99 protein-coding genes (1 of these 99 running past the window's edge) are annotated in these 115,343 nt (G+C 63.9%); 38 read left to right on the forward strand and 61 right to left on the reverse strand.

From position 1 onward, the window contains the following. A protein-coding gene (locus PDMSB3_RS10180; RefSeq protein ID WP_007181848.1) for an Hsp70 family protein crosses the window boundary here: on the forward strand, positions 1-2,769 show its 3' portion. The gene continues 168 nt to the left of window position 1, outside the view; only the last 2,769 of its 2,937 coding nucleotides appear in the window; its start codon lies off the left edge, out of view; it ends in the stop codon at positions 2,767-2,769. Between the two features lie 26 nt (positions 2,770-2,795). On the opposite strand, the gene PDMSB3_RS10185 is transcribed toward PDMSB3_RS10180, so the two are convergent. Next, on the reverse strand, positions 2,796-3,827 hold the full coding sequence (locus tag PDMSB3_RS10185; RefSeq protein WP_007181847.1) for a sensor domain-containing diguanylate cyclase: 1,032 nt from the start codon (positions 3,825-3,827) through the stop codon (positions 2,796-2,798). 231 nt (positions 3,828-4,058) lie between these two features. Here PDMSB3_RS10185 and PDMSB3_RS10190 point away from each other — a divergent pair, with 231 nt between their 5' ends. Next, positions 4,059-5,276: an amidohydrolase family protein gene (locus PDMSB3_RS10190; RefSeq protein ID WP_165186032.1), complete on the forward strand. Its 1,218-nt coding sequence runs from the start codon at positions 4,059-4,061 to the stop codon at positions 5,274-5,276. A gap of 29 nt (positions 5,277-5,305) precedes the next feature. Here PDMSB3_RS10190 and PDMSB3_RS10195 read toward each other — a convergent pair whose 3' ends face one another. The 7 genes from PDMSB3_RS10195 to PDMSB3_RS10225 form a co-directional block, all read right to left on the reverse strand. Then, positions 5,306-5,959, reverse strand: a complete 654-nt coding sequence (locus PDMSB3_RS10195; RefSeq protein ID WP_007181845.1) for a glutathione S-transferase family protein — start codon at positions 5,957-5,959, stop codon at positions 5,306-5,308. A gap of 7 nt (positions 5,960-5,966) precedes the next feature. Next, on the reverse strand, positions 5,967-7,178 hold the full coding sequence (locus tag PDMSB3_RS10200; protein WP_165186035.1) for a Rieske 2Fe-2S domain-containing protein: 1,212 nt from the start codon (positions 7,176-7,178) through the stop codon (positions 5,967-5,969). Next, complete coding sequence (locus PDMSB3_RS10205) at positions 7,168-8,070, reverse strand: aromatic ring-hydroxylating oxygenase subunit alpha (RefSeq protein ID WP_035518113.1); 903 nt, start codon at positions 8,068-8,070, stop codon at positions 7,168-7,170. Before PDMSB3_RS10205 ends, PDMSB3_RS10200 begins: the two co-directional genes overlap by 11 nt. A 53-nt stretch (positions 8,071-8,123) precedes the next feature. Next, positions 8,124-9,278, reverse strand: coding sequence for a BMP family ABC transporter substrate-binding protein (locus PDMSB3_RS10210; protein WP_232064164.1), 1,155 nt, complete (start codon positions 9,276-9,278; stop codon positions 8,124-8,126). Further along, positions 9,275-10,108, reverse strand: coding sequence for an alpha/beta fold hydrolase (locus PDMSB3_RS10215; protein WP_007181841.1), 834 nt, complete (start codon positions 10,106-10,108; stop codon positions 9,275-9,277). The genes PDMSB3_RS10210 and PDMSB3_RS10215 overlap by 4 nt, the downstream gene beginning before the upstream one ends. Next, on the reverse strand, positions 10,105-11,082 hold the full coding sequence (locus PDMSB3_RS10220; RefSeq protein WP_165186040.1) for an isopenicillin N synthase family dioxygenase: 978 nt from the start codon (positions 11,080-11,082) through the stop codon (positions 10,105-10,107). Before PDMSB3_RS10220 ends, PDMSB3_RS10215 begins: the two co-directional genes overlap by 4 nt. A gap of 201 nt (positions 11,083-11,283) precedes the next feature. Continuing rightward, entirely contained in the window at positions 11,284-12,273 is a 990-nt protein-coding gene (locus tag PDMSB3_RS10225; RefSeq protein ID WP_232064166.1) for a LysR family transcriptional regulator, read from the reverse strand. Positions 12,274-12,432: 159 nt separating this feature from the next. Here PDMSB3_RS10225 and PDMSB3_RS10230 point away from each other — a divergent pair, with 159 nt between their 5' ends. Continuing rightward, positions 12,433-16,269, forward strand: coding sequence for an ArsR family transcriptional regulator (locus tag PDMSB3_RS10230; protein ID WP_165186043.1), 3,837 nt, complete (start codon positions 12,433-12,435; stop codon positions 16,267-16,269). Positions 16,270-16,321: 52 nt separating this feature from the next. On the opposite strand, the gene phnX is transcribed toward PDMSB3_RS10230, so the two are convergent. Together phnX and PDMSB3_RS10240 are read right to left on the reverse strand one after the other, a co-directional pair. Further along, positions 16,322-17,125, reverse strand: coding sequence for a phosphonoacetaldehyde hydrolase (gene phnX / locus PDMSB3_RS10235; protein ID WP_007181837.1), 804 nt, complete (start codon positions 17,123-17,125; stop codon positions 16,322-16,324). Between the two features lie 115 nt (positions 17,126-17,240). Then, the gene (locus PDMSB3_RS10240) at positions 17,241-18,473 is read right to left on the reverse strand and encodes a 2-aminoethylphosphonate--pyruvate transaminase (protein ID WP_007181836.1); all 1,233 of its coding nucleotides are present in this window, start codon (positions 18,471-18,473) and stop codon (positions 17,241-17,243) included. 132 nt (positions 18,474-18,605) lie between these two features. Here PDMSB3_RS10240 and PDMSB3_RS10245 point away from each other — a divergent pair, with 132 nt between their 5' ends. Next, a complete protein-coding gene (locus tag PDMSB3_RS10245; RefSeq protein ID WP_007181835.1) occupies positions 18,606-19,490 on the forward strand; it encodes a LysR substrate-binding domain-containing protein in 885 nt (294 codons plus the stop codon). A 105-nt stretch (positions 19,491-19,595) separates the two neighbouring features. On the opposite strand, the gene PDMSB3_RS10250 is transcribed toward PDMSB3_RS10245, so the two are convergent. Then, positions 19,596-20,342, reverse strand: coding sequence for a glucose 1-dehydrogenase (locus tag PDMSB3_RS10250; RefSeq protein ID WP_007181834.1), 747 nt, complete (start codon positions 20,340-20,342; stop codon positions 19,596-19,598). A gap of 745 nt (positions 20,343-21,087) precedes the next feature. Between PDMSB3_RS10250 and PDMSB3_RS10255 the strand changes: the two genes are divergently transcribed. Further along, positions 21,088-22,065, forward strand: coding sequence for a PDR/VanB family oxidoreductase (locus PDMSB3_RS10255; protein ID WP_035518609.1), 978 nt, complete (start codon positions 21,088-21,090; stop codon positions 22,063-22,065). Between the two features lie 106 nt (positions 22,066-22,171). Here the strand turns inward: PDMSB3_RS10255 and catC are convergent, their stop codons facing one another. The 3 genes from catC to PDMSB3_RS10270 all read right to left on the reverse strand — a co-directional run bounded on the left by catC (position 22,172) and on the right by PDMSB3_RS10270 (position 24,689). Next, positions 22,172-22,462, reverse strand: a complete 291-nt coding sequence (gene catC / locus PDMSB3_RS10260; RefSeq protein ID WP_007181832.1) for a muconolactone Delta-isomerase — start codon at positions 22,460-22,462, stop codon at positions 22,172-22,174. Positions 22,463-22,575: 113 nt separating this feature from the next. Then, the gene (catA, locus tag PDMSB3_RS10265) at positions 22,576-23,484 is read right to left on the reverse strand and encodes a catechol 1,2-dioxygenase (protein ID WP_007181831.1); all 909 of its coding nucleotides are present in this window, start codon (positions 23,482-23,484) and stop codon (positions 22,576-22,578) included. 47 nt (positions 23,485-23,531) lie between these two features. Continuing rightward, positions 23,532-24,689, reverse strand: coding sequence for a muconate/chloromuconate family cycloisomerase (locus tag PDMSB3_RS10270; protein ID WP_007181830.1), 1,158 nt, complete (start codon positions 24,687-24,689; stop codon positions 23,532-23,534). Positions 24,690-24,793: 104 nt separating this feature from the next. On the opposite strand from PDMSB3_RS10270, the gene PDMSB3_RS10275 reads away from it, so the two are divergent. After that, complete coding sequence (locus PDMSB3_RS10275; protein ID WP_007181829.1) at positions 24,794-25,681, forward strand: LysR family transcriptional regulator; 888 nt, start codon at positions 24,794-24,796, stop codon at positions 25,679-25,681. Positions 25,682-25,694: 13 nt separating this feature from the next. Here PDMSB3_RS10275 and PDMSB3_RS10280 read toward each other — a convergent pair whose 3' ends face one another. Continuing rightward, positions 25,695-26,615, reverse strand: a complete 921-nt coding sequence (locus PDMSB3_RS10280) for a LysR family transcriptional regulator (RefSeq protein WP_007181828.1) — start codon at positions 26,613-26,615, stop codon at positions 25,695-25,697. Between the two features lie 105 nt (positions 26,616-26,720). Between PDMSB3_RS10280 and PDMSB3_RS10285 the strand changes: the two genes are divergently transcribed. The 7 genes from PDMSB3_RS10285 to PDMSB3_RS10315 all read left to right on the forward strand — a co-directional run bounded on the left by PDMSB3_RS10285 (position 26,721) and on the right by PDMSB3_RS10315 (position 32,855). Then, on the forward strand, positions 26,721-28,004 hold the full coding sequence (locus PDMSB3_RS10285) for an aromatic ring-hydroxylating oxygenase subunit alpha (RefSeq protein ID WP_007181827.1): 1,284 nt from the start codon (positions 26,721-26,723) through the stop codon (positions 28,002-28,004). Beyond that, a complete protein-coding gene (locus PDMSB3_RS10290) occupies positions 28,001-28,501 on the forward strand; it encodes an aromatic-ring-hydroxylating dioxygenase subunit beta (RefSeq protein WP_007181826.1) in 501 nt (166 codons plus the stop codon). Before PDMSB3_RS10285 ends, PDMSB3_RS10290 begins: the two co-directional genes overlap by 4 nt. Before the next feature lie 26 nt (positions 28,502-28,527). Then, the gene (locus PDMSB3_RS10295) at positions 28,528-29,844 is read left to right on the forward strand and encodes an MFS transporter (RefSeq protein WP_007181825.1); all 1,317 of its coding nucleotides are present in this window, start codon (positions 28,528-28,530) and stop codon (positions 29,842-29,844) included. Between the two features lie 186 nt (positions 29,845-30,030). Further along, the gene (locus tag PDMSB3_RS10300) at positions 30,031-30,408 is read left to right on the forward strand and encodes a hypothetical protein (RefSeq protein WP_007181824.1); all 378 of its coding nucleotides are present in this window, start codon (positions 30,031-30,033) and stop codon (positions 30,406-30,408) included. A 10-nt stretch (positions 30,409-30,418) separates the two neighbouring features. Beyond that, a complete protein-coding gene (locus PDMSB3_RS10305) occupies positions 30,419-30,934 on the forward strand; it encodes a nuclear transport factor 2 family protein (RefSeq protein ID WP_007181823.1) in 516 nt (171 codons plus the stop codon). Next, complete coding sequence (locus PDMSB3_RS10310) at positions 30,931-32,055, forward strand: amidase (RefSeq protein WP_007181822.1); 1,125 nt, start codon at positions 30,931-30,933, stop codon at positions 32,053-32,055. Before PDMSB3_RS10305 ends, PDMSB3_RS10310 begins: the two co-directional genes overlap by 4 nt. Before the next feature lie 56 nt (positions 32,056-32,111). After that, entirely contained in the window at positions 32,112-32,855 is a 744-nt protein-coding gene (locus PDMSB3_RS10315; RefSeq protein WP_007181821.1) for an SDR family NAD(P)-dependent oxidoreductase, read from the forward strand. Between the two features lie 171 nt (positions 32,856-33,026). On the opposite strand, the gene PDMSB3_RS10320 is transcribed toward PDMSB3_RS10315, so the two are convergent. From PDMSB3_RS10320 to PDMSB3_RS10330, 3 genes are all read right to left on the reverse strand, one after another. Continuing rightward, positions 33,027-34,055, reverse strand: coding sequence for a type VI secretion system protein TssA (locus PDMSB3_RS10320; protein ID WP_165187451.1), 1,029 nt, complete (start codon positions 34,053-34,055; stop codon positions 33,027-33,029). A 131-nt stretch (positions 34,056-34,186) separates the two neighbouring features. Then, positions 34,187-34,732, reverse strand: a complete 546-nt coding sequence (gene tssE, locus PDMSB3_RS10325; protein ID WP_165187453.1) for a type VI secretion system baseplate subunit TssE — start codon at positions 34,730-34,732, stop codon at positions 34,187-34,189. Positions 34,733-34,813: 81 nt separating this feature from the next. After that, complete coding sequence (locus PDMSB3_RS10330; RefSeq protein WP_165186046.1) at positions 34,814-35,518, reverse strand: TagK domain-containing protein; 705 nt, start codon at positions 35,516-35,518, stop codon at positions 34,814-34,816. A gap of 535 nt (positions 35,519-36,053) precedes the next feature. Here PDMSB3_RS10330 and tssH point away from each other — a divergent pair. The 10 genes from tssH to tssM all read left to right on the forward strand — a co-directional run bounded on the left by tssH (position 36,054) and on the right by tssM (position 50,042). After that, on the forward strand, positions 36,054-38,804 hold the full coding sequence (gene tssH / locus PDMSB3_RS10335) for a type VI secretion system ATPase TssH (protein WP_165186049.1): 2,751 nt from the start codon (positions 36,054-36,056) through the stop codon (positions 38,802-38,804). A gap of 39 nt (positions 38,805-38,843) precedes the next feature. Beyond that, entirely contained in the window at positions 38,844-39,392 is a 549-nt protein-coding gene (gene tssB / locus PDMSB3_RS10340; protein ID WP_007181816.1) for a type VI secretion system contractile sheath small subunit, read from the forward strand. Positions 39,393-39,425: 33 nt separating this feature from the next. After that, a complete protein-coding gene (gene tssC / locus PDMSB3_RS10345; RefSeq protein WP_165186051.1) occupies positions 39,426-40,919 on the forward strand; it encodes a type VI secretion system contractile sheath large subunit in 1,494 nt (497 codons plus the stop codon). Between the two features lie 27 nt (positions 40,920-40,946). Next, positions 40,947-41,498, forward strand: a complete 552-nt coding sequence (locus PDMSB3_RS10350) for a hypothetical protein (protein WP_232064168.1) — start codon at positions 40,947-40,949, stop codon at positions 41,496-41,498. A 50-nt stretch (positions 41,499-41,548) separates the two neighbouring features. Next, positions 41,549-41,986 carry a DUF3828 domain-containing protein gene (locus tag PDMSB3_RS10355; protein WP_232064169.1) on the forward strand — a complete coding sequence of 146 codons (438 nt, stop codon included), beginning with the start codon at positions 41,549-41,551 and terminating at the stop codon, positions 41,984-41,986. A 43-nt stretch (positions 41,987-42,029) separates the two neighbouring features. Further along, positions 42,030-42,512, forward strand: coding sequence for an Hcp family type VI secretion system effector (locus PDMSB3_RS10360; protein WP_011488490.1), 483 nt, complete (start codon positions 42,030-42,032; stop codon positions 42,510-42,512). A gap of 104 nt (positions 42,513-42,616) precedes the next feature. Beyond that, positions 42,617-43,117 (forward strand): type VI secretion system lipoprotein TssJ, encoded by a 501-nt coding sequence (gene tssJ / locus PDMSB3_RS10365; protein ID WP_007181811.1) that lies wholly within the window; start codon positions 42,617-42,619, stop codon positions 43,115-43,117. Positions 43,118-43,129: 12 nt separating this feature from the next. After that, positions 43,130-44,476: a type VI secretion system baseplate subunit TssK gene (tssK, locus tag PDMSB3_RS10370; protein ID WP_165186054.1), complete on the forward strand. Its 1,347-nt coding sequence runs from the start codon at positions 43,130-43,132 to the stop codon at positions 44,474-44,476. Between the two features lie 85 nt (positions 44,477-44,561). After that, positions 44,562-45,893, forward strand: coding sequence for a type VI secretion system protein TssL, long form (gene tssL / locus PDMSB3_RS10375; protein ID WP_165186056.1), 1,332 nt, complete (start codon positions 44,562-44,564; stop codon positions 45,891-45,893). A gap of 102 nt (positions 45,894-45,995) precedes the next feature. Beyond that, complete coding sequence (tssM, locus tag PDMSB3_RS10380; protein WP_007181808.1) at positions 45,996-50,042, forward strand: type VI secretion system membrane subunit TssM; 4,047 nt, start codon at positions 45,996-45,998, stop codon at positions 50,040-50,042. Positions 50,043-50,106: 64 nt separating this feature from the next. On the opposite strand, the gene PDMSB3_RS10385 is transcribed toward tssM, so the two are convergent. The 3 genes from PDMSB3_RS10385 to PDMSB3_RS10395 all read right to left on the reverse strand — a co-directional run bounded on the left by PDMSB3_RS10385 (position 50,107) and on the right by PDMSB3_RS10395 (position 51,988). Continuing rightward, positions 50,107-50,505: a copper resistance CopC family protein gene (locus PDMSB3_RS10385; RefSeq protein WP_007181807.1), complete on the reverse strand. Its 399-nt coding sequence runs from the start codon at positions 50,503-50,505 to the stop codon at positions 50,107-50,109. Positions 50,506-50,521: 16 nt separating this feature from the next. Beyond that, positions 50,522-51,418, reverse strand: coding sequence for a hypothetical protein (locus PDMSB3_RS10390; protein ID WP_165186059.1), 897 nt, complete (start codon positions 51,416-51,418; stop codon positions 50,522-50,524). A gap of 108 nt (positions 51,419-51,526) precedes the next feature. After that, positions 51,527-51,988, reverse strand: coding sequence for a DUF2946 domain-containing protein (locus tag PDMSB3_RS10395; RefSeq protein WP_232064171.1), 462 nt, complete (start codon positions 51,986-51,988; stop codon positions 51,527-51,529). A 296-nt stretch (positions 51,989-52,284) separates the two neighbouring features. Between PDMSB3_RS10395 and PDMSB3_RS10400 the strand changes: the two genes are divergently transcribed. After that, a complete protein-coding gene (locus PDMSB3_RS10400) occupies positions 52,285-53,637 on the forward strand; it encodes a TAXI family TRAP transporter solute-binding subunit (protein ID WP_007181804.1) in 1,353 nt (450 codons plus the stop codon). A gap of 17 nt (positions 53,638-53,654) precedes the next feature. Here the strand turns inward: PDMSB3_RS10400 and PDMSB3_RS10405 are convergent, their stop codons facing one another. Next, entirely contained in the window at positions 53,655-54,476 is an 822-nt protein-coding gene (locus PDMSB3_RS10405; protein ID WP_165186061.1) for a ProQ/FinO family protein, read from the reverse strand. A 156-nt stretch (positions 54,477-54,632) separates the two neighbouring features. Between PDMSB3_RS10405 and PDMSB3_RS10410 the strand changes: the two genes are divergently transcribed. Then, on the forward strand, positions 54,633-55,544 hold the full coding sequence (locus PDMSB3_RS10410; RefSeq protein WP_007181802.1) for a LysR family transcriptional regulator: 912 nt from the start codon (positions 54,633-54,635) through the stop codon (positions 55,542-55,544). Between the two features lie 28 nt (positions 55,545-55,572). On the opposite strand, the gene PDMSB3_RS10415 is transcribed toward PDMSB3_RS10410, so the two are convergent. From PDMSB3_RS10415 to PDMSB3_RS10450, 8 genes are all read right to left on the reverse strand, one after another. Further along, positions 55,573-56,949, reverse strand: coding sequence for an MFS transporter (locus PDMSB3_RS10415; protein ID WP_007181801.1), 1,377 nt, complete (start codon positions 56,947-56,949; stop codon positions 55,573-55,575). 123 nt (positions 56,950-57,072) lie between these two features. Then, positions 57,073-57,891 (reverse strand): enoyl-CoA hydratase/isomerase family protein, encoded by an 819-nt coding sequence (locus tag PDMSB3_RS10420; RefSeq protein WP_007181800.1) that lies wholly within the window; start codon positions 57,889-57,891, stop codon positions 57,073-57,075. Positions 57,892-57,895: 4 nt separating this feature from the next. Then, the gene (locus PDMSB3_RS10425; protein ID WP_165186064.1) at positions 57,896-59,473 is read right to left on the reverse strand and encodes an AMP-binding protein; all 1,578 of its coding nucleotides are present in this window, start codon (positions 59,471-59,473) and stop codon (positions 57,896-57,898) included. After that, positions 59,466-59,987, reverse strand: coding sequence for a (2Fe-2S)-binding protein (locus PDMSB3_RS10430; protein WP_232064260.1), 522 nt, complete (start codon positions 59,985-59,987; stop codon positions 59,466-59,468). Before PDMSB3_RS10430 ends, PDMSB3_RS10425 begins: the two co-directional genes overlap by 8 nt. Before the next feature lie 32 nt (positions 59,988-60,019). Further along, on the reverse strand, positions 60,020-60,841 hold the full coding sequence (locus tag PDMSB3_RS10435) for an FAD binding domain-containing protein (RefSeq protein WP_007181797.1): 822 nt from the start codon (positions 60,839-60,841) through the stop codon (positions 60,020-60,022). Further along, positions 60,838-63,876 carry a xanthine dehydrogenase family protein molybdopterin-binding subunit gene (locus tag PDMSB3_RS10440; RefSeq protein WP_165186069.1) on the reverse strand — a complete coding sequence of 1,013 codons (3,039 nt, stop codon included), beginning with the start codon at positions 63,874-63,876 and terminating at the stop codon, positions 60,838-60,840. Before PDMSB3_RS10440 ends, PDMSB3_RS10435 begins: the two co-directional genes overlap by 4 nt. Further along, on the reverse strand, positions 63,873-64,517 hold the full coding sequence (locus PDMSB3_RS10445) for a UbiX family flavin prenyltransferase (RefSeq protein ID WP_007181795.1): 645 nt from the start codon (positions 64,515-64,517) through the stop codon (positions 63,873-63,875). Before PDMSB3_RS10445 ends, PDMSB3_RS10440 begins: the two co-directional genes overlap by 4 nt. Then, a complete protein-coding gene (locus tag PDMSB3_RS10450; RefSeq protein WP_007181794.1) occupies positions 64,510-65,994 on the reverse strand; it encodes a UbiD family decarboxylase in 1,485 nt (494 codons plus the stop codon). Before PDMSB3_RS10450 ends, PDMSB3_RS10445 begins: the two co-directional genes overlap by 8 nt. 305 nt (positions 65,995-66,299) lie before the next feature. On the opposite strand from PDMSB3_RS10450, the gene PDMSB3_RS10455 reads away from it, so the two are divergent. Then, a complete protein-coding gene (locus tag PDMSB3_RS10455) occupies positions 66,300-67,286 on the forward strand; it encodes a LysR family transcriptional regulator (RefSeq protein WP_007181793.1) in 987 nt (328 codons plus the stop codon). Positions 67,287-67,377: 91 nt separating this feature from the next. Here PDMSB3_RS10455 and hpnK read toward each other — a convergent pair whose 3' ends face one another. From hpnK to PDMSB3_RS10470, 3 genes are read right to left on the reverse strand one after another with little or no spacing between them, the layout of a single operon-like run. Beyond that, the gene (gene hpnK / locus PDMSB3_RS10460) at positions 67,378-68,202 is read right to left on the reverse strand and encodes a hopanoid biosynthesis-associated protein HpnK (RefSeq protein WP_007181792.1); all 825 of its coding nucleotides are present in this window, start codon (positions 68,200-68,202) and stop codon (positions 67,378-67,380) included. Continuing rightward, positions 68,192-69,466 (reverse strand): bacteriohopanetetrol glucosamine biosynthesis glycosyltransferase HpnI, encoded by a 1,275-nt coding sequence (gene hpnI / locus PDMSB3_RS10465; RefSeq protein WP_007181791.1) that lies wholly within the window; start codon positions 69,464-69,466, stop codon positions 68,192-68,194. Before hpnI (PDMSB3_RS10465) ends, hpnK begins: the two co-directional genes overlap by 11 nt. A gap of 12 nt (positions 69,467-69,478) precedes the next feature. After that, positions 69,479-69,829: a hypothetical protein gene (locus PDMSB3_RS10470; protein WP_007181790.1), complete on the reverse strand. Its 351-nt coding sequence runs from the start codon at positions 69,827-69,829 to the stop codon at positions 69,479-69,481. A gap of 330 nt (positions 69,830-70,159) precedes the next feature. Between PDMSB3_RS10470 and PDMSB3_RS10475 the strand changes: the two genes are divergently transcribed. Continuing rightward, a complete protein-coding gene (locus PDMSB3_RS10475; RefSeq protein ID WP_007181789.1) occupies positions 70,160-70,819 on the forward strand; it encodes a response regulator in 660 nt (219 codons plus the stop codon). Continuing rightward, on the forward strand, positions 70,816-72,219 hold the full coding sequence (locus PDMSB3_RS10480; protein ID WP_035518604.1) for an ATP-binding protein: 1,404 nt from the start codon (positions 70,816-70,818) through the stop codon (positions 72,217-72,219). Before PDMSB3_RS10475 ends, PDMSB3_RS10480 begins: the two co-directional genes overlap by 4 nt. A gap of 128 nt (positions 72,220-72,347) precedes the next feature. On the opposite strand, the gene PDMSB3_RS10485 is transcribed toward PDMSB3_RS10480, so the two are convergent. The 4 genes from PDMSB3_RS10485 to PDMSB3_RS10500 form a co-directional block, all read right to left on the reverse strand. Then, positions 72,348-73,343, reverse strand: coding sequence for a flippase-like domain-containing protein (locus tag PDMSB3_RS10485; RefSeq protein WP_165187457.1), 996 nt, complete (start codon positions 73,341-73,343; stop codon positions 72,348-72,350). A 102-nt stretch (positions 73,344-73,445) separates the two neighbouring features. Next, entirely contained in the window at positions 73,446-74,606 is a 1,161-nt protein-coding gene (gene hpnI / locus PDMSB3_RS10490) for a bacteriohopanetetrol glucosamine biosynthesis glycosyltransferase HpnI (protein ID WP_007181786.1), read from the reverse strand. Beyond that, complete coding sequence (gene hpnJ / locus PDMSB3_RS10495; protein WP_007181785.1) at positions 74,603-76,024, reverse strand: hopanoid biosynthesis associated radical SAM protein HpnJ; 1,422 nt, start codon at positions 76,022-76,024, stop codon at positions 74,603-74,605. The genes hpnI (PDMSB3_RS10490) and hpnJ overlap by 4 nt, the downstream gene beginning before the upstream one ends. 174 nt (positions 76,025-76,198) lie before the next feature. Next, positions 76,199-76,402, reverse strand: a complete 204-nt coding sequence (locus PDMSB3_RS10500) for a cold-shock protein (RefSeq protein ID WP_007181784.1) — start codon at positions 76,400-76,402, stop codon at positions 76,199-76,201. Between the two features lie 405 nt (positions 76,403-76,807). On the opposite strand from PDMSB3_RS10500, the gene PDMSB3_RS10505 reads away from it, so the two are divergent. Further along, positions 76,808-78,253 (forward strand): NAD-dependent succinate-semialdehyde dehydrogenase, encoded by a 1,446-nt coding sequence (locus PDMSB3_RS10505; protein ID WP_007181783.1) that lies wholly within the window; start codon positions 76,808-76,810, stop codon positions 78,251-78,253. A gap of 182 nt (positions 78,254-78,435) precedes the next feature. On the opposite strand, the gene kdgT is transcribed toward PDMSB3_RS10505, so the two are convergent. Further along, on the reverse strand, positions 78,436-79,452 hold the full coding sequence (gene kdgT / locus PDMSB3_RS10510) for a 2-keto-3-deoxygluconate transporter (protein ID WP_165186072.1): 1,017 nt from the start codon (positions 79,450-79,452) through the stop codon (positions 78,436-78,438). A 303-nt stretch (positions 79,453-79,755) separates the two neighbouring features. Here kdgT and kduI point away from each other — a divergent pair, with 303 nt between their 5' ends. The 3 genes from kduI (at position 79,756) to kdgR (ending at position 82,417) form a co-directional block, all read left to right on the forward strand. Beyond that, complete coding sequence (gene kduI / locus PDMSB3_RS10515; RefSeq protein WP_007181781.1) at positions 79,756-80,592, forward strand: 5-dehydro-4-deoxy-D-glucuronate isomerase; 837 nt, start codon at positions 79,756-79,758, stop codon at positions 80,590-80,592. Positions 80,593-80,667: 75 nt separating this feature from the next. Next, a complete protein-coding gene (gene kduD / locus PDMSB3_RS10520; protein ID WP_007181780.1) occupies positions 80,668-81,438 on the forward strand; it encodes a 2-dehydro-3-deoxy-D-gluconate 5-dehydrogenase KduD in 771 nt (256 codons plus the stop codon). Between the two features lie 91 nt (positions 81,439-81,529). Further along, on the forward strand, positions 81,530-82,417 hold the full coding sequence (gene kdgR, locus PDMSB3_RS10525; RefSeq protein ID WP_007181779.1) for a DNA-binding transcriptional regulator KdgR: 888 nt from the start codon (positions 81,530-81,532) through the stop codon (positions 82,415-82,417). A gap of 63 nt (positions 82,418-82,480) precedes the next feature. Here the strand turns inward: kdgR and PDMSB3_RS10530 are convergent, their stop codons facing one another. Both PDMSB3_RS10530 and PDMSB3_RS10535 read right to left on the reverse strand, forming a co-directional pair. Then, positions 82,481-83,413, reverse strand: a complete 933-nt coding sequence (locus PDMSB3_RS10530) for a TauD/TfdA dioxygenase family protein (RefSeq protein ID WP_007181778.1) — start codon at positions 83,411-83,413, stop codon at positions 82,481-82,483. A gap of 130 nt (positions 83,414-83,543) precedes the next feature. Continuing rightward, positions 83,544-84,344 (reverse strand): Crp/Fnr family transcriptional regulator, encoded by an 801-nt coding sequence (locus PDMSB3_RS10535; RefSeq protein WP_007181777.1) that lies wholly within the window; start codon positions 84,342-84,344, stop codon positions 83,544-83,546. Between the two features lie 615 nt (positions 84,345-84,959). Between PDMSB3_RS10535 and PDMSB3_RS38180 the strand changes: the two genes are divergently transcribed. The 3 genes from PDMSB3_RS38180 to PDMSB3_RS10545 all read left to right on the forward strand — a co-directional run bounded on the left by PDMSB3_RS38180 (position 84,960) and on the right by PDMSB3_RS10545 (position 85,862). Next, positions 84,960-85,088, forward strand: a complete 129-nt coding sequence (locus PDMSB3_RS38180) for a hypothetical protein (protein ID WP_007181776.1) — start codon at positions 84,960-84,962, stop codon at positions 85,086-85,088. A 53-nt stretch (positions 85,089-85,141) separates the two neighbouring features. Continuing rightward, complete coding sequence (locus tag PDMSB3_RS10540; RefSeq protein ID WP_165186074.1) at positions 85,142-85,528, forward strand: hypothetical protein; 387 nt, start codon at positions 85,142-85,144, stop codon at positions 85,526-85,528. Positions 85,529-85,613: 85 nt separating this feature from the next. Next, on the forward strand, positions 85,614-85,862 hold the full coding sequence (locus tag PDMSB3_RS10545; protein WP_007181774.1) for a hypothetical protein: 249 nt from the start codon (positions 85,614-85,616) through the stop codon (positions 85,860-85,862). A 52-nt stretch (positions 85,863-85,914) separates the two neighbouring features. Here PDMSB3_RS10545 and PDMSB3_RS10550 read toward each other — a convergent pair whose 3' ends face one another. Continuing rightward, on the reverse strand, positions 85,915-86,166 hold the full coding sequence (locus PDMSB3_RS10550; protein WP_007181773.1) for a hypothetical protein: 252 nt from the start codon (positions 86,164-86,166) through the stop codon (positions 85,915-85,917). A 637-nt stretch (positions 86,167-86,803) separates the two neighbouring features. Between PDMSB3_RS10550 and PDMSB3_RS10555 the strand changes: the two genes are divergently transcribed. Next, on the forward strand, positions 86,804-87,706 hold the full coding sequence (locus PDMSB3_RS10555) for an aspartyl/asparaginyl beta-hydroxylase domain-containing protein (protein WP_007181772.1): 903 nt from the start codon (positions 86,804-86,806) through the stop codon (positions 87,704-87,706). A 36-nt stretch (positions 87,707-87,742) separates the two neighbouring features. Here the strand turns inward: PDMSB3_RS10555 and PDMSB3_RS10560 are convergent, their stop codons facing one another. The 11 genes from PDMSB3_RS10560 to PDMSB3_RS10610 all read right to left on the reverse strand — a co-directional run bounded on the left by PDMSB3_RS10560 (position 87,743) and on the right by PDMSB3_RS10610 (position 101,586). Then, a complete protein-coding gene (locus PDMSB3_RS10560) occupies positions 87,743-88,384 on the reverse strand; it encodes a glutathione S-transferase family protein (protein WP_007181771.1) in 642 nt (213 codons plus the stop codon). Between the two features lie 93 nt (positions 88,385-88,477). Continuing rightward, positions 88,478-89,242 (reverse strand): ParA family protein, encoded by a 765-nt coding sequence (locus PDMSB3_RS10565; protein ID WP_007181770.1) that lies wholly within the window; start codon positions 89,240-89,242, stop codon positions 88,478-88,480. A 114-nt stretch (positions 89,243-89,356) separates the two neighbouring features. Beyond that, on the reverse strand, positions 89,357-90,541 hold the full coding sequence (locus tag PDMSB3_RS10570) for a 4-hydroxybenzoate 3-monooxygenase (protein WP_165186077.1): 1,185 nt from the start codon (positions 90,539-90,541) through the stop codon (positions 89,357-89,359). Between the two features lie 241 nt (positions 90,542-90,782). Next, the gene (ilvA, locus tag PDMSB3_RS10575) at positions 90,783-92,357 is read right to left on the reverse strand and encodes a threonine ammonia-lyase, biosynthetic (protein ID WP_165186079.1); all 1,575 of its coding nucleotides are present in this window, start codon (positions 92,355-92,357) and stop codon (positions 90,783-90,785) included. 119 nt (positions 92,358-92,476) lie between these two features. Further along, entirely contained in the window at positions 92,477-92,677 is a 201-nt protein-coding gene (locus PDMSB3_RS10580; protein ID WP_165186082.1) for a hypothetical protein, read from the reverse strand. Between the two features lie 18 nt (positions 92,678-92,695). After that, complete coding sequence (locus PDMSB3_RS10585) at positions 92,696-94,513, reverse strand: alpha/beta hydrolase family protein (RefSeq protein WP_232064172.1); 1,818 nt, start codon at positions 94,511-94,513, stop codon at positions 92,696-92,698. Positions 94,514-94,535: 22 nt separating this feature from the next. Next, the gene (locus tag PDMSB3_RS10590) at positions 94,536-94,796 is read right to left on the reverse strand and encodes an acyl carrier protein (protein WP_007181766.1); all 261 of its coding nucleotides are present in this window, start codon (positions 94,794-94,796) and stop codon (positions 94,536-94,538) included. An 80-nt stretch (positions 94,797-94,876) separates the two neighbouring features. Next, positions 94,877-96,502, reverse strand: coding sequence for an amino acid adenylation domain-containing protein (locus tag PDMSB3_RS10595; protein ID WP_007181765.1), 1,626 nt, complete (start codon positions 96,500-96,502; stop codon positions 94,877-94,879). Positions 96,503-96,858: 356 nt separating this feature from the next. Then, positions 96,859-98,124 carry a virulence factor family protein gene (locus PDMSB3_RS10600; RefSeq protein ID WP_165186085.1) on the reverse strand — a complete coding sequence of 422 codons (1,266 nt, stop codon included), beginning with the start codon at positions 98,122-98,124 and terminating at the stop codon, positions 96,859-96,861. After that, entirely contained in the window at positions 98,121-100,673 is a 2,553-nt protein-coding gene (mprF, locus tag PDMSB3_RS10605) for a bifunctional lysylphosphatidylglycerol flippase/synthetase MprF (protein WP_085954204.1), read from the reverse strand. Before mprF ends, PDMSB3_RS10600 begins: the two co-directional genes overlap by 4 nt. Before the next feature lie 760 nt (positions 100,674-101,433). Next, positions 101,434-101,586 (reverse strand): hypothetical protein, encoded by a 153-nt coding sequence (locus PDMSB3_RS10610; RefSeq protein ID WP_007181762.1) that lies wholly within the window; start codon positions 101,584-101,586, stop codon positions 101,434-101,436. A 226-nt stretch (positions 101,587-101,812) separates the two neighbouring features. On the opposite strand from PDMSB3_RS10610, the gene PDMSB3_RS10615 reads away from it, so the two are divergent. Then, positions 101,813-103,210 (forward strand): MFS transporter, encoded by a 1,398-nt coding sequence (locus PDMSB3_RS10615; RefSeq protein ID WP_007181761.1) that lies wholly within the window; start codon positions 101,813-101,815, stop codon positions 103,208-103,210. A gap of 66 nt (positions 103,211-103,276) precedes the next feature. On the opposite strand, the gene PDMSB3_RS10620 is transcribed toward PDMSB3_RS10615, so the two are convergent. From PDMSB3_RS10620 to PDMSB3_RS10655, 8 genes are all read right to left on the reverse strand, one after another. Continuing rightward, positions 103,277-103,771: a DUF421 domain-containing protein gene (locus PDMSB3_RS10620; RefSeq protein WP_007181760.1), complete on the reverse strand. Its 495-nt coding sequence runs from the start codon at positions 103,769-103,771 to the stop codon at positions 103,277-103,279. 256 nt (positions 103,772-104,027) lie between these two features. Further along, a complete protein-coding gene (locus tag PDMSB3_RS10625; RefSeq protein WP_007181759.1) occupies positions 104,028-104,681 on the reverse strand; it encodes a glycosyltransferase in 654 nt (217 codons plus the stop codon). Continuing rightward, positions 104,678-105,283 (reverse strand): class I SAM-dependent methyltransferase, encoded by a 606-nt coding sequence (locus PDMSB3_RS10630; RefSeq protein ID WP_007181758.1) that lies wholly within the window; start codon positions 105,281-105,283, stop codon positions 104,678-104,680. The genes PDMSB3_RS10625 and PDMSB3_RS10630 overlap by 4 nt, the downstream gene beginning before the upstream one ends. 24 nt (positions 105,284-105,307) lie before the next feature. Then, positions 105,308-106,495, reverse strand: a complete 1,188-nt coding sequence (locus PDMSB3_RS10635; RefSeq protein WP_165186088.1) for an acyl-CoA dehydrogenase family protein — start codon at positions 106,493-106,495, stop codon at positions 105,308-105,310. Between the two features lie 191 nt (positions 106,496-106,686). Further along, a complete protein-coding gene (locus PDMSB3_RS10640) occupies positions 106,687-108,660 on the reverse strand; it encodes a PAS domain-containing hybrid sensor histidine kinase/response regulator (RefSeq protein WP_007181756.1) in 1,974 nt (657 codons plus the stop codon). 281 nt (positions 108,661-108,941) lie between these two features. Further along, the gene (locus PDMSB3_RS10645; protein ID WP_007181755.1) at positions 108,942-110,000 is read right to left on the reverse strand and encodes an NAD(P)/FAD-dependent oxidoreductase; all 1,059 of its coding nucleotides are present in this window, start codon (positions 109,998-110,000) and stop codon (positions 108,942-108,944) included. Positions 110,001-110,196: 196 nt separating this feature from the next. Then, complete coding sequence (locus tag PDMSB3_RS10650) at positions 110,197-111,771, reverse strand: methyl-accepting chemotaxis protein (RefSeq protein ID WP_165186091.1); 1,575 nt, start codon at positions 111,769-111,771, stop codon at positions 110,197-110,199. Between the two features lie 334 nt (positions 111,772-112,105). Next, a complete protein-coding gene (locus PDMSB3_RS10655) occupies positions 112,106-112,966 on the reverse strand; it encodes a LysR family transcriptional regulator (protein WP_007181753.1) in 861 nt (286 codons plus the stop codon). 156 nt (positions 112,967-113,122) lie between these two features. On the opposite strand from PDMSB3_RS10655, the gene PDMSB3_RS10660 reads away from it, so the two are divergent. After that, positions 113,123-114,523, forward strand: a complete 1,401-nt coding sequence (locus PDMSB3_RS10660) for a DHA2 family efflux MFS transporter permease subunit (protein WP_007181752.1) — start codon at positions 113,123-113,125, stop codon at positions 114,521-114,523. A gap of 18 nt (positions 114,524-114,541) precedes the next feature. Here the strand turns inward: PDMSB3_RS10660 and PDMSB3_RS10665 are convergent, their stop codons facing one another. Continuing rightward, complete coding sequence (locus PDMSB3_RS10665) at positions 114,542-115,315, reverse strand: SDR family NAD(P)-dependent oxidoreductase (RefSeq protein WP_165186094.1); 774 nt, start codon at positions 115,313-115,315, stop codon at positions 114,542-114,544. Positions 115,316-115,343: the final 28 nt, after the last annotated feature.

Raw genomic sequence — 115,343 nt, forward strand, 5'->3', positions numbered from 1 at the left:
CTTCTGCCCTCGGTGCGCTATCACGCGGCGCAAGGCGAACTGAACCCCGGCGATCTGCAATTGCCGTGGTCCAGTGCGGACCAGACCGGCGCTCAAGCCGAAGCTCAGCGCAAAGCGCAGTCACGAGCGCAGTCAAAAGCAAAGGAAGAAGCGAAGAAAGAAGCACAGCCGGTCGTGATCGGCCGGCTCGCACGCCTGTTGGGCGCTCAGGTGCCGGGGCGGCTGGTGACGAGCGCGAAGAGCTGGCTCTCGCATGCGTCGGTCGACCGCGTTGCGCCGATCCTGCCGTGGGGCGCCGCCGACGACGTCCTCAAAGTCTCGCCGGTCGAAGCCAGCGCGAGCTATCTGGCACACGTGCGCGCCGCGTGGAATCACCGTTTTCCGGACGCGCCGCTCGAAGGTCAGGACGTGGTGCTCACGGTGCCGGCTTCCTTCGACGAAGGCGCGCGCGCATTGACCGTGCAAGCCGCGCGCATGGCCGGCTTGCACAATCTGAAGCTGCTGGAAGAGCCGCAAGCGGCATTCTACGACTGGCTGTTTCATCATCGCGAGCGGCTTGCAAGCGAGCTCGCGGAGACCCGTTTGGTTCTCATCTGCGACGTGGGCGGCGGCACCACCGACCTCACGCTGATCGAAGTCGGCCTGAGCGACGGCGAGCCTCGGCTCACGCGAATCGGTGTGGGCAATCACCTGATGCTCGGTGGCGACAACATGGATCTGGCGCTCGCGCATCTGGTGGAAGCGCGGTTGCCGGGCGCCGACCAGGCGGGCGGGCGCACGCGCTTGTCGGCGGCGAGCCTGTCGCAACTGGTCGAGCGTTGCCGCAATGCGAAGGAGCTTCTGCTCGGTCCGCAGGCGCCCGACTCCGCATCGGTCACGCTGCTCGGCGCCGGCTCGAAGCTGATCGGCGGTGCGCGCACGGCACAGGTCACGCGCGAGGAAGTGGAGCGGATCATCGTCGACGGTTTCTTTCCGGCGGTGGCATCGAACGAACGGCCTGGCAGGCCGCGTGGCGCAATCGTCGAGTTCGGCCTGCCCTATGCCACCGACGCCGCCGTCACACGTCATATCGCGGCATTCCTCGAACGCTTCGCGGCGCAGTCACGCAAAGCGCTGGGCGCTGCGCCGTCGAGCACGCCGGCCGCCGACGACGAAAACGCCTTGCCGGTGCCCGACACGCTGCTGCTGAACGGCGGCGTGTTCCGGGCCGAAGCGCTCACGCAGCGTCTGGCGAGCACGCTGGGCACGTGGCGCGGCCAGGCGCTCAACCTGCTGCATAACGACAACCCCGACGTGGCCGTAGCACGCGGCGCGGTCGCCTATGCGCTCGCGCGCGCGGGCAACGCGCCGAAAATCGGCGGCGGCTCGCCACGCAGCTACTTTCTCGTGCTCGACGAAACCAGCGACGGCAAGCACAAGGCCGAGCCCGCGCAACGCGGCATCTGCCTGCTGCCGCGCGGCACGGAAGAAGGCCACGAGATCCTGATCGCGGATCGCACCTTCGCGCTGCGGCTCGGGCATCCGGTGCGTTTTCATCTGGTCTCGTCGAGCGCGGACACCGTGTATCGGCCGGGCGAATTGATCGATCTTACCGGTGGCGACTTCGTTCGCCTGCCGCCGATCGCAACCATCGTGCAGCCGCGTGGCGCGAGCACCGCGCGCGAAACCGCGGTGCAGATCGCGACGTCGCTCACCGAGGTGGGCACGCTCGAAGTCCACTGTATCGAACGGGACAATCCGGCGCAGCGCTGGCTGCTCGAATTCCAGTTGCGCCGTGAAGACGCGCAGGTGAGCCTGACGGACGATGCCGCGCCGTCCCGCCACCCCGCGCTCGACGAGGCGATCGAACATATCGACCGCAGCTTCGGCTCGCGCTCGCAAAACGTCGGCCCGAAAGAAGTCAAACGCCTGCGCTCGCAACTCGAACAATTGCTGGGTCCGCGGGAGAGCTGGAACAGCGCGTTGCTACGCGAACTGTTCGGCGCGCTGCGGGAACGCGCGCGCCGGCGGCGGCGGTCGGCGGATCACGAGCGCCTCTGGCTGAATCTCGCGGGCTATTGCGTGCGGCCCGGTTTCGGCTATCCGCTCGACGAATGGCGGGTCGAACAACTCTGGTCGTTATTCGACGACGGCATCCAGTACGTCAACGAAAGCCAGGTCTGGTCCGAATGGTGGACGCTCTGGCGCCGCGCCGCCGGCGGCCTCGACGAAAGCGCGCAATTGCGTGTGCTCGACGCAATGGCGTATCTGCAAAAGGCTGCGCAATCGCGTCACAAGCTGCCGTTCGACGTCGCGAAAACCGGCTTCACCGATATGGTCCGCCTCAGTGCATCGCTCGAACGGATTCCTGTGGAGCGCAAGATCGAACTCGGCGAGTCGGTGCTGGCCCGCCTGAAGAAGCCCGCTGAAAATCATCAAAGCTGGTGGGCGGTCGGCCGTATCGGCGCGCGTCGGCCGTTCTACGGCAGCGCGCACAGTGTCGTGCCGCCGGAGATTGCCGGCGCGTGGCTCGACGCGATACTCGCGCTCGACTGGAAGAAGGTCGATCCCGCCGCCTTTGCCGCCGTGCAGATCGCGCGCATGACCGGCGACCGCTCGCGCGACTTGCCCGAAGACCTGCGTCGTACGGTGGTGCGGCGGCTCGAAGCGGCCAATGCGCCGCGCGCGTGGATCACGATGGTGAGCGAGAGCGTGGAGCTCGATAACGCCGACGAAGGCCGCGTGTTCGGCGAGTCGCTGCCGGCGGGGCTGAAGCTGATCACGAGTTGAACGGGCGTCGGTGCCGGCCCGCTCGACTACGCCATCGTCACCTGATTCCTACCGCCATGTTTCGATCGATACAACGCGCGATCAGCGCTCGCGAAACCATCGCGATACGCTGGCCGTGATGTTTCGGTGATGCGCGTCAGCGACGCACCCACGCTCACCGTTACCGTGCCGAGCGGCGACGCGCGATGCTCGATCGCCAGATCCTCCACGCCCTGGCGGAGCGTATCGAGCGTGTTTTCGAGTGCTGCCGGTTCCGCTTGCAACATCAGCAGGCCGAATTCCTCGCCGCCCATGCGCCCGACGATCACGCGTTCGCCGTCGGCTGCCGCCTGCATCACCGAGGCCACCTTGCGCAGACAGTGATCGCCCGCCTGGTGTCCGTAGGTGTCGTTGTATTGCTTGAACCAGTCCACGTCGACCACGACTGACCCCATCACGTCGCCCTCCCGCGCCTCTTTCCATCTGCGGGTGATGCTTTCCAGCAGGAAACGGCGGTTGTACAACTGAGTCAGCGGATCGATCGCGGTGGCCGTGCGCATCTTCAGATCGTTTTCGATCATTGCACGCAGGTGATAGAACACCGCGCGCTGTCCCGCATCGAGCCGACCGGGCGCCGGGTCCATCGCGCATAACGCGCCGACGATTTCGCCGTTGGGCGCGCGCAGCGCGATCGCCGCATAAAGCCGCACGAACGGATGGCGCTGCACCAGCATGCATTCGCCGAAGCGCGTATCGCTGTGCGCATCTTCGATGACGAACAGCTCGGCGTCGCGCACCGCATAGTCGGCAAGCGAGCGGGCGCGCGTAACGAGCGGCATCGCCATGCCGACCTCGGCGCGGTAATGCTGATATTCCTCGTCGAGCAGCGTAATCGCCGTGATCGCCGCGCCGGTCACGCTCTTGAGGATTTCCGCTGCGTGGGTGAAACATTCGCGCATCACCTGATCGTCATGCAGCAGCCATTCGATGACCGACGATTCCACCTCGGGTTCACCGGCGACGGACGGATCGAACTGCATCCGGCTGGACAGACGGTCGTTACTGAAGGCGAGTTGCACGGCGCGATCCCAGAATGTGATTAGCTCGTGTCAACGGCAGATACTCACCAAACTTGAGTGCGCAAACGCCAGAACCGCGCGAATGGCCCGCGTGGTCCCGCGAAGTACAATTCACTCGCCGTCTCTCATTGCCCGCCGGGTCGGCAACGCGTCTATTGATCAGACAATTGAACACGTCTTCGGCCACACGCCACCGGCCTCTATCTCTCGCATAACAGCCGCCCTGCTTTCATGTCCACGACCGCTTTCGACCTTCCGATAACCGGCCTGCTCATCACCGACGTTCGTCTGGCGGAAGGCACGCGCGTCGACGTCTCAATCGCCGCCGGCCGCATCGCCGCGCTCGGTCCCGACCTGCCGCGCCAGCCGGACGTGACCGTCGAGGACGGCACCGGGGCATTGCTGCTGCCGGGTTTTGTCGAAGGACATACGCACCTGGATAAAACCAACTGGGGCTTGCCATGGTATCGCAACGAGGTCGGCCCGAAGCTCACCGACCGCATCGAAAACGAACGGCGCTGGCGAGCGCAAAGCGGACATGACGCGGGACAGCAATCGCTCGCGCTCGCCCGCGCGTTCATGCAGGCGGGCACGACGCGCCTGCGCACGCACGTCGATATCGACACCGATGCTGGGTTGCGTCATCTGGAAGGCGTGCTTGCCACGCGCGAAACGCTCGGCGACGTGCTCGACATGCAGATCGTGGCGTTTCCGCAATCGGGTGTGCTTGGCCGGCCAGGCACCGAAGCGCTGCTCGGCGAGGCCTTGAGTGCAGGCGCCGATGTGCTCGGCGCGCTCGACCCCGCGTTGATCGACGGCGACCCGGTGGCATCGCTCGATCTGACCTTCGATCTCGCGCAACGGCATGCGAAGCCGATCGACATCCATCTGCACGAGCCGGGCGAAATCGGCGCGTTCACGCTCGGTCTGCTGCTCGACCGGGTTGCGGCGCTCGGCATGCAAGGGCAAGTGGTGGTCAGTCATGCGTTCTGTCTCGGTGCATTACCCGAGCGCGAACGCGACGCCTTGCTCGAACGGCTGGCCGATCTGCGCGTTGCGTTGCTCACCACCGCGCCGCCATCGACAACCGTGCCGCCGCTCAAGGCCTGCCTCGAAAAAGGCGTGACATTGTTCGGCGGCAACGACGGTGTGCGCGACACATGGACGCCATACGGCTCGCCCGACATGCTCGAACGCGCAATGCTGATCGCAATGCGCTACGGCCTGCGCCGCGACGACGACCTCGCCATCGCATTCGACTGCGTGAGCACCACCGCCGCGCAGGCCTGCGGATTCGCCGACTATGGCTTGCACGTGGGCGCGCGCGCCGACCTCGTGCTGGTGGATGCGGACACGGTCGCGCATGCGCTCGTCGCCCGGCCGCCGAGAAAGCTCGTGGTGTCGCACGGCCGCATCGTCGCGCGCAGCGGGGCACACGCAAGCCACTAAAAATGCGCGTGGCAATGGCCGGCTTCAATTTACACGGCGGCGTACACACCGGCCATCGTCGTGAACCCGTCAAGACGTTTGAGCCGCCTGCTCCAGCGTCTGAATGCCGGATAGTCGATCGATTCGATCTCCGCTTCATCGAGCAGCGCCACCGGCACGAAGCACGCAATGTCGGCGATGGTCGGCCTTGAAGTCGCGCACACGAACGGTGTGGCCGCGGCTTCATTGAACCATAAGGTTTCATCCAGCACGCGCAGCAAGGTTCTGGATTCGTTCGTTCCGATGTCCGGCAGGCGGCGAGGCGCGGACTGCGCATGCAACACGGCGTCGCGCAGCGGAAAAACCATAGCGCTCAACTGCGCGGCAAATCCGAGCCAGTTCTGAATCCGCGCGAGTTGCAGCGGGTCATCGAGCGGCAACCAGTGGGCTTGCCCGCTGGCGGCATCGCCATAACGCCGCGCGAGATACACGAGAATCGCGTGCGCATCGTGCAGCAACGCGCCGTCCGCTTCGAGCACCGGGAGGCGACCCAGCGGACTCATCGCGAGAAATTCCTGAGTACGATTCTGCCGCGACGGATAGAGCTCGATGCGCTCTCTCCGATACGGCACACCGAGCAGGCCGAGCATCAGGCGGACCTTGTAGCTGTCGCCGCACAGCTCGTCGTCGTAGAGTTTGAGCATGGCGGCCTCAGAGATCGAGCGTCAGCGTGCTGGATACCGCGCGCGATACGCACACCATCATGCAATCACCGGCAGCCTTCTCCGGCGGCGTCAGAAAATCGTCGAGGTGCAACGGCGTGCCTTGCAGCACGCGCGTCCGGCAGGTGCCGCACACGCCCTGCTCGCATGAACTCGGCACCTCGACGCCGTGCGCGCGCAGCGCATGCAACACGGTGACATCGGCAGCGACGTTCACTGTCTGTCCGTTGCGGGACAGATGAACAGTAAAGGCGCGATTGGCCTCGTGATGTTCGCCGGAATACACCGCAGTTCCCGAGCCGGACGACAGCACGGAAACCGGTTTCGATACCGACTGTTGCAAGACAGCCGGTTGCCCAGGTGTCGATCTCACGAGACTCCACGCGTCTGGTTGCGGCATGTCTGCAATGTCATGGCGATTTACGCGTTCCTGATATGCGGACTGCTGCTCCAACGCGTCGCGCAACGCGTTCAACCGTTGCTGATGATGCCGCAGCACCGCAAGACGCTGGTTCGCGGCAAACGGTCCGAGCGCGATGCCGTGCAGATAGGTCCGCCCTTCGCGCGCGGGCTGCACGAGAAATACCACGCGATGCGCGGCTTCGTCGAGTTGCTCGATCATCACGGCGTGAGGCGCGACCTCGAACGCGACGCAGTCCGATGTTTGCCATGCGTCGAAGCCCGTGTAGTCGAAGCGGTAGTCGGCCAGCGCATGCTGCACGGTGTCGCTCGCGGCATCGATCGCGACGGCGCGTAAACGGACCGGTTGCGCAGGCGCGGCACCAGGCGAAGCCTCGTTCTCCAGTTCCTCGATGGGCGTGAACGGGGGCAATTCGCCGGGCAACGTCAGACACGTCCACACGAATCCATACCGTACCTGCACCGGCCACGTCTGCACCGCCACGGCTGGCGGCGGCGCTTGCGGATGCGCCGGCACGAAGCGGCACGCGCCGCTCCCCGTGCCGAACTGCCAGCCGTGATACTGACACTGCAACGCGTCGCCGCGATGATGTCCGAGCGAGAGCCGCACGCCGCGATGCGGGCAGCGGTTTTCCCACACGTTGACGGCGCCGCCTTCGGCTCGCCACACCACGAGTTCGTGACCTGCCAGCTCGGTGTGATAGATAGCGCGCTCGTCGAGTTCGTCGACGCCGCACAAGGCAAACCATGCCGACTCGACGACATGATGCTTATCGGCCATGAGTCGTCCCGTAGGTCACCTGTTGAGCCGACAACCAACGCCGGTACGCCACCGACATCGCGTCGGCCCGCACCGGGTGCTCGTCGCCCGTGCCGAGCGGCAAACGCTTCGGCACCTGATTGACCAGAATCTTGATGTCCTGTGCGAAGATGGTCTGCTGAAAACCGCGCAGTTCGTCGTCGCTGCTGGTGTCGTCGAGATAGCTCATCACCGTGTGCGCCACGCACCAGTCTTCGTCGAGCGGTTGCACGAAGAGCGCGATCACGTCGAAGCGCTCGGGCTGCGGCGGACACGTCTTGTACAGAATCGCGCTATACGGCCGCGCGACGCGGTACACGTAATGCACGTCGAGCGCCGTGCCGGCGGTCATGGCCGCGCGCGGCTGATAGAAGCGGCAGTCGTGCGCGTACAGTTCGCCATTCTGTTCGTCGCGCTCGATCCGGTACGGCGCGACTTCCGTATAGGGTTCGACGCCGAGATAGCCGGTATGCACGAACGGGAAATGGCCCATGTCGAGGAAGTTTTCGACCGCTCGCAAACCGCTCACATGCACGCGAAATGCGCCCGCATGCAGCAGACGGCGATCGGCTTCGTCGGCTTCGGGAATCGCGAGAATGTCGCGCTGCGGCTCTCCGAGGCAGACCCACAGCACGCCATATCGCGCCTGCACGCGGCATGGCGCATGATTGTCGTGGCGCCACACGCTATAGCGCGCTGACGGTTGTGCGCCGGCAACGTTCGCCGCGCGGATGCCGAGGTCGATACCGAGCAGGCGCGTGTTGCTGGTGGCATCGGAATCACCGAGCGCACCGAGCGCGGCCACCGGATGCCAATCGTTCCAGATGACCGCGTCGCGAGCGGCGCAGTCTGCCGTATCCGTCGTATCTGGCATCGTATCTGGCGTCGTGTCTGATGTACTCGCCGTACTCATCGTGGCCCGCTCCGTCATTGCGCAATACTGCCCTGGACTCCGTCGACGAACCAGTTTATCCGGTTCGTGTCGTCCGCGGATAGCGCGGCACCCGCGGCCACGCGCAGCTTGCCGCTCTGATCCTTCAACGGCCCGGCAAACGGATCGAGGCGGCCCGCGACCAGCGCAGCGCGTTTCTCGGCCAGCGCGCGCTGCGCATCCGCGGGCACGACCGACGTATTCAGGTTCACCAGATCCGTGATGCCTTCTTTCACGCCCCAGTACACCGGCTTGTTGGTCCACGTGCCGCGCCGCACTTCGTCGATCGCTTTGGTGTAGTAGATGCCCCAGTCATAGGCCACCGATCCGAGATGCGCATGCGGCCCCCAGCGGCTCATATCCGAATCCCAGCCGAACGCATAAACCTTCTGCTGCTCGGCCACGGCCATCGTCGCGGTGGAATCGGTGTTCTGCATCAGCACGTCGGCGCCGAGTCCGACCAGCGTCTCGGCCGCCTGCCGTTCCTTGCCCGGATCGAACCAGCTGCTCACCCATACCACCTTCACGACCGTTTGCGGCGCCACCGAACGCGCACCGAGCGCGAACGCGTCGATATTGCGGACCACTTCGGGAATCGGCACCGAGCCGACAAAGCCGAGCACATGCGATTTCGACACATAGCCGGCGACGACGCCCGCCAGATACGCGGACTCGTACACCTTGCCGTTGAAATTGCCGAGATTGGGCGCGCTCTTGTAGCCGGAGCAATGCAGAAACACGGTGTCCGGGTAATCGCGCGCAACGCGCATCATCGAATCCATGTAGCCGAACGACGTGCCGATCACCACCTTGTCGCCCTTCGCCGCCCGGTCGCGAAACACGCGCGCGGCATCGGCATTCTCCGGCACGTTTTCGACGCGCGTCACCTTGACCTGCGAACCGAACTGTTTCTCCGCGGCGCCGATGCCGAGATCGTGTGCGTGCGTCCAGCCCGCGTCGCCCGGATTGCCCAGGTAGACGATCGAAACGTCCAGTGGCGCGTCGCCGGCGGCGGCGCGAGCGGGCATGCCGGACGTTGCGAGCACAACGAGCGACACCGCGGCCAGCGCGTGACTCGCGAACCGAGCGACACGCGCAGCAGATTTGAAGCGCGCCGAAAACAGGCGGCCGAAGCAGGAAAATCGGATCATGGCGAGGTTCCGGTAGTGAGCGAATGGAAAAGGGAAGATGCGCTGGACTCGGCGGAATCGATGCCGATGCTCGCGAGCGTTTCGCAGACCAGCGTTGCGAGTTCGGCGGGACGCGCCAGTTGCGGGACATGACCGCAATCGATCGAGCGCACGATCGCGCCGGGCACGAGCGCCTGCATCCTGCGTTGCAGCGGCAACAGCACCGAGCGATCGCGCAGCGCCTCGACATAGATGCGCGGCACGCGGCCAAAACGCTCCGCACTCAACGTGGTGACAACCGTACGGCCACTCTCCTGCTGCGGCGTGAGCTTCGCGGCGGCGCGCCGTGCGGCATCGGGCGGACAATCGTGCAGGAAGATGTCGAGCGCGGCATCCACGGGCACGACCGTGGCCGAACCGTCTTCGCTCCACTGCAGATACGGCGCGATACCGCTCGCGTCAGGCACGTCGGCGACGCTGGCATCCACCAGCTCCGCGTAGCCCATGCCGGCCGGCAGCATCATGCCGGCCACGTAGACGAGGCAGGCGATACGCTCGGGCAATGCCTCGGCCAGTTGCGAAGCCGGCACGCCCGCGCCGCTGTGCGCAACCACGACCACCGGGCCTTCGAAGGCGGCGAGCGCCTGCGTCAACGCGTCGACATAGGTTTGCAGCGAGACCACGAGGCCAGCGTCGCGTGACGGATGCGCGCCGTTGCCGGGCAGATCGACCGCCCTCGCCGTCCAGCCGCGCGCGGCCAGTTCCGGCAGCCAGGCGTCCCATGCCCAGCTGCCCTGCCACGCGCCGTGAATCAGCAGCATGCCCGCTGCGTGCGTACGGGCCGGCGTCATCCGTAGGTTCTCCGGTAGCACGCTTCCAGATGATCCGCGACGGTGATCGGCGGATACTTCGGCGCCTCGCCCTCGTCCGTGCAACCCGGCAGGCAGGTGACCATGTAGTCGGGGCGTCCGGTGAAGAAGAACGGCATCGAATAGCGCTCGCGACCCGATGCGTTGACCACGCGATGCAGCGTCGAGCGATAACGGTCGTTGGTCCAGCGCGCGATCAGATCGCCGAGATTGACGACGAAGGTGCCCGGCAGCGGCGGCACATGAATCCAGCGCCCCTCGCCGTCCTGCACCTGCAAGCCGCCGTTGCCGTCCTGCCAGAGCAGCGTCAGGCAGCCGAAATCGGTATGCGCGCCGCAGCCTTTCTGATCGGGCAAGGCCTGCGCGGGTTGCGGCGGATAGTGCAGCAGACGCAGCGTTCCCATTGCGTCGTCGCAGAACGGCTCGAAATAATCCTCCGGCAAACCGAGCGACTGCGCGAGACCGCGTGTGAGGCGCGTGGACAGATCGAACATCGCGGCGAAATACGCTTCCATTGCCGGACGAAAACCGGGCGACTGCGGCGGCCACTGGTTCGGCCCGCAATTGAACGCACGCGCCACCACGCGCGGATGATCGGGCGGCAATTCGTTGCCGATATAAAAGCCCTCTTTCAGATCGGGCGGCGTCCCTGCTTCCAGCACCTGCCCGCACAACGGCTCGTAGCCGCGATTGCAGAACGACTGCGCCTTGTCCACGAGACGCTTGTCGGCGTCGTCCAGCGAGAAGAAACGCTCGGCTTCGGCACGGGCCGCGTCGATCAGCTCAGGCGCGACGCCGTGACTGGCAATGTAGAAAAAGCCCGTGTCGATACAGGCGGCATGCAACGCCGCGCCGACCGCCACGCGTTGCCGCGGATCCTCGCTCGCGAGCCCGGCCACGTCGACCACAGGCAAACTGGTATGCGGCACCGCTCGAGCTGACAGCACTTCGGACATCTCTGGCTCCTTTGAACACGTCTTTGAACCCGTTGCCGACGAGTCTAGAGCGTGGCAGGCGTACAAAAAAGCGCAGAAAAAAGTGCATGCTGATGCCGTTTCGGCATCATTGCCGGTTGCCGGTTGCCGGTTGCCGGTTGCCGGTTGCCGGTTGCCGGTTGCCGGTTGCCGGTTGCCGGTTGCCGGTTGCCGGTTGCCGGATCAGACGGCCGGCTCGTCGTCCTCGCGCTCGGCGATGGCTTCGGTGAGCAGGCGCACGAACGCGTCCAGCGCGGGCGTCAAGGTCCGGCCGGCGCGCGCGTAGGCGCCCAACTCGGAAACCAGCGGGCGCGGTGTGCGCAACGGTATGTGCACCAGTGTGCCGTCGGCAAGATCACGTTCCAGCCCGAGGCGCGTCTGAAACCCCACCCCGCGCCCGCGTGCCGCCATACGCCGCATCAGCTCGATCGAATCGCTTTCGAGCACGGTTTGAAGCGGCTTGGCGTAGTGGCGAATTAACGGTTCGAGCAGGCCGCTGATCGACAGTTGCGCGTTGCCGAGAATCAGCGGGTAACGCGCGCATTGAGCGAAGGTCACCGTGGACTCGCCCGCGAGCGGATGCGTGGCGGCAACGATTGCGCCCAACTGGAAGCGTCCCACCGCGAGTTGCTGCAAGTCGCCGGTGCGCGGCAGCGAGAACGCGAGGCCGAGGTCTGCGTCGCCGTCGAGAATCGCGCGGGCAATCGTGGCCGAGCCTGCCGTATGCACCTGAAAACGGATTGCCGGGTAGCGCGTCAACATGCGTTCAACCAGGTCGGGCAGAAAACTCGAATTGAGTCCCTCTACCGTGACGATACCGATCTCGCCGCGACGGATTCCGCGCAGCGCATCCATTTCGCTTTCGAAGCGGCGCGCATCCTGCAGCACGGTAATCACATGGCGAGCGAACACTTCGCCGGCGGCGGTCAGCGCGAGCCCGGAGGCGAGGCGCTCGAAGAGCGGCGTGCCGACTTCGGCTTCGAGCTTCAGCAATTGCCGGTTGACCGCCGACGAAGCCACATGCAATTGCCGCGCGGCTTCACGAATCGAGCCGCAGCGGCGAATCGCATCGAAATAGCGCAGGGACCGTGCGTGAATGTGCCAGGCGAGCGTGTCGGCGGGGGCGGGTTTCGGCATGTCGGAGGGTGAGGTGGCGTCGAAATCGAAAGCCACCACCTTACCCCATCAAAAACGCTCATTCCGCCAATCCCACTGCCATGTAGAGATAGATGCTACATCTGCGCACTTGCATCGTGCTGCAATGTATCCGGCCGCGTCATGCCTCTCATCATTTTCGCCGGTTAATCGTTAGCAACTGGAGTTCAGGAAAAAATGACGACATCATCAGTGGGCAACTCGACGTTCGCGGTTCCGGATGGTACGGCTTCAATCGTTCCAGCGCCCTCGGACACAGTATCGAACAATCACGAAGTGCCGGGCCGTCCACGAGCCCCTTCTCCAACTACTCATGCAAAAGCCGCCGCCGCATTCTCGCATCAGACTTTCCGCGAAGGGCTTGGGGCACCGGCCTCTTTGCCGGACAAGGCGGCGCCGGGCATTCGTACCCTGGATCGTCTATCGCGTTCGACTCTTCCTGTAAAGGCCGATTCCGCGCATGCACTCGCCGCATCGGGACTGAACGTCAGCGGCTCCAGCCTCCCGTTTGCAAACAGAGGCGCGAGAGCGTTACAGGCTGGGTCCACTGGCCAGGCCACGCCAACCTCCGGCACACTGCCAGGCGCGAGCATCGAAGAGTTCGACCGGCTGAACAAGAACTACGACACCCAGGAGGGCTACCTCCCCCGCAATAGCGAGGCCAACGCCGCGATTGCACAAAAAATCGAAGATGGCCTCCAGCAGGAAATGACCGGCTATCCCCCTCAGGTGATCCAGTTCCAGCAACGACAAACGCATCTGCAAGGCATGCTCGCCGAACTGCCCGACAGTGAGCGGCAGTTTTACGGCGGTGTGATTGCGACATTAAGCGCGGCTTTTCAGTTGGAAACCAGCAACGACAAACGCTACGCGATCGAACAGAAATTGACCGGACTGGAGAACGCCGTTCGTGACGAAGCGAACCGCGTGCGCAACGATCCTGTCGACCGTGTATTGAGCCAGTTCAACCCGCCTATGGGAGTGGCCTATCTGAACAAGGAAGATCGGGAAAGCGTCGACCGCCTCGATAAATTGCGCGACGACTTCTTCGACGCAGAGAATGCCGACGAACGGGAAGAGATATTCCAGGAGGCCAGTGGACTCAAGGGGATATTGCAGGAACGAATCGCTGCCGAAGTCGACAAACGCCAGAGGGTGAAAAACGCCCAGTGGAAAGAAGCCAATGGTGAGGTCGATCGCATCCTCGATGAAGCGCAGAAGCAGACCGACCCGGCAAAACGCTACGAACTGCTGGGCCGTCAACTCTTTCAGACCACCCCTGGACAGGACGAGTTGAAGGACAAGGTCGTTCTGGCCTTCACCCAGCGCATGCATGAATCGCGCGAACTGCGCGACAAGCTCGACACCTGGCATGATCAGGTCAGCGGCCCGCTCAATGCTCACTCCGTGGGCGCTGCCAAAAGATATACGGACATTCTCAAGGATCTTCCGCCGGTTAGCGGCGACTACGTGCGCGATCTCAGCGACCGCTACACCGCAGTCCTTAAGGACGCCAGCTACAAGGACTACTCCATCACGCCGGCCGCTCGTGCGGAAAAACTCGCCGGACAGGTGCTGGAAGGCATCGACCGCGTGCTTCTGGGTCTGACGCCTTTGGCTCCGCTCGCCGACCTCCTGCCTTCCGCACTACCGGACAATGTCCGCATGGGTCTCGATTATGGCTCGGCGTTTCTAGGCATTCTGGGTGGAGAAGTCCTGGGTGCTGCCAAAGAGATCAGTCTTGCAGGCAATGCCATTTCCGGGGCGGCCAGAGACGCCGAAGCTGCCAGCATGGCCGGCAAAGGCGGCAGCACATCGGCCCGAGACTTCGTTCAGGCTGCGGGGCAAGGCGTCGTCAAAGCGGGCGAGGCGGAGTCCACCTTGAACCCCGAAACACGCGCCACCGAGCGAGCACTCGCGGAAAAGACACTCGCCGAAACGGGCCCCGCGGTCGATTTCACCAGCCAGCTCGCGCATCAAAGCGTGGCCAGCGACCTGTATGGGTCGCTTGAGACCTATGCCGATCCGGACGTTTCGATCAAAGATCTGCGGCCGGCAGACAAGTCGGGCATCCGCCTCGATGCCAAAGGCGACAGGTATATAGAACTGCGCGGCAAGGCTTATCACGTTCGTTACGACAAAGACTACGAAAGCTGGCGAGTGTTCAAAAAAGGCATCGATCTGAAACCCCAGTATTCCGTCCGTCTGAATGACTTGACCCAAAAGTGGGAACTCAATACTGATACACCCGCGGCTGGCGGAATGTCGAAAATCGACGACAAAGTGCGGAGCCAAATTATCCGGCTTCTGAATGAGGGAGAACTGACGAGGGGCGGGATAGCCAGGAAATTGGGCATCAGTCCTACGCCGGTAGCAAAAGTCGCGAGAGAGGAAAATATCGCGTTGTTGGCGGCTGATTCTCTGCGCAGATTGCCACTCACGCCAGCGACGCGGCAGGAAGTTATCGATCTGTTAAAGCAGGGGCAACTGTCGCGTACGCAGATTGCCAAGCAATTCGACATAGCGCGTAGCACGGTGAACAAGATCGCCAAGGACAACCAGATCCCTCCCAAGGGTAGCTACCGCTCGTCAGTCAGTCGGGATATCCGGCACGAGGCGGTCGTGTTGTTAAAGAAGGGGGAGCTGTCCTGCTCACAAATAGGAAAGCAACTTGGCATAGCTACTGCGACAGTGCTCAATATCGCCAGGAAAGACAACATCCCTATTTCGGCCGCCGCTTCGCTTCGCGCGCTAAAAATCACGCCGGGAACGCGCCAGGAAATCATCAGACTGCTAGAGGACGGTGCCATGACACAACGCGCGATAGCCAATCAGGTCGGCGTAGCCACAGAAACCGTGCGTAACATCGCCGCGCGGGAAGGCATACGTGCGCCCGTACCCAGAAACCTCACGCCCGGCCAGATAGATCAGGTATTTGCCTTGAAAGACCAAGGGAAACCGACTCGCGAAATCGCCAGCATAGTCAAACTCTCTGAGAGGAAAGTTCGGGACATTTTCGCAAACTACAACGCCAATACCTACAAAAGGTCGTGGTGGAATACGACGCCGGAAAATCGGACCTCGGCTATTCAGCAGCTGGATGCAGGCACTTCCCCTAAAGACGTTGCCAGGAATCTGGATCTCCCGCTGGAAACCGTGCGGGGGATTGCCAATCAGCACCGCATGGCGAGAGACTCATTGGCCGGCGAGCTGCTGGCCGAAGGAAAATCAGCCGACGAGGTAGCTCGCTCGCTAGGCATGTCTTCCAGCTACACGAAAGGTCTGGCCCGACGTATCCCGGAAGGCAGCCACGACATCCGCTTCACCGCCAAAGATCGGGAGGCGGCCATGGATATGTTCGAGAAGGGTTACACCCGAGAGGACGTCGCCACGAAACTCGGTATCTCGCCGTGGAAATCCCGTAGTCTTGCTAACGAATTCCGCAAGAAAACCATGGATTCCTTGACGCCGCAACAACTTGACGACATCCTTCGGGCGCTTGACAGTTGGAATTACAGCTTCACCACCGGCGATCTGGCTCAAGCGACTCATTTGCCGGAGAATACGATAACGGTCGTCGAGCAGGAATATGCGGGCGGCTTCTTTATTTCGCGCCCGCGATCTCCCCAAGCTGGGCCCTCCCGGGCCGATTTGCCCTCGCCAACTCATCATCAGGAATGGGTTCCGCCGCTTTCGGAAGACGAGGAAATTCAGGCCATGCGTGCGATGGACGAAGGCCTCAGTCTGAAGGACGCCGCCGCTCGGATCAATCAGCCTTATGCGGCCATTGCGCGACTGTATGAAGAGGATTTACCGCTTGTCGCACCGAGGGACGATCTCATCGAGGCTCCGCCGACGGAACATCCGCAACCGGCAACGACCGCGTTCAGCGAAGAGGACAAGGTCGAAATCCGAAATCTTGCACAACGCGATGGTCTGAGCGCATCATTCATCGCCAACCTGTTCAATGCGCCGCTGGAGGACATTCAACGGGTCTTGAGCGCGCATTCCTGAGCTCCTGTACAAAACGGGGAAAGCGCGTGCCGGATAGTTCAGCCCCATGCCCTCATGGCCGCTCGCCGCGCGCCAACCTCGCCTCGATGTCGTAGACCACCGGCATCAGATCCGCGACGCTGTCGATCACATAATGCGCGCCCGCCGCCTGGAGCTTCTGGATCGCGGCGTTGCGACGCCATGCGAATTCATCCGGCGCTAAAGCCTTGACGTCGTATTCGGCCATGCCGAACGCATTGCCGCTCACCGCGACTCCGACCGTCCACGTGCCGCCATTGATTCCCTCTTCAATGCCGACCTCGGTGTCGTCGACCTTGATCGCTTCCTTCGCGCGCCAGACGCCCAACTCCGGCAATGTCCTGTAGATCATGTACGGCGACGGCCGCCCTTCCGGCGTATCGCCGGTGCACACGATACTGTCCGGTGAAAACCCCTGCGCCGCCGCGCCCGGCACGATCTCGGCCATGATCTCGCGCGTATAGCCGGTGGTCGTGCCGATCCGGATATCGTCGCCGCGCAGCGCGCTCGCCACCTCGGCCACGCCTGGAATCACCGAGCTATAGCTCGCCGCGACCGCGATGTTCTTCGGCACGAACACGTCGTACACGGCGTCGATATCCGCTTCATCGGGCGTGTGCCCGTACTTGTCGGCCCATGCCTGCGCGACGCGGGGCAGCGCCATCAGCGCCGCGATATGCGGGCGCTTGGCCATGCCCATCGGGCCGCGTGCTTCGTCGATCGTGATGGGCACGCCGAACTGCCCGAATGTCTCCACAAAGGCGCCCATCGGCGCCAACGAACCGTAATCGACCACGGTGCCGGCCCAATCGAAAATCACCGCTTTCACGTGTTTCATTGACTTCTATCCTTCGGAGGTTCCAAAGCTCGCGCAGCGTGCCGCGCGTTTTTCATGACGTGCTGTCCGCGTGACCGCTACCCGGCCCACGCACCGCACGGCCAGACACGGTTCTTCAGGCCGCCTCGGCCAACGTCTTGCGCTCTTCGAGCGCCGCGGCGGGCGGCGCGGCATGCGCGACGTTCATCGTGCGCAGCGAGCTGGCGCACGCCTCCACCACGCGGCGCATCACGTGCTCGTCCACCTGCCCGATGCAGCCGATACGGAAGCTGTCCACCACCGTCAACTTGCCTGGATAGATGATGAAGCCCTGCTGCTTCATCAATTCATAGAAGGTTTCGAACCTGAACGATGGATGCGCGGGCGCAAAAAAAGTCACGATGATCGGCGAGCGCCAGCGTGCATTCAGCAACGGCTCGAAGCCGAGTTCGCGCATGCCGGCCACGAGCACGTCGCGATTGTTCGCGTAACGCGCGAGGCGCCCGGCCTGTCCGCCTTCGAGCTTATGCAGACGCAGCGCTTCGATAAACGCGGCCACCGTATGCGTGGGCGGCGTGAAGCGCCACTGGCCGGTGCGATTCATCACGTCCCATTGATCGTAGACGTCGAGCGCGAGCGAGTGACTGCGGCCCTTCGCTTCCTGCAACGCACGCTTGCGCGCGATCACGAAGCCGAAACCGGGCACACCCTCGATACATTTATTCGCCGACGACACGAAAGCCTCGCAGGCAATCTCACGCACGTCGAGCGGCACCGCACCGAAGGCGCTCATCGAATCGATCAGCAGCTTGCGGCCTTTCTTCGCGGTGGCGGCGGCGATCTCTTCGAGCGGATTGAGAATGCCCGAACTGGTTTCGCAATGCACGGCGACCACATGCGTAATGCGCGAATCGGCGTCCAGCATGCGTTCTATTTCAGCACCGCGCGGCGGCAAATAATCGCCCTTGTCCAGCACCGTGCAGGCGCGGCCGAGATAGCCGAGCGTGGTCGCGATGCGCTTGCCGTATGCTCCGTTGGCGAGCACGAGCGCGCGAGCGTCGCGCGGAATCAGGCTGCCTAGCATTGCTTCGACGCAATAGCTGCCGCTGCCTTGCAGCGGCACGCAGTCGTATTCGCCCGCCGTGTCGCCGGCGATTTCCAGCAGACTGCTGCGCAGCAGCGCGGTCATCGCGCGAAAATCGCCGTCCCACGAGCCCCAGTCGCGCAGCATCGCCTCTTTGGTCGAGAGTGCCGTGGTGAGCGGTCCAGGCGTCAGCAGATACGGCTCGCCCCCAGGCGGCTTCGCGCACGTGAGCACGGCGGATCCTGCGGCGCTCACGGCTCGGGAACGGTCGGTCACGCTGTCCATGTTCGGCATCTCCGGCATTGCTGTTTCGGTGGCTCATTTTGGTAACTCACACAGTACAGAAACGCGTTACATCGGTAAAATCGATATAATCGATAGAGGTATCGCAATAACTTATACCTCAGTGAGGCACACGTGCAATACGCGCAATTGCGAGCGTTTCATGCGGTCGCGGAACATGGCGGGTTTTCCAAGGCGGCGCAGGCGCTTTCGCTCACCCAGCCGGCCGTGTCGGATCACGTGCGGCGGCTGGAACAGGATTACGGCGTCAAACTGTTCGAGCGCGGGCCGCGCGGCGTCGAGACCACGGAACTCGGTCTGCGTCTTTTCAGCGTGACGCGGCAGATGCTCAGTTGCGAGCGCGACGCGCGGCAACTGCTCGAATCGGCGGGCGGCCTCGAATCCGGCTCGCTCTCGCTGGTGGCGGACGCGCCCGATCTGGCGGTCGCGCTGATCGGCGCGTTTCGCAAGCTGCACCCCGGGATCGTCGTGACGCTGTCCATCGCCAACGCCGCGGATTGCATGCAGCGCGTGCTATCGAGCGCCGTGGACGCGGCCATTACCGCCGCGCCGCAAGTGCATAGCCGGCTGGAAGCGCGCGTGTTGCGGCGCGATCCGCTGGTGGCAATGGTGCCGGCGAGCTACCCGGTGGCGAAGAAACGCAAGCTGAGCTACGCGGAACTGGTACAGCAGCCGATGATTTTCCGCGAGGCGCAATCCGTCACGCAGCAGTTGCTCGAGATCGAACTGGTGCGTGAATCGCTGCAAGTGGAACCGGTGATGTACGTGGACGGCCGCGAGGCGCTCGAAGAAGCGGTCGCGCAAGGCATGGGCGTGGGGGTGATTGCACGCGCCGAATTCAACGAATCGCGGCGGATCAGAATGATTCCGTTGCAGGACTGTCGGGTGCAGATGATCGAATCGCTGACGCGGCTCGCCGAGCGGCCCGGATCGAATCTGCTGGACGCGTTGTTTGCGGTGGAGTTGACGAAGCCGGCGCCGGCCACCTCCGCTCGATAAAACGGACAGCCGCCCGCCGGGCGCAGCCTGCGGGCGGCTTTCTTCATGCCGCGCGAGATGGCGTGACGCTATCCGCCCGCGCCACCTGCTTTCGCGTCGCGCTGCTTAACGCGAGCCGCCGCTCGCAATCAGGCTTTCTCCGGTCAGCCAGCGCGCGTCGTCGGAAGCGAGGAAGGTGACGACATCGGCGATATCGTCCGGCTGGCCGATGCGGCCGAGCGGCGTCGTGCTGACCGCCCACGTTTCGAAATCGGAACCGAGAATGCCTGCGGTATGGGTGCCTTCCGTCGCAACCATGCCCGGATTCACGGAGTTGACGCGGATCTTGCGCGGGCCGAGTTCGCGTGCGAGCACACCGGTAATGCCGTCCACCGCGCCTTTGGTCGCGGTATAAACCGCGCTGCCCGGCGGCGTGATGCGGCTCACCACCGAGCTGATGTTGACGATGCTCGCGCCTTCACCCAAATGCTTGACCGCGGCCTGCGTGGTCAGCAGCAGACCCAGCACATTCACGTTGAAGTGCTTATGGAAATGCTCTTCGGTGATTTCTTCGATCGGCGCGAATTCATACACGCCCGAGTTGTTGACGAGAATGTCGAGGCGGCCATACGTTTCCACCGCGGCATCGATAATGCCTTGTGCGTCCGCTGCTTTGGACACGTCGCCTGCCACGGCCACCGCCTTGCCGCCCGCGGCAGTAATCGCCGCGACCACGCTCTCCGCACCCGTCTTGCTCGACGAATAGTTCACCACCACGGAGGCACCCTGGGCCGCCAATGCCTTGGCGATAGCCGCACCGATACCTTTCGACGCGCCGGTTACCACCGCAACTTTACCTGTGAGCTTGCTCATGATCGATTCCTTTAAATGGGATTTGCGCCGGTGCTGTCGCGAAGATTCGCGGGCTGCATTGGAAATCCAGTGGCGCTGTCACTGGTGACAATGTAGGCAGGTTGAGCAGGCGGATAAAGCGGCTGGAGGCGAACAGATACGTCGGTTGAGCCGAACAATCGGTGGATGCGTGCTACGAATGGCTGAAAGGCTTGCTGCGGGAAGCGGTGTCATCCGCCGGATCGAATGGATGGATCGCTAGCAAGCGGGCGCATAAGCTCGCACAGAGCGCATACTGGCCTGCGCTGTCAGGCGAGGCGGTTCAGACAATGCATTGGATTCAGTCCCTACGCATCAGCATAATCTGCACGGCCACGCTGGCAAGCACCGCCAGCGCACCGAGCGTATCCAGAATAGTGGACCACACGATCTCGCTCCTTCCATGTTCGCTTTCGTCATTGCCTGATTAAACGAATGCGCGTGTCATGAATTGAATGCCCAGTCCGGGCAGGCAGAAGCCGTGATTGAAGTGATGCCCGCCATTGTCCACCTGAACGCAATGGCGCGACCGCAAGAGGCGCTAGTGCGGCATCTGGCGGAATTCGAAGCTGCGGCTCTCATACTCCGCATTACCCGATTATCAGTCAGACTTATCCGACTTATCATTTTTTATCGATTTGCCTGATTTGGTGCGGTTTCTTATCCTTGACACACAACCGCATGCGACCCGATGCATGCACCGTCCGCTCCCCTTGCCGGCAAGATCATGGAAAGAACCACCTTCAACGTGCGCGTCGACAGCGTCCGCGACGAGGCGCATGGCGTGCGCTCCTTCAGCGTGTCGCGTCTGGACGGCCAACCGTTCGACCACTACGAGGCCGGCGCGCACATCGACGTCACCGGCCCCTCCGGCGTCACGCGGCAATATTCGCTGTGCGGCGACCCGGATCATCGTGAAGCACATGTGTTTGCCGTGAAGCGCGAAGCGACTTCGCGGGGCGGCTCACGTTCGCTGCATGACGATGTCACGGTCGGCAGCGAATTGACCGTCGGTGCGCCGCGCAACCTGTTCCAGCTCGCGCAGCACGCCCGCGAACATATTCTGCTGGCCGCGGGTATCGGTGTGACGCCGCTCCTGAGTATGGCGTACCGTCTGCTCGAGCAGCGGCAGCGTTTCGCGCTGCACTATTTCGCTCGCAGCGCCGAACATGCGGCGTTTTTGCAGCTGCTTTCACGCGCGCCGTTTAGTGACTACGTGACGCTCCACTTCGGCGTTGCGCGCGACCAGCTCGATGCGGTGCTCGGCAGTTGTCTCGCGAATGCGCGCGAGGGCACGCATCTCTATACCTGCGGGCCGGCGCCTTTCATGGAACGTGTGGTGGCGATCGGCGAAACGCGCGTTGCGCCGGAGGCGATCCATCTCGAACGATTCGCGGCTGACCCGGTCTCCGCCACGAGCGCTCAGACCGCCGCGCTCGATACGTTCGACGTGCAGATCGCGAGTAGCGGCGCAACCGTGCGCGTGGACAAGGACACGACGATCGTCGCGGCGCTGGCGTCGATCGGCATTGAAGTGGATACGTCGTGCGGCGAAGGCGTCTGCGGCACCTGTATGGTCGACGTGCTGAGCGGCACACCCGAGCATCGCGACCATTGCCTGAGCAAAGCGGAACGGGCGGGCGGCAAGGTGATCTGCTGCTGCATTTCGCGCGCGGCGTCGCCGGTTCTTGTGCTGGATCTTTGACGCGCCTCGCTTTTTCACCGCCATGCCGGTTTCCACAGCGGCAGCGGCAGCGATCACGTAAGCCAACGAGGTGCCGCAATCGCGGCACCTTCGCGATCGCATGTCCTTACCGGTCGTCGTCGCGAATCGACGACGCATGCCGGCACAACGCGCGCACTTCGACATCCATATACGGAAACAGCGGCAACTGGCTCAGCACGTCGTGCAGATGCGCGGGGCTCTCCACGTCGAATACGCTGATATTCGCATAGCGCCCGGCAATCCGCCACAAGTGTCGCCACACGCCTTCCTGTTGCAGCCTTTGCGACATCGCCTTCTCATCGGCCTTCAGGCGAGCCGCGCGTTCGGCATCCATATCGACCGGCAGATTGACGGTCATTTCAACGTGAAACAGCATGCTTGCTCCTATCCCTGATCGATGACAAAAAAGCCCTGGCGGCCCGGCCGATCTCGCCGCGCAACCAGGGTTGACAGATTCATGCGGTACGTCCAGCCCTTTTCTGCCGAGAATCAGGCTTCAGCGCGCAGGCGCTCCACTTCGGCATCCGGCAGGTTGTCGCGTTCCTTGAACAGCGTGAAGTCGAAATCGATCAGCGCGAAATTGCCGTCCACGCCATACGGTTTTCCTTCGGCACCCTCGGCCTGCTTGACCGCCGGCACGAGTCCGTCGCGCGTGGCGAACGCGAAGTCGTCCCACAGATACGGATCGCCGTCGATGTTGATCTGCGTGGTCAGCTTGCGGAACCCCGGCGCGGAAACGAAAAAGTGAATATGCGCCGGACGATGCCCATGACGGCCGAGCTGATCGAGCAGCAACTGTGTCTGCCCTTGCGGCGGCACGCTATAGCCGACCGGCACGACGCTGCGGAAGCTGTACCTGCCTTCTGTGTCGGTGCGGATCGAGCGGCGCAGATTGAAGGCCGGTTGCGATTTGTCGAAGTACGAGTAGTTGCCGAGATGATTCGCGTGCCACACTTCCACGAGCGCGTGCGCCAAAGGCTTGCCGTCTTCGCCCAGCACGCGGCCGCGCATGATCAGCGTCTGACCCGGATCGGTGCCGTCGTCGAGCCGCGCATGCCCTTCGGAGAGCGGCGCGCCGGCCACGTACAACGGACCTTCGATGGTGCGCGGCGTGCCGCCTTCGATGCCGGCCTTTGCCTCCGCTTCATCCAGACGCAGATCGAGAAAATGCTCGAAGCCCAGCCCCGCGGCCAGCAGGCCGAGCTCGCCGCTCTTGCCCGCGTCGCCGAGATAGTTCAGCGCGGTCCAGAATTCGGCGGGCTGCACGTCGAAGTCTTCGATCGTATAGAACAGATCCTGCACGATCCGGTTGACGATCTGCCTGGTGCGCGGATTGCCTGCGTGGGTGGCGCTGTCGTTGATCTTCTGGAGCAACGCGTCGATAGCTTGCCTGTTCATGGGGTATCTCCTTCGTATGATGTTCTGGATGGCTAACGGATGAGCCTTCAGTTCGTGGTAACGCTGGCGCCTTTGCGCGTATCGCGTCGCAGGCGGTCGATCTTGTCCCAGTCGAGCGTAATGCCAAGACCCGGACCTTGAGGCAGGTGCAGCGCAAAATTCTCGTAGCGCAGCGGTTCGGTGAGAATTTCTTCGGTCAGCAACAACGGGCCGAACAGTTCGGTGCCCCACTTCAATTCGCCGAAGGTGCTGAAAAGTTGCGCCGAAGCCATTGTGCCCACCGCGCCTTCGAGCATGGTGCCGCCATACAGGTCGATATTCGCGGCCGAGGCGATGCCCGCCACTTGCGCCGCGCCCACGAGGCCGCCCGATTGCGCGATCTTCACGGCGAAGACATCGGCGGCACGGGCGCTGGCAATCGCGAATGCATCGGCCGGACCGTGCAGCGCTTCGTCGGCCATGATCGGCACTTGAGCGAGGTCGGTCAGACGCTTGAGGCCGGTGCGGTTTTCCGCGGCAATGGGCTGCTCGATCAGTGCCACGCCCGCGTCGGCGAAACGCCGCGCGGCCCAGATCGTTTCCGATTCGGTCCATGCCTGGTTCACGTCGACCCGCACTTCGCCGCGCCCTTCCAGCGCTTTCCTGATGGCGACGACATGCGCCACGTCGTCTGCCAGCGCGCGCGAGCCGATCTTCAGCTTGAACACCCGATGCCGCTTCGTCTCGTACACCTGCTCGGCTTCATCGATATCGCGCTTCGTGTCGCCGCTCGCGAGCGTCCACGCCACCTCCATGCAATCGCGCACACGGCCGCCGAACAGTTCCGACAGCGGCACGCCGAGGCGCTGTGCCTGCGCATCGAACAGCGCCGTTTCCAGCGCGGATTTCGCAAAGCGGTTGCCCTGAAACAGCTCGCGCAGTTTCGCCATCGCGGCGCCCGGACGCGTTGCGTCCAACCCTTTGAGCAACGGCGCGAAATAGGTGTCGATGTTGACCTTGATACTTTCCGGGCTTTCCTCACCGTAAGCGAGGCCGCCGATGGTGGTGCCCTCGCCCACGCCGACTACCCCGTCGGCGCAACGGATGCGCACCAGCACCAGCGTCTGGCAATTCATCGTTGCGACCGAGAGGCGGTGCGGACGGATCGTCGGTACGTCGACGAGAATCGTCTCCACGCTCTCGATCTTCACGGGTGTTGCTATCATTCGTTGCCCTCCTGAACTGCCTGACCGGGAGCCCCCATATTAGAAACAAACCCGCGAAGCAGTCCAACACCGATTCCGACTACTTCCATACCTTAGAGGTATGCATGGAACTTCGCCAACTCCGCTATTTCATCGCGGTCGCGGAAGAAATGAACATCACGCGGGCCGCCAATCGCCTGCACATGACGCAGCCGCCGCTCAGCCGGCAGATCCAGCAGATCGAAGAAAACGTCGGCCTGCCGCTGTTCGAGCGCGGCTCGCGGCCATTGCGGCTGACCGAAGCCGGCCGCATTTTCTATGCGCAGGCAAAGCGCCTGATCGACGAAGCGGACGAGCTCGGCCCCCTCACGCGGCGCCTCGCGCAACTGGCCGAGCGCGTCGTGATCGGCTTCGTGCCGTCGACGCTCTACGGCGCGCTGCCCGCCGTGATCCGTGCGTTTCGTGAAGCCGCGCCGCATATCGAACTCTCGCTGATCGAAATGTTCACGATCGAGCAGCTCGGGGCGCTCAAGGGCGGCCGCATCGACGTGGGCTTCGGCCGCCTGCGCTTCGACGACGCGCAACTCGCGCGCGAAGTCCTCGTCGAAGAACGGATGATTGCCGCGCTGCCGCAAGACCACCCGCTGGCGCGCCAGAAGAAAGCGCTGACACTGGCGGCGCTCGCGCAGGAAACCCTGATCGTCTATCCCAGCACGCCGCGGCCGAGCTATGCCGACCAGCAGCTATCGGCCATGCACGATCATGCGCTGGAGCCGAAGGCAATTCATGAAGTGCGGGAATTACAGACCGCGTTGGGTCTGGTCGCGGCACAAGTGGGCGTGTGTCTGGTGCCGGAAAGCGTGGAGGGTTTGCGCGCGCACGGCGTAGTGTACCGGCCGATTCCGTCAGCCAACGTTGCTTCGCCGATCATCATGAGCCGCCGTTTGCAGGACGAATCGCCGACCACCACCTTGCTCTGTTCGCTCGCACGTGAGCTGTTCAAACGGGTTTAACGCGGCCGCGCAGTCACTTCCCGTCGAAGCGCCGCACGATATCCGCCATCAGGTTGCGCAACCACACGTTGCCCTCGTCCTGATCGAAATGCTCGTGCCAGTGCATCGTCACGGCCGCGATCGGCAAGGTCACGGGCAACTCGTAGATCTGAAAATTGCCGCCGCGATTGAAAATCTGCGCAAGACGCCGCGGCAGTGTGGCGAACAGATCGGTGACGGCCAGCACGCTCGGCAAAGCCACGAAATGCGGTAGTTCCAGCGCGATATGACGCCCGACGCCCTGCGCGCGGAATTCGTCGTCGAGCGCGCGGTGGCTATGCTCCACCGAAGTGATCTGCACGTGCGAAGCATCCAGAAACGCCTTCAGGCTCAGCTCCTTCGTGCGCGGCAACCCGCGGCGCTTCCTCGTCATGCATACGTAGGTCTCTTCGAACAGCGCCTGATGCCGTGTGCGTGCGGTCAAAGTGGGCAGATTGCCGATGGCGAAATCGAGCCGGCTCGCACGCAATGCGTCTTCGATTTCCTCGACCGGCAACGGCTCGATGCGCAATCTCACGCGCGGCGCCTGCTGGTGCAAAGCCTCGCAAATGGGCGGCAGATAGGCGAGCTCGCCCGCGTCCGAAAGCGATACGCGGAACGTGCGCGTGCTTACCGCCGGGTCGAAATGTTCCGCGTAGCGCAGCGCCTCGCGCACCGTGTCCAGCGCGCGAGCCACGATAGCCGACAGTTCCAGCGCAATCGGCGTGGGCTGCATGCCGGCGCGTGTGCGGATAAAGAGCGGGTCGTCGAATAGCGTGCGCAAACGCCCCAGCGAATAGCTGATGGCGGGCTGCGACAACGCCAGCCGCTCGCCCGCCCGGGTCAGGCTGCGCTCTTCGACAATCGCCTGAAAAACGCGCAGCAGGTTGAGGTCGACTTGATCCAGCGAATTCATCAAGATATCCATGCGATTGATTTTATATTTTATTTTAGATCAATTTGACGCATATCAACGGGTCGGCGAGACTGCCCTTCATCCAACACCCCCACCTGCACAGCCATGAGCGAATCCCCGTATCAGAGCGTCGACGCGAGCGCGTTGTATCAGCGCGCGCAGTCCGATCGCGTGGCCCCGTCGCTGTACTACGACCCGGCCGTTTTCGAAGCGGAACTCGAACGCATTTTCTACAAGACATGGGTCTGGGTCGCGCACGAAAGCGAATTGCCGAATCCGGGCGACTTCTGCACCACCGCGATCGGCCGTCAGCCGGTGATCGTGGTGCGCGACAAGACCGGCGCGGTCAACGTCTTGCAGAACCGCTGCCGCCACCGCGGCGCAACCGTCTGCGAACAGCACAAGGGCAACGCGAAAGGCTTCACCTGCCCTTATCACAGCTGGACCTATGGTCTCGACGGCGCGTTGCGCGCGCTGCCGTACGGCGACGGTTACGAAGGCGTGATCGACAAGACCGAGCTGCCGCTCGCCAGTCTGCGCGTGGGCATCTATCAAGGCCTGATTTTCGCGAGCTTCAATCAGGAGATCGAGCCGCTCGAAGCATTCCTCGGCGGCGCGAAACCGTGGATCGACCTGTTCATGAAGCAAGGCGCCGGCTATCCGGTCAAGACCAACGGCGAGCATCGCTTCCGCTTCAACGGCAACTGGAAGATCCAGCTCGAGAACACCACGGATCTGTATCACTTCCCCGTGGTTCACAAGTCGTGGATGAAATCGATCGACGACGAAACCGCCGCCGCGATCACGAGCTTCATGACGAGCGACGAGGCCTTCTGCCGCTCGCTCGGCAACGGCCACAGCCTCGCGGTGCTGATGCCGGAACTCGTCGATCTCGACCACGATGACGGCGCGCCGATCCCCGAGCGCTTCGAAGAACTCGCCGCGTCGCTCGCGAAGGACCACACGCCGGACGAAGTGCGTCGTATCGTGCGCTCGCTGATGGGCGTCGGCTTCAATCTGAATCTGTTTCCGAACCTCGCGCTGTCGATGGCGTTTTTCCGCGTACTACGGCCCATTTCCGCGAACGAAACCGAGATCCGTCACGTCGCCCTCGCAATGGACGGCGGCCCCGAGGAAGCGAACCGCGTACGCCTGCGCATTCACGAACACTTCCAGGGCCCGTTCGGTTTCGGCAGTCCGGACGACGCCGAAGCGTGGGAGCGCGTGCAGCGCGGCTCGCACGCCGGCCCCGATCTGCCGATTCTGGTGAACCGCGGCCTGAATCGCGAGAGCACGGCGCCGAATGGCGAAAAAACCGCCCACGCCACGGACGAAACCGGCATGCGCGAAGCGTACGCGCAATGGCGCACGATGATGGAGCAGGCATGATGGACGACAGGAACACGCTGTTTTCGCAGAAGACTTTCACTGGCGCGATCGAACTCATCTGGCGCGAAGCGGAACTGCTGGACCGCAAGGACTATCGCGAGTGGCTGTCGCTGTGGGATCCCACGGGCTTCTACGTGGTGCCGATCGAGCACGACACCACCGACTTCGCCGCCACGCTGAACTATGCCTACGACGATCAGGACATGCGCGAAAAACGCGTGCAGCGCATGACGTCCGGCTATTCGGTATCGGCCGCCGACGCGGCCCGCACCGTGCGCACCGTGTCGCGTTTCACGCTCACCAGCGAAGCGGGCGACGAAGTCACGGTGAATTCGGCGCAAGTGATCGTCGCCTTCAAGCGCGGCAAGTCGACGCTGTTCGCGGCGGACCTCACGCATCGCATCAGTTTCGCGAGCGGAGAGCCGCGCATCGTGCAGAAAGTGATCCGCCTGATCGATTCGACCGAAGCGTTGAGCGCGATCGGCTTCCTGCTCTGAACCCCAAAAAACCAGCGAGCACGACGATGCCAAACGACACGTTTTCTCCCACAGCCGGATCGCCTCCCGTATCCGCCGCGCCGGCTACCTCGCGGACCTTGCGGCGCATCATCGTCGCCTCCGTCCTCGGCAATGCGCTCGAGTGGTACGATTTTTTTCTGTACGGCACCGCCGCCGCACTGATCTTCGGACCGCTGTTCTTCCCGCTGCACGGCGACCCGCTGCTGGGCACCCTCGCCGCGTTCGCCGGCTTCGCGATCGGCTTTCTGGCGCGGCCGCTGGGCGGCATCGTGTTCGGCCATATCGGCGACCGCCACGGCCGCAAAGGCGCGCTCGTCGTCACGCTGATGATGATGGGCGTGGCGACCTTCGGCATCGGCCTGCTGCCCACGTTCTCGCAGATCGGCTTTCTCGCGCCCACGGCGCTCGTGTGTCTGCGCGTCGTGCAGGGCGTCGCGTCGGGCGGCGAATGGGGCGGCGGCGTACTGCTGATCAGCGAAAGCGCCCCGGCCAACCGGCGCGGCTACTACGCGGCGTTCAGTCAGTTGGGCGTGGCGGGCGGCTTCGTGTTGTCGGCGGCCGCGTTCTATCTTGTGCAGCGCTTGCCGCTCGAAAGCTTCATGTCCTGGGGCTGGCGCGTGCCGTTTCTGGCCAGCGTGCTGATTTTCGGCGTGGGCGTGTACATTCGCCGACGCCTGCCCGAAAGCCGCGATTTCACCGCCGCCAAACCGAAGCACATGCCCGTGCTGACGGTGCTGCGCAATCATCCGAAGCAGGTATTGCAGGCTATGGGGCTGCGTGTCGCCGAAAACGGCGGGACGTATATCTTTCTTTCGTTCGTGCTGGTGTACGGCAAGACGATCGGCGTGCCCGTTTCGGTGATGCTCGGCGGCGTCATGATCGCCATGCTGCTCGAACTCGTCACGATCGTGTTGTGGGGACGTCTGTCGGACCTGATCGGACGGCGGCCGGTGTATATGATCGGCGCGCTCGGGCTGGTGGTGATCGCGTTTCCCGCGTTCTGGCTGATCGACACGCACCAGCCGATGCTCGTGTTCCTTTCGCTCGCGTTGGGCCTGCCCTTCTGTCACGCCGCGATGATCGGTACGCAGCCGGCATTGATGGGCGAATTGTTTCCCACGGAAGTGCGCTACTCGGGCATGGCGCTCGGTCACGAGATTGCCTCGGTATTTTCCGGCGGGCTCGCGCCGCTCGTGGCTACCGCTCTGTATGCGAAAGTGCGTGCGCCGTGGCCGGTCGCGCTGATGCTGATCGGCTTCGGGCTGATTACCGCGCTTACGCTCGTGACCATTCCTCGCAACACCAGCGCTACGCATGATTGAGTTGCGATTTACCCGCCGGCGCGACTCGATGGTCGTGACCAGCACGCGTTTCCAGGTGAAGGCGGCTGCAACCGCGCCGTCGGCGGCACGATGTTCGCAAGCGTTGCGTCGATTCCGGGCCACCTGTAGGCCACTTTCCAGTTGATCCGTCATCCTGACGATTGCGATTGCAAGGAGCAGCGCCTCATGTCCGATACCTCAACGCCGCCGCTGCGCGTTCTGTTCTGCTGCGGCGTCACGCAGAATTTCTTCGATCTGCCGCGCGAGCAGATCGGTGAAGTCTGGCAGGCCTACGGCAAGATGCTGGCCGCCGTCGAGTCGATGGAAGGCGTCAAGGTACTCGGCATCATGGACGACGACCGCCTCACCGTGGGCCATGCCGACAATTCGCCGTGGACCTTTTACATCATGGCCGACGTGCGCGATTTCGACACCACCGTGGCCGTATGCAACCTGTATCGCACCACGCCGGTGGGCGAATACAACCTGTGGCGCTATGGGAAGATCGAAGCGCGTGTCGGCCGCGCGCTGCAAGTGCCGCCGCAACATGCCCATGCAGCCTGAGCGTGACGCCATGAACGCCACTCCCGCGACGCTTGCCATGCTGACCGAACGGCTTGCCGCGCTCGACGCCGAATCCGCGGTACGCCGCACGATGGCGCGTTATATGGCGCTATGCGACGTGCCGTGCAGCGCGCTCGAAGGCGAGTCGCTCGCCGCGCTTTTTACCGCCGACGCGATCTGGGAAGGCATCGGCCCGCAGTACGCGAGCAAGTTCGGTCGCCTGACGGGCCACAGCGAAATCCTGACGATGCTCACGCGCTATCTGCCGCCCTCGCCGCACTTCTCGGTGAACGTGCACTTTCTCACGTCGGAAACCATCGACGTGCGGGGTGCGAACGCGAAAGGCCGCTGGATCATGCTGCAGGCTTCGAGCTATGTCGATGCGCAAGCCGAACTGATCGCGGCGCGCCTGGAAGTGGATTTCGCGCCGGCCTGCAATGGCCGTGACTGGCTCATCACGCACTTTCGCACGGAACGCCTGTTCGACGCGCCGTGGCAAGTCAACGCAAGGAAACCTCAAACATGAACGAGTTTATCCAGACGCTCTCGTTAGGCGGCACAGGTCCGAACATCGCGATCAAGGACACGATCGATATCGCCGGCTATGCCACCACCGCCGCGAGTCGCGCGCTGGCCGATACGCCGCCCGCGCAGCGGCATGCGCAGGTCGTCGAGCGGTTGCTGGCGGCGGGCTGGCATATCGTCGGCAAAACGAACATGCATGAACTGGCGTTCGGCATGACCGGCATCAACGACTACACCGGCACGCCGCAGAATCCGCAGGACGCTACGCGCATTCCGGGCGGATCGTCGAGCGGGTCGGCGGCCGCGGTCGGGCTGAAGCTCGCCGACGCCGCGCTCGGCACCGACACCGGCGGTTCGATTCGCGGTCCCGCCGCATGCTGCGGCGTGATCGGATTGAAGCCCACCTTCGGGCGCGTGTCGCGGCTCGGGGTGGCGCCGCGAGAATCCACGCTCGACTGTGTGGGGCCGTTTGCACGCGACATGCACATGCTCGCTGCCGCGATGCTCGCCATTGCCGCGGATTTCGATGTGAACGCCGCGCACGCATGGCAAGGCCCGTGCAAGGTCGGTATCGTGCAGGCCGAGGCAACGGCCGACATCCTCGCAGCCGTGGCACGCGCTGCCGACACGGCCGGCTGTACCGCGCATACGCTGCGGATCGAGGGTCTCGCAGCCGCCTTCGACGCGGGCCTCACCGTTATCAATGCCGAGACTTCGCACGCGTTCGGGCACCTGGTGGCCAGCGGGAAAATCGGTTCGGATCTCGACGCGCGCCTGCGCGCGGCGGCCAACACCACCGCCGCGCAAGTCGATGCGGCGGAACAGGTGCGCCGCCAGTTCACGGCGGCGGTCGATCATGCGCTCGACAACGCCGACGTGCTGATTCTGCCCACGCTGCCCGCGCTGCCCATCACACTCGAAGAAGCGCGCAGCGGCAAGTCCGTGATCGCCATGTCGTCGCTGATCCGGCCGTTCAATCTGAGCGGGCATCCCGCGTTGAGTTTGCCGCTACCCGTCGAAGGCTCGCCGCTCAAGGCGGGGTTGCAGATAATCGGACGCAAGGGGCATGACGAGCAGGTGTGCGCAATCGCGGCGCGTTTCGAAGCCGCCCTCGCCGCTTGACGCATGCTTCAGGTCATGCCGCTCGGGCGGCGGCTGTTTTATCCGGAGCGCAAGCAATGCAGAAGAGAGTCGTACTTGTCACCGGCGCCGCGCGTGGTCTGGGCGCCGCGATTGCCACGCGCTTTCATGCGGCGGGTTACGCGGTCGCGATCGGCGATATTGCATTCGATGCAGCACAAGCCCTCGCGCGCGATCTGAGCGCAGACGGTTCCAGCGCATTCGCACTGCATCTCGACGTCACCGCGAAGGCCGCTTTCACCGCTGCGCGCGAGGCCATTCTTCAACGCTGGGGCCGTGTCGACGCGTTGGTCAATAACGCGGGCGCCTCCAGAATCGTGTCCGTGATGGACATCACGGCGGAGCAATTCGATCAGGTCATCAACGTCAACTTGCGTAGCGTGCTGTTTGGCTGCCAGGTATTCGGCCAGCATTTCGCGGACACGGGCACGGGCCGCATCGTCAACATCGCGTCGCTCGCGGGACAGAACGGCGGCTCGGCAACCGGCGCGCATTACGCGGCGGCGAAAGGCGGCGTGATCACGCTCACCAAGGTGTTCGCGCGAGACCTCGGCGCCGCGGGCGTGACCGTCAACGCCATTTCGCCCGGACCGATGGATCTGCCGGTCGTACATGAAAGCGTGGCGCCCGACAAGCTGAAGGCGATGATCGCCAATATTCCCGCGGGCCGTCTCGGCTCAGCGGATTACGTCGCCGATGTTGCCGTGATGCTGGCGGCGGAAAATGCGTACTTCGCAAACGGCGCGTGCTGGGATGTGAACGGCGGGCTGTTCATGCGCTGACGGCTGAAGCCGGCTCACATTGCTGACCGCAGGCACTCGATATTGCATGCCACCGCTGACCGCATCCTGATCCCACACCGCCATGACATCGGCTGCGAGCGATACGGTTTCTCGACGAAATCAATCGCGGCCGTCGCCGATCGGTAAGGCGGGTGACGATGCTCGGCGCGCTCAGGCTTCGCCGTCCCACTGAACGAGCAGTTCAGCGGGAATGGCCTTGACCACTTCAGCATACCGCTTGCCCACCAGCAGTTCAGCACGCCTGAGCAGCAACGGAACCGGACTGCTCGGCTCGCTTTTCTCGAACCACTCGCGAGCCTGCCTGACCAGTTCGAGCGCGGCATGGCGATCTATGGGGGCTGTGCCGGCGCCCTCGCCTGCGGACATATCAATGTCGGCTCGTACCGCCTGCGCTTCGCGTGCGGCCGGGGAATCCCGCATCGCATCTTCCACGCGTTGGTCGACGCTCGACGGGTCGACCGTCACGATCCCCGCCTTCGCTCTCGCCGTACGCACGCCGCCTGGCGCGACATGGCGGAGCAACCGCCTCAGCGTGGACAGATCCGGCGCGTGCGCGCCCAGGTGTTCACGGCCCCATGTGTCGATCGCCGTCAGGCCTGCGAAGGCCTCGTCGAAACCCGCCAGCGTTTCCTGTTGCTGCGAACGCAGATCGTCGAGTTGCCGCGTCACCGATTCCGGCGCGAGCGCATCGCTCGGGCGGGGCTGCGCAAACGCCCGTTCAATGTCGCGCATCTGAAGCCGCGTGGCGGTCGCCTTCGTCAACGCGATTTCGCGCACATCCGCGAGCAGACCGTCCGCGTCGGTCAGTGCCTGCAATGCGTTCATGCGAATTTCGAGCGCGGCCTCGCGATCCGCGTCGACGCCGGGTTGCGGGTGAATCTGATCGGGAAACGCAGCCAGCCACGCGGCCAGCAGACCCACGCCCTCGGCAAGACCCGCCGCGCCGCCGAGCCGGGTACGGCAGCGCGCAAACAGCACGGCGAGACGCATGTCCTTGCTGCGCGCCATCAAACGCCGGCAGTCGCGATCGACGTCGCTCCAGTTGACGGGTTCCGGCGACCCCACGAAATCGCCGTATTGCGCGTCCTGCCTGGCGGTCATTTTCGCCGCGAGAACGACGAATTCCGGGTCGTATTCGAGGTCGATCCCGCACGGTGCGGCAGCGTCGACCGGCGTCATCCAGTCCTGCGACGCGGCGGCCTTGATCCGTTCGGGTTTCTGGTGGGAGGGTTTTCTGCTATTGCTCATTGTTGACCTTCATTGACCTTCACACTGCGTGCCATCGGATTTTCCGCGCTACAGGACCGCGCTCAGCCCGCGCGCATTCCGGTGACGTTCAACTGACTCGTTTCCAGATCGAGCGAGCTCTGCACCATGAATTCGAGCGGATAAGGATCCATGCGGATCATGCCGCGCACCTCGAATGCCAGCACGTTGTAGTGAACGGCGGCATCCACGCCGGCAAGCGGCGCAATGCTGAGCGAATCCGATATCAGACGCGGCTCGAACTCCGTAATCGCGGACCGGATGATCTTTTCGATGTCTTCCCACTTGCGCGCCGCAGTGAAAGCGCCGGCAAGCGGCGGCACGCCGAAATTCACAGTTGACGAAGCCGCGTGCGGATGCCGCTTGCGATCGATCAGGTCTTCCATGCTGGTGGTGTTCAGCAGGAATGCCAGGTCGCGCTGAACGATGTCGCGCATCTGCGAACGGGTCACCGTGTATTCACTGGGCGCTTCGGTTAGTCTTTGCGGCGCATCGTCACGCAGACGGTCGAGCAGTGTCGGCAGCAGGTGCGCGTTTGCCCGCCGGGGCGTGGCGCCGCCCTCACGCGTCAAACGCACCTCGCGGCGCATGGCCCTGGACGCCTGGTTAAACCTGTCCATTTGTACCGTCCTGCTGCCATTCGGGTTTGTTGGCGCGGGATAGCTGCACGTTCATCGAGCCCCTTCGTGTATCACGGAATGTTGTGCCGGCAACGGGCTGTCGAGTCCCAGCGTATGGTGTTCGCGCCGCGCCAGCGCCGGCGGCAACACGCGTGCGCGCCGTGCGGCCGCGGCGAGATACTCCTGCGGTGCGAACAGAGCCAGAACTTCGGGGACTGGCTCCGGCGCCGCGAAGTCAGCCTCCTGGCCTGCCGCGAGCGGGCCAAAGAGATCCTCCATGAAACGCGCACCGGACAGGAATGCCTCGATCGAGCCGATATGCGGTGTCTGCGTGCCCGCAGGCGCTTCGTCGGGCGAAGCTGGATGCACGCCGGCCGAAAACTCCGGCTGTCCTTCCCAACCTGCGGCAAGCGAAGCATTGGGGTCGTCGAGCGCACGGCGATACTGCTCGTGCAGCGCCTCGATCAAATCGTCGGCGCCTTTCTCCGCGCCCTCGCGTTCCTGCCGCGACGCGTCGCTATCCGAGGCCCGCGCGGCGCCGATCAGGCCAAATATCGCGTTGCTGCCTCGCAGATCTTCATCAATGCCGTACTCGGGATCGTATTCGCGGACGCTCGGGTGATCGCCAACTGCTTCGCGGGCGAAACAACTGTTTCGCGGCGGTTCGCATTCCGTTTCTGTCGCGCCTGGTTCAATGCGAGCGGACGCCTTGACGTCACGCCTGATAAGTCTGCTTGCCCACATGTCATTACCCATGTCTTCCTGATTGGCGGGAGTCGCATTCTAAACACAACTCACGAGCACTCGCCATTCACTATGAATAAAATTTGATTTCCAATAAAACTCTTATTTTTTGGATAGAAATTTATGAGCGAATTCACGGGAGAGCGCCATTTTTAAAAAATTTCATAACTTTATCCCAATTTTCAGACAGAAAGCAAGTTAACAATTTCACATAAAAACAAGACCTTATTCCACTAGCATATGCAGAATAAGGTCTTGAAATGCGAAATATCCGAGTCTACTCATGAATTTTCCCAATGCTGGTCATTTGCAAGTTTTTTAGACCGACGTCAATTGACGGGCGATCCAGTTCATGTGCTTAATACAATCCTGACGATTTGATTGAATTCGAGAAATACGGTGGGTCATAATGAAAGTCCGATTCCATATTAATTGGGCTGAATAGCTCACGGGACTTATTCCAGGGCGAATTTGCGCAGATCAGCAATGACGTTGCCCAACACAGGTTGAAAGCAGAAAACCAATAACAATGTTTCAGAGAATCCACATGACGATTTCGCGTCAGGCGCTTTTCGGCAAGCTTGGCAACACGCTGTACAGAAGCATCGAGTCCGCCACCGGCTTCTGCAAGCTGCGCGGCAACCCCTATATCGAGCTTGTGCACTGGCTGCATCAGTTGCTGCAACAACCCGACTCGGACCTGCATCGGATCGCGCGGCATTGCGGTATCGAACGCGAAATGCTCGATCGCGACATGGCCCGCGCGTTGGCCGCGCTACCGGCGGGCGCGAGCTCGATCAGCGATTTCTCGCACCACGTCGAACTGGCAATCGAGCGGGCCTGGGTGCTCGCCACGTTGGGCTTCGGTGACCGGCGTATCCGCAGCGCCTGGCTCGTCGCCGCACTCGTACAGACGCCGGAATTGCGGCGCGTGCTGCTTGCCATTTCGTCGGGGTTCGGCAAGCTACCCGTCGAAGGTCTGAACGAGGCGCTTCTGGCATGCATCGACAGTTCGCCCGAAGCCGCTGAACCACCTTACGACAACAGCGAGTTTTCACCCGCCGTGCCAGGCGAGGCCTCTCATGTGCTGCCTGCGCAATCGAAAGCCGTGCCGCTCGAACAGTTCTGCACGGACCTGACTGCGCGTGCGCACAGCGGCGAAATCGATCCGGTGGTCGGCCGCGAACTGGAGATTCGCACCCTGATCGACGTGCTGCTGCGCCGGCGCCAGAACAATCCGTTGCTGACCGGCGAGGCGGGTGTCGGCAAGACCGCTGTCGTCGAAGGGCTGGCGTGCGCCATCGCCGCCGGCAACGTGCCGCCCAGGCTGCTGGGCGTACGGCTCCTGAGTCTCGACGTGGGCGCGCTGCTGGCCGGTGCCAGCATGAAGGGCGAATTCGAGTCGCGTCTGAGAGGCGTGCTGGAAGCCGCGCTGAAATCAGCCGTACCGGTGATCCTGTTCGTCGACGAAATCCACACGCTGATCGGCGCAGGCGGCCAGGCCGGCACCGGCGACGCGGCCAATCTGCTGAAACCCGCACTCGCGCGCGGGGCGATCCGCACGATCGGGGCAACCACATGGGCGGAGTACAAACGGCACATCGAAAAAGACGCTGCGCTCACACGGCGCTTCCAGGTCCTGCAGGTGCCGCAGCCGCAGGAACCGGCGGCGATCGACATGGTGCGCGGCCTCGCGAACACGTTCTCGCGGCATCACGGCGTGGTCGTGCGCGACCAGGCGGTCCGCGCGGCGGTGAGGCTGTCGCATCGCTACATCCCTTCACGTCAGTTGCCGGACAAGGCAATCAGTCTTCTCGACACGGCGTGCGCGCGAGTCGCGCTTTCGCAGCATGCGCCGCCGCGAGAATTGCAGGACGCGCGTCAACGCGTGCTGGCCGCGCGCGTCGAAAGCGAGTTGCTGGTCGCGGAATCGCGCATCGGGCTCGATACCGCGGGCGCACTGGCGGCGGCCCGAACGCGCATCGGCGAACTCGTCGCAGTCGAAGAGCGCATCGAAGCGCGCTGGAAAGCACAACTCGCGGCGGCGCAGGCCTTGCTCGCCGCTCGTGATGCGGCGCTCGGGGCCGCTCACAGCGCGCCGCACACCGGCACGAACGGTGAGGTACGCGCATCGCCTGATTCGCTCAAAGATCTGGAGCGCGCACTCACGCAATTGCAGGGCGATGCGCCGCTGGTGTTTCCGGAGGTGAGCGAAGCAATCGTCGCCGAAGTGGTATCGGATTGGACCGGCATCCCCGTGGGCCGCATGGTCACCGACGAAGTGGCCGCCGTGCAGTCGCTGCCGATCACGCTCGAAGCGCGCGTGATCGGCCAGCCCGATGCATTGCGTCAGATCGGCGAGCGGGTGCAAACCGCACGCGCCGGACTAACGGATCCGAAGAAGCCTCTCGGCGTATTCCTGCTCGCGGGCCCCTCCGGTGTGGGCAAGACCGAGACGGCGCTCGCACTCGCGGAGGCGCTCTACGGCGGCGAGCAGAACCTGATCACCGTCAATATGAGCGAGTACCAGGAGGCTCATACCGTTTCCGGATTGAAAGGCGCCCCGCCCGGCTATGTCGGTTACGGCGAGGGAGGTGTGCTCACGGAGGCGGTGCGGCGGCGCCCCTATTCCGTGGTGCTGCTTGACGAAATCGAGAAAGCCCATCGCGACGTGCACGAAATGTTCTTCCAGGTCTTCGACAAGGGCTATATGGAAGACGGCGACGGCCGCTACATCGATTTCCGCAACACCACGATCCTGCTCACGAGCAACGCCGGCTCGGAACTGACCGCGAGCCTGTGCGCCGACGCGTCGCTCCCGCCCGATACCGACAGCTTGCGCGAAGCCCTCACGCCCGTGTTGCTCAACGTATTTCCCGCGGCATTTCTCGGCCGCGTCACCGTGGTGCCGTACCGGCCGCTCGCCCATGAATCGCTTGCGCGCATCGTGCGGCTGCATCTGGACCGCGTTGTCACACGCATGGCGGACGTTCACGACATTGCTCTTGCCTACAGCGGGCAAGTGGTCGACTACATCGTCGGCAGGTGCCTTGTTCAGGAAACCGGAGCCCGCGTGCTGATCGGCTTCATCGAACAACACGTGCTGCCGCGTCTTTCCGCGTTATGGCTCGACGCATTGGCGTCGAAGCGGCCCATCGCGCGTATCGAAATCGGCGTAGTCGACGCGAGCGCGCCACCCACTGCTGCACTTGCTTTCCCATGCGCGTATGCGCATGCCACGGCAATGCCGGCGGCAGCCGCAACGTCGCCCACCTTTTCCGTCGCGCAGGTTGACTGAACGCTGCCGACTCTTCACCACCCGTTCCCGGAGACCTCCATGTCCGTTCCCAGCAGTTCGCAGAAATTCATCGCGCTCAATCGGGCGCCACGTGTGCAGATCGAGTACGACGTCGAAGTCTACGGCTCCGAGAAGAAGGTCGAATTGCCGTTCGTCATGGGCGTGCTGTCCGACCTCTCCGGCAAGCCCGTCGAAGCGCTGCCGCCGGTCGCCGAGCGCGGTTTCCTCGATATCGATATCGACAATTTCGACGAACGGATGAAGGCAATCGGGCCGCGCGTCGCATTCGCCGTGCCGAACACGCTTTCGGGCGACGGACAGATGGTGGTCGATATGAGCTTCGAGAGCATTGAAGACTTCTCGCCGGCAGCCGTCGCCCGCAAGGTCGATTCGCTGCGGCAACTGCTCGAAGCGCGCACACAGCTCGCCAACCTGCAAACGTATATGGACGGCAAGTCCGGTGCGGAATCGCTCGTCAACAGGCTGCTGCAGGATCCGGCGTTGCTGAAATCGCTGGCGGCCACACCGAAGCCGCAGGTCGCGCACGCCGCCGGCAACGCAGTGGAGCCCGCGGACGCGAACAGCTGATCGAGCGGACAGAACAGATTCAGAGGACACAACATGGCAAAACAGCAAACACACGCGGCCGCGGCTGACGTACATACCCAATCCGACTTCGGCCATCTGCTCAACCAGGAATTCAGGCCGAAAACCGACCAGGCTCGCGAGGCTGTCGAACACGCCGTGCAGACACTTGCGGAACAGGCCTTGCTGCAATCGGCCACGATCAGCGACGACGCGTACAAGAGCATCGAGGCGATCATCGCGCAGATCGACCGCAAGCTCTCCGAGCAGATCAACCTGATTCTGCACCATGACGAATTCCAGAAACTGGAGTCCGCCTGGCGCGGCATGCATCATCTGGTCTCCAACACCGAAACCGACGAGCGCCTGAAGATCCGCTTCATGGATGTGTCGAAAGACGAGTTGCGGCGCACGATGAAACGCTACAAAGGCATCGCGTGGGATCAGAGCCCGCTCTTCAAGCAGATCTACGAAGAAGAGTACGGCCAGCTCGGCGGCGAGCCTTATGGGTGCCTCGTGGCCGACTACTATTTCGACCATACGCCGCCCGACGTCGATCTGCTCGGCTCGATCGCCAAAGTGGCCGCGGCGGCGCACACGCCGTTCATTTCCGGCGCGTCGCCTTCGGTCCTGCAGATGGAATCGTGGCAGGAGCTCGCCAATCCGCGCGACCTGACCAAGATCTTCACGCAGAACCTCGAATACGCTCCTTGGAACTCGTTGCGCAATAGCGAAGACGCGCGCTATGTCGGCCTCGCCATGCCGCGTTTCCTCGCCCGCCTGCCCTACGGCGCGAGAACCAATCCCGTCGAAGAATTCGATTTCGAGGAGCACACCAACGGCTCCGACCACCGCCGCTATGCATGGGCCAACGCGGCCTATGCAATGGGTGTGAATATCAATCGTTCGTTCAAGCTGTATGGCTGGTGCTCGCTGATCCGCGGCGTCGAATCGGGCGGCACGGTCGAGAACCTGCCGTGCCATTCATTCCCCACCGACGACGGCGGCGTCGACATGAAATGCCCGACCGAGATCGCCATCTCGGACCGGCGCGAGGCCGAGTTGTCGAAGAACGGTTTCATCCCGTTGATCCACCGCAAGAACACCGATCACGCCACTTTTATCGGTGCGCAGTCCTTGCAGAAGCCGGCCGAATACTACGACGCGGACGCCACCGCGAACGCGAATCTGTCCGCGCGTCTGCCGTATCTGTTTGCCTGTTCGCGCTTCGCGCATTACCTCAAGTGCATCGTGCGCGACAAGATCGGCGCATTCAAGGAACGCGAGGAAATGCAGCGCTGGCTGAACGAGTGGGTCATGCATTACGTCGACGCGGACCCCGCCAACTCGTCGCAGGAAACCAAGGCGCGGCGGCCGCTCGCCGCCGCCGAAGTGGTAGTGGACGAAGTGGAAGGCAACCCCGGCTACTACCAGGCGAAGTTCTTTCTGCGCCCGCACTTCCAGCTCGAAGGGCTGACGGTGTCGTTGCGCCTCGTCGCGAAACTGCCGTCCATCAAGGAAGCCGCCTGACTGACCCGGCCGGGAGCGGGCTCCTGGATGCAGACCCTGCTGGCTTTCCGAAAACAGGTGGCCATTCGGGTGTCGCCCCGCTTTCCGTTCTTGATTTTTCACCGATTGCGATCTAGTTGCAGCCCGGTTGCAATCCCGATCGCAACCCCGATCGCAATCCCGATTCGAGGCGTTGATATGTCCGATGAAAATTACGATGTCGATGCAGCCGTCACGCATCTGAATGCTCACGCACATGCGGATTCCAATGGCCGATGCGCGGCCTACGTGAGGCAGGCGCTGGCGGCCGGCGGAATCGTCATTCCCCAAGGGCCGGCCGTCAATTACGCCAAAAATTACGGCCCGGTTCTGCGCGAGCATGGATTTATCGAGGTATCGGCGAGTGAGCTGATTACGCCGCGCAAAGGGGACACCGCCGTTATCCAGCCTTACCCCGGCGGCAACGTCGCCGGTCATATCACCATGTACAACGGCCAGCGGTGGGTCTCGGATTTTCGCCAGAACGACATGTGGGGCGGTCCGGGCTATCGTCAGAACAAGCCTGCGTACAAGGTGTATCGGTGGCAGGGGGCGCAATGACGCGATGGCGAGCCTGCGCATGCGCGGCGATTGCATGGGCTGTTCTCGGCATGCATCCGGCGCTTGCACAAAACGTCGATTCGGCCAGGCGGTTTCTGCAAGGCGTCTATGGCGCCTATACGTTCAATGGCGATCCTCCCGGTATTGAAGCGTCCGGCTCTCACGCCATTGCCTCGCCGTCGCTCCTGCAGTTGATCAGGAAAGATCGGCGCGCCTTGAAGGGAGAGGCCGGCTATCTGGACATGGATCCGCTGTGCCGTTGCCAGGACTTCGACGTGAAAACGACCGGCATCGAGGTCAGGGTGGAGACGCACCACAAGGCAACGGCCGTCGTGGCGTTTACGAACTTCAAGGAGCCGCGGAAGGTGGAGTTAGATCTGCTTTGGGTTCGTGGCAGATGGCTGATCGACGATATCAGGGGCAGCGACGATCGGCGCAGTCTTCGCGCGGTCCTACAGACAGAGATTGCCGATCTGGCCGGAAAGTAGCGGAAATCAGGCTGTAGATATTTAACATCAAGGAGCTTTCTAGATGGCACAAGATATTTTTCTCAAGATCAACGGTATCGACGGAGAATCGCCGGATGCCGCGCACAAGAACGAGATCGAGGTGAAGAGCTGGGGTTGGCGCGTATCCCAGCAAGCGAACATGCATGCCGGCTCAGGCGGCGGCGCGGGAAAGGCCACCGTCGACGACCTCGAGTTCGAGCATCTCGTGGACCGGGCAAGCCCGAACCTGATGAAATACTGCCTGACGGGCAAGCACGTCGACCAGGCTGTGCTGGTGGTACGCAAAGCCGGCGGCAATCCGCTCGAATTTCTGAAGATCACCATGAGCGACGTGATCGTCACCCAGGTTCATCCGTCCGGCAGCAACGGCGACGACGGTATTCGCGAGCACGTTCGCCTTTCGTTTGCGAAGGTCAGGCAGGAATACGTCGTTCAGAACGCACAAGGCGGTAGCGGCGGCGCCGTGACGGCCGGGTACGACATCAAGGGCAACAAGGAGGCTTAAGCCGACTTGCCGCCCTTCGTCCAGGCAGGCGTCCCGGCCCGCCTGGACCTTTCCGGTTTGCTGCCCTGCTGCCGTTTCTATCGCGCCTCATTTTGCGTTGCCCAATGCGCCTGTTCACCCATGTTATTGCCCTCGCTTTGGCATCCGCGCTGACCGCGTGCGCCAGCAGCGATCCAAAGACAGCGAAGGAACCCATCAAGCTCGAACTGTCCGTTGTGGCGTCCACGGGCGTCAATCCGGACGACCAGAAACGTGCGGCGCCGATCGTCGTACGCGTTTATGAATTGAGAACCGACGGCGCATTCAATTCCGCCGACTTTTTTTCATTGCAGGACAAGGACAAGACCGCCCTCGCGGAGGATCTGGTGACGCGAGCGCAATTCCAGTTGCGGCCGGGCGAGAGCAAATCGATCCGCACGAGAGCCGATCCCGCGACGACCGTCGTCGGGATACTGGCAGCCTACCGGGATCTGCCCAACTCGGTATGGCGCGCGGCCTATCCGCTGCCGCCGGCGCCGGATGCCGCCTGGTATCGCCGCGCGCCCAAACTGAAACTGATCATCAATCTTGAAGCGAACGCAATCAGGATTACCGAGACTAAATAGTGGAATGAACGCATGAGCTGGCACAACAAGGTCGTCTGGAGCGAGGGGCTTTTTCTGCGCCCACAGCTTTTCCAGCAACAGGAGCGATATCTCGAACATTACGCGCATAGACGCGCGGCCACCCTCTCGCCGTTTTTCTTCGGCTTCAGTCATTACAGCCTCGATAGCGAGGCACTGGCGCTCGGCAAGGTGATCGTGAAGTCGGCCAGCGGCGTGTTCGCGGACGGCACGCCGTTCGATACGCCCGGCAGTACGCCACCGCCCGCGCCGCTCACCGTCCGCGCGGAACACCTCGACCAGTTGATCTATCTCGCCGTGCCCGTGCGCGTGCCGAACGGCGAAGAGACGACGTTCGACAACGCCGCCGACTCGCTTGCCCGCAACTTCGTGTTCGACGCCGAGTTGCGCGATACGAATTCGATCGGACAAGGTTCGAAGACCGTGCAGTTGTCGAATCTGCGACTGCGGCTCGTGCCCGAGAAGGAACTGACCGACGCATGGATCGGACTTGCGCTGACGCGCGTCAAGACGATTCACGCGGACAGCAGCATCGTTCTGGACGATACATTGATTCCGCCGGTGGCGGGCTTCGGCGCAAGCGAGCTGCTCACGAGCTGGCTCGCGAAGATTCACGAGCTCACACGCCTGCGTGCAAACTCGCTCGCCACCCGGCTGACCGGCGCCAACGGCAATGCCGGCACCACGGCGGAAGTCTCCGACTATCTGCTGTTGCAAACGCTCAACCGTTACGAGCCTTTGCTTCAGCATCTGCGCCGGGTGCCGACCACCTCGCCGGCCGATCTGTATGCGCTGCTGCTCAGCATGGCGGGAGAACTGTCGACCTATGTGCGCACCGACAGCCGGCGGCCGCTCGACTCCCATCCGGCCTACCAGCACACCACGCCGCATCTTTGTCTGAAGCCCCTGGTGGATGACACGCACATGCTGCTCAATGCGGTACTGGTGCGCAGCGCGCAGCGCATCGAACTGAAGGAGCTGGGGCATGGCATGCGCAACGCGGTGGTCGATCCCGTCGACGTGCGCGGCTTCACCGCAGTGGTGCTAGCGGTGCACGCCGCGATGCCGCCCGACCTGCTCCAGCAACAGTTTGCAGCCCAGGCGAAAGCCGGCCCTTCTGGGCGGCTCCCGGACCTCGTGCGCGGACATCTGCCGGGCATCGCGCTCCAGGCGCTGCCGGTGCCGCCACGACAGATTCCGTTCAACGCGGGCTTCGTCTATTACGAGCTCGCTCGAAACGGTCCGTTGTGGGACGAAGTGGCGCGGCACGGCGGACTCGCCCTGCACGTCGCCGGCGAATTTCCGTCGCTGAAACTCGAACTGTGGGGCGTGCGCGGCTAGCGCATGAGCCGGCAGCAGGCCGCGCGAACTGCGCGTGCCTCGAATCGGCAAGAGCAACGAAAATCCAGAGAATAAAGGTCAGCCAGTGAACTCAGAAGCAGCGAACCGTTCAGGCGAGCGTGACCCGTGGTCCGGCGACCAGGGCGGCATATCGGCTCCCGTCTCGCGTGCCGCGCCCGGTGGAGCGTCTACCCGAAGCGCGAAGGCGGCGGCGCCTGCCCCGTCTCCTGATCGGGAGATACCGCCGGGCGAATCGACTGCGGAGCGCCTTGCGGCCATCAGGGCCGCGCGCAACCCGCTGCTCGAAGCAGCTCGCCCTCTGTTGCGAGCGCTGGCGGATCTGCCCGTGCAGTTGAAACAGAACGAGACGGAACAGTTGCGAATCCTGCTGGAGCAGGAAGTGCGCATGTTCCAGAAACTTTGCGACCAGATCGGCATTCGCCGCGATCATATGCTCGGCGCACGCTATTGCCTGTGCACGGCACTCGACGAAGCCGCGATGCAAACGGTATGGGGCAAAGGCGGACAAACCGGCGTCGAATGGAATACCCAAGGACTGGCCACGCTTTTCCACGAAGATCGGCAAGGCGGCACCAAAGTCTATCTGCTGATTGGGCGGCTGATGAGCGATTCGCACGAACATCTCGACCTGCTCGAACTCATTTACCGGATTCTTAGCCTGGGCTTCGAAGGCCGCTACCGCTACGAGGCCGATGGGCGACGCAAACATGAAACCGTGCGTCAGCGGCTCTACAACGAGATCATGACGCGGCGCGGGAGTCTGGCCGTTGCGCTGTCACCGCACTGGCAATCGCAGGTGAAGGGCAAGCGCGTGTCGTTCTTCGACTTCCCGGTGTGGGTCACGCTTGCCGTTCTATCCGTCGTCCTGATCGGTCTGTTCGGCTATTTCAAATACGAGCTGCTGAACCGGAGCGCGGAGGTCCGCAAACAGATCGCCGACATCGGGCGCATGACGCCGCCTGCCACGCGCGCACTGCACCTCAAGGAACTGTTGAAGAACGAGATCGCCGCAGGCACGGTGAGCGTCGACGAAGACGCGCATCACAGCTCGGTGACGTTCCGCGGAGATTCGATGTTCCCGCCGGGAGCCGCGGCGGTGAAGACCTCGATGACGCCGTTGATCACGAAGATCGCAGGCGAAATTGCCAAGGTATCGGGCAAGGTATCGGTGTTGGGGTACACCGATAACGTGCCGATAAAAAGCCGTCAGTTCGCGTCGAACGCCGCGCTCTCCGAAGAGCGCGCCACGCAGATCATGCAGATGCTTCAGACAGCGGGCGTGCCGGCGGTCCGACTCGAAGCGGTGGGCAGGGGCGACGCCGATCCGGTCGGGGATAACACGACCGTGCAGGGCCGTGCGCAGAATCGCCGCGTCGAAATCACGGTCGCGCAATAGCCGCCAAGCAACAGCCGCCACACAATAACCATCAAGCAACGACCGCCACGCAACAACCGTCAAGCAATAGCGGATCAAAAAGGCCACTCGGGAAATTCAAGCATGAAGAAGTTGTCGTTTCTGGTATCGCGCCAGTTCCTCGCTCTCGCCGCGTTGCTGGTTGTCGCGCTGGTGATCTGGTTTGTCGGTCCGCTCGTGGCGTTCGGCGGTCTGAAGCCGCTCGCAACCGTCGGCATGCGTGTGCTGGTGATCGCGCTCATGCTGGGCGGCGTGCTGCTATGGCTGGCCGGTTGGTCCCCCAGTGTGTTCTTCGTGGCGCTACTGTGTCTGCTGATCTGGCAGGCCTCGCCGCTCCTTGCGTTCGGCCATGAACAACCGTTCATGCCCGCGTCGGCGCGTCTGATCGCGATTGCACTCGTACTGGCGATATTCGTCGTGTACTGGGCGTTCCGGCTCTGGCAGAAAATGCGCACCGACGCGCAATTCCTCAAAAGTCTGCTCGAATTCGGCGGCAAGAAGAAGGTCTCGCCCGCGGCGGAGCAACTGGATAACGTGCATGCGATCGTATCGGGCGCGCTGGCACGCCTGAAGGCAATGCGCACGGGAGCGCGTGGAATCGGGCGGCTGTTTCAGGGCAAACGCTACCTGTATGAACTGCCGTGGTACATCACGCTCGGCTCGCGGGGCTCCGGCAAAACAACCGCCCTGCTCAATGCAGGACTGCCGTTTCCCGTCGCGGCGCAGATGCAGCGCACCATCGGCGCTCTCGCCGGCACCGAGTCCGTCGACTGGTGGCTGACCAACGACGCGGTACTGATCGATACCGCGGGCCACTATACGCGGCATGGCACCTCGCAGCACGAGCGGCTATCGTCGGCGCTCGCTACTGCGACGACACAATCCGCCGACAAGGCGAAGCCTGCGTCGAAAAATGAAAACGCGAGCGACAAGGACAAAACGGTGGTGGCTCTCGCCGCGCAACCCGGCGCGGCGACAAGCTCCAGTACCATTCATCCCGACGCGGCCCGGTTGCGCGAGAAAACGGACGCGGATGAATGGTTCGGCTTTCTCGCGATGCTGCGCAAGCACCGGCCTCGCGCGCCGATCAACGGCACGATACTGACCCTCGAACTCGCCGTGCTGACCGGACTGGACGAGAACGCGCGCATGGCCGAAGCGGCCGCGTTGCGCGGACGTCTCGCGGAGCTGCGCGAAACGCTCGGCATCCGCTTTCCCGTCTATCTCGTCGTGACCAAAATGGACCGGCTGAGCGGCTTCAACGAATACTTCGCTTCATTGACGGCCGAGGGGCGGGCCCAGTCCTGGGGTTTTACGCTGCCCTACGGCAAGGAGACCATTGCGGCCCAAGGCGTGCGGACTCGCTGCGACGAGGAACTCAGCCTATTGACGACCCGTCTGGCCGACGGCGTCAACACGCGTTTGCAGGACGAATTCGATGCCACCCGACGCCGCCAGCTCGTCGCGCTATCCGAGGAGTTTGCTGCGCTGTCGCAACCGCTAGGCGAGTTGATCGAACGCGTGTTCCTCGACTCGCGTTACGACGACACGCAGCTTCACGCCACCCTGCGCGGCGTCTATTTCACGAGCGCGATTCAGGCAGGCGAGGCGCTGGTCGCCGAGCGGCGGACAATCGCCCAGCGGCTGTCGGCGTCGCCCGATCGGGCGGCGGGCACGCGTGCGTCCAGACCGGCCGGCAATCAGAGCTACTTCCTGCACGACCTGCTTACCAAAGTCGTGTTCGCCGAATCACAGCTCGTGCGGCCGAACCTGCGCTGGGAATTCCGTTTCCGTCTGCTGCGGTTCGTCGGCCATACTCTCGCCGTGCTCCTTTTCGCATGGCTGGCAATTGGCCTGCGGCTCAGCTTCGGCCACAACGGCGACTATCTTTCCCTGATCGATCGCAAAACGCAGGCGCTGAGCGCAAAGGTCGCGCAACTGTACAAGGAGCCGAAAGCCGAAGCGATCCCCGATACGCTCACCGAGGCGCGCTATCTGCCGACCTTCCCGGGGCTCGACCTGTCGGACCCGGATAGCGCGTACCGCTTCGGTCTTTACACGGCGCCTGACGTCGTCACTGAAAGCAGCCGCACGTACGACATGCTTGAGGACAATCTTCTGCTGCCGCAGATCGTCCGGCGTGTAGAGGACGTCGTCTCGCAGGCGGTGGCAAACAGGGATTCGAAGGCGGCCTACGACGCGCTGCGCGTCTACCTGATGCTTTACGACAAGGCCAAATTCAACGCCGAAGACGTGAAAACCTGGGTCCTCAACGACTGGGCGAACACGGATAGCGCGACGGCTTTCGGCGGCCGCGCCTCGATGATCGGGCACGTTCAGCAGCTCTTTTCAGGCAGTCGTGTGGTCCAGTCACCATTGATCCGCAACGATTCACTGGTGCAGCAGGCTCGCTCGTTTCTCGATGGCAGCAACGCCACGGAACGTCTGTACGAACGCGCGAGGACGGCGATGCAAAGAGAAGCGCCCGACGAATTCACGCTGATCCGCGCGGTCGGACCGCAAGCCGGACTCGTCTTCACGCGGGCGAGCGGCGCGCCGCTGTCGCGCGGCGTGCCGGGACTCTTCACCTTCGACGGATACCGGCAGCTGTTCGACAAGCGCCTGCCCGAGTTCGTCGAGGCCGCGCGGGACGACGACGCCTGGGTGATGGGCCGCTCCTATCTCGGCGAGGCTCAAAAAAAAACGGCTGAATTCGCCAGCACGGCGACCGGCGCCGACGACTCTTTGACCGACGCCATCCGCCGGCAATATCTGACGGAATACGCACGACAGTGGGACGCGTTTCTTGGCGATATCCGCACGGTCAGCGGAACCAGTCTGCAGTTCAACCTGCAGGTGCTGCGCAGCTTCGCGGCGCCGGATTCACCGCTGGCACGGCTCGCACGCGCGGCGGTGCGCGAGACCACGCTGACGCCGCCCGTCACGGCGGCGGACGGTTCCCTCTTGCAAAAGGCGGCGGACCAACTGAGCCAGAAAGCGGACAAGACACTCGGAATCCGGGCCTCGGAAATCGTCGAACGCGAGCTGGTCGATAGTCGCTTCGCCGCGCTGCGCGAGGTGGTCACGGGCAACGCGGATGCCCAGGCGGCCACCGCGCAAGCCGGCAAGACCGGTCTGGACGGCGTGACGAACCTGCTGAACGACTACTACACCGCGTTGACGGTTGCCGACAACGCGCTCGCCAACAACAGCATGCCGCCGGCGAGCGACGCGGCGGCCAGGCTCAAGATGACCGCCAATACGATGCCGCCTCCGTTTCGCGCCGTGCTGCTGGCGCTAGCCGGCGACGGCTCGCGCGAGGTGAATCAGGGTATCGGCCAATTGCTGTCACGACAGATGCAGGCGGTGGTGGGCGACACCTGCCGTCTCACGATCGAAGGCAACTATCCGTTCGCCGCCGACAGCAGGCGCGAGGTCCGGATCGACGACTTCACGCGCGTCTTCGCGCAGGGCGGCGTCATCGACGACTTCTTCACGAAGACGCTCTCGACATTCGTGGACACGTCGGCGAAACCCTGGCGCTACAGGACGCTGGCCGGCGCCACCGAGCCTGTCCAGGGTCCGGACCTCGAACCCTTCCAGCACGCCAAGGCGATTCGCGAGATCTTCTTTGCCGACCCGGACCAGAAGCAGTTGTCCTGGAAGGCGGAGATCCGGATTCCCGAGCTCGATCCGACGATCACCGGCCTGATGATCGATATCGACGGTCAGACGACGCTCTATCAGCATGGGCCGGTTACGTCGTTCCCGGTGACGTGGCCGGGCACACGCGGCGGGGTGCGCGCGGAGCTGACGGCCGAGCCGCGCATCCGGCCGGAGACTTCGACGCTTGCGGCGGACGGGCCGTGGGCGCTGCTGCGGCTGGTCCAGAAAGGACAGGTGGTCGAGACCACGATACCCGGGCGCACACGGGTCGCCTTCGACTTCGACGGTCGCAAGGCCGTGCTCGATATCGCGGGTGTGGGCAGCGTCGCCAATCCGCTAACGAGCGATGTGCTGAAAACGTTCAGATGCCCGAGTTCGATGCCGATGCTCACCCTCACCGACAGCGGGCCGCCGCCCGGCTTGCCGCAGGCGGCAGCGCCCGCGGCGCCGGGCGTGCGCGATTGAACTCGCGTGCTATGACCGGAAATGCGCGTCGCCCGATGAAGCCCGACGGACGGCGCAGTTCCGGTTACTTCACATTGAACGCGTAGTCGCCGTGGGTGCGGTGTCCGTCTGACGCGACGGCCACCCAATGCACCGTGTAGCGGCCCGCCGCGAGCGGCGGCAGCGGCACGGCGATCAGCGCCGGTTGATGCTCGTCGACCGCGGCTTTCTGCGCGTTGACCTGCTTGCCGCTCGCATCGGTCACTGTCAGCGAACTGAACGCCGCTTCGAGCGGCCCGTCGAAAATCACCCGCACCTGCGCGGGCGAGGCCACCGTCGCGCCCGCTCCCGGCTCCTGCTTCTGCGGGAATACATGCGCGAAGGCCATGCCCGCCATTGCGAGACCGGCGAGCGACGCCGCCAGTTTCGCTGCTGCGCGCAGGCCGCTGCGGCGACGGCTCCCGATCATGCTATTCATATTCATCATGACTCTCCTGCTTTTACTGGAATAGAGGTTTGCCGATCGTCGTCGGCGCGACATCGTCGAAGAAGATATGCGCCTGGACCAGAATGCCCACGTGCGAGCCGCTCGCACGATTGATCGGCACTTGCGCCTCCACGCCGAACTGCCCGTAGCGGTTGATCCAGATAAAGCCCGGATTGACCGTGCCGGTGGTCTGCCCCTGGATGCGCGACAACGGAATCTCGACCAGCGGAATCAGATTCGCGAACGGCTGCGGCAGACCGACATCGCGCACGTGCTGCTGCAGATACGGCAAGCTGTATTGCACCGTGAAACCGTAGTTGAATGCGTTCGGCTGTCCCGCGCCGGTGGTCAGCGCCGGTCCCGCTTCGCCCGTGATCGCGAGCGGACGCAGATACGCCAGCGAATCGGGCAGATCGCCCATGCCCTTGCCGGCGTAGATGGTCGGCGAGATCGTCGAGAAGTTGTCGGCGATCGCGCGGCTGCCCGTGCCGCCGAGTTCGGCATCCACGCCGATCGAGGTCATGAATTCGTGCGCGTCGTTGACGTACAGCAGGTACTTCAGGCCCACGCCGAAGTTGTCGAAGCCGCGCGCCCGCGGATTGTTCTGCATCGCATAGGTGCCGTCCACGGACACGGCGAGCCGCGGCGTGATCAGCTTGTCGTACTCGAAGTCGAAGGTGTTGATGCTCTGGTCGCCGTTGTCGCCCGGCACGCGTTGATGGCCGAACTCGAGGTTGGCTTCGTCGCCCACGCCGGGGTCGTCCACGGCCATCGTCGACGGAAAGATGCGATTGCCCGCAATCGCGTGGGCACTAACGGGTGAAGGCACGCACAACAGTGCGCCGGCGGCGGCCGCGACAAGCGACGCCGCGCGCAGCGGTGTCCCGCTGCGCGTTGTCTGGGTAAGCATGATCGATCCTGTTTCATGGGTCGTGACAAAGCTGGCGCGCACAGTCGCGAGGGACGTGCGTCGGCAGCCGCGATGCACTCGATGCATCGCGCGTGATGAGTCGTCGAATCAGGATGCGAACGGAGGGGCGCGGGGCTGCGCGAAGGTGAGCGGTTCGACGCGGCGCACGCTGTCGAAGCGGGTCGCGGCGGTGTGCTGCAAAGCACGGACGGTGACGACGAACAGTCCCTCGACGCTCGGCACGACGGGCATGTGGGCGAGCAGGCTGCAATAGCCGCAGGCATCGCCGTCGGACATGGCGGTGTGCTGGGTGTGATCGTTGCCCGGCTGATCGGGCGTAGAGGATGCGACCGATGACGCCTCCGGCGCGTCGTCCCGCATCGCGTCCATTGAAGGTATCGAGTCCATCGAACCCGTGGACGCCATCGACGGCATATCGCAATGCTCGCCCGACATGGCGCTTTCATCGCTGCGGGCGGCGAGCGTATGCGAGATCGTCGGAGCGAGCGTGGCCATCAGGATCGCGAACAATCCCAGCCAACTGCCGATCTTCCGATAGAAACGACTCACGATGCGCCCGGCGACACGATGGGAAGCTGTCGCGGATTATGCCACGGCTACCCGCGCATTCCGCCTGCCGAGGCACACGTTACGGCGGGCATTTCATCGAGCCGCCAGGCACGCGCCGCGCCACGCCACATCTTCGAACGTCGGATGTCGGCCGCCCGCTCTCCTGCCAGCCCCGTTTGCGTCACCGCACGGCGAAAACTTTGCCCGCCCCGGGGTCAATAGAGCAAACTGCCGACGGCAAACGCGCCACGGACAGTGGACAATGCGATCATCCCGGCTCCCGGCACGGAGTATCCATGAAAGCGCAGCGCCCGCGTCCCCCACACTTCAATGGCGAACAGCCGCATGCCGAGTGGCGCGATCACACGTTGCCTTATATCGTCGTGGCCGTGGTCATCGTGCTCGTGGTTACGCTGATCGTCTGGCTGATCGATCCGGCGCCGCCCAAAACGATCACCATGAGCGCCGGTCCGCACGACAGCTCATTTCTCGTCGCCGCGGAACAGTACCGGAAAATCCTTGCCCGCAACGGCATCACGCTGAACGTGCTGGAGTCCGACGGCTCCGTGCAGAACCTGCACCGTCTGCTGGATCCGAAGCAGCATGTCGATATCGCCTTCGTGCAGGGTGGCGTAGCCGACGGCCTCAACACTTCGTCGCTGATGTCGCTCGGCAGCGTCTTCTATATTCCGGTGGTGGTGTTCTATCGCGGCGCGGGCCTGAGCCAGCTTTCGCAACTGGAAGGCAAACGGATCGCGGTGGGCCGCGAAGGCAGCGGCACGCGACTGCTGGCGCTCAAACTGCTGGATGCCAACGGTATCGAGCCGGGCGGCAACACCGCACTGGTGCCGAGCGACGGCTTGCAGGCCGCCACCCAGCTCGTGGCGGGTGAAGTGGACGCGGCAATCCTGAGCGGCGACTCCGCAACCCGTGGCCTGATGCTGCGCCTGCTCAAGGTGCCGGGCGTTTCGGTCATGAACTTCGCCGAAGCGAGCGCCTATACGCGCCTCTTTCCCTATCTGGACGAAATCGACCTGCCGGTCGGCGTGCTGGATCTGAAGCGCACCATTCCGCCCGAAACGGTGCATCTGATCAGCCCGACGGTCGAACTGGTGGCCCGCAACACACTGCATCCGGCCATCTCCGACCTGCTGATCGAAGCGGCGCAGGAAGTGCACGGCATGCCGGGGTTATTGCAGCGCGCGGGGCAATTCCCGAGTCCGGTGGTGCGTGAATATCAGATCAGCGAGGACGCGCAGCGCTACTACAAGACGGGCAAGAGCTTTCTCTACCGCACGCTGCCGTTCTGGCTGGCGAGCATCGGCGACCGCACGCTGGTTCTGCTGCTGCCGGTGGCCGTGCTGCTGTTTCCGGCCATGCGCCTGATTCCGGCGCTGTACCGCTGGCGGGTGCGCTCACGCATCTATCGCTATTATGGTTCGCTGATTGCGATCGAACGCGGCGCGCTCGCCGATTCGACCGACGAGGAGCGCAAGCGGCTCTTCGCGGAACTGGATCAGATCGAGGATTCGTTGAACCGGCTGCGCATGCCGCTCGCTTACGCCGACGCGTTCTATGTGCTGCGCGAACACGTCGGGTTCGTGCGCAGCCGGCTAGGGGCTGCGTCGCGGCAAGGCAGCCACCCCTAGGGGGGTGGCGGTTTTTTTCAGGCTTCGCGGGTGGCTGGCGTGCTGACCGGCTCAGCGGCAACCTGGTGAGCCGGTTGCTGCGCGACTTCCTGCACGGTTTCGCGATCAGCCGGCGCATCCGTCGCACCGGCCTGCGGCTTGCCCGCTTCGACGGATTGCGAGACCGCAGCGGCCGCCGAGACACTCGCTGTCCCGGCCGGCGCTCCCGCTGCCTCCGCGGTGGCTTGCACGCCCACTTCCGTGGCTGCTCCGGCGGTCGCGCCTGCATCCGCGCTCCCCGCGCCGGCCGCCGCCTTCGGCGCGCCCTTGCCGGCCCGATGTGCCTGCAGACGCTGCGCGCCGGCGGCTTCCTGCGCCGTGACCTTGCCCGCCTCGGCGCCCGTCAGATCGACGCGCGCCGCGCCTTCGACGAGACTTTTCCAGTAGCGGCTGCCACGGCACCATGTCTTGATCGCGTCGCGCAATTCGGCTTCGCTCAACGACAGTTCCTTCGCATGCGCGACGAGATCTTCAAAAATACCGACCTTCAGCGGCAGCTTGGGCGCCGGATTCTTGGGAAAAGCAATGGGGAAGCGTTTCTGCAGCCGCCCGATCGATTTCACCACCGGGTCCACCGGCTTCGCCTCCACCGCCGGCCTGCCGCCGGATTCGGCAGCGGGCGCGGCACGGCGCGGCGGCGCGGGCTTGCGGGCAGGCCTCGCGCCCGGCTTGGACCCGTCCTTGGCAGCAGGCCTGGCGTCCTTCGAAGCAGGCTTGGCGCCGGACTTGGCGGCGGGCGCAGCCTCGCCGCGGGCCGCGGCCAATTGCTTCTTCAGTTCAGCGAGTTGTTCGAAACCCATAGCGCACAATCGATCGAGAAAGACGAGATTGTAGCAGCGTAAGGAGACACGCTCGCGACGATGCCGCAAGGCAGGCTGCGCCGGCCGGCGTGATGGCCCGGCGCGCTACGGTTAGACTCGGTGTTTTCCGCTCTCCACGGCCACTTCCGGCGTTTCATGGACCTTAGGCAAATTCAGTATTTCATCGCGCTTTTCGAAGACGGCTCCGTCACGCGGGCGGCGAAACGGCTCAATATCGTGCAACCCGCGCTCAGCATGCAGATTGCGAAGCTCGAAACCGAATTGCGCCAGCAACTCTTCGAGCGCGGGCCGCACGGCATGACGCCGACCGACGCGGCGCGCCAGATGTACCGTCTCTACACGCCGATCATGCGCGACATCGACCGGGCCCGCGACCAGTTGAGCCGCCAGGACGCGATCGTCACGGGGCGCGTGTCGCTCGGCATGGTGTCGTCGGAGGCGGAAAGCGTGCTGCCGGAGTCGCTCGCCAGGTTCAACGCGCTGTTCCCGCAGGTGGAGGTGTCAGTCGCCGACGGCTTCAGCGCGCAGCTGATCGACGCGGTCGAAGCGGGCCGGCTGGATGCGGCCGTCATCAACAAGCCGCGCGGGCGCCTCGCGCTCGACGTGGTGCCCCTGCTCGACGAGGAGATGGTGCTGGTGACGAGCGCCGCGCTCGGCCCCGACCTGCCGCCCGCCATCGATCTCGCGACGCTGACCGGCATCGAGCTGGTCCTGCCCACGCGCCGCAACGGCCTGCGCGGCGTGCTGGACGCGGCGCTGCTGGCCGCGGACGTGGTCATCAAGCCGAAGTTCGAAATCGACCTGCTGAACACCATCGTGCAGTTCGTCGAGCAGAGCGCCGTTGCGACGATCCTGCCGCGCGTGGTGGTGCAGCGCAAAGTGGACGAAAGCGTGCTGCGCGCGCGCACCATCGCCTCACCGCCGATCGTGCGGCACATTATCCTCGTGAGCCATCCCAAGCGGCCGATCGGGCCCGCGGCGCGCGCGCTGATCGACATCATCGGCGAAGAGATCCGGCGCGTGACGACGGGCACGCCCGCCGCGTGAAACGCGCGGCAAGCCGCCTGGCCGCGAGCTAGACCGCGTCGCGCATCGCGACCTGATCGAGCCTGCCGCGCGTTTCCGGCACGACGAACGCGCCGGTCAGGAAGATCACGCTGATCGCACCGACGAAGATGGCCAGCGTTACCGGCAATTCGCTCGCGTCTTTCGCCACCAGCGAGACGGCGGTCGGCATCATGCCGCCGATCGCAAAGCCGATGTTCCATGAAAGCCCCGTGCCGGTCGCGCGAATCGCGGTGGGAAACCGTTCGTTCAGGAAGATCAGGACCGGCGCGTAGCCCGCGCTGCCGAGCGCGCTGAGAATCACCGCATAGACGCCGATCATCGTGATGCTCTGCGCCGTGGGCAGCAGCAGGAAGAGCGCGGGCAACGCGAACAGGCGAATCACGCCGAGCCAGATAAAAGCGCTCCTGCGCCCAATGAAGGTGCTCAGATGCCCCGCCGCGACCGAGGCGATCACCACCGCCACGCTGCAGATCAGCAGGATCGCCGCCGCGGCGCCGTTCGGCGCGTGGCTCACCACCTTGAGGAAAGTCGGCAGATAGCCCGAGGTCAGGTAATAGCCGCTACCGCCGCCAATGGTGAGCAGCAGGTTGACCAGCAGGATCGAGCGATAGTCGCTGGAAAACAGCGTGCGCAGCGGCGAGCGCACCGCCTCGACCGGCGCGTCGAGCTTCTGCGCGGCGGCCTTGGCGGCCTTCTCGGCGGCGAGCTTTTTCCACAGCGGCGATTCCTCGAGACTGCTGAAAACGAACAGCCCGAGCACTGAGCTGATGATGCCGGTGAAGAACATGCAGCGCCAGCCCCACACCTCGAACGCCGCGCCGGGAAAGAGCGCCGACATCGCCAGATACGTGAGCGAGGCAATCAGCGCGCCGAGCCCCGCTCCGCCTCCGCCGATCAGGCCCGACACCGCGCCGCGATATTTCGGCGCGACCGATTCGGTGCCGATGGTATGCGTGGATGCCACCACCCCGCCGACAAACACGCCCTGCACCAGCCGCAGCACCAGAAACAGGATCGGCGCAACGAGGCCGACTTGCGTGACGGTCGGCAGTGCGCCGAACGCGGCCGTGGAAAGGCCCACGCCGACCACGGCGATGATCATCGCGCCCTTGCGGCCGTGGCGGTCCGCATAAGAGCCGAACCAGGCCGAGCCGAGCGGGCGCATCAGCAGGGTCACGGCAAACGACGCATACACCGCGGCGAGCGAGAGCATGGCGTGTTCCGACGGGAAGAACAGCCTCCCGACCACCGGCGCGACGAACAGCAATACGAACAGATCGAACAGATCCAGTGCCCAACCGAGGCACGAGGCCGCGACCGCACCCATCACCTGCCGCTGGTCTGCCGCGGGCAAGGCGGCGCCATTTTGCGCTGCTACGGACATTGTCATCTCCTTGACTATTGACGGGCCGTCTTTCGACCGTCCCCGTTTCGAGGCACGTTCTTTTCGCGTGCTCTTCTGGTGGTTATCTGGCGCCGGCAGCCGCCCGCGGGGGCGGCGCTCGCGCTAGCTGCCGCGGAACACCGGCTTGCGTTTGCCGTGAAAGGCCTCGACACCTTCGCGGAAATCGTCGGAAGTACGCAGACGGCTATAGCAGTGCCCTTCGAGTTCGATCGCGATCGACAACGGCGCGTCTTCGGTGTCGTTGAGGAGCTTTTTCGCGGTGCGCTGGGCGAGCGGCGAGAACGCGCGCAGTTCGTCCACCAGCGCATCGGTCGTCGCTTCGAGCGCGGAGTCGGCCACGCATTCGACCGCGATGCCCCACTCGTAAGCCTGCTTGCCCGGAATGCGGCGCGAGCGCATCACGATGTCCTTGGTGCGGCCGATGCCGACCATCTGCTGCAAACGCGCCGAGCCGCCCGAGCCCGGAATCTGGCCGAGTTTCTGTTCCGGCAGCGCGTAGAAGGTGGTGTCGGTGGCAATGCGGAAGTCGCACGCGAGCGACAGTTCGAAGCCCACACCGAAGCAGAAGCCGCGATTGGCGGCGATCACCGGCTTCGAGCAGCGCGCGGGCGCGGCGATATTCCAGGCGAGCTTCGACACATGTTCCGGCGACGCTTCGAGAAAGCCCTTGATGTCGCCGCCGCTCGAAAAATGCTCGCCCTGGGCGCGCACCACGATCACGCGCACGCGCGGGTCGTCGTCGAGTGCTTCGAAGGCGGCGCGCAACTGGTCGCGCGCATGCATCGAAATCACGTTCAGCGGCGGCCTGTGCAGGACGATGTCGGCCCGCTCGCGCGCGGCGTCGATCTCGATGGAAAAGCCGTCGGGTTCCTGCAGCAGGCTCTGGCCGTGATGGCGCAGGTCGGTCGTGAGTTCCGTCATAGAGTTACTCCTTGGTGGTTTCGGTGTGGTGTGCATGGGATTCGCCGCGCCGGTCGGGCTCGTATTCGCCCGCCGACAGCTTGCGGCGCAGAATCTTGCCGACCGGCGATTTCGGTATGTCGTCGACGAACACGTATTCGCGCGGACGCTTGAAGTTGACGAGGTCGGACGTGCGGCAATACGCGTCGAGCGTATCGGCGTCGACATATTCCCGGCGCTTGACGAAGGCGACCACGCGCTGGCCCCAGCGCTCGTCCTTCACGCCGGCCACCGCGACCTCGTCGACGGCGGGATGCAGCGACAGCACCGACTCGATATCGACCGGTGAAATGTTCTCGCCGCCGCTGATGATCATGTCGTCGACGCGGCCCGACACGTACAGGTCGCCTTGCGCGTCGAAGAAACCGGTATCGCCCGTGAAGTACCAGCCGTCGCGCAACGATTTCGCGTTCGCGTCGGGACGGTTCCAGTAGCCTTCGAAGGCCTCGTCGCCGAGCAGATCGGCAATGATCTGCCCTTCTTCTCCCACTTGCGCCAGATCCTCGGGCGTGTGGGCTTCGAGCCTGACGACGCGCAGGCGCGTGTTGATGCCCGCGCGCCCCGCGCTGCCCGGCTTCTTCGTGGCGTCCTGGTCGACGCTGAAGGTGTAGACCTCGGACGAACCGTAGTGATTGACGAACAGCTCCGGTTTGAACGCTGCCGAGAGGCGCTTGAGCAGACCGTCGTTCATCGGCGCGCCGGCAAAGCCGAGCTTTTTTACCGTCGAGGTATCCGTCGACGCGAAAGCCGCGTCGGCGAGCAGATCGTGGTACAGCGTCGGCACCAGATAGAGGCAGGTGAGCTTGTGCTGCGCGATCGCATCGAGTGCGAAGCGCGCATTCCAGCGGCGCACGCAGACGAACAGGCCGTCCACCAGCGCCATCGAGAGCAGCGAGCGCACGCCCATCGTGTGATAGAGCGGCATCACGCCGAGCGTGCGTTCGCCGTGGCCGTACAGATTCTGCGCGACGTGTGCGAGCGCGGCGGCGCGTTCGTGACGGTGCCGGCGCGGCACGCCTTTGGCCTTGCCGGTGGTGCCGGAGGTGTAGAGAATCAGCGAGTAGTCGTCGGCATTCGCGCAGGTGCGCCCGGCGTTCGGCGCGTCGGACTCGCGCTGCGTCATGAGCGTGTCGAAGTTTGCGGTGCGGCCTTGCGCGTCGTCGAGACCGATCCGCGGCAGACGCTGCGCCGCGACACTTTGCGCGACGGCTTCAGCGCAAACCGGCTCGTATACGATGGCCTTCACGCCCGCGTCGGTCACGCAGTATTCGAGCTCCTCCGGTTTCGCGCGCCAGTTCAACGGCACGATCACCACGCCGGCGAACTGGCAGGCCCAATGCAAGGTCGCCATTTCCCAGCGGTTTTGCAGCACCACCAGCAAGCGGTCGCCCTGCGCGAGACCCAGACCGCGCAGACCTTCGGCGACCTTCACGATCAGCCGGTGCCACTGCGCGTAAGTCAGCGCCAGTTCGCCGTCCACCAGCGCCAGCGCATTGGGGCTGCGTTCCACGCTTTGCAGAAAGGTTCGGCCGAGGTCAAGCATGAGCGGCCTCCACGGTCTCGCCGGACACGTTGCCTTGTCCGCGCCGCGCCGCCACGTCGAGCACCGCGGCGACGATCGGCGTATAGCCCGTACAGCGGCACAGATGGCCGGAGAGCATGTCGCGCACCTGCGCTTCGCTCGGATCGGGCACGCGCCGCAGATAGTCCGCGCACGACATCAGGATGCCGGCCGTGCAGAAGCCGCACTGCAACGCATGATGACGCTGGAACGCCTGCTGCAGATCGCCCAGTTGCATGTCGGGCGCGAGTCCCTCCACGGTATCGATGCGGCGTCCCTGCGCCTGCACCGCGAGCATCAGGCACGAGCGCCCCGCTACACCCTCAACGTGCACCGTGCACGCGCCGCACACGCCGTGCTCGCAGCCGACGTGGGTGCCGGTCGCGCCCAGTTCGTGACGGATGAAATCCGACAGCAGTTCGCGCGGCTCGCAATAGCCGCTGCATTCACGGCCATTGAGCGTCAGCGTGACGCGCTGCTGCTCGCCTTGCCGCATGACATGCACGACGTTGCCGTTCGATGTGTTGCTCACTTCGCCTCCTCGATCACGCGCCATCCGAGTTGCCGGACCAGATGCCGGCGATAGGTCGCGCTGACATGCGCGTCGTCCTGCGCGCCCAGCTTCCAGCTCAAATCGTTCAATGCGCTGCGCAGATCTTCGTCACGCAGACGCGGCCACTGCTCGACCACCGGCCGGTCCGCCACGCCGCCCACGGCGAGGCGGATCGAATCGTCCGTCACCACGGCCGCGCAGGCCACCATCGCGAAGTCGCCGTGGCGCGCGGAGAATTCCGTGAAGCCATACCGTTCGCCCGGCCGCCTGAGCGGAAAGCGCACGGCTTCGACCAGTTCGTCCGGCTCGCGCGCCGTCATCAACATGCCTTGAAAAAATTCGCCGGCCGGCAGCACACGGTGTTTCTTCTTCGAGCGCAGCATTACGTCGCCGCCGAGCGCCGCCAGCACCAGTGGCAATTCCGCGCTCGGGTCGGCATGCGCCACCGAGCCGCACACCGTGCCGCGATTGCGAATCTGGAAGTGCGAGATATGCGGGAACGCCATTGCCAGCAACGGCACTTCGTCGCGCAGCGATTCGCGCCACTCCACGCTGCCTTGCGTCGCCGCCGCGCCCACTATCAGCAGGCCGGCCTTGTGATCGACGCGCACCGAGTTCAACTCGTCGGTGCGCGAGATGTCGATCAGCATGCGCGGTTGCGCGAGCCGCATGTTCAACACCGCCATCAGCGACTGGCCGCCTGCGAGCACACGCGCATCCTCGGCGTATTGCGCGAGGGCGTCGAGCGCATGCTGCGTGGTCATGGCGCGCAGATAATCGAACGGCGCGGGTTTCATGCCTGTCTCCTGAAACGGGCCAGCAGGCGCGAGAACCACGAGCCGCCCGCGTGGACCGGTTTGCCTGCCGCCTGCCGGCCCAGCGATTCAAACAGTTGCCGCAGCACGACCTTGGCCGCGCCTTCGAGCATGCGTCCGCCCACCGCCGCGACCTTGCCCGACACCTGGGCTTCGTAGTCGTAGGAAAGACGCGTGCCCTTGTCGATCGGCGCCAGTTCGACGAGGCCGCTGCCACGCGCGCTGCCGAGCGACGACATGCCCGCACCTGCCAAACGCAGCCGATGCGGCGCGTCGATTTCCGACAGGCCGATCTTCGCCTCGAAGCGCGCCTTGATCATGCCCACGCCGACTGTCACGTCGGCGCGATACTGGTTCGCGCCTTCGGCTTCGAGCGCATGGCAGCCGGGAATCACTCTGGCGAGCGCGACCGGATCGAGCAGCACGGCGAAAATCGCTTCCGGCGACGCGGGCAGATCGACGCTGCCCTGCGCGGTGAGCGCCTTGCCGCCGCCCGGCATCGCCGGTTTGGCCGCGGACGCTTCACGCAACTCGGGACGCGACGGCGCGGGGTCGTCCATGCCCACGAGCGCCATCACTTTGGAAGGTGTCAAAGGCAAACGGATATCGTCGACGCCGAGCGCGTCCGCCACCGCATTCGCGATGCAAGGCGGCGTGCTCATGTTGTTGCCCTCGCCGAGTCCTTTCGCGCCCAACGGCGTGAACGGCGACGGCGTTTCCAGATGGACGATCACCGGATCGGGCACTTCGCAGGTAGTCGGCATCAGATAGTCGGCGAGCGTGCCGGACTGGAAGCTGCCGTCAGCGCCGTAGCGGAATTCCTCCATCAACGCCGCGCCGAGCCCTTGCGCGAAGGCGCCGCGAATCTGGCCGTCGGCGAGCGCGGGATTGAGCAGCGTGCCGGCGTCGTGCGCGGTCACGTAGCGGTCGATCCGCACGCGGCCGGTAGCGCGATCCACTTCGATCCCGCACATGTCGAACGCAAACCCGTAAGCCGCCGATGTGTTGATGCGATCGTTCCCGTCCGGCGCGGCCATGTTCGGCGGATTCCAGAACACAGTCTCGCGCAGGCCCGGCTCTTCGCCTTCGGGCAACAGCGCGGGTGCCCAATGCGGCGCATTGGCGGCGACGCGGCCGAACGGCTGCGCGCGATCCTCGGCGCCCTTTGCATAGATGCGGCCTTCTTCGAAACGGATGTCGTCCGGCGCGCACCCCAACTGCTTCGACACGATGCGCGCGATCTTGTCGCGCACGCGCACGGCAGCCAGATGCACCGTGCCCGCCACCGCCCCGGCGAAGCGGCTCGAATAATTGCCCGCCGCCACCGACCACGCGTCCTTGTGCGTATCGAATTCGACATTGACGACCACGTCCTGCGGCGCGACACCGAGCACATCCGCGACCACCTGCGCGCACACCGTCATATGCCCCTGGCCCGCGGGCGTCGACGCAATCGTCACCACCACGCCGCCGAGCAGATCGACGCTCACCGTCGCGCTAGCGATCGCGCCGCTCTTCGGTCCGGCTTTCCTGCGCGCGTCGGCGGGCATCACGGTCGTGATGTAGCCCATGTTCGATACGGACGGTTCGACGATCGCCGCGAAGCCGATGCCGTATAGCCGCCCTTCCTTGCGCGCCGCGTCGCGGCGCGCCAGCAGTTCGTCATGACCGCCTTCGGCCAGCGCGCGGCGCAGTGCTTCCTGATAGTTACCGGAGTCGAGCAGCGCGCCGGCCGCGGCGCGATACGGGAACGCATCGGCGGCGACGAAATTGCGGCGGTACACGTCGAGCACATCGAGCTTCAATTCGAGCGCGATACGCTGGATCAACCGTTCGAGCGCGAAATACACCTGCGGTCCGCCGAAGCCGCGTACCAGACCCGTCGGCGTCTTGTTGGTCAGCACGACGCGATTGCGCACCAGCAGATTGTCGATCGCGTACGCGCCGGTCAGGCAGCCATGCATGCGATAGAACGTGGCGGGTTCCGGCGCGCGCAGGTAGCCGCCGCAATCTTCGAGTTGATCGTAGGCGAGCGCCGTAATACGGCCGTCGCTTTCCACGGCCGCTTCGAGCGTCGAGACGCGCGCGGTCGCGGAGGTCGCCGCGCTCAGATGTTCGAGCCGGTCCTCGACCCATTTCACCGGCGCGCCCGCCTTGCGGGACGCGAGGCACATCAGCACGACATACGGAAACACCGCCTGCTTCACGCCGAAGCTGCCGCCCGAATCGCGCGGCGCCTTGTGGCGCAGACGGTTGGCGGGCACGTTCAGCGCCATTGCCATCACCGCATGCAGCGAGAACGGGCCCATGAAATTCGACGTGACGTCGTAGCCTTCGTCGCCCGCCAGATACTCCGCGATCACCACGCCGCATTCGATCGGCGCGCAGCTGTTGCGCGGATAATGCGCGACCAGTTTCACGCGATGCGGCGCCCTCTCGAACGCGGCTTCCGGCTCGCCGTAGCGGAAGTGCCGGTCGCTGATCACGTTGCTGCCCACTTTCTCGTGCAATACCGGCGACTGGTCGCTCGCCGCCTGTTCGATCGACGTGACCGGATCGAGTGTCGCGTACTCCACCTTGAGCAGATCGAGCGCGTCTTCGGCGATGGCGCGCGATTGCGCCAGCACCACGGCCACTGGTTCGCCCACGTAGCGCACGCGGTCCATCGCCAGCGCCCACTGTTCCATCGGCGATTTCACGCCGACCACGAAGGGCCGCGACCAGGCGCGCAGATCGTCGCGTGTCAGGATCGCGCGCACGCCGGGCAGTTTCGCGGCGGCGTCCGTGTCGATCGACACCAGCTCCGCGTGCGCGTGCGGCGAGCGCAGGATCGCGGCGTGCAGCGTGCCGGGCCGCACGCCGATATCGTCGCCATAGCGGCCGCGTCCGGTGAGAATGGCGGGATCTTCCAGACGTTGCATCGGGCGGCCGAGGTGCCGCTGCAGGCGTTTCTCCAACGCCGTGTCGCGTTCCTGCGTCGCGGTGTCGCCTGCATGGAGCATGTCGCGTTGATTCATTGATCTACTCCCGCGCGGCGCTCACCGAATTCATCGGCGAGTCCGCTCCAGCGCCGGGCGATCTCGCGATGCTCGATACCGAACAGATCCAGAATGCGCCCCACGGTGTGATCGACCACATCCTCGATCGTCCTGGGGTGCGCGTAGAACGCGGGCACCGGCGGCATGACGATCGCGCCCATCTCGGTGGCGAGCGTCATATTGCGCAGATGCGCGAGGTTGAGCGGCGTTTCGCGCGCGACCAGCACGAGCCGGCGGCGCTCCTTGAGTATCACGTCCGCAGCACGCGTGAGCAGGTTGTCGGCGAAACCGTTGGCCACGCCGGCGAGCGTCTTCATCGAGCACGGCGCGATCACCATGCCCGCCGTGATGAACGAACCGCTGGCTACGGCCGCGCCGATGTCGCGCACGTTGTAGACCACATCGGCGAGGCGCTCCAGGTCGCCGCGCGTCATGCCGAGTTCCTGGGCCGCGGTGAGCGCGCCGGAGGCCGACACGATCAGGTGCGTTTCGTGCGTGCCGAGGCGCCGCAACGCGGCGAGCAGACGCACGCCGATCATCGCGCCGCTCGCGCCGGAAAGGCCCACCACGATACGCTCGCGCGTCTGCTCACGCTTGTGCTCGCGCTCCTGCTCAGCCATGAGCGTCATCCAGATATGCGTCGAACGCGGTGTTGTCAGCGGCGACGAGCGCGTCCAGATCCACCGTGTCCTGCCCCGGAATACGCACACGCGTGAACACGTGCGACGCGTACACCACCGGCCGCGTGGCGTCGAGGCCCATCTTCGCGCTCACGCCCTGCAAGTGCGGCGGCGCGTCTTCCGGCTGGCCGACGGTGGTCGACGGATCGAGCAGCGAGCCTTGCGCGCCTTCGATCACGACCAGATCGCGGTCGGCCTGAAAGCGCGTGGCGACGGCCCATTCGATTTCAGCCGGATCGTGTACGTCCACGTCGGTATCGACCACGACGACCTGCTTGATGTCGTAGTGCGCGCCGAACGCGCACAGAATCACGTTCTTCGCTTCGCCTTCGCGCTTCTTGTCGAACTGCACCCACAGGTGGTAGCGGCACACGCCGCCCACGGACAGATGCACGTCCTTCACACCCGGATGACTGCGTTGCAGGTGCGCGAGCAAGCTCGCCTCGCGCGGAATCGCGCCGAGCAGCAGATGCTCCATTTCCGCCGGCACGATCGTATGAAAGATCGGCTTCTCGCGATGCGTCACCGCCGTGACTTCGATCACTTCGCGCGCTTCCTGAGCGCTGTAGTACTTCGGAAATTCGCCGAACGGGCCTTCCAGTTCACGCACGTTGGGCAGGATGCGGCCTTCTATCACGATCTCGGCGAAGGCCGGCACGTTCACGCCGTGGCTCACGCATCTGACGACGGGCAGCGGCGCGCCGTGCAGCGCACCGGCAATTTCCAGCTCGTCGGAGTCGATCGGGGAAATGGCTTGCGAGGCGAGCATCGTCAACGGATCGACGCCGATGGCAATCGCGACGTCGAGCGCCTCGCCCGCCTCTTCAGCAGTCTTCTGAAAGGCGTGCAGGTGACGCGGCAGCAGCAGGATCGCCATGCGATCGGGCCCATGCACCTGAATACGGTTGATCGAAACGTTCTGCACGCCGGTACGCGGATTGCGTGCAATCACGAGGCCCGCGGTAAGGTACGGGCCGTTGTCGTGCTCGCTATGGGTCGGAATCGGCAGCAGTGCGTGCAGGTCGATGCCGCTGGTATGCACGACCTGCTGGCAGGCCGCCTCGGCACGCGGGATTTCCTGCGAGGGAAGCGGCCGCCCGGCCGCGTCGCGAAAGCGCGCCAGCAGATCGGCCTCGGCTACGCCCATCGCTTCCGCGATCCAGGCGCGGCGCGACATGAACCCGCTGACCACCGGCACCTCGTGACCGCCCGGCTGCGTGAAGAACGCGGCTTGCGTGCCGTCCAGGCGCTTGGCGATCGCGGCGAGTTCGTGTTCGAGCGCCACCGGCCGGTCGATCGTGGCGACCCGGCCCGTGCGCGCCAGATGCGCCAGCCAGTCGCGCAGCGTGAGCGCGCCGGACGGGCGGCTCCACGCCAGGTGAAAAGTGCCGTGCGATGCGGCATCGCGAGTGTTCATCCACGTCTCCATCAATGCCTGGCTTGAGGTCCGGAGCGGACCGCCAGTCGATGACGAAAGCGTAACGAGATCGGCTTATAACTTCTAATATTGATTATTGATGCTTCGAATCATTCCTGATGATATGCGTGTTAGCACCAATGACAGCCTTTTGTAGGCAGGATACCAATAGCTATTGCACGAGGCAGCGGCGCTTCCGGCGAACCGGCGAGCCGCGCCGAAGCGTTCGTGACGTACCGTTCGGGCCTTCATCTGATACGGCGCGGCATGCTCATTACCTTTGCTGATGTTTTATTCATTCCCACATGGACCTCCGGCAAATCCAGTATTTCATCGCGCTTTTCGAAGACGGTTCGGTCACGCGGGCAGCGAAACGCCTGAACATCGTGCAGCCCGCGCTCAGCATGCAGATCGCCAAACTCGAGGACGAACTGCATCAGCAGCTATTCGAGCGCAACGCCCACGGCATGGCGCCGACGGCGGCCGGCCGGCTCATGTACCGGCTCTTTCTGCCGATCATGCGCGACCTCGCGCACGCGCGCCAACAACTCGTGCAGCGCGACGAGGTGGTGACCGGCCATGTGTCGATCGGGCTCATTGCCTCGGTGACGGAGAGCGTGCTGGCCGATGCGCTGTCACGCTTTCACGCGCGCTATCCGCATGTGGAGGTGACCGTGGCGGACGGCTACAGCGCGACGTTCATCGACTGGGTGGCGGGCGGGCAACTCGACGCGGCCCTGATCAACAAGCCGCGCGCGCGCCTTTCGCTCGACTCGCAGCCCTTGCTCGACGAGGAAATGGTGCTGGTGACGAGCGCCACGCACGGCCCGGAACTGCCGCATGCAATCGAACTCGCGCAACTGCCGGAACTGGAACTGGTGCTGCCGACCAAGCGCCACGGCTTGCGCGGCGTGCTCGATACGGCTGCGCAGCATGAAGACGTGCTGCTCGCGCCGCGCTTCGAGATCGACGTGTTGAGCACGATCGTGAAACTGGTGGAAAGCACGCACTTTGCGACCATTCTGCCGCGCATCGCCGTGCAGCGCGCGGTGCACCAGGGCACCCTGCGTGCCTATCCGATTCTCGCGCCGCGCATTGTGCGGCATATCGTGTGCGTGAGCCATCCGCGGCGCCCGTTGAGCGCGGCGGCGGATGCACTGGTGTCGATCATCGCCGACGAATTGCGCCAGGTGTCGAGCGAATCGGAACTGGATGCGACCGTGACGGGCTCATCCGCCGATGCGTCGGGTGAATCGCGGTCAACGCCTGTTTCCAGAGAACGTTCCGCGTGAACGGCGGGTGATTGCGATCGCAAAGAAGGTGGGCCAAAACTTTTTATATTATTCGGATACCCAGGCAGTTTTTGGCCGGTGGGGATCTTCTTCAGGGAGCCAGCACGTCGCCAAACCCACCGACCCGCACACCTGCCAAGCGAATCGCCATCGCGACCCTGGCCGATAGAAGCGCTTGCAGTTCCGCTTCGTGCCGGTAATCCCGCATGCCGTCGCTCAACGCCCGCTCCCCCGCCACGGCGGGATGGCAATAAATCTCCCCCACCCCGTGCGGCAGATCGGCGAGCGCCGCAAGCCACGCCGCTTCATCCATCCGCCCGCTATCGGCGATTCCCACCGCATAATCGTTATGCGCGATGCCGGCGCGATCCAGACGCGCCTTGACCTGCGCGATCCACGGCCGCAACCACAGCGGCGCATTCGCTTCGAACGGCAGGCGCATGGCCTTCATACCGTACTCGCGGCCAATCTCCAGAATCAGTCCGAGCACCGTCGGGTGCAAATGAAAATGCTTGTGCGTGTTGACGTGATCGAGCGTCAGACCGGTTTTTGCAAACGCTTCGAACTGCGCGCGAATCTCACACGCAAGCTGCTTGCGCACATGCGGCAAGCAGAAAAACCGCGCGCCGTCCCACACCATGTTGCTGCCGAAGCGGCCATGCTCGTCGACCAGGGCGGCAACGCGCTCGCGCGGTGCAGTCGCGTCGCCGTCGGCCAGTACCAGATGCAGGCCAACCCGCAGTTGCGGCAATGCGCGGGCGCGTGTCACCGCGTCGGCGGCGGCCGGCGCACCGACCATCAGACTCGCGGCGCTCAGCACGCCTTCGCGATGCGCGCGCTCGACCGCCTCGTTGACTCGCGCGTGCAGGCCGAAATCGTCGGCGGTGACGATCAGTCCGCGTGGCTCAGTTGCCATCGGACGCCTCCACTACGTCCATTACGTTCAGCGCGCCCTTGTGCGCGGCCATCGGCGTGGAACTGCCGACTGGCACGCGCGCCCCGCGCCACACCACATGCGAGCCGAACGCGCCGGCCAGCCATTGCAACGCCAGCAATGCATCGCGCAACGGCACCAGCGGCAGATCACGCCAGAAAGTGCGTTCATGGCGCGCGGCACGCAGATGCATCAGCAGGCGGGCCGCCAACCCGGTCGCCGTGCCGGTTGCGCTCGTGAGCGCGGCCCACGCGTGGAGCGCATCGGATGCGCTCGCTGCGAGGCCTGCGGTGAGCCACGCGCCGGTCAACAGCCAGGGCGTGGGGAACGTGATGAAGAGGAACGCGAAGCCCAGCGGATTCACCGAGCGGATCGTGCGCAGCCAGCGCGTTTCGCGCTGCCACAAGGCGTAAAACGTCGGCTCGATCACATCGGTGGCGACCATCACGCGCGACAGCACGGTTCGCAGTCCGAGGGCACGTACGTGTTCGGCCAGCCAGTAATCGTCCGCGAGACAATTTTTCAGCGCCTCGAAACCGCCGATGCGCTCGAGCGTTGCGCGCCGCAACGCGAGCGTCGCACCGAAGCCGAAGCGGCGCGAGCCGGCCGCATGCGCGACGCGCACCGACGGCGCGAACCACTCGTTGATGAAGAGCGCGCCCACGCGCGGCCAGAAGCCGCCGACGCCTTGCGCCACGTAAAGACACGTGACCACGCCCACGCGCGGATCCGCGAGCGGCGCGGCCACGCTGTCGAGATAGTCGGCTTCGACGGCGATGTCGCTGTCGGCAATCACGATCACCTCATGGCGGGCCCGCTCCGCCATGTTGATCAGGTTGCTGACCTTGAGGTTGCTGCCGTGCACGCGCGTGTCGATCGCGAGTTCGATGTCGTGCGTCGGATAGGCCGCCTGCAAACGGCGCACCACGGCAATAGCCGGATCGTCGGGCGACGATACGCCTAGCACGAGCTGGAAATATCCATGACGCTGTTCGCAGAAGGTTCGCAGATTTTCGTAGAGACGCGGCTCGGCGCCGCACAGCGGCTTGAGCACGCTGACGCCGACATATGCGAACGGATACAGCGCAGACGAGGCGCGCAACGCGTCTTGAGCGGGACTGGCCGCAACGCTGCGGCGCGAGGCATAAAACGGCATTGCGACCGCCGCCAGCATTGCGTAAAGCGATGCGCCGGTGCAGCCGGCTAGAAGAACCCACTGGCATGCCGTCAGTACGTGTGCCGCCATTGTCCGGTTCCGTCAGCGCTCAGCCAGCACGAACGGTCTACCCGTCAGGCGCAGATGAAGAATCACGAGCCAGCGCCGCGGGCAGTTCGAGGCAATCGCGAAAGGCCGCGCGGGCCGGCCTGCGCCCGTTGCGTAATGCCCCTCGCGCGCGAGTTCGAAGGCTGCGTGCGCGAACTGGCGCGTCACGATCACGCCGCTGACGATCACCGCAATGGCCAGCAAGCGGAACGGTGTGGAATTGAAGGCGTGCTGGGAAACCGGCAACAGCAGCAGCCCGAGGCACACGAGCACCTCGGTGCCCATGGCCGTGAGCGAAGCCACCAACAGGTGGGCGCGCAGCATGTCGACGGTGACTGGCTTCATGACTGGGTCTCGTGGCCCGACGAAATGCACGGCGCCATGTATTGACGCAACTTGCCGGCGTGGAAAATCGCCGGTCGTCCATCTCATCGATGTGCTTACGATTGAACTGCAATGACGTGGCAACAGAGCCGCCGCCGCATGGCCGCAATCACGCCGCGGCAGTGACCTGTTGAGGGGCGATAGTAGCGAGTCAAGCTGAAGGAAACCTTAAGGAATAAGGCGTATAAAGCGGGTGATGAACAGGATGGTTAAACTTCGGGTTACGGTTCGGCGCCTGTCTGACCATGCCGGCCGCCATGCAAGAAAACATCGAATGGAATGAATGGACTCATGCGCGTACTCCTCGTAGAAGACGACGATCTGATCGGCTGCGGTATCGAAGCGGGGCTGCGTCAAGCGGGCTTCACGGTCGACTGGGCCCGCGACGGCCATAAGGCCGGACTCGCGCTCGACACCACCGTGTACGCGCTGGTGGTGCTCGATCTCGGCTTGCCTCGCGTATCGGGCATGGAACTGCTGAAACGGCTGCGCGATTCGGGTAAGGACGTGCCGGTGCTGGTGCTGACCGCGCGGAGCACGGTGCTCGACCGTGTCGGCGGCCTCGAAGCCGGCGCCGACGACTACCTCGGCAAGCCCTTCGATCTGACCGAACTGATCGCCCGTTGCCGGGCCTTGTTGCGCCGTGCGCAAGGCCGCAGCGTCGAGCAGATCCGCTATCTGGACCTGACGGTCAATCCGGCCGCGCAAACCGTCGAAGTGGGCACGAGGCGCGTGCCACTCACCTCGCGCGAATGGGCGATCCTGCTGCAGTTGCTGACCAATCAGGGGATCCCGCAATCGCGCTCACGTCTCGAAGAGAGCCTGTACGGCTGGCAGGAGGAAATCGAGAGCAACGCGATCGAAGTGCACGTGTCCAATCTGCGCAAGAAGCTCGGCGCGAAGCTGATCAAGACGGTGCGCAATATCGGTTACGTGATGGAGAAAGAATAATGGGCGCGTCGATTCGCCGGCGCCTCGCGTTGCTGGTGCTCGCCAGCATCGTACTGATGTGGGGCATCGCGCTCGTGTCCAGCTATCGTCAGGCCACGCGCGAAGTCGGCGAATGGGAAGATGCGCGGCTCGCCGAACTCGCGCAGATTCTCGCCCTGCTCGATCAGCGCAATCTGAGCACGCTCGCCAACGCGCGCATCGACGTGCGCGAAGAGGAAAGGCACGGCGAGCCCGGCGCCAACGACAACGACGACGACGACTCGCTGCCTCGCGACGCACTATTCCAGGTGCGCGGCCGGAGCGGCGAAGTGCTGGCGGGCAGCCCGCAATTGCGCGAACTCGGCGCATGGGATCTGCCCGTGCCGGTCGCGAGCGGTGCGCGCGACATCACGCTCGGCGGCCAGATGTATCACTCGTTCACTTTGCGCGACACCCTGCTCGGCCACACGGTGCGCGTCTTCGAACTGGCCAACACGCGCAGCGACCTGGTGAGCGGCGTCGCGAGCCGGATCGCCCGCCCCACGCTGATCGCGCTGCCGGTGCTGGCGGTGCTGGTATGGTTCAGCATCGGCTGGAGTCTGGCGCCGCTCAGGGTGCTGTCGGGCGCGATTCGCGCGCGCGACGTGAACCGGCTGGAGCCGGTCGATATCGGCCGCGCGCCGACCGAGGTGCGCCCGCTCGTCGATGCGATCAATCTGCTCCTGTCGCGTTTGCTGCACTCGCTGGAGCGCGAACGCGCGTTTACCGCCGACGCCGCCCATGAACTGAAAACGCCGCTTGCCGCGATCAAGGTGCAGGCGCAGGTGGCCCTGGCCGAAACGGATAAGGCGCGGCAGCGGCTCGCCATGGAACGCGTGGTGCAAGGCGTGGATCGCAGCGCGCGCCTCGCGGAGCAGTTGCTGCTGCTCGCGCGTCTGGACGTGCACGAAAAGATGACGGCGGCGCCGCTCAAACCCGCCGTGGTCGCAAAGAACGCGCTGCTCGCCAACGAGCGCAGCGCACAGCAGAAAAACATTCACGTGACGCTGACGGGCGACATGCGCGCCGAGATCAACGCGGAGCCCGTGCTGATCGGCATCCTGCTCGACAATCTGCTCGATAACGCGATCAAGTACGGGCGCGCCGGCGGCAGCATCGAAGTGGCGGTGCAGCACGCCGAAGACCGCATACAGGTGACCGTGCGCGACGACGGCCCCGGCGTCGCGCCAGGCGATCTCGACCGTCTGACGAATCGTTTTTTCCGGGCGACCGGCAATCAGGCCACCGGCAGCGGGCTGGGCCTTTCGATCGTCGCGCGGATTGCGGAACATTTCGGCGCGAGCCTGCGTCTCGGCAAAGGCATCGGCGAACGGGGACTCGCGGTCGAGGTGTCGTTTCCCGCTTATACGCAGGCGAGTTGAGGAGAAAGCAGAAGCGGGCCTCGCATCGACGCATCTCGCTTGTGAGGGTGCGCTTTCCCGCGTCCACGCGCCCCATGTGCTGCGAACCGTTGTGCCTTGGTGATCCTGCGGCGCGCGCCGTTCGGTCTCTAAGGCGCGCGCTCGAACGCTCGCTGCGGCGCCCGATTCGACGACTCCGCGAACTGCCACGCAATCAGCCCCGGCACGAATATCACGAGATCGCGAATCCGGCGCGCACCGGCCAGCGCGAGACAGATGGAAGGATCGAGGCCGAGCGCGCCGCCGATCAGAATGAAGCCGCCCTCCTGCACGCCCAGGCCGCCCGGCACGAAGAACGCCGCGCTGCTGATCGCCTGGATCAGCGATTCGATCACCACCGCTTCGACGAGCGTGACGTGCACGCCGAGAAAGTACAGCGCCAGCCAGATTTCCAGCGACGTGAGAAAGCACTGCAGCGGTTGCCAGAAAAACAGATAGCGCAGCACCACGCCACGCCGCCGCCAGATCAGCTTGATGGCCTGATCGATCTGCGCCGACTGGCCGACCAGCGCGGCAAGCTTGCCGCTCGTCATATGATTGAGTGCGCGCGTGATGCGTTCGAACGGACTCGCGTGCTGCACGAGCGCGAACAGCACGAGGAGCGGCGTGAGCACCACCACGCCCCAGGCCAGTTGCCCGGCAAGCCTGAGCGTGTCGGAATGCGCATGCGCGAACAGAAAGCCGATGCCGACCATCGTGAAGAGCAACTGGCTGATCACCGTAAGCTGCATGTCGACGATGATGCTGCCCACCGCCGTGGACGGCCGCACGCCCCAGCGCCGCAGCATGCGGAACGACACCACTTCGCCGCCGATGCGCGCCACCGGCAGCATGCTGTTGACCGATTCGCGCACCCACGCGAGGTGCAGCATGTTGAAGATGCCGGGACGGTTCGCGCCGCGAATCAGCGAACGCCAGTCGCAGGCATTGGCGAGCATCGGCAGCACGTGCGCGAGCGCGGCTAGCAGCAGTCCCGCGCCGGCCGCGCGCAGTGCGCCGAGCACGGCGCCGGGATTGTCGTGCCAGACGAGCCAGAGCGACGCCAGCAGGCCGGCTAGCGCGGCCACGCGGCCGAGATGCTTCATCACGCGCCCACCTCGTGCGCGCGCTTCCGGCGCGTTGCCCTGCGTTCAGAAGCTGCTTCGAAAAAACGATCCATCATGCCAATCCACGCTGCCCTTCGTCCGTCATTCGTCCTGCGCCGCCGACAACAGGCCGTCGCCGTCCACCTTGAAGCTGAAGCCTCGCCAGATCACGCGCGACGAGCAGAAGCTCGCGACGAAAATCGCAAACGATACGATATCCCATAACGGCAGCAGCCACAGGTCGCGATGCGCCTGCTTCAACGCACGATCGGACAGCAGTTTCAACGCGAGCCGCGCGCACATGGCGGCCAGCGCGAGCGACCATGCCCACCATGCGCCGCCCGAGAAGACGAGCGCAAGCAGCGCGAACGCGAACGGATGAATCAGCGCCGAGCCGAGATGGCCGAGCGGATCGATGCGGCGGATCGTGCGGCTCCAGCGCAGCTCATGCGCGATCAGTTGCGCCGCACTCGATTCCACGCACGCATGCGAGATCGTGAACGGCGGGATCGCCACTTTCTCGCCGGTCATGCGCACCGCTTCGCCGATGGCGTGGTCTTCCGCGAGATGCCGCACGAACGGCGTCAGGCCGCCGATTTTTTCGAGCGTATTGCGCCGCATCGCAATGGTCTGGCCGAAGCACGGGCGCGCGAGCCCAAGCGCGAGACCGGTCACGACGCCGGGCAGGAACTGATAGTTGGTCGCCTTGGCCGACAGACGCGGCCAGAAGCCAGGATCGGGCTGTCCGCGATACGCGCAGGTGACGAGCCCCACGCCGGGTTTCTGCAATTCGCCAATCACATTGCGCAGATAGTCCGGCTCGACGCTCACGTCGCTGTCGGCGAAGACGAACACGTCGTGCTGTGCTTGCGGCAGCATATTGAGGATGTTGCTGATCTTGCGGTTCGGCCCGTAGAGACGCGCATCGGCCACCACGGTGATGTGCGCGTCGGGATAGAGGCGCCGCAGTTCGTCGACGGTTTGCAGCGCGGGATCGGCCGAATCGTGCACGCCGAACAGAAACTGCACGGGCCCCGGATAGTCCTGCCGGCAGAAGCTGGAGAGATTGTCGAGCAGCGCCCACTCGTTGCCGTGCAGCGGTTTGACGATCGTGACCGGCACGAACTCGGTCGGCTCGGACACCGCCCGCTCGAAGAACCGTCCGATCAGCGCACCGGCAAGCACGGTGTAGCCAATGCCGAGGACCGCGGCCGCCGCGCTGGCGCAGGCCAGCGTGACGGCGACCAGATGCGCGGCGCTCACGCCTCGTGGGCGCGCAGGAAACGGAAGAATTCGACGCCCTCGCGCAGGCGCCGTTTCATCATGTCCCAGCTCGTCAGCATCTCCCGCAGGATTTCCCAGATCTTCGACGGCCGGAAATAGAAACGCTTGTAGAAGTTTTCGAGCTGATGGTAAATCTCGTCGCGCGACAGATGCGGATAGCCGATCGCCGCCAGTTGCACGCCTGATTTGCTCACGAGGTTGATCACCTTGTTCTCTTCGAGCCAGCCGTTGTCAACCGCCTGGTTATAGAGCGTCGTGCCGGGATACGGCGCCGCGAGCGATACCTGGATCGTGTGCGGATTGATCTCTTTGGCGTATTCGATCGTCTTCTGGATCGTGTCCTGTGTTTCGCCGGGCAGACCGAGAATGAACGTGCCGTGAATCTTGATGCCGAGTTTGCGGCAATCGTCGCTGAAACGGCGTGCGATGTCCGTGCGCAGACCCTTCTTGATGTTCAGCAGGATCTGGTCGTCGCCCGATTCATAACCGACCAGCAGCAGGCGCAGGCCGTTTTCCTTCATGATCTTCAGCGTCGAGTACGGCACGTTCGCCTTCGCATTGCACGACCACGTCACGCCCAGTTGCCCAAGACCGCGGGCAATTTCTTCGACCCGCGGCTTGAAGTCGGTGAAGGTGTCGTCGTCGAACATGATCTCCCTGACTTCAGGCATGTTGTCGCGAATCCACTTCACTTCCGCCAGCACGTTTTCGACCGAGCGCGTGCGGTAGCGATGTCCGCCCACGGTTTGCGGCCACAGGCAGAAGGTGCACTTCGAGCGGCAACCGCGGCCCGTGTAGATCGACACGTACGGGTGCTTCAGATAACCGATGAAGTAGTTGTCGATCTTCAGATCGCGCTTGTAGACGGGCGCGACGAACGGCAGCTCGTCCATGTTCTCGAGGATCGGGCGCGCTTCGTTGTGCTCGATCGAACCGTCGGCGGCGCGATAGCTCAGACCCTGGATCTGCGCAAACGGCTTGCCTCCGGCGACTTCCTGACAGGTGAAGTCGAATTCCTCGCGGCAGACGAAGTCGATCGCTTCGGTAGCCGTCAGCGAATTGTGCGGATCGACGGCGACCTTCGCGCCCACCATGCCGATCAACACGGACGGTTTGCGCTTCTTCAGGTCTTCGGCGAACAGGGCGTCGGTGGGAAAGGACGGCGTGCTGGTGTGGATCACCACCAGATCGTATTGCTGCGCAATGTCCAGCGTTTGGTCGACCGACAAACCATCTGCCGGTGCGTCGAGCACGCGGCTGTCGGGCACGAGTGCGGCGGGCTGTGCGAGCCACGTGGGATACCAGAACGAGCGGACTTCACGTTTGGCCTGATAGCGCGAACCCGCGCCACCATCGAAGCCGTCGTACGACGGCGCCTGCAAGAACAGGGTTTTCATGGATGCTCCAGCAAGCCTTGTATCGGCGCTTTCAGTTCTCTATCGACAAACTGTCGGAACTATTTCCCGCCGGGCGGCGGGTAATCGCGCAAATACTACGGAGCAAAGCTGAAGGAAACCTTAAGTAAAAACTGACCGGCCGCGCGCCTGTCACACGCGAACCGGCCCATGCGTTCAGACCGGCTTGATATCCGCCGCCTGCTTGCCCTTCGGCCCCTGCTTGATTTCAAAGCTGACCTTCTGGTTTTCCTGCAACGACTTGAAACCCTCGGAGCGGATCTCCGAGAAATGAGCGAACAGATCTTCGCCGCCGTCGTCGGGAGTAATGAAGCCAAAGCCTTTCGCGTCGTTAAACCATTTCACTGTACCGGTTGGCATGTCGATTCCTCATGTGCATCTGGGTTGATTGGCCTGCATTGGCCGGGCTTCGCCTGCCGCTTCTGAAGGTTGCCTCGCGTGCTGCTTCGGCGCTGCTTGCTGCCTTGCGTAACGCTCGCGCCTCGTTTTGGCAACATCCACGGCCGCGGGATCAGGCCGGTTTCTGCCACTGCTGCTCGACTCTACGCCTCTTTGCGCGGCACCGCTTCGACCCGTTTTCCGCTGCCGCGGCAGCCGCGCGGCAAGACGCGTGCCGCATGCCACGCGCGAGGCCGCCCATCGGTGCGATTTCGCGCAATCAGATAAGATGTTTGGAATCGGCAGTCCATCCAAGGCCCGCGCAGGTCCAGCCCCGTGCTCGACGATCGCGCGGCCTGTCGTTTTCCCCTATACAGGAACCCCAGCATGGCCATCTCGAGCTATACCGATACCCGACTTCTGATCAACGGCGAATGGTGCGACGCCGCCAGCGGCAAGACCCTCGACGTCGTCAACCCGGCCACCGGCCAGGCCATCGGCAAAGTGGCGCACGCCGGCATTGCCGATCTGGACCGGGCGCTCGCCGCCGCGCAACGCGGCTTCGAAGCCTGGCGCAAGGTGCCGGCCAACGAGCGCGCCACGACCATGCGCCGCGCCGCCGCGCTGGTGCGCGAGCGGGCCTCGGACATCGGCCGTCTGATGACGCAGGAACAGGGCAAGCCGTTCGCCGAAGCACGCGTCGAAGTGCTGGCGGCGGCTGACATCATCGAATGGTTTGCCGACGAAGGCCGCCGCGTCTACGGCCGGATCGTGCCGTCGCGCAACCTGGCGGCGCAGCAACTGGTGCTCAAGGAGCCGATCGGGCCTGTGGCGGCGTTCACGCCGTGGAATTTCCCGGTCAACCAGGTCGTGCGCAAACTGAGTGCCGCGCTCGCGTGCGGCTGTTCGTTCCTCGTCAAGGCACCGGAAGAAACGCCGGCGTCGCCGGCAGCACTGCTGCAGGCCTTCGTCGAGGCCGGCGTGCCGGCGGGTACGGTCGGCCTCGTGTTCGGCGACCCGGCTGAAATTTCCAGCTACCTGATTCCGCATCCGGTGATCCGCAAGGTCACGTTCACCGGTTCGACGCCGGTCGGCAAGCAACTGGCGGCACTGGCCGGCGCACACATGAAGCGCGCAACAATGGAATTGGGCGGTCACGCTCCGGTCATCGTGGCGGAAGACGCCGACGTGGCGCTCGCCGTCAAGGCCGCGGGCGGCGCGAAGTTCCGCAATGCCGGCCAGGTCTGCATCTCGCCCACGCGCTTCCTGGTGCACAACAGCATCCGCGAGGAGTTCGCCGCGGCGCTGGTCAAGCATGCTGAAGGCCTCAAGCTCGGCGACGGCCTCGCCGAAGGCACGACCCTCGGGCCGCTCGCCAACGCCCGCCGCCTGACGGCAATGAGCAAGGTGCTCGACGACGCGCGCAAAACCGGCGCCAAGGTCGAAACGGGCGGCGAACGCGTGGGCTCGGAAGGCAACTTCTTTGCGCCCACCGTGCTGACCAACGTATCGCTCGAAGCCGACGTGTTCAACAACGAGCCGTTCGGCCCGATCGCGGCGATTCGCGGCTTCGACAAGCTCGAAGAAGCGATCGCGGAAGCGAACCGCCTGCCATACGGTCTGGCGGGCTATGCGTTCACGAAGTCGTTCAGTAACGTGCACCTGCTGTCGCAGCAACTGGAAGTCGGCATGCTGTGGATCAACCAGCCGGCTACGCCGTCGCCGGAAATGCCGTTTGGCGGCGTGAAGGATTCGGGTTACGGTTCGGAAGGCGGCCCGGAAGCGATGGAAGGCTACCTGGTCACCAAGGCGGTATCGGTGATGGCGGTTTAAGACGGACCGAGGCGGCTTACCGCCCGCCTCTTTTCACATACCGTAGCGGGTCCGCGAGCTTACGCTCGCGGACCTTTTTTATTGTCGTGAACAACGAACGACGGCAAACGCGGGCAAACGCGGGCAAGCGCGCGACCCGCTTACGCTCCTGAAGAACGCGAACGGGCCGCCTTCACCCTGCCCTACACATGCACGTCCCGCTCGCTGAGCGGCGGCGTGTTCGCCGCCGCGAACTCCTCGCGCAACGCATCGCGCGCCTGATGCCGGCGCACCCACAGCGCCGTGAGAATCGGCACCAGAATCGCCGTCACGAGACAGGCCGTCGCGACCATCGCGGTCGCGGCCGGCACCAGCGGCCTGAAGCCTGGAATCATCTCGCCGATGATCGCCGGATTCGCCACCGCGGCCCCGGCAGTCGACGAAGCGGCCAGCCCCGCCGCCCCATTGCCTCCCGCAATCCAGCGATCCGCGAGAATCAGCGGAATGCCTGTCACGACGATCACGCCGAGACCCAGCACGATTCCCGGCAGGCCGCTCCTCGCGATCACGCTGAGGTCGATGCCGTTGCCGAGCGCAAAGCCGAAGAACGGAATCAGCGGATGCACGCAGCGGTCGAAGAATTCGCGCAACTCGCTATCCAGATTACCCAGCACGAAGCCGATCAGAAACGGCAGCACCGCGCCGACGAACAGGCGCGGCTCGAAGAACGCCACACCGGTCGCGCCGAGAATGATCATGCTGACGAGCGGCCCCGATTCGACCGACATCAGCACGAACGCACCCGCCTCCTCCCTGGTCCCGTATTGCTGCATCACGGCCGCGTAGAGGCCGCCGTTGGTCATGTCCATCGAGGTCGTGATCGCCAGCACGGAGAGGCCGGCGAAGAGCCCGGCCTTGACGCCGTCGATCGGGATGAAGCGCGAGGCGACGATCGTCGCGATCCACGCCACGATCATTTTCGTCACCAGCAGCGTGCCCGATTTGCGCAGCACGGTGCCGGTCGCGCGAAGATCGATGGTCGCGCCCATGCAGAAGAACCACACCGCCAGAATCGGCACGGTGCCGGTAATCAAACCATTGGTGAACGACCCGAAGTACTTGCCCGAACCCGGCGCAAACGTGTGGACGCAGGCGCCGAGCAACAACGGCACCAGCATCAGGCCGCCAGGAATGCGGTCGATGGCCTTCTTGAGCTTCATGCCTCCTCCGTGGACTTTGCGTCCCGTTATCGGGTGGATCACCCGGGGTAATGGCCCGTTCTCGCGCCGGGCTGCTCCCTTTCGGCGCAATATAGCATCGCGAAAGGAACGCTGTTCCGATTGCGATGGAAATTACGCTCATCGTTTACCCGTTACCTGCCTCAAACCCTTATCCAATATGATGTCGCAGTGCAATATTTTCGGACCACTGTTCCGAAATCCAATTTCTACGCTACAGTCGAGCCCAGAACGGCGCCCGCGTCGAGAGACAGCTGGGCGCGCCAACCCAGCGGAGAAAGAACCATGGAAGTGAGACAGGCCATCAACAGCGAATACGCAAAGACGCTGGATACCGAAGGATTGCGCCGGGCATTTCTGGTGGATCAGGTATTCGAGCGCGATGCGTTGAAGCTCACCTATAGCCATATCGACCGGATCATCGTCGGCGGCGTGTCGCCGGTGGCCCGCGCGGTCGAGGTGCCCGGCTCGCTCGGCAAGGCGATCGGCGTGAGCTATCTGCTGGAGCGGCGCGAACTCGGCGCGATCAACATCGGCGGCGACGGCTGGGTCGAGGTGGACGGCACGCGCCATACGGTGCGCAACGAAGAGGCGATCTACATCGGCAAAGGTGCGCAGGCCATTGCCTTCGGCAGCGACGACGTCGCGCGGCCCGCGAAGTTCTACCTGAACTGCGCCCCCGCTCACACGTCGTATCCGACCCGCACGATCTCGCTTGCGCAAGCCTCGCCGCAAACGCTCGGCGGCCCTGCCACGAGCAACCGCCGCACCATCTACAAATTCATCGTTCCCGAAGTGCTGCCCACCTGCCAGCTTTCCATGGGCATGACGAAACTCGAACCGGGCAGCCTGTGGAACACCATGCCGTGCCATACACACGAGCGCCGCATGGAGGTGTATTTCTATTTCAACATCGCCGACGACGCCGCCGTCTTTCACATGATGGGCGAGCCGAACGAGACGCGGCACATTCTCGTGCACAACGAGCAGGCGGTGATCTCGCCGAGCTGGTCGATTCACTCCGGTGTCGGCACGCAGGCGTACACGTTCATCTGGGGCATGGTCGGCGAAAACCAGGTGTTCAGCGACATGGACCACATCGCCGTGCGGGACTTGCGCTGACGGGCCGTTTTTTTCACCCTTTTTTTCGGCCTCTTTTTACCGCCTTTTTCGCATCAGCCACTCCGGCAACACGACATGGGCTCGAACATCGTGAACACCTTTGATCTCACCGGCCGCGTCGCCATCGTCACCGGCAGCAACACCGGCCTCGGCGCCGGCATGGCGCTCGCACTTGCCGAAGCCGGCTGCGACATTGTCGGCGTGAGTCGCGCCGATGCCGGCGACACACCCGCGCGTGTCGAAGCGACCGGACGCCGCTTCGCGGACGTGCGTGCCGACCTCGGCTCGATCGCGCCGGTCGAGGACATTGTGCGCGCCGCTGTCGAAGCGTTCGGCCGCATCGACGTATTGGTGAACAACGCGGGCATCATCCGCCGCGAGAACGCGCTCGATTTCACCGAAGCCGATTGGGACGCGGTGGTGGACCTCAATCTGAAGAGCCTGTTCTTTCTTTCGCAGGCCGTCGCGCGACAGTTCGTGAAGCAGCAGAGCGGCGGCAAGATCATCAATGTCGCGTCGATGCTGTCGTTTCAGGGCGGCATACGGGTAGCGTCCTATACCGCATCGAAAAGCGGCGTGCTGGGACTCACGCGGCTGCTCGCAAACGAATGGGCGGCGCAAGGCATCAACGTGAATGCGATCGCGCCCGGCTACATGGCGACCGCGAACACGGCGGCACTGCGCGACGACGCCCAGCGCAACGACGAGATTCTCGCCCGCATTCCGGCCGCCCGCTGGGGCACGCCGCGCGATCTTGCGGGCCCGGTCGTGTTCCTCGCGTCGTCCGCTTCGGACTATGTGCACGGGCATACACTGGCGGTGGACGGCGGCTGGCTCGCGCGCTGACTCGGCAGCGGGCGCGCGACGCGGTATGCTCTCGGCGCGGCGCCGACGTGCGCGTTGGCGGCACGGGAACGCATAGACAGGGAAGACGGAAATGGCAGCAAGAGGCAAACCGCGCAAGGACAGCGCCCCCGCACACGCGCAGGACGAGCAGACCGCCGACTTCGGCGGCATGAACAGCATGGCTTGCGACAAGGGCGAATCGGCCTCGTCGATCGGCCGCGTATTCGCCATTCTCGGCGCGATCGGCGACAGCGGGCAGATCGGCATCAGCGAACTGTCGCAACGGCTCGGCCTGTCGAAGACCACCGTGCATCGCGTGATCCAGACATTGAAAGCGCTCGGCTACGTGACGCAGGAAGTCGAAACCGAGCGCTACCGGCTCACCATCCGTCTGTTCGAACTCGGCGCGAAGGCGCTGGAAAGCGTCGATCTGGTGCGCGAGGCCGACGTCGAGATGCGCCGCATCGGCGCGGCGACCCGCGAGGCGGTGCACCTGGGCGCGTTCGATGAAGACGCCATCATCTACATTCACAAGATCGACGCCGATTATGGGCTGCGTATGCAGTCGCGCATCGGCCGGCGCAATCCGCTACATAGCACGGCGATCGGCAAAGTCCTGCTCGCATGGATGGACCCGGCCGACGCGCGCGAAGTGCTCTCCCACGTCGAATTCCGCAAGTCGACGCAAAAGACGCTCGCCTCCGCCGAGGCCGTGCTCAGCATCCTGCCGCGTGTGCGCGAACAAGGCTACGGCGAGGACAACGAGGAACAGGAAGAAGGTTTGCAGTGTCTCGCCGTGCCGGTGTTCGACCGCTTCGGCCGTGTGATCGCCGGCCTGTCGATTTCATTTCCCACCATGCGCTGCGGCGCCGACACGAAGTCGCACTACATCGCGCTGCTCAGAAACTCGGGCCTCGCGATCTCGACGCGGCTCGGCTATCGGCAAGCGACGGCACCGGAGCAGGTCGCCGCAGGATAGCGGTCAAACGCGGCCGAACGGCACCGCAAATCCGTTCGCGAGCGGTCGAGCCAACTACGACACTCAGGCGGCCTTCACAGCAGCCTTCGGTTCGACGCTGCGCGTGAAACTGCGTCGGCCGTCGACGCTGACCGGCACATCGCCCTTCAACGTCACGCGCCGCACCACACGGTGTGCATCGCCGTAATCGTTGACCGCATAGTGCTGGGTCGCGCGGTTGTCCCAGATCGCGACGTCGCCCGTCTGCCAGCGCCAGCGCACGATGTTCTCCAGACGCGTCACGTAGCCTTGCAGCAGTTCGAGCACATGCGCCGACGCGCTCGGCGTGAGGCCCACGAAACTCTTCACGAAATGCCCGAGAATCAGGGTTTTTTCGCCGGATTCCGGATGTACGCGCACGACCGGATGCTCGGTCTCGTAACGCGTGGACACGAACGCCTCGCGGTAGCGCCTGAACGCCTCCGTGTCGCGCCCGCGCTCGCCGACGTTCGCGTGGTTCGCGTAGTCGTATTCGTTGCTGTGCACGGCCCACAGTTGTTCGGCGAGCGCTTTGAGCGGCGGCGGCAGATCGTCGTACGCAGTGGCCGTGTTGGCCCATACCGTGTCGCCGCCCACCTCCGGAATCGTCACGCCGCGCAAGATCGACGCTTGCGGATAGGCGTCGACAAAAGTCACGTCCGTATGCCAGGAATTCGCGCGGCCGCCGCGATGCGAGTCGAGTTCGAGCAGATAGTCCGTGCCGTCCACCACCGGCACCGTGGGATGCGAAACCGGCTCGCCAAGCAGTTTGGCGAACGCTTCCTGATCGGCGTCCTGCAAGTGCGTCTGGCCGCGGAAAAAAATCACCTTGTGACGTACCAGCGCGGCACGAATCGCTTCGACGGTGGCCGCTTCGAGCTGGCCGGACAGCCGTACGCCGCGAACTTCCGCGCCGATGCGGCCGGTGACGGGATGAAGGTCCAGTGCGTTGGACGTCGCGAGACTCAGGTTCGACATGTTATGCAACTCCCGGTTTGAGGACGAGACAGGTCTGAATCGACGAGCCATTATCGACAGAGCGGTCGCCGCGAATCTGTCGCGCGTTGGACACTTGATAGAAGCGCTTTTTATATCGTTATGAGTTTTTTCACGCCGCCTCGCTCAACTCGCGCAGCGCCTTCATGTCGATCACGGTCAGGCGGCTATAACGCACATCGACAATGCCGTTGCGCACCAGCCAGCGCAGTTCCTTGTTGATGCTTTGCCGCGACGCGGCAAGCAGGGCCGCGAGATCCTCCTGCGAGAGCCTGATCGTCAACTCAACACCCTGCCCGGTTGGTCTGCCGTGCCATTCGGCAAGCGCGAGCAACTGCTCCGCCATGCGCGCGCGAAAACCCGCCAGCGCCGTCCTGCCCAGGCGGCCGTGCAGCGCGCGGCTTCGCAGACAGATCAGGTCGAGCACGTTGCGCAACAGCGCAGGCTCGCGGGCGAACAGATCGAACAAGGCCTTGCCGGGAATGTGGAACAGCGTGGTCGAACCATGCGCACGCTGATCGTGCATCGAGCCGCGCCGGTCCAGCACCGGGATGAAGTTGATGACCTCGTTCGGCCGCATATACACCGCCACCGCGCGCACGCCGGCCGAATTGGTCCAGCTCATTTCGATCGCGCCGGACAGCACCACCTGAATGTCGTCGCAAGGTTCGTCGCGCGCGAAAATCAGCTCGCCGTTGGTCCACGTGCGGAGTTGGCCGGCGTCACACAGCGCGTCGATCGCGTGGGCCGGCCAGCTCTTCAGGCACGGATTGGCGGTGAAGGCCGCATGGATCGCGCCGCGCGCATCCGCATCGAGCGTGCGGCCGTCGCGGCGCAACCGCTGCAACGGCATCGCACGCACGAGTGGGCGGTGCGCAGCATCCGGGGTGAACGCTTCGGTAATTGTGCTCATGGCTGGCCGGCAAGAAATGCGATTGAACTGGATCGGCTGACTGATTGTGGACCCAGTGATCTAACCAGTCCTGACGGCGCACGTAAAAGACTTGTTTTTTATGTGCTTATCACGTGCGGCGTCGTGAGGCTCGCGCGTGGACGTCATGGCGTCGATATTGGCGTGATCCTGACGTTGTGCACGTCAGGCGCCCTCAAGTACTGTCCGCGCCCTCGTGCTTGCGGATGACGCGAAAGCGCACAATCAGCCGGCTCACGCGATCTGATCGACTGAAGTCGCCAATCGGCGACTTACTCTGCAACTGAATGTATCCGTGCGGCATAGCTGCCGCGATACGCCGCGCCGAGCGCCTGACGCCCGTCGATCCAACTGCCATCCGACCCATCGCGGTACGCAAACCGCTCTGCCATTGCGTCTTTTTCACAGCATGTTCAACGGCTTGCGTGTCTATCGCGCCACCACCCGCTCTCTACTCATTACGTTCGCGTGCACGTCATTCACGCCGCCCACGCGTTGCCGCCACACGTGGCTATCGACACGTCCTGTTACACACAAACACACCGGTAATTCCACCGGTCAGTAGAGTTCGGGGCACAAGGAAACGGGAGCAATGCCATGAAAAGAATTTTCGCGCTGGCCATTCTGGCCGTCACGCTCGGGGGTGCATTGAGCGGTTGCATCGTAGTTCCGGAAGGCGGCTATCACGACCACGGTCACTACGATCACGATCGCGACCGCTATTGAGCGCGAACCGCGCAGGACTGTCCACTTACCGTCGTAGAAGCCGGAAATAAAACATGAACGAATCACGAAACCGCTGGCTGTCTGCGGCGATCGTTGCGGGTCTGGGAATTGGCGCATCGTCAGTCGCGCTGGCCCACGTCGATGTGGGCGTGAACATCGGCATTCCGGGTGTCGCTTATGCGCCCGAACCCGTGTATGCCCCGCCACCTCCGATCTACGCGCCGGCTCCGCCCGTGGTCGTGGTGAGTCCGGGCTGGTACGGCGAGCGCTACTATGACGGCCGCCGCTACTGGGACCGGCGCGAGTGGGAAGAGCGTCATCACGGCGAACGCGAATGGCATGACGCGCGCGGCCCGCACGGCGACTGGCGCGGTCACGACAATGGCTGGCATGGTCACGGCGACGACCGCGGTCACGGTCACGGTCACGGCGATCATTGATGCACACGCATGCACACGCGCCGGCCGCGTCGGTGACACGGCCAGGCGCACGCATTCGCGCCACATCTTCTGCAGGAGCGACGCTTTGCTACGCAGCGATCCGAGACGAGTCACCGCGCAAATCAACGACACGCTGATCTGCGCTGAATATAGCGAGCAGACCGGTCAATTGTGTTTGCGTCGGGACGGCACACTGTTGCGCGAATGGTTTCCACCTCACTCGTGGATCGCGATTGCGTCAGTGGCGGGCGCGCGGCATTGGGGCACGCGGCCTAGCGATGATGATCTGCTGGCGCTGCTGCACAACCAGATGACCCTGTTGCGCGCGCCATAGAAAACAGTCGGCTCGCGCGCGGCGTTACATTCGCCGCGTGCGAGCCGTTTGCTTAACGGGCGTTGTAAATCGGCGGCGAATAGGAACTGACCGTCGTGTCGCCACCGTGACCGGCTTGCCACGTGCCACGGCTGCCTGAACCATAACCGCTGTTATTGGCCTGAGCCGGAGCCTGCTGGCTCGAAGCCTGAGCCTGCACAGCCTCTGCGCCTTGCGACGCCGGCTGATTGGACGACTGAGCGAACGAGGCTACCGGCGCGACAAGAACAACGGCGATAGCAACAGCTTGAATGAGCGACTTCATGAAACCACCTCCAAAGATTGTCTTTCTGCGCGCTGCGGATGGGGCTGTTGTTGCAGCGGTGAATACAGTGTAGGTGCCCACCGCAACGGAATAAATCCGCTAATCCTGAATTCACTGTTGCTGTTGTCACTACAATAAAAAAACAGCTGTCGAGCGAGTGCTTTTCAAAGTATTTGCTCGAAATACACCGCTTTCTCTGCTGCAACGCCGGGACTGTTCTGCATAGTGCTCATAGTGTCTCTTCTGCTGCGCAGCAGTCTTTTCGAGGCCGGCATAGCGAACAGGCTGCGGGGTTTCACGAAAGTCGGCGGCGGCCCGATTTCCGGCCACTCCCGAACTCCGAAATGGCTCGCGCCGAGACGGATATGAATAGCCGCCACATGCGCCAATGGCGACGTCTCGCCCGATCCGTGCCTCGCCTCCGCAGCCCGAAACAATTGGGCACGCTACGCCATCAAGTTCCAGGTGAGCCCCGACTCGAACGCGTCGCGCAATCGCGTTTTCGGACGTGCGGGATAGAGACGAACAGCAAGACGGCGTGCCGGCGAAAATGCAGAGAATTTATCTTTTTTATAAGATGTGATTTTTTCCAAATCCGCAGCGCAATTACGCTGCCACGTGCGCTTCAGGAGCAAGCATGCGGTGGTTGATTCTCATCTGGTTCACAGCTAGTGCGGCCTATGTTTCGAGACGCGGCACGGTTCGATTCGGATTCTGGCGGCAATTATCAGACCATTCGACATTCATGGCGCCCGTCAATTGCCTCTGGTACATGCTGTCGACACTCAAGTCCAATGCCTTCATCGATAAAAAGCTTTTTCCGGAGCTGGCGACATTGCAGGCCAACTGGAAAACCATCCGGGACGAGGCACTCGCGGTCGACGCCGCGCAAAAGATATCGGCGTCGAGTAACTACAACGATATTGGCTTCAACTCGTTCTTTAAAACGGGTTGGCGGCGTTTTTATCTGAAATGGTACGACGCGCCTCATCCATCCGCTGAAGCCCTGTGTCCGGTCACCACGCGGCTGCTGCAGGGCATCCCCACTGTCAAGGCCGCCATGTTCGCGCAATTGCCGCCGGGCGCAAGCCTGGTTCGCCATCGCGATCCGTACGCGGGATCCATTCGCTATCACCTTGGACTCGTCACACCGGACGACCCCAAATGCTATATCGACGTGGATGGCCAGCACTATTACTGGCGCGACGGCGAGGTTGTGCTATTCGACGAAACCTATATTCACTACGCGAAGAATGAAACCGATAAGTCGCGCATCGTTCTTTTCTGCGATATCGAGCGTCCAATGTATTTTCGCTGGGCGGCCGCGCTCAATCGAATGTTTTCCGCCATTCTGCTTCGCGCGGCAGCCTCGCCGAACGAAGCAGGAGATCGCACCGGGTTTCTGAATCGCATCTTCAAATACCTGTACGCCGTGCGACGGCTCGGAAAACGTATCAAGGCATGGCACCGGCCAACGTACTACATAATCAAATGGATTCTGTTCGGTGCGATTATCGTCGGTATATTCGCCGCGTTGTAATCTGGCGAGGCGCGTGTCTGCCGCGCCTCACCCCACTCAGGAGGCGACCGCCACGGAAAAGGCCGGCCTGCTTCTGATCGCCTGAAGCCACCGCTCCAGCGAAGGCAGCGGTTGCGGCGCATCCAGCCTGTCGGCGAACCGTTCGGCCAGATGCACCCAGCGGTGCGCCGCAAGGCCGACGCCGATATCGGCCACGGTAAAGCGACCCTGCGCAAGATAGTCGTGTTTTTCGAGGACTGCGTCCGCAATGCCGAGAAGCCGCGTTGCTTCACCATATGAACGCCTGATGGCGTCATAGTCGCGTTGCGCCTCCGGCACGCGCGTCAGCCCCAGGAACGCAACGCGCAACGTCGCCCACAGCGTGCCGAGTTGCCAGTCCATCCAGCGCTCGACGTCGGCGCGCTCGGCGGGTTCGGACGGCAGCAAGGTCTGCGCATCATATTTCGCGGCCAGATAACGGACGATCGTATTGGACTCCCACAGCACGCACTCACCATCGACGAGCGTGGGCACCAGTCCGTTCGGATTGAGCGCACGATACTGCGGCGTGTCGATCACGCCGAATTCGAGTCCTGCATCGATCCGCGAAAACTCGCGCCCTTCCGTGAAACCCAGTTCAGCGAGACACCACAGCACTTTCTGCACATTGATCGAACTGCGTCGGCCATAAACCTGCATTGCAATACCTCATCGGCTAGTGAATTCGGGCGATTATCACATTCACGAGGCCTGATCCGAAACGGGCGTTCGTCTCGCGGAACAGGCGTGGGTCTAGCCGATCAGTTCCCGATGCAGTGCCATGAATTCATGAGCGAGCTTGTGCCGGGGGTCGAAGTGAATCATCGGCTTGGCGTACTGATGCGACTCGCGAATTTTCACGGACGTCGACAATCGCGACGCCAGCACAGGCAAACCCTCGCTGATCAGTTCCTCGACCAACTGAAGGGGCAGGCTCGCGCGCGGTTGAAACTGGTTGATCACGATTCCCTCGACTTCCAGCGCGGCGTTATGGTCCTGCTGAATCTCCTTGACGTTGTCGAGCAGCGTATACAAGGCCCGGCGCGAGAAATCGTCGCAATCGAAAGGAATCAGGCAGCGTTCGACCGCAATCAGCGCGGAGCGGGTATAGAAATTCAACGCCGGGGGCGTATCGATGTAAATCGCGTCGTACTCGTCCAGTTCGTTCAACGCGTCACGCAGCTTGTAGATCTTGTAGCGCGACTCGAGCTTGCCGTGAAGCGTGTCGAGATCCGGATGAGAGGGCATCACATCGAGGTTCTCGAATGGCGTGCGGTGAATGAAAGTCGAAACCGGCGTCGGCCTGAAGCTGAAACTCAAGGCCGTTTCGAAGAAGTCCGCGACGTTGGGCTTGAGATCAGTCGCCTCTTTGCCAAGCAGATACTGGCTGGAATTACCTTGCGGGTCGAGATCGATGACCAGCGTACGCAGGTTCTCGCTGGCGTTGATGGCCGCCAGGTTGCATACGATGGTCGATTTGCCCACCCCGCCCTTCTGGTTGAAAATGACACGCCGCATTTGCCTTTGCCCCTATTTCGAAGAACGCGCTAAAGGGAGAGCATACCCCGGCAAAATGAAAGCGCGAACATGCACAGTCTACGGTATGCCCGCTGAACACTGTGCCCTGCTCGCTCACGCTTGCGCTTGCGCGCCGGCCACGCCAACATAATTTTCGGCCATCGCGGTGGCCGCCGCGCGCGAGGTGGTCACATATTCGAGTTCGGCGACCTGCAACTGCTGATCGAAAGGCGATGCACCCTCGATACGGTGCATCATGCTGGTCATCCAGTACGAGAAGTGCTCGGCACGCCAGATGCGTTTAAGCGCGGTCGCGCTGTAGCTGTCCAGCAAGTCCGTGCGGTTTTCGACGTAGAACGCATTGAGCGCCCCAGTCAGCACGCGCACGTCGGCCACGGCCAGATTCATGCCCTTCGCACCGGTGGGCGGCACGATATGCGCCGCGTCGCCGGCCAGAAATAGCCGGCCATGCTGCATGGTGTTCGACACGAAACTGCGCATGCCGACAATGTTCTTCTGAAAGATCTTGCCGTCGACAATTTTCTGTCCGTCGTGCGAGTCGACTCGCGCATGCAGTTCCGCCCAGATCCGGTCGTCGGACCAGTTCTCGATCGAATCTTTCGGATCGCACTGGAAGTACATGCGCTGCACGTTCGGCGAGCGCGTGCTGACCAGCGCGAAGCCGCGCTCGTGACGCGCGTAGATCAATTCATCCGATGACGGCGGCCCTTCACACAGGATTCCGAACCAACCGAACGGGTACACACGTTCGAAATCCTTGCGCAATGCCTGCGGAATCGATGCACGCGACACGCCTTGCGAACCGTCGCAGCCAATCACGAAGTCGCATTGCAGTTCATACGCTTCGCCTTCGTGGTGATAGCGGATCGACGGCCTGTCGGTCTCGATATCGTGAATCGAGGTCTGCGACACGCCGAAACGCAGCTTGCCGCCGTCGGCCACGCGTGCCGCGACGAGATCCTTGATCACTTCGTGCTGTGCGTAGACCGTGATCGAATGCCCCGTGAGTCCGGTCAGATCGATACGGCGCCGCTTGCCTTCGAAAGCCAGCTCGAAGCCGTGATGCAGCGCGCCTTCGGCCTTCATTCGCGCGCCGACGCCGGCTTCGGTCAACAGATCCATCGTGGCTTGTTCAAGCACGCCTGCGCGGATGGTGGATTCGATCTGATCGCGAGCGCGCGACTCGAGCACGACGGAGTCGATGCCACGCAAGTGAAGAAGATGGGAAAGCAGCAGACCCGCAGGCCCGGCACCGATGATGCCAATTTGAGTGCGCATGAGTTGTCTCCTGAATGCGGCGTTAGATTTGCACTCAGTTTGACGAACACACGTTATATCCGGCAACGCGATACGGTGGATAGCCTGTATCTGATTTCAAGATAACAGCCTGGATTGGGCACCCACGGCCGATAGGCGCAACTGGGTGCTAATGCCGTCCAGACAGGGCTCGTGACTCATTTGCCGGACGACTCATCCTTCGCGCGGTGTCGCGCTGCCTCAAGGTAAACCCCGAGCCGTTCTACGAGGCGAGAAACAGGCGATACACCGGATTCCGCGTCTCTTCCCAGTTCGGATAACCGAGCGTGGCGAGAAACTGTTCGAACGCCGCGTTCTCGCTCTCCGGCACCTGGATGCCGACCAGAATCGAGCTGTAGTCCGCGCCCTGGTTGCGGTAGTGGAACAGGCTGATATTCCAGTTCGGCGCCATCGACGAAAGGAATTTCATCAGCGCGCCCGGACGTTCGGGAAACTCGAAGCGGAACAGTCGTTCGTCGTGCGCCAGAGGCGAGCGGCCGCCGACCATATAGCGGATGTGCTGCTTGGACAGTTCGTCGAACGTGAGATCGACGGTGGCGAAGCCGTGCGCTTCGAACGCACCCGCAATCTGCGCGGATTCGCTGCGATTCCTGATCTGCACGCCTACGAAGATATGGGCGGAATGCGCGTCCGCAATGCGGTAGTTGAACTCGGTGACGCTGCGCGTGCCCACCAGTTCGCAGAAGCGCCGGAAACTGCCGCGCTCTTCGGGGATCGTCACGGCGAACACCGCTTCGCGTGCCTCACCGACTTCGGCGCGCTCGGCCACGAAGCGCATGCGGTCGAAGTTCATGTTCGCGCCCGACGTGATCGCGATCAGCGTCTGGTTCTCGATGCCTTCGCGCTCCGCATACTGTTTCGCCCCGGCCACCGCGAGCGAGCCGGCAGGTTCCAGCACGCTGCGGGTGTCCTGGAACACGTCCTTGATGGCGGCGCATAGGGCGTCGGTATTCACGAGCAGCACGTCGTCGAGATATGCGCGGCAGAGGCGAAAGGTCTCTTCACCGACCAGCTTCACCGCCGTGCCGTCCGAGAACAGACCGACCTCAGTCAGCGTGACCCGCTCGCCGGCTTTCAGTGACGCGGCCATTGCGCACGAATCGTCGGTCTGCACGCCGATCACCTTGATCTCCGGGCGCACCGATTTCACGTATGCGGCCACGCCTGCCGCGAGTCCACCACCGCCGATCGGCACGAAGATCGCGTGAATCGGACCCTGATGCTGGCTCAGGATCTCCATTGCCACCGTGCCCTGGCCGGCGATCACATACGGATCGTCGAACGGATGCACGAAGGTCAGGTCGCGCTCTTCCTGCAGTTTCACCGCGTGGTCATACGCGTCGCTATACGATTCGCCGAACTGCACGACTTCGACGGTCGGGCCGCCGTGCGCGCGCACCGCATCCACTTTCACCTGCGGCGTGGTGACCGGCACCACGATGATCGCCTTCACGCCCATGCGCGCGGCCGAAAGCGCGACGCCCTGCGCATGATTGCCCGCCGACGCGGTAATCACCCCGCGTTCCAGCGCCCCGGCCGGAATATGCGCCATCTTGTTGTACGCGCCGCGCACCTTGAACGAGAACACCGGCTGGTTGTCCTCGCGCTTCAGGTAGACCGGATTGCGCAGACGCGCCGACAGATTCGGCGCGCGTTCGAGTTCGGTCTCGCGGGCCACGTCGTAGACGCGCGCGGTCAGGGTTTTCTTCAGGTAGTCGTGACGAAGCGCGACGCTATCGGCGGCTTCGGCCGCCTGTTTGAGTTCGTGTAACGGCAAGGCAAGCTCCTGTGCGGCAAGGACGAATCAGTAAAGCGTTCACAGGAGGCAGGTTGCAAGCGGACATAAAAAAACCCGCCTCAGGTGGCGGGTTATGTGTCACTGCTATCCGACGCGCGCTAACCCACCATTCGATGAATGATGCTAATAATCAGCGCAATACGGATGTCGAGGCAGTTCATGCGTTCGATCTTCGTTGACTTGAGGCGCTTTGTCAATCCCTGTTGATTGCAACGCGTGCCGTCTCGCGCTCCCTGCATAGCGGCGAAACATGCGCCGAGCCGCGCTTGCAGGTCATGAGTAGCATCGGCAACCATCATGCTCGCTGCTAGTCGATCTCAACCCTGCTGAACCTGCGCCACGCGCAAACCACGATCCCGCACGGAAACCGAACGCCGCGCATTCAACATACGCTCGCGCAGAAACTGTTCGAATTGCGCCATCACCACATTGCGCGAGCACTGCGAAAAGAGCGCATGGTCGACCTTCCCGATCAGTTTCACGTCGACGTTCTTCAACTTGCCCAGGCGATTACCTTGAGGTCCGAAATGAATTTCCAGCGCGTCGAGCCCTTCATCGAGCGAACCATATAACAATGTAGTCTGCACGCCCTTGCGCTCCAGTTCGAGTACGAGCTTGCGCTCCATGCCGCCCGGCGTGCGTTGGCCTAGCAGCCATTCGACCGCTGCACCGGCGCGCGCTGCAAGGCGCGCGCCCAGACGGCGCGCGAGTTCGATCGCGATCATCCTGCCGTTTGCCTGGCCGGTCAGCAGACGCAACCATTTGCGCGGATTGCGCATGGCACGCCGGTAGACGACGCTCGCCGCCACATGCCGTGCACCAGGCCGCGTATGCGCGCCGTCCCACGTAAAAAACGGCAGATTGACAGCGGCGCAACCCACCACTGCCGGATGCGCATGCGCCGTATGCAGGCTGACATACGCACCCGTGCACACGCCGAACATCACGGTTTCCGGATACCCCGTCGCCACGAGCCAATCGACGCCGGCTTTCGCGTCGCCAACCGCATATTGCGCGTACACCCTATCGAGCGACAGCGCAGCATCACGGCGCAGACTATCGCCGAGGCCGCTCAGGTCCATGCGCAACGAGGCGATACCTTTTGCGGCCAGATAGCGCGCCATCAGCACCGTGAAGCGGCCGTCGCCGATTCGGTGCACACCGCCCGTATTGACGAACAACACCGCCGGCGCATCTTCAAGTGCGTGTCGCGGCTGACAGAACACGCCGGCATAGCAACCGCCCTCGAACACCACAGGCGTTTCGCGTCCGTGCGAAAAATCGATCTGCGCAGCGGTTGCGCCCGCAAGCATCTCGACGACCGGCTCGCGTTCCGTGATCGCGCCCGCACTGAACCATTCGAGCACGCTCGCGAACGCATGCTCCGGCGTTTCGCTATAACTGGGATTGACGAGAAACTTGCCGTATTCGCCGAAAAACTGCAGATCCGTTTGAGTACCGAGCGCGTGATAGTGCGCCACCACGCGCTTCAGACGCGCGCTCTCGTTCAGATCCTGCAGCAGCACACGCCGCGCGGCACATCGTGCAGTCCGTTCGAGATCGACCTTCGCAAGCGACTCGAGCGTGTCCGGATAGAGACGGAAGCCGTGTGCGCCGACGGTATTCGCGGTCTCTGCATCGAGACTGAGTCCGAGCGCCTGCTGCGAACTGAGCCAGCTCTGATGCTGAAGCTCCAGCTCACGAATGTAGGTCTTGCCCGAACTCACCGGCATGAGCAGCACCAGATCGTCGACGCCGCCCATCTGTTCGGCGGCCAGCGCCGCCAGCGTCGCGCCCAAACGCAGTCCGCACAGACTCAGGCGCGTCACCGCGGTTTCGGCGCGCAGCCATAGCGCTGCCGCCTCGATGCTGTCGAGCCAGACACGCATGCGCTGCGGATCGTCTTCGTTGCCGCTCGAATCGCCGGTGCCGGGATAGTCGAAGCGCAGCACCGCCACTCCGCGCGCGGCGAGCATATCGGCGAACTCGCGCCAGCCTCGATAGGTGCAGAGTGCCTCATAACCGAACGGGTTGCACAGCACGACGCCCGTGTCGGGTTGCATGCCGGCCGGACGATGCAGCCAACCGAAACAGCCGCCGAACGTGACGGGTGTCATGGTGAGCTGAGCGGACATGGGCGGACAGCGTAGCGCCAAGTCAGGTTCGCGTTGCACTCGATTCCTCCGGCACGATGTGCGCAAGCACGCTTGCAAGGGAATCGATGCTTTCGAACAGTTCGTGCGTGATCTGCGCGCCTGGAATTTCAATGGCGAATTCGTCCTCGATGGCCATCATCACACGGACCGTGCCAAGCGACGACAACCCGGCGGCATAGAGATCGTCGTGGTCGTCGAGCGTATCGACCGGTACGTCGAGACAGGCGGCCTCGCGAAGAATACGGCGCACATGCGTCTTCATTGTGATTCCCCCGATACTTCAATTTTTCGACACGGCATCGATCCATCAGGAACGAGCAAAGAGACACTGCCGCGCGATGCTCAGGTGAGCACATCGCCGGTCATACACTGTCCGGCCAGCGCCCTTCTATCGACCTTGCCATTGACGTTCAGCGGCAACGTGTCCAGCATGACGACCCGTTGCGGCACGGCATACGCCGGCAGGCGCTGACGGCACGCCTGCAGAATCTGCGTCGCGCCAGCTTGCACATGCGTGACAAAAGCGATCAGGCCACCTGCGCGACCCGCTTCATCGACAGGCCACGCGATAACCGCGCACAGCGCAGCCTGACTGCACGACCTGACGACATGCTCGACTTCTTCGAGTTCGATACGATTGCCGCGAATCTTGATCTGCGTATCCATGCGGCCTTGAAACACGATTCCCTCGCCGGCTACCTCGCGCGCGGCATCCGCACTCCGATACCAGCGCGACGCGCTGTGGCCCGGATACCTCCGCGAAATGAAACGGCGATTGCCGGGCTCGTCCGCCGACAGATAACCCGAGGCAACCTGCGGACCGCCAACCAGCAATTCGCCGCCGACGCCTGGCGCGACCGGTTCGAGCGCAGCGTCCACGATCAACAGTTCCATGCCCGGCAACGCGCGGCCAAGCGGCATCACCGCGTGGCGCGAGTCGGCAAGAAATTCCGTGGTGACTTCGAATGCTGTGCACGCAACCGTCGTTTCAGTCGGCCCGTACATGTTCAGCACCCGGCTGTTCGGTGCGGCACGCAGCCACGCTTGCACCAGCAAACGCGGCAACGGTTCTCCGCCGAACAACGTCACGCGCAGGCTGGGAAATTCGTCCGGCTGCAGCTTGCGGAACTGCTGCATGAAGGCGGCGACCGAAGGCACGCTGCTCCAGTGCGTGATCGCGTGTTCCTTGATGAAGGCCGCGTTGTAGATCGGCTCGACCGTCTTCGGCACGTACAGGCATGCGCCATGCGCCCAGCACACGAACATGTCGTGCACCGAAGGATCGAAGGAAAGCTCGCATAACTGTATATAGCGGGCACCCGGCAGCCTGTCGATCAGATGCAGTTGCCCCGCCACATAGGCACAAGCATTCTCGTGCGAGAGGGGCACGCCCTTGGGTGCGCCGGTCGAGCCTGACGTGAACAGAATATAAGCCTCGTCGCACGACGCGCGAGGCATGGCGGCTTCGGTCACAAGTGGATCATGTGGCGGCCGTGTCAGGTCGCCATCGGCCAATGCCGTGCGGGCCAGATGCATTTCATCGGAATCCTGAGAGACTTGTCCGGCTTCTCCGCCTTCGTCGTAGAGCAGGAAGATCCTGGGTGATTCGTCCAGCAGCGGTACCACTTCGGCGAGCAATGCGGCGCAACGCCGGTCAACCAGCATGACGGGGGCGCCCGACTGCCCGATGATGGCGGCGATACGCGCAGCCGGCACGTTGGGATTGAGCGGCACATAAGCGCAGCCTGCCTTGAGGATTCCTAGCAAACCCGCATAGGCGTCCACACTACGATGCGCGAATAACAGGCAGCGCCTCGCGCGACCAGGCGGCAGCGCCGCAGATACGTCGGCCGCGATCCGGTGCGCTCGCGAGGCAAGTTCGTCGTAGCAGTACGAGCGCTCGTCGACCCATAGCGCGGGAAGATCCGGCTCACGCGCGGCAGTATCGAAGAAGAATGAGTCCAGCATTCACGGCCTCGACGCATGGGGCAAAGTGCCGGCCTTGCCGGACCGGTCGCTCGAGCGCGCCGGAGTGGCTGCCAGCCATGCCGGCAGCACGCTGCCGGGCGACTGGGCGAACCGGCGACGCGCTGCATTATCGTAGGAGAATTCACAAGAAAGACACGGACGACAACCGGCCACGCAGGCTCGTCAAGCAGTATCGCTTGATGAGCCCAGCGGTCAGCTCTTTGAAAGAATCATAGATGCCGGTGAAGCCGGACTATGTGCGATAGCGCTCTCAACAGACGAATGAGCATTCGAAGGCGCACCGCCAGCGGCGATCTGGCGATCTGGCGATCTGGCGATCCGGCGATCCGGCGATATCAATCATGCACGCCGCTCTGCTTCCTGAAGGCGCTGAGAATGCGCCGTTCCAGCGAGTTGTAATCGCCGCCGAAATGGTGATCGCCCGAAGTGCGAATCACCTCGACGCCGGTTTTCGTCAGCGACGGACACAAGGTGTCTTTTTCGTTCTCGCCGTAGAAGCACTGCACGATCGCGGGCGGCACACGGGCCAATTCCGGCTGCACTTTCAGCGCCTTGTCGCTTGCCGGCATGCCGAGCCAGCCGCCCACGCGAATCTGAAAATCGGCGTCGGGGGCGAAGCCGAGCAACGCGATCAGCGAGACCTTCGCGCGCAGCGCTGCCGGCAAACGGTTATACGCGAACGGCATCACGTCCGCGCCAAACGAATAGCCGATCAGTGCGATGTACTGCGCGTTCCAGCGCGCGCCATAGGTTTGCATCACGCGCGCGAGGTCGCGGCTCGTCTGCGCAGGCGGCTTTTCGCTCCAGAAATAGCGCAGGCTGTCCCAGCCGATCACGGAGACGCCGTCTTTCTGCAAAGCCTGGGCGATCGTCTTGTCGAGATCGCGCCAACCGCCGTCGCCGGAAATCACGATCGCCATGAGGCCGTTCGGGTGCGCGGCCGGCAATTCGATCAGTGGCAGATCAGAGACGTCGTCGTCGCTCGTCGACACCGCCTGCAGATGCGGCGTGACCAGCGCCACGAGGCGCGTGTGATCGGCGCTGCCCGTGGCCGCCTTTTCGACGAAGCCCGGCACCTTGTCGCGGATCACCGTCGGGTCCGGCGGGCACGGCTGGAAGCGCGGATCGAGCGTGCGCTCGGCGTCCACCGCGACCGCACCGGCAATCGTATTCGACGGCGCCTGTTCGAGCACGCGCGTGGCGAGCGTCGCGCCCTGCCCCGTACCCGCGACGATCGGCGCGAAATAGTGGCTCGATTGCGATTGCCGTTCGAGCTGGTGGCTCAACACTTCGGCATCGCCCACCAGCTGATGGCAGGCTTCTTTCTTTGCGGCGAGGTTGGCGGCATAGCGCGCGGTATCCACGCCGACGGTCAACGCGCCGGCCTTGGCGAGCGCATCGGCGCTCTGCTGATCCGCCGTGCTCCAGCCGCTCGCTTGCGAGTACAGCACCACGAAGCCGCGCAACGGACCAGCGGGCCGAGTGACCGTCACATCGCCATACCGGCCACCCGCCACGGTGGTGGTCGCGGCATGCGCGAGCGCGCCGCCGGTCACGAGGCTCGCCGCCACAGCAAGCCTGAAAAACGAATGCAATGTCATGAACGCCGGCCTCCCGCCAGCAATGACAGGTCCGCGAGTGTGAAGAACACGCCCACCGAACCCGACGCCGCGAGATAACGCGGCTCCCAATGCGGCTGGAACTTGCTCTTGAAAGCACGCAGTCCGCGGAAGTTATAGAAACGGCCGCCAAAGCGCCACACCATGCCGGCAAGCCGGTGCCAGCGCGAGGCGAGCGGCGTGGGCTGCATGCCGGACAGCGGCGCGATGCCGAGACTGAGCGAGCGGAAACCCGCCTGCTTCAGATGCAGCGCGAGTTGCGTGAACAGATATTCCATTGCATACGGCGACGCGCTTTCCACATGACGCATCACGCCGACCGTCGCTTCGGTGTTCATATCGGTCGTCATGAAGGTGACGAACGCGGCCGGCACGCCGTTCTGGCGCACCAGCATCACCGATTGCGCGGCGAGGTACTCGTCCGTGAAAGCGGCGACCGAGAAGCTCTTTTCGCGCGCGTCGCGGCTGCCGAGCCAGCCATCGGAAATCCCGCGCAGCGTTTCGAGCGACGCGGGCACGTTCGCCTGATCGATCACTTCGACGGTGAAGCCATCACGCTCGCCGCGTTTGAGCGCATAGCGAAGATGCGCGCGATGCGAGCCCTTCAGATCGAAGTCGTCCAGAACGATATGCGCTTCCTCGCCGAGTTTCATCAGCGTGAGACCGGCGTCGAGATAAAGCGGCAAGGCGTTGGCGCGCACCTGATAGAACGCCGCGCGCCCGCCATGTGCATGCGCGAGCGCGACGAACTTGCCGATCAGGCCGGCCCACTCTTCGCGCGGACCCACCGGATCGTGCAAAGCGGCCCACGTGCGGCCGTATTTCGCGTACATCAGGAAAGCCTGGCGCGACTCGGAAAACAGGAAGCTCTTGTCGCCCATCAGCGCAAGACCGGCGTCGCTGCGCTCCTGCGCACGGACGATGCGCGCCGCGTCGTGCAGATCTTCGGGCGCCGGCTTGACGAAGCGGCCCGGCGCGGGACGCAACAGTTGCCAGAAAGAGAACGTCGCGGCAAAGAGGCTTGCGGCCAGCGTCGCGCGCAGCGCACGCGGCGCGCGTTCGTCGAAGGCGAATTGCCACCACAGGTCGCGCGTGTACGGCACGTCGCGGAAAGCAAACAGCATGACCCACGTGGCGAGCATCAGCACCATCGCCACCGAGACCAGCCAGCCCGCCGTAAAGCGCTCCGCGAACAGCGACGAATGACGGTTGAAACGCTCGCGCGTGGACAGCAGCAGCACGATCAGCATGCCGAGCACGCCCGCTTCCACGAACGCAAGACCTTTGGTCAATGACAACGCGAGACTCAGCACGGCCAGCAGGAGCGTCATCCACCACGCGGCGTCCAGCCGCCGCAGCAAACCACGCGCGACGAACAGCAGCAGCACGCCGAGCACGCTGCAAAGCATCTGTGAGCTTTCGAGCACCCATAGCGGCAGCACGTCGCGCAGAATACGGATGCGTTGCCAGAATGCGGGCGTCGCGCTGGATATCACCAACATGCCGCCCACCACGAACGTGACGAGACTCAGGAACAGCGGCGCAAGCTTCGACGCGGCGGCCGCATGCTGCAGCGGCAGACGGCTTTTCAGCGCACGTCCTTCGAAACCGGCCAGCAACGCGGCCGAGACGATCAACGGGACACCGAAGTAAATCGCCCGATACGCAAGCAGAGCGGCAACCATCTGATGCGTTTGCACGCTGCCGTTCAGCGTGAATACCATCGCCGCCTCGAACACGCCGACGCCGCCCGGCGTATGGCCGATCATACCGAGCAGCATGGCCGCGGCATAGACCGTGATGAAGGTCACGAAGCTCACGTCCGCATGCGGCAGCAACGCCCACAGCGCAAGGCCGGCGGCCACCACGTCGAGCACTGCGAGCGCCACTTGCGCGAGCAGATCGCGGCGTGCGGGAAGGTCGAACGAGAGCCACTGCCAGCGCGTTCGAAGCGGGCGCGTTTCGCTGCGGCATGCGGCGGCCGCCAGCCCGAGCACGACGAGCAGCACCGCGCCGCTCCAGCGCAGCGCGACGGGCTCGAGGTGCAGCATCGGCGCGAGCGTGCCGGCGAGGCCGAGCATGCCGAGCGCCGTCATCAGCACCAGCGCGAGCGCGAGCGACACACTCGTGAACACCGTCATGCGCCCGATCTGCGCAGGCGTGACGCTCGCCACGCTGTAGACGCGCGCGCGCACGGCGCCGCCTGTGAGCGCGCCGAAACCAGTCGCGTTGCCGAGCGCGGAGCCTGCGGTCGCGCCGATCCACAGTGCCACACGCGGAACGACCACACCCAGATAGCGCAAGCCGACGGCGTCGCGGCCGACCAGCGCCACGTAACTGAGCGCAGTGGCGCCGAGCGCGGCGACCCACTCGCCGGCCGTCAGTTCACGCAACTGACGCATCACCGAGCGATAGTCCACGGCTTGCGAGAGATGTTGCAAGACGACCAGCAGCAGCACGCCAATCACGAGTGCGAGAACGGGCGAGAGAAGCCCCCGGTTACCGAGCGTTTTCGATGCACGGTCGAACATCGCGCCTAGCCGGTCGAATTTATTGTTATATCGATGGAACATGGTCAATGCAGGGCCTTGCTTGGAACTGTCACGACGACGATTCGTCAGCCGCGGCGTCGCCTGTTATTGGCGATTTACAAATGGATAACGGCACAGGGGTAAAAAGGTTGACAGTTCCAGCCTTGTCGCGGGGTTTAACCTGGGCCGTCGAATCTGAATGCCGCGCGCGGCGTGGCAACGCGAAACGCTTGAATGAAACGGTCGATATTGCCGACCGGGTGGCAATGACGCGCGCCGGGTATCGACAGGGGCTGGAGTTTAAACGCTATTTGCGCGCCGCGAATGAAGAATCGACGCCATGTGGTAACGGCGGATCAGGATTGGGTAATGGCGCACGCGTATTGGAGCGGTCTAATGGCTATGACGCTTTTTGGGAAGCGCATTGGCCACGAGAGCGACCGGGGAGCGCGGGGCAGCGCCGGTTGTTGTCGAGCGGCGCCCACAACTCATTCATGCAGGGCCATGCGAGTCCGTATCGCATGAGCATGATGCAAACAGCACGGTGTAGCCCATGCGTGACATGCCGCCCGTATGCGCGAGGCGCCCATGGGCGATCGGCCGATGGCGTTCGAACCCAAATAACAGGCGTGAAAGACGCGTTGAAATGACACGAGATCGATACGGCGGCGCCATAACAGCGGCAGCGCAGACGCAGCGCGTTTGCGCGCCCTGCTCGGCTGCCGTCAGTCGGCGCGCGGGTGGCGTTCGGGCGTCTGTATTACTGCGGACGGCGATACGCTTCAGCGATCACGGCGCAGTTTTGCAGGTGCAGATTGAGTGCATGCAGCGCCAGTGCGCGCAGTTTGCCGAAGAACGTCTTGTTGGTGGCGGCAGTAGCGTGGGCGGCGGCAGCGTTGGAAGCGGTGTTCATGGCAGACTCCATTTAGGGTTTATACCTAGGCAATAACCCGATTATAGCCAGCTTCTACTGCACCGCAACAAATATCAATAAAGTGGTGGACCGGGACACCCCAGCGCGCATCGACGATCGGCCTGTCGTAAAAAGGGGGACATCGAAACGTTGTCTTTTAACAACCCGCACCGTACAGGTGCAATAATGCCGCTTTGTCCGCGAGCGCCCGACGCAGCCCGCCTCCATGACCGTCGCCCAGAAAGCCCTGATTGCGCCCCTTATCGTCGCGTGTGCGATGTTTATGGAAAGCGTCGATGCGAATGTGATCGTCACCGCATTACCGGCTATGGCACGCGACTTCGGGCGCGATCCGGTCACGCTGAAAATCGCGGTGACGAGCTATGTGCTGGGGCTCGGCGTGTTCATCCCCGTGTGCGGCTGGCTCGCCGACCGGTTCGGCGCGCGTACCATCTTCCGCACGGCGATCGGCATCTTCGTGACCGGCTCGCTGCTGTGCGCCGCGTCGAACTCTCTCGCCACCTTCACGCTCGCGCGCTTCGTGCAGGGGGTCGGCGGCGCGATGATGGTGCCGGTCGGGCGGATCATCATCTTTCGCGTGGTGCACAAGGCCGACTTCATCCGCGCGATGAACTACCTGAGCGTCCCGGCGATGCTCGGCCCCGCGGCAGGGCCGCTGCTCGGCGGTTTCATCACCACGTACCTGCACTGGCGGCTGATTTTTTTCATCAACGTGCCGATCGGCATTCTCGGCATCTATCTGACCAACCGGCACATCGCCAACACGCGTGAACCGGATCCCGGTCCGCTCGACTGGATCGGCTTTTTCCTGTCGGCCGCAGGCGCGGTGTTGCTGTTGCTCGGGTTGTCGCTGGTCGGCGGCGAACTGATTTCGAACCGCGACGCGTTCGGCATGTGCGCGAGCGGCGCCGTTCTGCTCGCGGCCTACGTCGCCTATGCGCAGCGCGTCCCGCTCCCTCTGCTCGATCTGCGCTTTTTCAAGGTACCCACGTTCCAGGCGAGCGTGCTTGGCGGTTCGCTGTTTCGTATCGGCCTCGGCGCGCTGCCGTTCCTGTTGCCGCTGATGCTGCAGGAAGGCCACGGCATGAGCGCGTTCGAATCCGGTCTGATCACCTGCGCGTCCGCATTCGGCGGCATGTTCATGCGCACGGTCGCTTCGAGCGTGCTGCATCGCTTCGGCTTCCGTTCGGTGCTGGTGGTCAACGCCGCGTTGTCGGGGCTTTCTATCGCGGCTTGCGGCCTGTTCTTTCCCGGCACGCCGACCTGGATCATCTGGGCGATCGTGCTGCTCGGCGGGTTCTTCCCCGCGTTGCAGTTCACCAGTCTGAACTCGCTGACTTACGCGGAGATTGCCAGCCGCGACGTGGGCCGCGCCACCAGTCTCGGCAGCGTCGTGCAGCAGATGTCGCTGGGGTTGGGCGTGACAATCGGCGGTATCGTGCTGCAGATTTCGCGCGTGCTGCACGGACATCCCGGCCTCATGTGGTCGGATTTCTGGCCGGCGTTTCTGGTGGTGGGCCTGTGCTCGTTCGCGTCGATTCCGGTCACGCTGCGCATGCCGCATCGCGCGGGCGAGGAAATCTCGCGCGGCGGCCGCGGCTGACCGATCGTACCGGTCGCCGCCGTCGCCGGCCGGCTTCACGATCGCACCGGCCGCCGCCGGCCGGCTTCAGAGCTTCTTGCGGATCACGCTCACTTCGCCATTGCGTTCGAGAATTGCCGCGGCGACGTTATCCATCGAACGTGAACCGGTCTTCTGGCGCACGCTTTCCTGCACATCGGTCGGCGTGATGAGCGCCGCGTCCATTTCGCGCGCGTTGAATGCGCCGTTGCTGAACACCTCGCGTTCGACGCCGCCGACCAGCCGTTCCAGCGCCGGCGAGCGCATGCATGCCCACGCCAGCAACCGATGGCACGCAACGATCACGAACGACGCCACCACGGTCGCGACAAACGGCGACGCACCGACAATGGCCCGGCTCAACGTCGCGCCGAGCAGGATCACCACCACCGAATCGAATGGCGAGCGCTGTCCGAACGAGCGCCGGCCCGAGATCCGGATCAGCACCAATGCGACAAGGAACACGACGATCGAGCGTATGCCCATCTGGAGCGGGTCGAGCGTCCTGCCCTGACCGAACAGCAGGGAGATTGTGTCCATCATGCCGCCCTCCTCGCGGCGTGCAGCCGTCTTTGATAGTGTGCGGTCAAATCGGTTTTGCGGCGCTGCTCGCTCAAGCTTTCACGCGCTTTCTCTCGCCCGCTTTGCCAAGCCGCTTCACCGAGCGTTTTGTCGCGCCGTTTTACCAACCCGTTTTGCCGAGCCGTTTTACAGAGCCGTTTTACAGAGCCGTTTCACAGAGCCGTTTCACAGAGCCGTTTTACCGCGCCCCTTCACCGCGCCGCTCCATCCACCCGCGTTACCCCACCGCCCACGCCGCCAGCGTATCGCCGAACCCACCCCGCGCACGAGCTGCCGCGCGTGCGCTCGTGATCACGCGCGGCGCCGCGCTCCACGCAATGCGAGCTCCGATCGCAATCAGCCGGTCGACCAGCGCGACATCCTCGCTGCACGTGAGCGGCGGAAACCCGCCCGCGCGCCGGTACGCATCGGCCGACACGCCGAGATTCGCCCCGTGGATGTGGCGATGACCGTCGGCGTCCATGTATGTCTTGCGGAAATATTCACGCACGCTATGCGGATGCGGAGTCCAGTCGTCGACGGCAATCGAGCCGCACACCGCGTCCGCCTCCAGCGAAAGCTGCGCAACCAGCCAGCCTGGCGACACGCGGCTATCGGCATCGGTAAACGCGAGCCAGCGCGCGCCGTCCGCGAGCAGAAAGTCCGCGCCGCTCGCGCGCGCAATGCCGACATTGCGCGCCTTCAGCGTCAGCGTCTCGACGCCGTAAGCTCGCGCGATCGCGCCGGTGAAGTCGTCGCAGTCGTCGAGCACCACGACGATACGCACCGTTTCACACGCCAGTTCCGCATGGCGCGAGGCTTCGATCAAGGCCGCGAGGCAAGGCGCAAGCAACGCCTCTTCGTTATGTGCCGGAACGATCACGCCGATCATAGGAGCCCCTCGCGTTGCGCAACCGAACGGGCGTCGCGCGACCAGACGTCGATCAGCAGATCGGCTTCATCGTGATGCGCGAGACGCGACAGGCCGCAGCGCGCATCGAACAGAGCATGCGCGGCGTCGGCGGATTCGAGCGCTTCGGCGAAGGGCCGGCGCCAATGGCAGGCAAGCAGCGTACCGTCTGTCGTGAGCGAGGCGGCGATCCGCGCCGCCAGGGTTTCGAGTTCCGCCGCGTCGAGGTAGTAGGCGAATTCGCTGATCACGATCAGATCGAATGGGCCGGCCTCGGTCGGCCACTCGCGTGGCACCGTGCGCTGTTCGACACGCACCTGCGACGCATCGGCAACGCGCTCGCGCGCAAGCTGCACGGCACGCTCGTGCAGATCCGCGGCGAGCAGCGTATCGCAGCGCTTTGCCAGCTCGACGGTCAGTTCGCCGTTCGCGCAGCCGGGTTCGAACGCGTTCCGGTAGCGCGGACGCGGCAGCAGCGCGAGCGTGAGCGAGCGCTTGCGGCGTTCGTACCAGCCCTCGCGCAGCTTCCACGGATCGTCGCTCCGCTGATAGAGTTCATCGAAGTAAGTTGCCGGAGAGCTCATGTCAGCAGCCCTCCGTGCAGCGTGTCAGAGCATCCACGGGCCACCTCCGGCATCGCAATCGGCACGGCCCTCGCCTGCCTTGCCCGCTCCCGCGGCGCCGCTCAGCTCCCCTAGCGCGGCAAGATCGCGCTCCGCGTGGCTCTGTCGCAGAAACACCGGCAGGTCGGCGAGCGCCCGTGCAAAGTGCGCATTGCGGCACAACGGACCGGCGCCGAGCGCACGCGTCGCGTGATTCATCACCGTGCTCGCGGCTTCTTCCACCACGAGGCGCGCACGCATCGCCTCGCGCCGGGAGTCGGCCAGCGGATCGGCGTCGATGTGCGCGGCGGTCTCGCGCAACACTGCCGCCGCGCCGGCCAGGGCGACCTCGACCGCACCGAGATGCGCGAGGCGATGCGAGTCCGCGCGCTGCGTGGACGCCTCGCGCAGCATCCGGCCGATCTGCGCGGCGGCGCCGTACCAGCACGCGGCGATACCGGCTCCGCCGTGCCAGAAGCCTGGCCGGCGCACATAAGCGTGCGGGGCGCCGACCAGCGTTGCCGGTGTGCGGTCGAACGTAACGTCGGCGCTCGCCGTGGCCTGCATGCCGACCGCTTGCCATTTCGAGGTATCGATCGCGATCGACGGCTGATCCATCGCCACGGCCGCGAGTACCGGTTCACCCTCCAGCCACGCGGTCACGAGCGCATGCGTGACGACACCGGCGCCCGAACACCAGGCTTTCGTCCCAGTGAGATGCAGGTCTCCGCCATCGCTTCGGAATCCTACTGTCACTGCCTGCACGCGTGCCTCGGGCGGCTCCGCTGCCCATACGCCCCAACGGCTTCCCGCTGACGGCTCGGAACCCGGCAATTCCGCGAGAATGGCGAGCGCATCCGTGTGGCCTTCGAACAGTTTGACCAGTCCGAGATCGCGCGCCGCCACTGCGGCAAGCGCACGCCAGCGCGCGAGCGTATCGCCGTGGCCCGGCAAGGGCATGACCGGCGCACGGTCATAACCGCGCTCGACCAGCGCGCGCAACACACCGCCCAACGCGGCGGGGTCGTTCGGATCGAAACGCGTGGCATGCAGATAATCTTCGAGCGGCCCGGCAAGTTTCGCTTCCTTGCGCGCGTGGCGCGTCGCCGTATGCGGAGCACCGGAGACTGTCAGGCCGGAGCTTTGCGGCGGCCGGGCATTGACGCCGGCCCTACGATCACGCGTATCTAGCATCGTGCCTCCCTGAAGCTGTTCGATCGGTTGCGAGCGGATCCTCAAGGGGCCGCTGCGCATACGAGGCGGACAGCAAGCGGCGTGCCTCACACGCCGGACGCCGGACACGCGATGATTTTCTTCAGGGATGCGGATGCGGGCGGGCCTATAAGCCCGCTCTGGTATGAAGGAAGCGCGCGCTGATTTGAACGCTAGCCGGGAGTGCGTCCACGGCGCCGCGCTTCAACCTCGGCCAGCAACGTGTCGAACAGCGCGAGTTCCACCGGCTTCACGAGATGCGCATGGAAACCGGCGTCGCGGCTGCGCTCGCGATCGGTTGCATGGCCGAAGCCGGTCATCGCGGCGTACATCGTGTCGGCTAGCCTGGGCATTTCGCGCAGCGCCGCGATGGTCGCGTAGCCGTCCATTCTCGGCATCGCGATGTCGATCACGGCGAGGTGCGGCGCGAAGCGCGGCGCGACCTGCAACGCCTGCTCGCCCTCGTAGGCAATGCGCACCTCGTGGCCTTTGAGTTCCAGCAGCATGGCGAGACTGTCGGCCGAATCGCGGTTGTCGTCGACCAGCAGAATGCGCAGCGGCGCGACCTGGCCGTTTGCCCCGTTCGCCTCGTCACCCGCGGCCTCGGACGGCGCGGCGGCGAGCGGCAGACTCAGCGTGAACGTACTGCCGCTGCCCGGCCCTTCGCTGCTCGCGACAATGCTGCCGCCGTGCATCTCGACAAGCGACTTGCATAACGTGAGGCCGATACCCAGACCGCCTTCGCCGGCGCTCTGCGCCTCTTTTTCCTGGGCGAACAGTTCGAAGATCTTGTCGAGCGAACGCAGCGCAATGCCGCAACCGGCGTCGCGCACTTCGAGCACGGCCATGTGAAAATCGATGCGAGCCACGACGTCGACAACACTGCCCACGGGCGAAAATTTGGACGCGTTATGCAAGAGGTTTTGCAACACCTGAACGAGACGGGTCATGTCGCCACGCACGAATATCGGCTCGAGCGGCATATGCGCGACGACGCGCTGCTCGTGCGCGTCAGTAAACGGCCGGGCCGCCTCGATCCCACGCGCCACCACCTCGGCCAGATCGACACGGCCAACGCGCAGTTCGACCTTGTTGGACATGATCCGGCCGACGTCGAGCAGATCATCGACCAGCCGTGTGAGGTGCGTGACCTGGCGGTCGATCAGATCGCGCGAACGCGCGAGCGTAGAGCTTATGCCGGTTTCGAGCTGCATCACGCCGATTGCATTGCGCACCGGCGCGAGCGGATTGCGCAATTCATGCGCGAGGGTCGCGAGAAACTGGCGCATGCGTTCGCCCGAACGCTCCAGTTCTTCGCGCTGGCGCCGCTCGGTCAGATCGCGCGTGACCTTGGCGAAGCCGCACAGCCGCTTCGATTCGTCATACACCGCGGTGATGTTGACGTTGGCCCAGAACGTCGTGCCGTCCTTGCGCACCCGCCAGCCTTCGTCCTCCACGTGGCCGATTTGCCGGGCAATCGCCAGTTCGCGCGCGGGCTTGCCCGCCGCCGCGTCTTCCGGTGGATAGAAGGTCGAGAAATGCCGGCCGACGATTTCCTCGCGCGTATAGCCTTTGATGCGAGCGGCACCCGCATTCCAGCTCACCACGTGGCCCTGCGGATCGAGCATGAATATCGCGTAGTCCTTGACACTGTCCACCAGCAAACGGAAACGCTCTTCGCTTTGCCGGAGCGCCTCCACGTATTCGCGACGCGCGGTCAGATCGCGCGTGATCTTGGCAAAGCCGGTGAGAATGCCCGCGTCGTTGCGGATCGACGTGATTACGACATTCGACCAGAAGGTCGTGCCGTCCTTGCGAACCCGCCAGCCTTCGTCCTCGAAGCGGCCGGTCAGCGAGGCCTGTTGCAATTCATAAGCGGGCCAGTCGCGCGCTACGGCCTCCTCGGTGTAGAAGCGCGAGAAATGCTGGCCGATGATCTCCCTGTCCGTGTAACCCGCCAGCTTCTGTGCCCCGGCATTGCAACTGACGATTCGCCCGGTTGCGTCGAGCAGGAAGATCGCATAGTCTTCGATCGCCTGCATCAGCGCCCAGTAATCGACATCGGCGGCCGGGTTCATGCGGACCGGCGCCGGGATGTCGGCAGGCTTGCCGTTCTCGGCGGCGGAAGGGACATCGAGTTGTTTCATGGTGTCAGCGGAGTATGGCCACGTCCAAAAGCATACACCGCCAGACACGCTGGCTGTGTCGTTTATGGTGCCGCCGGACGACCACCCGGCAGGCTCGGCGCTGCCAGCCGCGCGAGACATAGTAGCTGGATGACCGGGCCTCGCAATTGCTACTCCAGCATCGCACCATCATCAAAGAACAGGGCCGCCGACCCGCCGGCAAATGAGCGGCGTGCGACAACGAGCCGGTGGTGATCGTCCGATCACCACCGGCTCAATGGGCACCGTTGCTTCTACGGGATTCACCCGGCGGCACTGACCTTTTCCGCCAGCTTCGCGTCGTAACTCGAATGCACGTGCACGCGTTTTTTCTCCGGATAAGCATACGAGTACGCCTTGCGCAGCGCCAGCGAAGCCTCATGAAAGCCCGACAGAATCAGCTTCTGCTTGTTCGGATAGTTGGCAATGTCGCCGACCGCGAAAATACCCGGCCGCGAACTTTCGTAGTTCGACGTATCCACATCGACACGCCCGCCATGAATCGACAGACCCCATTGCGCGATCGGGCCGAGATCGGCGACCAGTCCGTACAGCGCGACGAGATGCTCGGCCGCGAGTCGAGTCTCGCCCTCGATATGTCGCAAGGTGATCGACTTCAACGCATCGTCCTCGACGTCGAGCCCCACAATCGCGCCGACCACGAAGTCCATCTCGCCCGCCTCGACTGCACGCCGCATCGACTCGACACTCGAATCCGCTGCACTGAAACCGCTGCGCCGATGCACCAGCGTCACCCGGCGCGCGACCTTGCGCAGCGCCAACGCCCAGTCGAGCGCGGAATCGCCGCCGCCGGCCACGACCACGGTCTTGCCGGCGAAGTCGGCAAGCCGCGGCACGCTGTAATGCACGTGGCGCGACTCCAGCGGCACGGCTTCGGCCAGCGCCAGCTTTTGCGGCACGAACGCGCCGTTGCCGGCAGCCAGCAGGATCGCGGCGACATCGAACACGAGGCCGCGATCGGTACGCACGGTCCAGCGCCCGTCGCTGCCCTGCTCGACCGACTCGACCCGTTGTTCGAGATGAATGGGCGGGTCGAACGGCTTGCATTGCGCGAGCAGGCGCTCGACCAGCTCACGCGCCGTGCAGGATGGAATGGCGGGAATATCGTAGATCGGCTTGTCCGGATACAGCTCGATGCATTGGCCGCCGACCTTGTCGAGCCCATCGACGATCTGGCAGGACAGCCCGATTACGCCCGCCTCGAAGGCAGCAAAAAGTCCCACGGGGCCCGCGCCCACGATCAGGACGTCGGTGCGGATCGGCGGCGGCGACGACGATGGCGGAGTGGCGGCGGAGTTCATGCGCGATCTCTTGGGATAGGTGGATGACCCACCATACAGAATCGCCCGATGCCCGGCAACGATGCCATTACCATCGGTAAGGACGCTCGACGTGGCCAGTTCGGATCGCGGTGCGCACGCAGCGGGCTGCCTGAACACCGCTGCTCGAAGCCGGTTATGGAAACGGCCTCTCTGAATGCTGCTCCCCGAAAGTAACTTAGAAAGCGGCCTCGCGCTGCGCCGCATCGCTCGCAACTTTGAATGCCGCGGTCAATTCGCTCAACTGCCGCGCCTGATCCGCGAGCGAGTTCGCGGTCGCAGCACTTTCCTCGACCAGCGCCGCATTGTGCTGCGTGACCTCGTCCATCTGCGTGACGGCGAGGCTCACCTGCCTGATGCCTTCGCTCTGCTCTTTCGAGGCCGCCGCGATTTCGCCGACGATACGCGCCACGCGCCCGATCGCGGTTTCGATTTCCTGCATCGTGTCGCCCGCTTCGTTGACGAGTCCCGCGCCGCTCTCCACCCGCGAGGTCGACTCCGCGATCAGTGCGCCGATCTCTTTCGCGGCAGCCGCCGAACGCTGCGCCAGGCTGCGCACCTCGCCCGCCACCACCGCGAAGCCACGCCCTTCTTCACCCGCGCGGGCCGCCTCGACGGCCGCGTTCAACGCGAGGATATTGGTCTGAAACGCAATGCCTTCGATCGCGGTAATGATGCCCGTCATTTTCGACGAACCCGCATGGATCACGCGCATGGTCTCGACCATGCTGCCGACCGAATCGCGCCCGCGCCCGGCCATTTCCGAGGCGCGCGAGGCCAACTCGCTCGCGTGATGCGCATTCTCGGCATTCAGTTGCACGGTCGACGTGAGCTGCTCCATCGCCGCCGCGGTTTCTTCGAGCGACGCCGCCTGTTCCTCGGTGCGTTGCGACAGATCGAGATTGCCCGCGGCGATCTGCTGCGTCGAAGACGCGATCGAATGCGAACCGGCACGCACGCTGGTGACGGTCGCGCCGAGTTTGTCCTGCATCGACGCGACGCCGCGCAATAGCGTCGCCATTTCGTCGTTCGAACGAATCGGCACATGGGTCGTCAGTTCGCCGGCGGCGATCGCGTCGAACTGGCGCAGCGCGTCGTTCAGCGGCGCCATGATCGCGCGGCGCAACGTGCGCCAGCTGACGAACGCCACCGTCAGCCCCACCAGAATGCTGCCGATGCACGCATACAGCAGCGTATGAAAAAGCGTGGCGGAGCGCTCGTTCGCGTCGCTCGCCTGCTGGTTCAGATAATTCTCCAGCGCGCCCTGGCTCGCGTTCATCGCCGTATAAAGACCGATCAGATGATTCGCGCGGCTTTCGTCCATCCAGCTCGCGTCGCCGGTGCGGATCGCTTCGATCAGTTTGTCGATGCCGTCGCGGCGCACGGCGGTGCGCTTTGCGTCGAGGTCGTCGGTGAGACGCTGCAGTTGGGGCGTTTTCGGCAGATCGCGAAAGGCGTTCCACCATTTGTCCGAATCGCCGAGCAGCATGCGGGCGCGCGCGAGTTGCGCGGCCAGTTGCGGCGAGTGCGGATTGCTCATGGCCCAGTCGAGTCCGAAACGCGCCCGCGACATGGCCGTGCCTGATTTGCCGAGCGCGACGACCGAGGCGAAATGGACCGTGTAGGCATCGTGCTGCGCCTCGTTGCTCTGGTTCATGCCGAGAATGCCGAGCGCGCCGGTGGCGATCAGCAGCACGCCGAGAAACGCGATGGTGATCGCGATCCGTAGATTGATGGTCAGGTTCTTGGTCATCGTGGTTTGATCGCTCTGGCTGGTTTTGCGCTCTGGCTCATAACGTGCGGCCCCGCGCACGGTGCAAGGCGGTAGATCCCCGACGCCTTTCAGATGGCCAGTTTGATTTTCCGACTCAACGATTTTGTTCCATTAATGGAACATAAAACCGTATATGGAAAGTATAGCGACTCGCGTTCAGGCGAAAAAATAATATTTGGCAGGGGCGCGGCAAACGCGCAACAAGCTGCGCCTGGCTACGCAAGCCGTAACGCGTGGCGCGACGTGAAGCGCGGCGCGGTGTTCTCCACGCCGACCGCGCTCTGTTACGTGCGTACGCTCGTGTGCGCTGGCCTCACTCCCCGATCCACGACCCACGCAGATCGCTGTCATGCAGCAATTTCAACAGCGTGCCCGCCGGCCGGCTGAGCCGCTTCGCCGCCAGCGCGATGAATTCCACCGACGGCAGCGCCGGCAGACTCGCTGTGTTCAGCGGCGCCGCCAGCCCCCGAGCGGCCAGATATTGCGGACGAACCATGATGCCGAGCCCGCCGCGCGCCGCCGCGATGCAGCCCGCGTGACTGCTGCTCGTGCACACCACCTGCCAGCGGAAACCCGCCTCGGCGAGCGCGTCGAGCACGACGGCCCGCGTCACGCTCGGCTCGGCGACCAGAATCAGCGGCAATGGCTGGCTCAGATCGACCAGCGTGCCCGCGCGCGCCAACCACTCCAGCCGTCCGGTAAAAAGCGGCACGCCGCGCCGGTCGCCAAGACGCCGCTTGCCGACCAGCAGATCGATCGCGCCTGCGTCGAGCAACTCATATAGCTTGCCGGTCATGCCGATGGTGATTTCCAGTTCGACATCGGGATGCGCGTTGCGAAACGCGGCCAGCACCGTAGGCAGCGGGCCGAGCGCGACGTCGTCGGAGGAACCGAGCCGCACGCGTCCCTTCAGGCGCGGCGCGCGAAACTGCGACTCGGCCCGCGTTAGCGCCTGCAGAATCACGCTCGCATGCGCGAGCATGGCTTCGCCGTCGGGCGTCATGGCAAGCGAATGGGTGTCGCGCACGAAGAGGCGGCGGCCCACGCTTTCTTCGAGCCGCCGGATGTGTTCGCTGACGCTCGATTGCGTCAGGCCGAGCCGCCGCCCTGCCTCGGTGAAACTGTGGCAGGCCGCGACGGTCGAGAAGGTCTTGAGCCAGATGGGATTGAGCATCGGCTATTCTCGCGCCGCTTATCGGCAATGTCGATGACAATCAGCGCCCCTAGTGGGGTTCCCGATTGACGAGGATGTCAATATCATGACGGAATTCCCCCAATCAATGCTCCGAGCCCAGGTGCGCCCCTGCCGGCCCGCCGCCCTCCGTAAAAGATGACCAAGGATTCTTCCCAGACCGCCCTGCTCTGGATCGTCGCTGCCGGTTTTTTCATGCAGTCCCTCGACACGACGATCGTCAATACCGCCTTGCCGTCGATTGCGAACAGCCTGCACGTCGCACCGCTTGCCATGCAGCCCATCGTGGTCGCTTACACGCTGACCATGGCGATGCTCACGCCGGCGTCCGGCTGGCTCGCCGACCGCTTCGGCACGCGGCGCGTCTATTTCGCGGCCATTCTGCTGTTCGTCATCGGCTCGATCTGCTGCGCGAGCGCGCATACGCTCGGCCAACTGGTGATGGCGCGCGTCCTGCAAGGCGTGGGCGGCTCGATGCTGCTGCCGATCGGACGGCTCGCCGTGTTGCGCAGCGTGACGGGCGAGCAGTACGTCGCGGCCCTCGCGTTCATTTCGGTCGCGGGACAGTTGGGACCGATCGCCGGGCCGACGCTCGGCGGCTGGTTCGTTCAGGCGATCACGTGGCACTGGATTTTCCTCATCAATGTGCCGATCGGCGCCGTGGGTCTGTACGCGGTGCAGCGCTTCCTGCCGGCGCACGGCGAAACCCAGGCGCCGCCGTTCGACTTCGTCGGCTGCGGGCTGCTCTCGCTGTGCATGATCGCGTTCTCGCTCGCCATCGACGCGCCCATGCCCACGCATCGGCTGGCATGGTCCGCAGCGCTTTTCGTACTCGCCGCCGTGAGCGCGCTCGCCTACATTCCGCATGCGAAACGCCGGGCCGATCCGCTCTTCAAACTTTCGCTGTTTCGCGAGCCGAATTTCAGCGTCGGTTTGATCGGCAACCTGGTGTGCCGCATCGGTTCGAGCGCCGTGCCGTTTCTCGTGCCCTTGCTGCTGCAATTGCAACTGGGCTATTCGCCGCTGCATTCCGGCCTGATGATGCTGCCCGCCGCGCTGGCCGGCACCGTCGCCAAACGCTGGATCGCGCCGCTCGTGCGCCGCTATGGCTACGACACGTTCCTGCTCGTCAACACCGTGATCGTCGGTTCCTCGATCGTGGCCTTTGCGCTGATTACGCGCGGCACGCCGCTCGTGGTCGGGATCACGATTCTGGCCGTGTTCGGCGCCGCCAACTCCATGCAATTCGCGGCGATGAACAGCGTCACGCTCAAAGACCTCTCGCATGCCGATGCCGGCAGCGGCAACAGCCTCTTTTCGATGGTGCAGATGCTGGCGATCGGGCTGGGTGTGTCGATCGGCGGCGGGCTGGTGAATCTCTTCTCCGCGCAGGTGGGATCGGCCGCGCTCGGGTTTCGCCTCGCGTTCGTGTGCGTGGGCGTGATCACGCTGGTGTCGGCCTGGGTGTTTCGTCATCTCGACGAAGCGCCTGCCTCGCGCACGGTGCACGGGCAAGCGACTCAAGGCGCGGGGCGCTGAGCGCCGCCGCCCTCTGCATCAGTCCGGCAAACGGATGCCGGAAAAGCCCGCGCAAGCTTCGAGCAGACGCTCCTGAACAGCCACGTCGTGCACCGCCGGATGCGTCTCGCGCGGCTTCATATGGTAGAAGTACGCGCCGCTGACGGTGGCTGCCGGTTCATCGCTGACCGCGAGCCATACCTGGGTTTCCGGCGCCGCCAGCAGATCGTCCGGTGCGCCCGGTCCACCCATTTTCGTCGCGACCCAACCCGGCTCCAGTGCATTCGACAACACCTGCGGCCAGCGGCGCGCAAGCGCGAACGCCAGCAGCGCGTCATGCAGTTTCGAGTCCGAGTAGGCCGCCGTGCCCCGCCAGGGGCGCCGCTCCCAAGCCAGATCGTCGAGGCTCGCGTCGCCGCTGCGATGCAGCGCCGAGCTCAGATAGACGAGCCGTTTCGGCTTCCCGATCAGTGCGCTCAGAATGTACGGCGCCAGCGTGTTGACCGCGAACACGTGCGACAAGCCGTCGACGGTCGCGATCCGGCGCGGCTCCTGATAACCGACCGCCGCGTTGTGAATCACCGCATCGAAACGGCCTAGCCGGTTGACCTGCTGCGCGAGTTCAGCCGTGGCGGCGATGCTCGACAGGTCGGCAACCAGCGCCGTCTCAGCTTGCGGCACTGCTTTCAATGCCTGCTCGGCGCGCGCGTCACTGCGTGCGTGCAACACCACCTGATGTCCGGCGTCGACGAGCAGACGCGCGGCCATCTGACCGAGACCATCGGCGGAGCCGGTAATAAAAATACGCGACATGGAACGCTCTCCGTTATTCAGTCCAAAT

The organism is Paraburkholderia dioscoreae (genome assembly GCF_902459535.1).
Taxonomy (GTDB): domain Bacteria; phylum Pseudomonadota; class Gammaproteobacteria; order Burkholderiales; family Burkholderiaceae; genus Paraburkholderia; species Paraburkholderia dioscoreae.

Bases quoted from the DNA above. Each gene is read 5' to 3' on its own strand.
- PDMSB3_RS10190 (WP_165186032.1), top strand. From the start codon at position 4,059: ATGTCCACGACCGCTTTCGACCTTCCGATAACCGGCCTGCTCATCACC.
- PDMSB3_RS10195 (WP_007181845.1), bottom strand. From the start codon at position 5,959: ATGCTCAAACTCTACGACGACGAGCTGTGCGGCGACAGCTACAAGGTC.
- PDMSB3_RS10200 (WP_165186035.1), bottom strand. From the start codon at position 7,178: ATGGCCGATAAGCATCATGTCGTCGAGTCGGCATGGTTTGCCTTGTGC.
- PDMSB3_RS10205 (WP_035518113.1), bottom strand. From the start codon at position 8,070: ATGCCAGATACGACGGATACGGCAGACTGCGCCGCTCGCGACGCGGTC.
- PDMSB3_RS10210 (WP_232064164.1), bottom strand. From the start codon at position 9,278: ATGATCCGATTTTCCTGCTTCGGCCGCCTGTTTTCGGCGCGCTTCAAA.
- PDMSB3_RS10215 (WP_007181841.1), bottom strand. From the start codon at position 10,108: ATGACGCCGGCCCGTACGCACGCAGCGGGCATGCTGCTGATTCACGGC.
- PDMSB3_RS10220 (WP_165186040.1), bottom strand. From the start codon at position 11,082: ATGTCCGAAGTGCTGTCAGCTCGAGCGGTGCCGCATACCAGTTTGCCT.
- PDMSB3_RS10230 (WP_165186043.1), top strand. From the start codon at position 12,433: ATGACGACATCATCAGTGGGCAACTCGACGTTCGCGGTTCCGGATGGT.
- phnX (WP_007181837.1), bottom strand. From the start codon at position 17,125: ATGAAACACGTGAAAGCGGTGATTTTCGATTGGGCCGGCACCGTGGTC.
- PDMSB3_RS10240 (WP_007181836.1), bottom strand. From the start codon at position 18,473: ATGGACAGCGTGACCGACCGTTCCCGAGCCGTGAGCGCCGCAGGATCC.
- PDMSB3_RS10250 (WP_007181834.1), bottom strand. From the start codon at position 20,342: ATGAGCAAGCTCACAGGTAAAGTTGCGGTGGTAACCGGCGCGTCGAAA.
- PDMSB3_RS10255 (WP_035518609.1), top strand. From the start codon at position 21,088: ATGGAAAGAACCACCTTCAACGTGCGCGTCGACAGCGTCCGCGACGAG.
- catC (WP_007181832.1), bottom strand. From the start codon at position 22,462: ATGCTGTTTCACGTTGAAATGACCGTCAATCTGCCGGTCGATATGGAT.
- catA (WP_007181831.1), bottom strand. From the start codon at position 23,484: ATGAACAGGCAAGCTATCGACGCGTTGCTCCAGAAGATCAACGACAGC.
- PDMSB3_RS10270 (WP_007181830.1), bottom strand. From the start codon at position 24,689: ATGATAGCAACACCCGTGAAGATCGAGAGCGTGGAGACGATTCTCGTC.
- PDMSB3_RS10275 (WP_007181829.1), top strand. From the start codon at position 24,794: ATGGAACTTCGCCAACTCCGCTATTTCATCGCGGTCGCGGAAGAAATG.
- PDMSB3_RS10280 (WP_007181828.1), bottom strand. From the start codon at position 26,615: ATGAATTCGCTGGATCAAGTCGACCTCAACCTGCTGCGCGTTTTTCAG.
- PDMSB3_RS10285 (WP_007181827.1), top strand. From the start codon at position 26,721: ATGAGCGAATCCCCGTATCAGAGCGTCGACGCGAGCGCGTTGTATCAG.
- PDMSB3_RS10290 (WP_007181826.1), top strand. From the start codon at position 28,001: ATGATGGACGACAGGAACACGCTGTTTTCGCAGAAGACTTTCACTGGC.
- PDMSB3_RS10295 (WP_007181825.1), top strand. From the start codon at position 28,528: ATGCCAAACGACACGTTTTCTCCCACAGCCGGATCGCCTCCCGTATCC.
- PDMSB3_RS10300 (WP_007181824.1), top strand. From the start codon at position 30,031: ATGTCCGATACCTCAACGCCGCCGCTGCGCGTTCTGTTCTGCTGCGGC.
- PDMSB3_RS10305 (WP_007181823.1), top strand. From the start codon at position 30,419: ATGAACGCCACTCCCGCGACGCTTGCCATGCTGACCGAACGGCTTGCC.
- PDMSB3_RS10310 (WP_007181822.1), top strand. From the start codon at position 30,931: ATGAACGAGTTTATCCAGACGCTCTCGTTAGGCGGCACAGGTCCGAAC.
- PDMSB3_RS10315 (WP_007181821.1), top strand. From the start codon at position 32,112: ATGCAGAAGAGAGTCGTACTTGTCACCGGCGCCGCGCGTGGTCTGGGC.
- PDMSB3_RS10320 (WP_165187451.1), bottom strand. From the start codon at position 34,055: ATGACGCCGGTCGACGCTGCCGCACCGTGCGGGATCGACCTCGAATAC.
- tssE (WP_165187453.1), bottom strand. From the start codon at position 34,732: ATGCGCCGCGAGGTGCGTTTGACGCGTGAGGGCGGCGCCACGCCCCGG.
- PDMSB3_RS10330 (WP_165186046.1), bottom strand. From the start codon at position 35,518: ATGGGTAATGACATGTGGGCAAGCAGACTTATCAGGCGTGACGTCAAG.
- tssH (WP_165186049.1), top strand. From the start codon at position 36,054: ATGACGATTTCGCGTCAGGCGCTTTTCGGCAAGCTTGGCAACACGCTG.
- tssB (WP_007181816.1), top strand. From the start codon at position 38,844: ATGTCCGTTCCCAGCAGTTCGCAGAAATTCATCGCGCTCAATCGGGCG.
- tssC (WP_165186051.1), top strand. From the start codon at position 39,426: ATGGCAAAACAGCAAACACACGCGGCCGCGGCTGACGTACATACCCAA.
- PDMSB3_RS10350 (WP_232064168.1), top strand. From the start codon at position 40,947: ATGCAGACCCTGCTGGCTTTCCGAAAACAGGTGGCCATTCGGGTGTCG.
- PDMSB3_RS10355 (WP_232064169.1), top strand. From the start codon at position 41,549: ATGCATCCGGCGCTTGCACAAAACGTCGATTCGGCCAGGCGGTTTCTG.
- PDMSB3_RS10360 (WP_011488490.1), top strand. From the start codon at position 42,030: ATGGCACAAGATATTTTTCTCAAGATCAACGGTATCGACGGAGAATCG.
- tssJ (WP_007181811.1), top strand. From the start codon at position 42,617: ATGCGCCTGTTCACCCATGTTATTGCCCTCGCTTTGGCATCCGCGCTG.
- tssK (WP_165186054.1), top strand. From the start codon at position 43,130: ATGAGCTGGCACAACAAGGTCGTCTGGAGCGAGGGGCTTTTTCTGCGC.
- tssM (WP_007181808.1), top strand. From the start codon at position 45,996: ATGAAGAAGTTGTCGTTTCTGGTATCGCGCCAGTTCCTCGCTCTCGCC.
- PDMSB3_RS10385 (WP_007181807.1), bottom strand. From the start codon at position 50,505: ATGAATATGAATAGCATGATCGGGAGCCGTCGCCGCAGCGGCCTGCGC.
- PDMSB3_RS10390 (WP_165186059.1), bottom strand. From the start codon at position 51,418: ATGCTTACCCAGACAACGCGCAGCGGGACACCGCTGCGCGCGGCGTCG.
- PDMSB3_RS10400 (WP_007181804.1), top strand. From the start codon at position 52,285: ATGAAAGCGCAGCGCCCGCGTCCCCCACACTTCAATGGCGAACAGCCG.
- PDMSB3_RS10405 (WP_165186061.1), bottom strand. From the start codon at position 54,476: ATGGGTTTCGAACAACTCGCTGAACTGAAGAAGCAATTGGCCGCGGCC.
- PDMSB3_RS10410 (WP_007181802.1), top strand. From the start codon at position 54,633: ATGGACCTTAGGCAAATTCAGTATTTCATCGCGCTTTTCGAAGACGGC.
- PDMSB3_RS10415 (WP_007181801.1), bottom strand. From the start codon at position 56,949: ATGTCCGTAGCAGCGCAAAATGGCGCCGCCTTGCCCGCGGCAGACCAG.
- PDMSB3_RS10420 (WP_007181800.1), bottom strand. From the start codon at position 57,891: ATGACGGAACTCACGACCGACCTGCGCCATCACGGCCAGAGCCTGCTG.
- PDMSB3_RS10425 (WP_165186064.1), bottom strand. From the start codon at position 59,473: ATGCTTGACCTCGGCCGAACCTTTCTGCAAAGCGTGGAACGCAGCCCC.
- PDMSB3_RS10430 (WP_232064260.1), bottom strand. From the start codon at position 59,987: ATGCGGCAAGGCGAGCAGCAGCGCGTCACGCTGACGCTCAATGGCCGT.
- PDMSB3_RS10435 (WP_007181797.1), bottom strand. From the start codon at position 60,841: ATGAAACCCGCGCCGTTCGATTATCTGCGCGCCATGACCACGCAGCAT.
- PDMSB3_RS10440 (WP_165186069.1), bottom strand. From the start codon at position 63,876: ATGAATCAACGCGACATGCTCCATGCAGGCGACACCGCGACGCAGGAA.
- PDMSB3_RS10445 (WP_007181795.1), bottom strand. From the start codon at position 64,517: ATGGCTGAGCAGGAGCGCGAGCACAAGCGTGAGCAGACGCGCGAGCGT.
- PDMSB3_RS10450 (WP_007181794.1), bottom strand. From the start codon at position 65,994: ATGAACACTCGCGATGCCGCATCGCACGGCACTTTTCACCTGGCGTGG.
- PDMSB3_RS10455 (WP_007181793.1), top strand. From the start codon at position 66,300: ATGGACCTCCGGCAAATCCAGTATTTCATCGCGCTTTTCGAAGACGGT.
- hpnK (WP_007181792.1), bottom strand. From the start codon at position 68,202: ATGGCAACTGAGCCACGCGGACTGATCGTCACCGCCGACGATTTCGGC.
- hpnI (WP_007181791.1), bottom strand. From the start codon at position 69,466: ATGGCGGCACACGTACTGACGGCATGCCAGTGGGTTCTTCTAGCCGGC.
- PDMSB3_RS10470 (WP_007181790.1), bottom strand. From the start codon at position 69,829: ATGAAGCCAGTCACCGTCGACATGCTGCGCGCCCACCTGTTGGTGGCT.
- PDMSB3_RS10475 (WP_007181789.1), top strand. From the start codon at position 70,160: ATGCGCGTACTCCTCGTAGAAGACGACGATCTGATCGGCTGCGGTATC.
- PDMSB3_RS10485 (WP_165187457.1), bottom strand. From the start codon at position 73,343: ATGAAGCATCTCGGCCGCGTGGCCGCGCTAGCCGGCCTGCTGGCGTCG.
- hpnJ (WP_007181785.1), bottom strand. From the start codon at position 76,024: ATGAAAACCCTGTTCTTGCAGGCGCCGTCGTACGACGGCTTCGATGGT.
- PDMSB3_RS10500 (WP_007181784.1), bottom strand. From the start codon at position 76,402: ATGCCAACCGGTACAGTGAAATGGTTTAACGACGCGAAAGGCTTTGGC.
- PDMSB3_RS10505 (WP_007181783.1), top strand. From the start codon at position 76,808: ATGGCCATCTCGAGCTATACCGATACCCGACTTCTGATCAACGGCGAA.
- kdgT (WP_165186072.1), bottom strand. From the start codon at position 79,452: ATGAAGCTCAAGAAGGCCATCGACCGCATTCCTGGCGGCCTGATGCTG.
- kduI (WP_007181781.1), top strand. From the start codon at position 79,756: ATGGAAGTGAGACAGGCCATCAACAGCGAATACGCAAAGACGCTGGAT.
- kduD (WP_007181780.1), top strand. From the start codon at position 80,668: ATGGGCTCGAACATCGTGAACACCTTTGATCTCACCGGCCGCGTCGCC.
- kdgR (WP_007181779.1), top strand. From the start codon at position 81,530: ATGGCAGCAAGAGGCAAACCGCGCAAGGACAGCGCCCCCGCACACGCG.
- PDMSB3_RS10530 (WP_007181778.1), bottom strand. From the start codon at position 83,413: ATGTCGAACCTGAGTCTCGCGACGTCCAACGCACTGGACCTTCATCCC.
- PDMSB3_RS10535 (WP_007181777.1), bottom strand. From the start codon at position 84,344: ATGAGCACAATTACCGAAGCGTTCACCCCGGATGCTGCGCACCGCCCA.
- PDMSB3_RS38180 (WP_007181776.1), top strand. From the start codon at position 84,960: ATGAAAAGAATTTTCGCGCTGGCCATTCTGGCCGTCACGCTCGGGGGT.
- PDMSB3_RS10540 (WP_165186074.1), top strand. From the start codon at position 85,142: ATGAACGAATCACGAAACCGCTGGCTGTCTGCGGCGATCGTTGCGGGT.
- PDMSB3_RS10550 (WP_007181773.1), bottom strand. From the start codon at position 86,166: ATGAAGTCGCTCATTCAAGCTGTTGCTATCGCCGTTGTTCTTGTCGCG.
- PDMSB3_RS10555 (WP_007181772.1), top strand. From the start codon at position 86,804: ATGCGGTGGTTGATTCTCATCTGGTTCACAGCTAGTGCGGCCTATGTT.
- PDMSB3_RS10560 (WP_007181771.1), bottom strand. From the start codon at position 88,384: ATGCAGGTTTATGGCCGACGCAGTTCGATCAATGTGCAGAAAGTGCTG.
- PDMSB3_RS10565 (WP_007181770.1), bottom strand. From the start codon at position 89,242: ATGCGGCGTGTCATTTTCAACCAGAAGGGCGGGGTGGGCAAATCGACC.
- PDMSB3_RS10570 (WP_165186077.1), bottom strand. From the start codon at position 90,541: ATGCGCACTCAAATTGGCATCATCGGTGCCGGGCCTGCGGGTCTGCTG.
- PDMSB3_RS10580 (WP_165186082.1), bottom strand. From the start codon at position 92,677: ATGATGGTTGCCGATGCTACTCATGACCTGCAAGCGCGGCTCGGCGCA.
- PDMSB3_RS10585 (WP_232064172.1), bottom strand. From the start codon at position 94,513: ATGTCCGCTCAGCTCACCATGACACCCGTCACGTTCGGCGGCTGTTTC.
- PDMSB3_RS10590 (WP_007181766.1), bottom strand. From the start codon at position 94,796: ATGAAGACGCATGTGCGCCGTATTCTTCGCGAGGCCGCCTGTCTCGAC.
- PDMSB3_RS10595 (WP_007181765.1), bottom strand. From the start codon at position 96,502: ATGCTGGACTCATTCTTCTTCGATACTGCCGCGCGTGAGCCGGATCTT.
- PDMSB3_RS10600 (WP_165186085.1), bottom strand. From the start codon at position 98,124: ATGACATTGCATTCGTTTTTCAGGCTTGCTGTGGCGGCGAGCCTCGTG.
- mprF (WP_085954204.1), bottom strand. From the start codon at position 100,673: ATGTTCGACCGTGCATCGAAAACGCTCGGTAACCGGGGGCTTCTCTCG.
- PDMSB3_RS10610 (WP_007181762.1), bottom strand. From the start codon at position 101,586: ATGAACACCGCTTCCAACGCTGCCGCCGCCCACGCTACTGCCGCCACC.
- PDMSB3_RS10615 (WP_007181761.1), top strand. From the start codon at position 101,813: ATGACCGTCGCCCAGAAAGCCCTGATTGCGCCCCTTATCGTCGCGTGT.
- PDMSB3_RS10620 (WP_007181760.1), bottom strand. From the start codon at position 103,771: ATGATGGACACAATCTCCCTGCTGTTCGGTCAGGGCAGGACGCTCGAC.
- PDMSB3_RS10625 (WP_007181759.1), bottom strand. From the start codon at position 104,681: ATGATCGGCGTGATCGTTCCGGCACATAACGAAGAGGCGTTGCTTGCG.
- PDMSB3_RS10630 (WP_007181758.1), bottom strand. From the start codon at position 105,283: ATGAGCTCTCCGGCAACTTACTTCGATGAACTCTATCAGCGGAGCGAC.
- PDMSB3_RS10635 (WP_165186088.1), bottom strand. From the start codon at position 106,495: ATGCTAGATACGCGTGATCGTAGGGCCGGCGTCAATGCCCGGCCGCCG.
- PDMSB3_RS10640 (WP_007181756.1), bottom strand. From the start codon at position 108,660: ATGAAACAACTCGATGTCCCTTCCGCCGCCGAGAACGGCAAGCCTGCC.
- PDMSB3_RS10645 (WP_007181755.1), bottom strand. From the start codon at position 110,000: ATGAACTCCGCCGCCACTCCGCCATCGTCGTCGCCGCCGCCGATCCGC.
- PDMSB3_RS10650 (WP_165186091.1), bottom strand. From the start codon at position 111,771: ATGACCAAGAACCTGACCATCAATCTACGGATCGCGATCACCATCGCG.
- PDMSB3_RS10655 (WP_007181753.1), bottom strand. From the start codon at position 112,966: ATGCTCAATCCCATCTGGCTCAAGACCTTCTCGACCGTCGCGGCCTGC.
- PDMSB3_RS10660 (WP_007181752.1), top strand. From the start codon at position 113,123: ATGACCAAGGATTCTTCCCAGACCGCCCTGCTCTGGATCGTCGCTGCC.
- PDMSB3_RS10665 (WP_165186094.1), bottom strand. From the start codon at position 115,315: ATGTCGCGTATTTTTATTACCGGCTCCGCCGATGGTCTCGGTCAGATG.